89 protein-coding genes, 1 tRNA gene, 2 pseudogenes, 1 CRISPR repeat array and 1 riboswitch (2 of these 94 only partly in view) are annotated in these 115,343 nt (G+C 55.4%); of the genes and pseudogenes, 33 read left to right on the plus strand and 59 right to left on the minus strand.

Annotated elements, in window-relative coordinates; all coding sequences use genetic code 11:
- The 4 genes from CE168_RS04865 to CE168_RS04880 form a co-directional block, all read right to left on the minus strand.
- Positions 1-366, minus strand: partial view of a cell division protein SepF gene (locus CE168_RS04865; RefSeq protein WP_099571352.1) — the 5' portion only. Its footprint begins 114 nt before the window's first position; 366 of the gene's 480 nt are visible here — the first part of the coding sequence; the start codon lies at positions 364-366; its stop codon lies beyond the left edge, outside the window.
- A gap of 30 nt (positions 367-396) precedes the next feature.
- Positions 397-1,647, minus strand: coding sequence for a cell division protein FtsZ (gene ftsZ, locus CE168_RS04870; protein WP_180753397.1), 1,251 nt, complete (start codon positions 1,645-1,647; stop codon positions 397-399).
- A 174-nt stretch (positions 1,648-1,821) separates the two neighbouring features.
- The gene (gene dusB, locus CE168_RS04875; protein WP_099571353.1) at positions 1,822-3,051 is read right to left on the minus strand and encodes a tRNA dihydrouridine synthase DusB; all 1,230 of its coding nucleotides are present in this window, start codon (positions 3,049-3,051) and stop codon (positions 1,822-1,824) included.
- Positions 3,052-3,080: 29 nt separating this feature from the next.
- Positions 3,081-4,556: a glycine--tRNA ligase gene (locus CE168_RS04880; RefSeq protein ID WP_099571354.1), complete on the minus strand. Its 1,476-nt coding sequence runs from the start codon at positions 4,554-4,556 to the stop codon at positions 3,081-3,083.
- A gap of 409 nt (positions 4,557-4,965) precedes the next feature.
- A riboswitch (TPP riboswitch) is annotated at positions 4,966-5,074 on the plus strand.
- Here CE168_RS04880 and CE168_RS04885 point away from each other — a divergent pair.
- The 9 genes from CE168_RS04885 (at position 5,065) to CE168_RS04925 (ending at position 15,747) form a co-directional block, all read left to right on the plus strand.
- Positions 5,065-5,934: a hydroxyethylthiazole kinase gene (locus CE168_RS04885; protein ID WP_099571355.1), complete on the plus strand. Its 870-nt coding sequence runs from the start codon at positions 5,065-5,067 to the stop codon at positions 5,932-5,934. (Overlaps the previous riboswitch by 10 nt.)
- Before the next feature lie 115 nt (positions 5,935-6,049).
- Positions 6,050-6,892, plus strand: a complete 843-nt coding sequence (thiD, locus tag CE168_RS04890) for a bifunctional hydroxymethylpyrimidine kinase/phosphomethylpyrimidine kinase (protein ID WP_099571356.1) — start codon at positions 6,050-6,052, stop codon at positions 6,890-6,892.
- A 67-nt stretch (positions 6,893-6,959) separates the two neighbouring features.
- Positions 6,960-7,325 carry a thiamine-binding protein gene (locus tag CE168_RS04895; RefSeq protein WP_099571357.1) on the plus strand — a complete coding sequence of 122 codons (366 nt, stop codon included), beginning with the start codon at positions 6,960-6,962 and terminating at the stop codon, positions 7,323-7,325.
- A gap of 102 nt (positions 7,326-7,427) precedes the next feature.
- The gene (locus CE168_RS04900; RefSeq protein WP_099571358.1) at positions 7,428-8,471 is read left to right on the plus strand and encodes a LacI family DNA-binding transcriptional regulator; all 1,044 of its coding nucleotides are present in this window, start codon (positions 7,428-7,430) and stop codon (positions 8,469-8,471) included.
- 290 nt (positions 8,472-8,761) lie between these two features.
- The gene (locus CE168_RS04905) at positions 8,762-10,087 is read left to right on the plus strand and encodes an MFS transporter (RefSeq protein ID WP_099571359.1); all 1,326 of its coding nucleotides are present in this window, start codon (positions 8,762-8,764) and stop codon (positions 10,085-10,087) included.
- A gap of 163 nt (positions 10,088-10,250) precedes the next feature.
- Positions 10,251-11,807 (plus strand): glycoside hydrolase family 32 protein, encoded by a 1,557-nt coding sequence (locus CE168_RS04910; RefSeq protein WP_099571360.1) that lies wholly within the window; start codon positions 10,251-10,253, stop codon positions 11,805-11,807.
- A gap of 271 nt (positions 11,808-12,078) precedes the next feature.
- Complete coding sequence (locus CE168_RS04915) at positions 12,079-12,927, plus strand: ABC transporter permease (RefSeq protein ID WP_236824325.1); 849 nt, start codon at positions 12,079-12,081, stop codon at positions 12,925-12,927.
- Between the two features lie 292 nt (positions 12,928-13,219).
- Complete coding sequence (locus CE168_RS04920) at positions 13,220-14,317, plus strand: ABC transporter substrate-binding protein (RefSeq protein WP_099571361.1); 1,098 nt, start codon at positions 13,220-13,222, stop codon at positions 14,315-14,317.
- Between the two features lie 188 nt (positions 14,318-14,505).
- A complete protein-coding gene (locus tag CE168_RS04925; protein WP_099571362.1) occupies positions 14,506-15,747 on the plus strand; it encodes a nucleoside hydrolase in 1,242 nt (413 codons plus the stop codon).
- A gap of 61 nt (positions 15,748-15,808) precedes the next feature.
- Here CE168_RS04925 and CE168_RS04930 read toward each other — a convergent pair whose 3' ends face one another.
- From CE168_RS04930 to CE168_RS04955, 6 genes are all read right to left on the minus strand, one after another.
- On the minus strand, positions 15,809-16,600 hold the full coding sequence (locus tag CE168_RS04930) for an isoprenyl transferase (protein WP_099571363.1): 792 nt from the start codon (positions 16,598-16,600) through the stop codon (positions 15,809-15,811).
- A gap of 5 nt (positions 16,601-16,605) precedes the next feature.
- Entirely contained in the window at positions 16,606-17,334 is a 729-nt protein-coding gene (gene recO / locus CE168_RS04935) for a DNA repair protein RecO (RefSeq protein ID WP_099571364.1), read from the minus strand.
- An 88-nt stretch (positions 17,335-17,422) separates the two neighbouring features.
- On the minus strand, positions 17,423-19,135 hold the full coding sequence (locus CE168_RS04940; RefSeq protein ID WP_099571365.1) for an alpha/beta hydrolase family protein: 1,713 nt from the start codon (positions 19,133-19,135) through the stop codon (positions 17,423-17,425).
- A gap of 92 nt (positions 19,136-19,227) precedes the next feature.
- Positions 19,228-20,424, minus strand: a complete 1,197-nt coding sequence (gene ispG, locus CE168_RS04945; protein WP_099571366.1) for a flavodoxin-dependent (E)-4-hydroxy-3-methylbut-2-enyl-diphosphate synthase — start codon at positions 20,422-20,424, stop codon at positions 19,228-19,230.
- Between the two features lie 87 nt (positions 20,425-20,511).
- Positions 20,512-21,690, minus strand: a complete 1,179-nt coding sequence (gene dxr, locus CE168_RS04950; RefSeq protein WP_099571367.1) for a 1-deoxy-D-xylulose-5-phosphate reductoisomerase — start codon at positions 21,688-21,690, stop codon at positions 20,512-20,514.
- Between the two features lie 90 nt (positions 21,691-21,780).
- On the minus strand, positions 21,781-23,346 hold the full coding sequence (locus CE168_RS04955) for a DivIVA domain-containing protein (RefSeq protein WP_099571368.1): 1,566 nt from the start codon (positions 23,344-23,346) through the stop codon (positions 21,781-21,783).
- A 208-nt stretch (positions 23,347-23,554) separates the two neighbouring features.
- Here CE168_RS04955 and CE168_RS04960 point away from each other — a divergent pair.
- Positions 23,555-23,628, plus strand: a tRNA-Val gene (locus tag CE168_RS04960).
- Positions 23,629-24,025: 397 nt separating this feature from the next.
- Here the strand turns inward: CE168_RS04960 and CE168_RS04965 are convergent.
- Complete coding sequence (locus CE168_RS04965) at positions 24,026-24,451, minus strand: DUF3052 domain-containing protein (RefSeq protein WP_004220767.1); 426 nt, start codon at positions 24,449-24,451, stop codon at positions 24,026-24,028.
- 86 nt (positions 24,452-24,537) lie between these two features.
- Positions 24,538-25,431, minus strand: coding sequence for a YlbL family protein (locus CE168_RS04970; RefSeq protein ID WP_099571369.1), 894 nt, complete (start codon positions 25,429-25,431; stop codon positions 24,538-24,540).
- Positions 25,432-25,497: 66 nt separating this feature from the next.
- On the opposite strand from CE168_RS04970, the gene CE168_RS04975 reads away from it, so the two are divergent.
- Positions 25,498-27,075, plus strand: coding sequence for a zinc-dependent metalloprotease (locus CE168_RS04975; RefSeq protein WP_099571370.1), 1,578 nt, complete (start codon positions 25,498-25,500; stop codon positions 27,073-27,075).
- Positions 27,076-27,097: 22 nt separating this feature from the next.
- Here the strand turns inward: CE168_RS04975 and CE168_RS04980 are convergent, their stop codons facing one another.
- Entirely contained in the window at positions 27,098-28,597 is a 1,500-nt protein-coding gene (locus tag CE168_RS04980) for an ATP-dependent helicase (RefSeq protein WP_442861943.1), read from the minus strand.
- A 217-nt stretch (positions 28,598-28,814) separates the two neighbouring features.
- Between CE168_RS04980 and CE168_RS04985 the strand changes: the two genes are divergently transcribed.
- Positions 28,815-30,335 carry a phosphotransferase gene (locus tag CE168_RS04985; protein WP_099571372.1) on the plus strand — a complete coding sequence of 507 codons (1,521 nt, stop codon included), beginning with the start codon at positions 28,815-28,817 and terminating at the stop codon, positions 30,333-30,335.
- Positions 30,336-30,395: 60 nt separating this feature from the next.
- Positions 30,396-30,620, plus strand: coding sequence for a DUF3107 domain-containing protein (locus tag CE168_RS04990; RefSeq protein ID WP_099571373.1), 225 nt, complete (start codon positions 30,396-30,398; stop codon positions 30,618-30,620).
- 176 nt (positions 30,621-30,796) lie between these two features.
- Here the strand turns inward: CE168_RS04990 and CE168_RS04995 are convergent, their stop codons facing one another.
- On the minus strand, positions 30,797-31,675 hold the full coding sequence (locus CE168_RS04995; protein ID WP_099571374.1) for a PHP domain-containing protein: 879 nt from the start codon (positions 31,673-31,675) through the stop codon (positions 30,797-30,799).
- A gap of 90 nt (positions 31,676-31,765) precedes the next feature.
- Here CE168_RS04995 and CE168_RS05000 point away from each other — a divergent pair, with 90 nt between their 5' ends.
- The gene (locus tag CE168_RS05000) at positions 31,766-32,434 is read left to right on the plus strand and encodes a vitamin K epoxide reductase family protein (RefSeq protein WP_180753704.1); all 669 of its coding nucleotides are present in this window, start codon (positions 31,766-31,768) and stop codon (positions 32,432-32,434) included.
- Between the two features lie 130 nt (positions 32,435-32,564).
- Here the strand turns inward: CE168_RS05000 and dapF are convergent, their stop codons facing one another.
- Positions 32,565-33,464 (minus strand): diaminopimelate epimerase, encoded by a 900-nt coding sequence (gene dapF / locus CE168_RS05005; RefSeq protein ID WP_099571375.1) that lies wholly within the window; start codon positions 33,462-33,464, stop codon positions 32,565-32,567.
- A 66-nt stretch (positions 33,465-33,530) separates the two neighbouring features.
- On the opposite strand from dapF, the gene murI reads away from it, so the two are divergent.
- The 3 genes and pseudogenes from murI to CE168_RS05015 all read left to right on the plus strand — a co-directional run bounded on the left by murI (position 33,531) and on the right by CE168_RS05015 (position 36,363).
- Entirely contained in the window at positions 33,531-34,307 is a 777-nt protein-coding gene (gene murI / locus CE168_RS05010; RefSeq protein WP_039199036.1) for a glutamate racemase, read from the plus strand.
- Between the two features lie 12 nt (positions 34,308-34,319).
- Positions 34,320-34,544, plus strand: a pseudogene (locus CE168_RS09015) (DUF6363 domain-containing protein); the annotation flags it as partial.
- A gap of 169 nt (positions 34,545-34,713) precedes the next feature.
- The gene (locus CE168_RS05015) at positions 34,714-36,363 is read left to right on the plus strand and encodes a peptide ABC transporter substrate-binding protein (protein ID WP_442861944.1); all 1,650 of its coding nucleotides are present in this window, start codon (positions 34,714-34,716) and stop codon (positions 36,361-36,363) included.
- A 128-nt stretch (positions 36,364-36,491) separates the two neighbouring features.
- Here the strand turns inward: CE168_RS05015 and CE168_RS05020 are convergent, their stop codons facing one another.
- Positions 36,492-37,430, minus strand: a complete 939-nt coding sequence (locus CE168_RS05020; RefSeq protein ID WP_003834208.1) for an isoaspartyl peptidase/L-asparaginase family protein — start codon at positions 37,428-37,430, stop codon at positions 36,492-36,494.
- A gap of 156 nt (positions 37,431-37,586) precedes the next feature.
- On the opposite strand from CE168_RS05020, the gene CE168_RS05025 reads away from it, so the two are divergent.
- The 4 genes from CE168_RS05025 (at position 37,587) to CE168_RS05040 (ending at position 41,277) form a co-directional block, all read left to right on the plus strand.
- Complete coding sequence (locus CE168_RS05025) at positions 37,587-38,435, plus strand: patatin-like phospholipase family protein (RefSeq protein WP_099571377.1); 849 nt, start codon at positions 37,587-37,589, stop codon at positions 38,433-38,435.
- Positions 38,436-38,448: 13 nt separating this feature from the next.
- Positions 38,449-39,465 carry a LysR family transcriptional regulator gene (locus tag CE168_RS05030; RefSeq protein ID WP_099571378.1) on the plus strand — a complete coding sequence of 339 codons (1,017 nt, stop codon included), beginning with the start codon at positions 38,449-38,451 and terminating at the stop codon, positions 39,463-39,465.
- 185 nt (positions 39,466-39,650) lie between these two features.
- Positions 39,651-40,877, plus strand: a complete 1,227-nt coding sequence (locus CE168_RS05035) for a MalY/PatB family protein (RefSeq protein WP_099571379.1) — start codon at positions 39,651-39,653, stop codon at positions 40,875-40,877.
- 136 nt (positions 40,878-41,013) lie between these two features.
- On the plus strand, positions 41,014-41,277 hold the full coding sequence (locus tag CE168_RS05040; RefSeq protein WP_099571380.1) for a hypothetical protein: 264 nt from the start codon (positions 41,014-41,016) through the stop codon (positions 41,275-41,277).
- A gap of 190 nt (positions 41,278-41,467) precedes the next feature.
- Positions 41,468-42,848: direct repeats of the CRISPR family, unit length 33 nt; unit sequence ATTTCAATCCACACTCCCCTTGCGGGGAGCGAC.
- 261 nt (positions 42,849-43,109) lie between these two features.
- Here CE168_RS05040 and cas2 read toward each other — a convergent pair.
- From cas2 to CE168_RS09080, 9 genes are all read right to left on the minus strand, one after another.
- A complete protein-coding gene (gene cas2 / locus CE168_RS05045) occupies positions 43,110-43,400 on the minus strand; it encodes a CRISPR-associated endonuclease Cas2 (RefSeq protein ID WP_055063550.1) in 291 nt (96 codons plus the stop codon).
- Positions 43,401-43,434: 34 nt separating this feature from the next.
- Entirely contained in the window at positions 43,435-44,466 is a 1,032-nt protein-coding gene (gene cas1c / locus CE168_RS05050; RefSeq protein ID WP_099571381.1) for a type I-C CRISPR-associated endonuclease Cas1c, read from the minus strand.
- Entirely contained in the window at positions 44,463-45,140 is a 678-nt protein-coding gene (gene cas4 / locus CE168_RS05055) for a CRISPR-associated protein Cas4 (RefSeq protein ID WP_099571382.1), read from the minus strand. Before cas4 ends, cas1c begins: the two co-directional genes overlap by 4 nt.
- A 125-nt stretch (positions 45,141-45,265) precedes the next feature.
- Positions 45,266-46,339 (minus strand): type I CRISPR-associated protein Cas7, encoded by a 1,074-nt coding sequence (locus CE168_RS05060; protein ID WP_099571383.1) that lies wholly within the window; start codon positions 46,337-46,339, stop codon positions 45,266-45,268.
- A complete protein-coding gene (cas5c, locus tag CE168_RS05065) occupies positions 46,336-47,037 on the minus strand; it encodes a type I-C CRISPR-associated protein Cas5c (protein ID WP_201797050.1) in 702 nt (233 codons plus the stop codon). Before cas5c ends, CE168_RS05060 begins: the two co-directional genes overlap by 4 nt.
- A gap of 232 nt (positions 47,038-47,269) precedes the next feature.
- Positions 47,270-48,913, minus strand: a complete 1,644-nt coding sequence (cas3, locus tag CE168_RS05070; RefSeq protein WP_180753705.1) for a CRISPR-associated helicase Cas3' — start codon at positions 48,911-48,913, stop codon at positions 47,270-47,272.
- A gap of 95 nt (positions 48,914-49,008) precedes the next feature.
- Positions 49,009-49,662, minus strand: coding sequence for a CRISPR-associated endonuclease Cas3'' (locus CE168_RS05075; protein ID WP_180753706.1), 654 nt, complete (start codon positions 49,660-49,662; stop codon positions 49,009-49,011).
- Positions 49,663-49,841: 179 nt separating this feature from the next.
- Complete coding sequence (locus CE168_RS09075) at positions 49,842-50,597, minus strand: Fic family protein (RefSeq protein WP_201797051.1); 756 nt, start codon at positions 50,595-50,597, stop codon at positions 49,842-49,844.
- A gap of 36 nt (positions 50,598-50,633) precedes the next feature.
- Positions 50,634-51,059 carry a hypothetical protein gene (locus tag CE168_RS09080; protein WP_201797052.1) on the minus strand — a complete coding sequence of 142 codons (426 nt, stop codon included), beginning with the start codon at positions 51,057-51,059 and terminating at the stop codon, positions 50,634-50,636.
- A 165-nt stretch (positions 51,060-51,224) separates the two neighbouring features.
- Here CE168_RS09080 and CE168_RS05085 point away from each other — a divergent pair, with 165 nt between their 5' ends.
- Positions 51,225-51,905 (plus strand): alpha/beta hydrolase, encoded by a 681-nt coding sequence (locus CE168_RS05085; protein ID WP_099571386.1) that lies wholly within the window; start codon positions 51,225-51,227, stop codon positions 51,903-51,905.
- Positions 51,906-51,913: 8 nt separating this feature from the next.
- Positions 51,914-52,351 (plus strand): hypothetical protein, encoded by a 438-nt coding sequence (locus CE168_RS05090; protein WP_143433393.1) that lies wholly within the window; start codon positions 51,914-51,916, stop codon positions 52,349-52,351.
- A gap of 74 nt (positions 52,352-52,425) precedes the next feature.
- On the opposite strand, the gene ileS is transcribed toward CE168_RS05090, so the two are convergent.
- The 8 genes from ileS to CE168_RS05130 form a co-directional block, all read right to left on the minus strand.
- A complete protein-coding gene (ileS, locus tag CE168_RS05095; protein ID WP_099571388.1) occupies positions 52,426-55,737 on the minus strand; it encodes a mupirocin-resistant isoleucine--tRNA ligase in 3,312 nt (1,103 codons plus the stop codon).
- 424 nt (positions 55,738-56,161) lie between these two features.
- Entirely contained in the window at positions 56,162-57,610 is a 1,449-nt protein-coding gene (locus tag CE168_RS05100) for a glycoside-pentoside-hexuronide (GPH):cation symporter (RefSeq protein ID WP_099571389.1), read from the minus strand.
- A 318-nt stretch (positions 57,611-57,928) separates the two neighbouring features.
- Entirely contained in the window at positions 57,929-58,939 is a 1,011-nt protein-coding gene (locus tag CE168_RS05105; protein ID WP_099571390.1) for a LacI family DNA-binding transcriptional regulator, read from the minus strand.
- Positions 58,940-59,313: 374 nt separating this feature from the next.
- Positions 59,314-59,460 (minus strand): hypothetical protein, encoded by a 147-nt coding sequence (locus tag CE168_RS09020; RefSeq protein WP_180753707.1) that lies wholly within the window; start codon positions 59,458-59,460, stop codon positions 59,314-59,316.
- A 189-nt stretch (positions 59,461-59,649) separates the two neighbouring features.
- Positions 59,650-61,083: a sugar porter family MFS transporter gene (locus CE168_RS05115; RefSeq protein ID WP_099571391.1), complete on the minus strand. Its 1,434-nt coding sequence runs from the start codon at positions 61,081-61,083 to the stop codon at positions 59,650-59,652.
- 134 nt (positions 61,084-61,217) lie between these two features.
- Positions 61,218-62,309, minus strand: coding sequence for an aldose 1-epimerase family protein (locus CE168_RS05120; protein ID WP_099571392.1), 1,092 nt, complete (start codon positions 62,307-62,309; stop codon positions 61,218-61,220).
- Between the two features lie 5 nt (positions 62,310-62,314).
- On the minus strand, positions 62,315-63,232 hold the full coding sequence (locus tag CE168_RS05125; RefSeq protein ID WP_099571393.1) for a carbohydrate kinase family protein: 918 nt from the start codon (positions 63,230-63,232) through the stop codon (positions 62,315-62,317).
- Between the two features lie 139 nt (positions 63,233-63,371).
- Positions 63,372-64,061: a D-lyxose/D-mannose family sugar isomerase gene (locus CE168_RS05130; protein ID WP_099571394.1), complete on the minus strand. Its 690-nt coding sequence runs from the start codon at positions 64,059-64,061 to the stop codon at positions 63,372-63,374.
- Between the two features lie 338 nt (positions 64,062-64,399).
- Between CE168_RS05130 and CE168_RS05135 the strand changes: the two genes are divergently transcribed.
- The 3 genes from CE168_RS05135 to hxlB all read left to right on the plus strand — a co-directional run bounded on the left by CE168_RS05135 (position 64,400) and on the right by hxlB (position 66,647).
- Complete coding sequence (locus CE168_RS05135) at positions 64,400-65,152, plus strand: DeoR/GlpR family DNA-binding transcription regulator (protein WP_099571395.1); 753 nt, start codon at positions 64,400-64,402, stop codon at positions 65,150-65,152.
- A gap of 128 nt (positions 65,153-65,280) precedes the next feature.
- Entirely contained in the window at positions 65,281-65,988 is a 708-nt protein-coding gene (locus tag CE168_RS05140; RefSeq protein WP_099571396.1) for a ribulose phosphate epimerase, read from the plus strand.
- A 92-nt stretch (positions 65,989-66,080) separates the two neighbouring features.
- Positions 66,081-66,647, plus strand: a complete 567-nt coding sequence (hxlB, locus tag CE168_RS05145) for a 6-phospho-3-hexuloisomerase (protein ID WP_099571397.1) — start codon at positions 66,081-66,083, stop codon at positions 66,645-66,647.
- A 143-nt stretch (positions 66,648-66,790) separates the two neighbouring features.
- On the opposite strand, the gene CE168_RS05150 is transcribed toward hxlB, so the two are convergent.
- The 4 genes from CE168_RS05150 to CE168_RS05165 all read right to left on the minus strand — a co-directional run bounded on the left by CE168_RS05150 (position 66,791) and on the right by CE168_RS05165 (position 73,835).
- Positions 66,791-68,794: an ABC transporter ATP-binding protein gene (locus tag CE168_RS05150; protein ID WP_099571512.1), complete on the minus strand. Its 2,004-nt coding sequence runs from the start codon at positions 68,792-68,794 to the stop codon at positions 66,791-66,793.
- 67 nt (positions 68,795-68,861) lie between these two features.
- Entirely contained in the window at positions 68,862-70,673 is a 1,812-nt protein-coding gene (locus CE168_RS05155; protein WP_099571398.1) for an ABC transporter ATP-binding protein, read from the minus strand.
- A 40-nt stretch (positions 70,674-70,713) separates the two neighbouring features.
- Complete coding sequence (locus CE168_RS05160; RefSeq protein ID WP_065435233.1) at positions 70,714-71,436, minus strand: MarR family winged helix-turn-helix transcriptional regulator; 723 nt, start codon at positions 71,434-71,436, stop codon at positions 70,714-70,716.
- A 152-nt stretch (positions 71,437-71,588) separates the two neighbouring features.
- Positions 71,589-73,835: an exo-alpha-(1->6)-L-arabinopyranosidase gene (locus tag CE168_RS05165; protein ID WP_099571399.1), complete on the minus strand. Its 2,247-nt coding sequence runs from the start codon at positions 73,833-73,835 to the stop codon at positions 71,589-71,591.
- 256 nt (positions 73,836-74,091) lie between these two features.
- Here CE168_RS05165 and CE168_RS05170 point away from each other — a divergent pair, with 256 nt between their 5' ends.
- Both CE168_RS05170 and CE168_RS05175 read left to right on the plus strand, forming a co-directional pair.
- Positions 74,092-74,670, plus strand: coding sequence for a TetR/AcrR family transcriptional regulator (locus tag CE168_RS05170; RefSeq protein WP_099571400.1), 579 nt, complete (start codon positions 74,092-74,094; stop codon positions 74,668-74,670).
- A gap of 55 nt (positions 74,671-74,725) precedes the next feature.
- Positions 74,726-75,928: a glycerate kinase family protein gene (locus CE168_RS05175; RefSeq protein ID WP_099571401.1), complete on the plus strand. Its 1,203-nt coding sequence runs from the start codon at positions 74,726-74,728 to the stop codon at positions 75,926-75,928.
- Here CE168_RS05175 and CE168_RS05180 read toward each other — a convergent pair.
- From CE168_RS05180 to CE168_RS05205, 7 genes are all read right to left on the minus strand, one after another.
- Positions 75,903-76,181 carry a hypothetical protein gene (locus CE168_RS05180; protein ID WP_099571402.1) on the minus strand — a complete coding sequence of 93 codons (279 nt, stop codon included), beginning with the start codon at positions 76,179-76,181 and terminating at the stop codon, positions 75,903-75,905. The genes CE168_RS05175 and CE168_RS05180 overlap by 26 nt on opposite strands.
- A 72-nt stretch (positions 76,182-76,253) precedes the next feature.
- Complete coding sequence (locus tag CE168_RS05185) at positions 76,254-78,596, minus strand: glycoside hydrolase family 3 N-terminal domain-containing protein (RefSeq protein WP_099571403.1); 2,343 nt, start codon at positions 78,594-78,596, stop codon at positions 76,254-76,256.
- Between the two features lie 174 nt (positions 78,597-78,770).
- The gene (locus CE168_RS05190; protein ID WP_099571404.1) at positions 78,771-79,406 is read right to left on the minus strand and encodes a TetR/AcrR family transcriptional regulator; all 636 of its coding nucleotides are present in this window, start codon (positions 79,404-79,406) and stop codon (positions 78,771-78,773) included.
- Between the two features lie 47 nt (positions 79,407-79,453).
- Positions 79,454-80,653, minus strand: coding sequence for a glycoside hydrolase family 5 protein (locus CE168_RS05195; RefSeq protein WP_180753709.1), 1,200 nt, complete (start codon positions 80,651-80,653; stop codon positions 79,454-79,456).
- A gap of 222 nt (positions 80,654-80,875) precedes the next feature.
- The gene (locus CE168_RS09025) at positions 80,876-81,049 is read right to left on the minus strand and encodes a hypothetical protein (RefSeq protein WP_236824326.1); all 174 of its coding nucleotides are present in this window, start codon (positions 81,047-81,049) and stop codon (positions 80,876-80,878) included.
- A 7-nt stretch (positions 81,050-81,056) separates the two neighbouring features.
- Positions 81,057-82,610, minus strand: coding sequence for an alpha-N-arabinofuranosidase (locus tag CE168_RS05200; protein ID WP_099571405.1), 1,554 nt, complete (start codon positions 82,608-82,610; stop codon positions 81,057-81,059).
- A 156-nt stretch (positions 82,611-82,766) separates the two neighbouring features.
- Entirely contained in the window at positions 82,767-84,023 is a 1,257-nt protein-coding gene (locus CE168_RS05205; protein WP_099571406.1) for an MFS transporter, read from the minus strand.
- A gap of 227 nt (positions 84,024-84,250) precedes the next feature.
- Here CE168_RS05205 and CE168_RS05210 point away from each other — a divergent pair, with 227 nt between their 5' ends.
- Entirely contained in the window at positions 84,251-84,982 is a 732-nt protein-coding gene (locus tag CE168_RS05210) for a TetR/AcrR family transcriptional regulator (RefSeq protein WP_099571407.1), read from the plus strand.
- A gap of 216 nt (positions 84,983-85,198) precedes the next feature.
- Here the strand turns inward: CE168_RS05210 and CE168_RS05215 are convergent, their stop codons facing one another.
- Both CE168_RS05215 and CE168_RS05220 read right to left on the minus strand, forming a co-directional pair.
- Positions 85,199-86,542 (minus strand): glycoside hydrolase family 30 protein, encoded by a 1,344-nt coding sequence (locus tag CE168_RS05215; protein ID WP_099571408.1) that lies wholly within the window; start codon positions 86,540-86,542, stop codon positions 85,199-85,201.
- Between the two features lie 350 nt (positions 86,543-86,892).
- Positions 86,893-88,218, minus strand: coding sequence for an MFS transporter (locus tag CE168_RS05220; protein ID WP_099571409.1), 1,326 nt, complete (start codon positions 88,216-88,218; stop codon positions 86,893-86,895).
- A gap of 355 nt (positions 88,219-88,573) precedes the next feature.
- Between CE168_RS05220 and CE168_RS05225 the strand changes: the two genes are divergently transcribed.
- Positions 88,574-89,200: a TetR/AcrR family transcriptional regulator gene (locus CE168_RS05225; protein WP_099571410.1), complete on the plus strand. Its 627-nt coding sequence runs from the start codon at positions 88,574-88,576 to the stop codon at positions 89,198-89,200.
- 33 nt (positions 89,201-89,233) lie between these two features.
- Here the strand turns inward: CE168_RS05225 and CE168_RS05230 are convergent, their stop codons facing one another.
- From CE168_RS05230 to CE168_RS05265, 8 genes are all read right to left on the minus strand, one after another.
- A complete protein-coding gene (locus tag CE168_RS05230) occupies positions 89,234-91,360 on the minus strand; it encodes a beta-galactosidase (RefSeq protein WP_099571411.1) in 2,127 nt (708 codons plus the stop codon).
- Positions 91,361-91,504: 144 nt separating this feature from the next.
- Positions 91,505-92,134: a TetR/AcrR family transcriptional regulator gene (locus CE168_RS05235; protein ID WP_099571412.1), complete on the minus strand. Its 630-nt coding sequence runs from the start codon at positions 92,132-92,134 to the stop codon at positions 91,505-91,507.
- Positions 92,135-92,211: 77 nt separating this feature from the next.
- Positions 92,212-94,962 carry a sugar-binding protein gene (locus tag CE168_RS05240; RefSeq protein ID WP_099571413.1) on the minus strand — a complete coding sequence of 917 codons (2,751 nt, stop codon included), beginning with the start codon at positions 94,960-94,962 and terminating at the stop codon, positions 92,212-92,214.
- Between the two features lie 65 nt (positions 94,963-95,027).
- The gene (locus tag CE168_RS05245) at positions 95,028-95,828 is read right to left on the minus strand and encodes a hypothetical protein (protein WP_143433395.1); all 801 of its coding nucleotides are present in this window, start codon (positions 95,826-95,828) and stop codon (positions 95,028-95,030) included.
- A 3-nt stretch (positions 95,829-95,831) separates the two neighbouring features.
- Positions 95,832-96,719 carry a carbohydrate ABC transporter permease gene (locus CE168_RS05250; RefSeq protein WP_099571415.1) on the minus strand — a complete coding sequence of 296 codons (888 nt, stop codon included), beginning with the start codon at positions 96,717-96,719 and terminating at the stop codon, positions 95,832-95,834.
- On the minus strand, positions 96,716-97,654 hold the full coding sequence (locus CE168_RS05255; protein ID WP_099571416.1) for a carbohydrate ABC transporter permease: 939 nt from the start codon (positions 97,652-97,654) through the stop codon (positions 96,716-96,718). The genes CE168_RS05250 and CE168_RS05255 overlap by 4 nt, the downstream gene beginning before the upstream one ends.
- Positions 97,655-97,659: 5 nt before the next feature.
- Positions 97,660-98,985: an ABC transporter substrate-binding protein gene (locus CE168_RS05260; RefSeq protein WP_180753710.1), complete on the minus strand. Its 1,326-nt coding sequence runs from the start codon at positions 98,983-98,985 to the stop codon at positions 97,660-97,662.
- 122 nt (positions 98,986-99,107) lie between these two features.
- Positions 99,108-100,655 carry a glycoside hydrolase family 30 protein gene (locus CE168_RS05265; protein ID WP_099571418.1) on the minus strand — a complete coding sequence of 516 codons (1,548 nt, stop codon included), beginning with the start codon at positions 100,653-100,655 and terminating at the stop codon, positions 99,108-99,110.
- 203 nt (positions 100,656-100,858) lie between these two features.
- Here CE168_RS05265 and CE168_RS05270 point away from each other — a divergent pair, with 203 nt between their 5' ends.
- A complete protein-coding gene (locus tag CE168_RS05270) occupies positions 100,859-102,289 on the plus strand; it encodes an MFS transporter (RefSeq protein ID WP_180753711.1) in 1,431 nt (476 codons plus the stop codon).
- Between the two features lie 216 nt (positions 102,290-102,505).
- Here the strand turns inward: CE168_RS05270 and CE168_RS05275 are convergent, their stop codons facing one another.
- The gene (locus CE168_RS05275; protein WP_099571420.1) at positions 102,506-104,065 is read right to left on the minus strand and encodes a glycoside hydrolase family 30 protein; all 1,560 of its coding nucleotides are present in this window, start codon (positions 104,063-104,065) and stop codon (positions 102,506-102,508) included.
- 203 nt (positions 104,066-104,268) lie between these two features.
- Between CE168_RS05275 and CE168_RS05280 the strand changes: the two genes are divergently transcribed.
- Both CE168_RS05280 and CE168_RS05285 read left to right on the plus strand, forming a co-directional pair.
- Positions 104,269-105,441 (plus strand): substrate-binding domain-containing protein, encoded by a 1,173-nt coding sequence (locus tag CE168_RS05280; RefSeq protein ID WP_180753712.1) that lies wholly within the window; start codon positions 104,269-104,271, stop codon positions 105,439-105,441.
- 69 nt (positions 105,442-105,510) lie between these two features.
- Positions 105,511-106,407 carry an aldo/keto reductase gene (locus CE168_RS05285; RefSeq protein WP_099571422.1) on the plus strand — a complete coding sequence of 299 codons (897 nt, stop codon included), beginning with the start codon at positions 105,511-105,513 and terminating at the stop codon, positions 106,405-106,407.
- A 152-nt stretch (positions 106,408-106,559) separates the two neighbouring features.
- Here the strand turns inward: CE168_RS05285 and CE168_RS05290 are convergent, their stop codons facing one another.
- The 4 genes and pseudogenes from CE168_RS05290 to nrdD all read right to left on the minus strand — a co-directional run.
- The gene (locus CE168_RS05290; RefSeq protein WP_099571423.1) at positions 106,560-107,831 is read right to left on the minus strand and encodes a glutamate-cysteine ligase family protein; all 1,272 of its coding nucleotides are present in this window, start codon (positions 107,829-107,831) and stop codon (positions 106,560-106,562) included.
- Between the two features lie 288 nt (positions 107,832-108,119).
- Positions 108,120-112,878 (minus strand): annotated as a pseudogene (locus CE168_RS05295) (acyl-CoA dehydratase activase-related protein).
- A gap of 247 nt (positions 112,879-113,125) precedes the next feature.
- The gene (nrdG, locus tag CE168_RS05305) at positions 113,126-113,839 is read right to left on the minus strand and encodes an anaerobic ribonucleoside-triphosphate reductase activating protein (RefSeq protein ID WP_080788875.1); all 714 of its coding nucleotides are present in this window, start codon (positions 113,837-113,839) and stop codon (positions 113,126-113,128) included.
- A gap of 134 nt (positions 113,840-113,973) precedes the next feature.
- A protein-coding gene (nrdD, locus tag CE168_RS05310; RefSeq protein WP_099571425.1) for an anaerobic ribonucleoside-triphosphate reductase crosses the window boundary here: on the minus strand, positions 113,974-115,343 show its 3' portion. The gene runs 1,030 nt beyond the window's last position; only the last 1,370 of its 2,400 coding nucleotides appear in the window; its start codon lies off the right edge, out of view; its stop codon occupies positions 113,974-113,976.

Consider the following 115,343-nt stretch of genomic DNA (forward strand, 5'->3'; position numbering starts at 1 on the left):
ACGCACGCCGAAAACCACACCCGCGGAAAAGTCCACAATACGATACGCCACGGCCTCGGCAACGCCAGTTAGGTTCAGCACCACCGGAACGCCGTCGCGAATGGCACGTCCGACCAGCTGCGCATCCTCATAGGACTTCGGGTGAATCGTGGTGATACGGCTCACCCTTCCACCTTGGAACGGGTTGGCTTTGGTCTGCTCGCGCGGTGCGGACGTCGCGGCAGGCGTCGAAGCCATCGGGGTCACGGAATGATCGGAATCGAACGAGGTTTCGCCGCTCTCAGCCTCCTCGTTAAAATCCTCGTCACCCTCGGCAACGTCGGTCATGCCCAAATAGGACATCGCGCTTTTCATAAAACCTGCCATGAACGATCCTTTCGCGTCTTCGCGTTGCTTTTAGCGCAGGAAATCCGGAATATCCAAATCGCCGGCGTCGTTCGAAGACACCACTTCATGCTCGGTGGTCTGATCGAATGACGGAACGACGGGTTCCGGAGTGGACGGAACATAAGTGGACAGCGGCTGCACCTTCGGGGCTTCCGGAGTCTGAATGAGCTGAGGCTGCTGCGGAGCCGCCGCCCTCGGAGCAGCAGCTCTCGGAGCCGCGGACAGCGCCGACAGCGGAATCGTATCTTCCGCAGGCTCGGCCTGCTTCTGGGCCTCGGCCTGAGGGGCCTTCTTGGAGTTGGCATCGAAGCCTGCGGCGATGACAGTGACACGCACTTCGTCGCCATAGGCGTCGTCGAGGGAAAGACCCCAAATGATCTGCGCTTCCGGATGGATGGCCTTGCCCACCAGCTGAGTGGCGGCAGCCGCTTCCTGCAGCTTCAGGTCGGACGGACCCGCGATGTTGATCAAAGCGCCATGAGCACCCTCGATGCTTTCTTCCAGCAGCGGAGAGCTGATGGCGATTTCGGCGGCCTGGGTGGCGCGATCCTCGCCCCGGGCGGAACCGATGCCGAACAGTGCGGTGCCTGCGCCACGCAGAATGGCGTTGACGTCGTTGAAGTCGACGTGAATGTAAGAATTGGAGGAAATCAGGTCCGTGATGCCCTGCACACCTGCCAGCAATGCAGTGTCGGCGGTCTTGAACGCGTCGACGATACCAATGGTGCGATCGGAAAGCTCAAGCAGTCGATCGTTCGGAATCACAATCAGTGCATCGACTTCCTTGCGCAGATTCTCAATGCCAAGTGCTGCGGAAGCCGCACGCTGGGGACCTTCAAAGCCGAACGGACGGGTAACCACCGCAATGGTCAACGCACCCTGCTGGTGTGCGGCACGAGCTACGATCGGGCTTGCGCCGGTACCGGTGCCACCACCCTCACCGCAGGTCACGAACACCATATCGGCGCCCTTGAGCGATTCCTCGATATCAGACTGATGATCCTGAGCGGCTTTAGCGCCCTTCTCCGGGTCGGCACCGGCGCCAAGACCACGGCTGGTGGCATCGTTCAAGGAGATCTTGACATCAGCGTCGGAACGCATCAGATCCTTCGCGTCGGTATTGATCGCAATAAATTCAACACTTTGAAGACCCTCGGCAATCATGCGATTGACGGCATTACCGCCAGCTCCACCAACACCGACAACCTTGATATTCGTCTTGTCGTTGAAATTGTCAGTCTGGGCAATCTCGCTCACCATAGTCTCCTGTCACTCGCGTTTACGCACAACTTTATCGCAGACACGCCGTAATACGCGCGCTTTTCGCCGTGTGTAACGACGTTTTTTCACTTTTTATTGCTAACGTGTTCATTTCGCCTCAGATGTACCCTCTTTCGGCGCCCCACACGATTTAACCACATCAGCATGTCATGTTCAATAACTGGCATCCATAGGATCATCGCCGAACAGCGCCTGACGTTCATCATGCGTCGTTTCCCGTGATTCCAACCATCCGTAGGGCAAATGCACTTTCTTTGCGAAGCGCACGCGCCCCCTTGGCTTGTCGACCACTCGTTCGGGGAAACGGGTGTCGGGATCCAGCTTGCCTATTTCGGTTCTGACATCCTCAAGATTTTCACATTCCATGAAAGCGCGACGGGTGGAGCCTCCAACGGGGAATCCCTTGAGATACCACGCGATATGCTTACGCAGATCATGCACGGCCATCTGCTCGTCGCCATCATAAAATTCGGTCAACAGTTCCGCATGGCGTTCAACCACACGGCACACGTCTCCCAATGTAGGGTCGACACGCTTGTCGCAGCCGGCGAACGCGTTCTTGATATCGGCAAACAGCCACGGCCTGCCTTGACAGCCACGGCCGATCGCAACACCAGCGCAACCGGTTTCGGCAACCATGGCAAGCGCATCGTTCGCACCCCAAATGTCACCGTTGCCGAACACTGGAATATCTAGCGCTTCGACCAGTTCACCGATTCTGCTCCAGTCGGAATGCCCACCGTAATATTCGGCGGTGGTACGCGCATGCAGGGTAACGGCCCTGCAACCTTCCTCCTGCGCGATATGCCCGGCTTCAAGGAACGTCTCATGCTCGTGGTCGATGCCGACACGAATCTTCGCCGTAACAGGCACATTGGCCGCATCACAGACCTTGACCACGCGTTGGATAATCTCACGGAACAGATCCGTCTTCCATGGCAACGCCGAACCGCCGCCACGCCTGGTCACTTTGGGTACGGGGCATCCGAAATTCAGATCGACGTGGTCGGCCATGTTTTCGTCGATGACGATTTTCGCAGCCTGTTCCACGATTGCTGGATTCACGCCATACAGTTGCAGCGAGCGAATCTTCTCGCTTGGAGCGAAATGACACAACCGCAATGCTTTGGGATTGCGGGCAACCAACGCGCGCGCGGTGATCATTTCAGCTACGTACAGACCGTCAGGACCGTAGCTTTCGCAAATCACGCGGAACGGCCAGTTGGTCACTCCCGCCATAGGCGAAAGCACCACCGGCGTCTCAACATGCACCGACCCTAAATCAACAGGCTTAATAACCGGAGGAACCGACGGCCTCACCGCGTCGGTACGCGGGTCGAGCACGTCGGATTCCTCGTAAGCAGTCACAATGCTATCTGGCATAAGAACGCTATGGTAACCAGTAACCAGTTTTAGTACAAGCCACCGGCTTCGGCGATCTTGACGGACTCAGGCCAAGCCTCGCCGCCCATCTCGACCGGTACCTGCGGGTAGCGCACATGCTTCTCGCCAATGCGTGCAGACACGTAATCGGCCACCTTGTCGAGTGCGACGCGCTCCTGCTGCATGGTGTCACGTTCACGAATGGTGACGGCCTGATCGTCGAGCGTATCGAAGTCGACGGTGATGCACAGCGGGGTGCCGATTTCGTCTTCGCGACGGTAGCGACGACCGATCGCACCGGCCTCGTCGTAGTCGATCATCCAATCGTGCTGACGCAGGTCGGCTGCCAGATCATGTGCCACGGTCTGCAGTTCCGGCTTCTTGCTCAACGGCAGCACTGCGGCCTTGACCGGAGCCAGGCGCGGATCAAGACGAAGCACGGTACGCTTGTCGACGCCGCCCTTGGTGTTCGGCGCCTCGTCAACGTCGTAGGCATCAACAAGGAAGGCCATGAGAGAGCGGGTCAGGCCTGCGGCCGGCTCGATGACGTACGGCACGTACTTTTCGCCGGTGGCCTGGTTGAAGTAGCTCAGGTCCTCGCCGGAATGCTTGGCATGTGCAGAAAGGTCGAAGTCAGTACGGTTGGCCACACCTTCGAGTTCACCCCAATCGGATCCTTGGAAGCCGAACTTGTATTCAATGTCGACGGTACGCTTCGAATAGTGGGCCAGCTTCTCCTTCGGATGCTCATAGTGGCGCAGGTTCTCCGGTTTCACGCCAAGATCGATGTACCACTGGGTGCGTGCGTCGATCCAGTACTGGTGCCATTCCTCATCGGTACCCGGAGCCACGAAGAATTCCATTTCCATCTGTTCGAACTCGCGGGTACGGAAGATGAAGTTGCCCGGGGTGATTTCATTACGGAAGGACTTGCCCATGTTGGCGATGCCGAACGGCGGCTTGGAACGAGAAGAGGTCATCACGTTCTTGAAGTCCACGAAAATGCCCTGCGCGGTTTCCGGACGCAGGTAGTGCAGCGAATTCTCGTCTTCGACCGGTCCGAGGTGGGTGCGCAGCATCATGTTGAAGTCGCGCGGTTCAGTCCAGTTGCCACGGGTGCCGCAATCCGGGCACACAATATCCTTGAGACCGTTTTCCGGCAGCTTGTCGCCATGCTTTTCGGCATAGGATTCCTCAAGCTTATCCGCACGGTGGCGCTTGTGGCAGTTGAGGCATTCGATCAGCGGATCGTTGAACACGGACACGTGGCCGGAAGCCACCCACACAGCCGGCGGAAGAATAATGGACGTGTCAACGCCCACCACGTCGCCACGGGTGACGACCATGGAACGCCACCATTCGCGCTTGATATTGTCTTTCAGCGCAACGCCGAGCGGACCGTAATCCCACGCGGAACGGGTTCCACCGTAGATTTCACCGGCGGGGAAAACAAAGCCACGACGCTTGGCGAGGGATACGACTTCATCGAGTTTGGATACAGCCACAATGCACCTTCTGGTTTGAACGGTTTGGGGTCTTTACAAGCGCAAAGCCTACCTTCACGCGGTGACAGAACGCCACCCAATTGGGTCGTATCTCGCCTGCGTATGGCAGATTCCACATCTCGACATGAGGCTTCTCGCTTATATATGGTAGGTCAAATAGTCAAACCGGCCATTTTCACACCCCCGATATGGCCTTTCTTCGGAGAGGACTGCCATATATAAGCGAGAAGCCTCCGTACAAACCCCATACACATATTTACATATCCATGGTTTAGCAGAATCTAAACAACAATAACTATGTAATTATCTGCTGTTTAAGCTGGATCATAACCACAGATGTGAATCACCTCGAGCAAGGCATCCACGTCAGTAGTACAGTGTCAGGGCCTTTGTATAGGTTGGATACGTTATGTACATGCAGGGGGGCTTCCGACGAAAGTGGGAGCTGAGATAGGCGAATGCCTGACCCTTTGAACCTGTTGGTTAGGACCAACGTAGGGAGCAGACAATGAGCGATAACTCGTTTTCGGCAACGTTGCGTGAACAGATTGCACAGGCAGTCAACAACGTACGAACGACCACGCCTTTGGCGCAGTCGTTCACCAATTTCGTCACGATGAATCTTGTGGCCAACGCGCAGCTTGCCGCCGGAGGCACTGCCGCCATGAGCTTTCTACCGGACGATGTAATCGACACCGCGGAAATCGCAGGATCGAACTACATCAATGTGGGCACGTTGCTGCCGTTCTTCAAAGATGCGCTGCCGGAAATCGCCTACAAACTACACAAGAACGGCAAGACGTGGGTGCTTGACCCGGTCGCCGCGGGCATCGGAAAAACCCGTACCGCCATTCTCGAATCGTTCCGCACCTATCCGCCGACCATCGTGCGCGGCAATGCGAGCGAGATCATCGCACTCGATGCGATGTGGGGTCTTGCACAAAACGATTCCACCGTTCCCGGCACGCGTCCGGCAGGCGTGGAGGCTGTGGACGAGGTCGATGCAGCTGTTGACGCAGCCAAACGAGTGGCTCGTCATCTTGCCAAACACTCCCCCACCGGTGCTGGTGCGGTGGCCGTTTCCGGAGCGGTCGATCTGGTGACCAACGGCGAGCATGTGTTCCGTCTGCCAGGCGGCAGCGCGATGATGACGAAGATCATCGGCGCCGGCTGCTCACTTGGCGGCGTTACCGCAACATACTTGGCCGTAGCGGAACCGTTGGTAGCTGCGATTTCCGCTTCACTGCTGTACAACAGGGCTTCCGAAATCGCCGAAGCGAAATCTTCAGGCCCGGGGTCCTTCCAAGTAGCGCTGCTTGACGCGCTTTGGAACGTCACAGCCGAGGAAGTCGCCGCCTCCGAAATCATCGTCGACTAGACTTTGCCGAACCCTGCACACTATGCGGCATGTTATGCAGGGTTCGGCAATTGCGTATGCGGAGTATTTCAAAACTTCAGATCACAAGTAAGCAAGAGCAAGTAAGGAGTCATTCATGACCAGCACATTGCCACCGGTATTGAGCATCGCGGGATCGGATTCCTCCGGTGGTGCCGGCATTCAGGCGGATTTGAAAACCATGATCGCCAATGGCGTGTTCGGCATGACCGCCATCGCTGCACTGACCGCGCAGAACACCACAGGCGTGACTATGGTCACGAACACTCCTCCGGAAATGCTCGCCGCGCAAATCGACGCAGTATTTGAAGATATTCCGCCGGTCGCCGTGAAGATTGGCATGGTGTCGAGCGTGGAGCTCATCAACGTGATCGCCGACCGTCTGATTGCGCATGGTGCCACGAATATTGTGCTTGATCCGGTAATGGTGGCAACGTCCGGCGCGAAGCTTATCGAAGATGACGCGATTGCGGCACTGACTTCCAAGCTGTTCCCGCTGGCCACCGTCATCACGCCGAATATGCCGGAAACCCAGGCGCTGTGCGAGCTGGCCGTCGAACAGGGTGCCGACGCGATCGACTACGAGAATGGCGAGAGCATCTCCAGCGAGAACGACATGGTGACTGCAGGCCATATGCTCGCCGGCCATTTCGGCTGCGCGGTGCTCGTCAAGGGCGGTCATGGTACGCAGGATGCCAGTGATGTGCTCGTTGAGCCGAACGGTAAAGTCACTTGGTTCCGCGCGCGTCGTATCAACAATCCGAACACGCATGGCACCGGATGCACGCTGTCTTCGGCGATCGCGTCGCATCTGGCGCTTGGCGAAACATTGCCGGAAGCCGTCGACAGGGCAAAACTGTATCTGACGGGAGCCCTGGAGGCACAGCTTGACCTCGGTCACGGATCCGGACCGATGGATCACGCTTGGAAATGGCGCTGACAGCCAAATTCGCACCATCCAATCCAAGCCATATCAAGTCGATAGGAACGCAACGAAAGGAACGAACATGACCCTTGATCGCAATGCGGAAAAGCAGGAAGTGCCGATCAATCCGGAAACAGGCAAGCCGTATATCAACACGCTTGCCGCAGTCGCCATTTCCCCCGCTGGAGCAAGCCCTGAAAAGTCCACGTACGTGGCGCAGGCGGTCGACGTGATCCGCCAATCCGGATTGCCGAGCGAAACCAACGCCATGTTCACCAACATCGAAGGCGATATCGACGACGTGCTCAAGGTGATTCGTGACGCCACCCTGAAGCTGGCTGGCCAAGGCTATCGCACCGACGTGGTGATCCGTCTCGATATTCGTCCGGGTTTCGAAGGTCAGATTCACGCCAAGCAGGCGCTTGTGGATGAAATCCTGTCGGAATAAATCCGGCAATAGACTGTTATATCGTCGTAAAAAAATCGAAAAGCGCGTCATCTATAAGAAATGGCGCGCTTTTCTTATTGATTCAGGTATAGTGTAGCGATCATGACTACGATGAAGGAAATTGCCGAAGCGGCAGGGGTGTCCATTTCCACCGTTTCCTTGGTACTTAACGGCAGAGATGAGGGACGTGTGAAAGCCCCGTTGGCCGCACTCATACGTGAGAAGGCTGACGAACTCGGCTACACGGTCAATCCTCTGGCGCGCAGCCTACGCACTTGCCGCACACGAATTCTCGGCTTCATCAGCGAGGAAGTCGCCACCACCCCGTATGCAGGCGGCATCATTCTGGGTGCGCAGGATGCGGCAAGCACCTACGGGTATATGATCATCACGGTCAGCACCGATGGCAAGGCAAGCGAAGAGAATGAAATCGCCACATTGAAACGGTATGGCGTGGATGGTTTCTTCTATTCGAAGATGTCGAACCGCATTGCAACCGTGCCCGCATCCCTCGACGATTATCCGGTGGTGATGGTGGATGCCACCGATGCCGACAACCAGATCCCCAGCATCGAGCCAGACGAATTCCAAATCGCTTACGATGCCACAAAACGGCTGATTCAAGCCGATTGCGAGAGGATCGCCTATATCGGATGTTCCGAAAACATGATTGCGCAGGATGGTCGTTTTGCCGGATATCAGGCAGCGTTGCAGGATTCCGGTTTTACCTACGATCCTTCGTTGGTATGCAATGTACTCCATAATGGCCCGGCGTTGCGCGCCGTCGACAAGCTGTTCGACGAACGCAATCCCGACGGTTTCTTCTGCTTCAACGATGCGCGCGCGTGGTATGTGTACGAATGCGCGGCACGCCGTGGACTGACTGTCGGCAAGGATATTTCCATCGTCGGCGTCGACAACCACCGCGTGTTTGCCGAAACGCTGGAACCGCAGTTGACCACAGTGGAGCTGCCCCACTATGAGATGGGTTATTGGGCCGCTTGCAAGCTGATTTCACTGATCGAACGCAAGCCCGTCGACTGCTCATTCTGGCCGAGCACCACCGCTACCCTACCACCGTTGGATTCGCCGATCCCCGCGAAAATTCATTGCGCGCTGATAGAAAAGGAGTCAGTCCGAAGCTGATTTCCTTGATTTGAGATCATGCAAGAAGGTCTTTCGACATGTCTGTTACGACACGCCGAAAGGCCTTCTTTTTTACACCCAGTTTCGACTTAATTTCAAGGCTTCTGAAAAACGTTGGAATTATTGACGTCAATCGATTGACGTCAATCGTTTGATGTATTATTATTTAACCATGTTCATCCACTTGGCATGGCAGCCGGGCGGATGACGGCACAACACAGTATCGGCACACAACCGAGATGCTGCACGGCAGCGGCATAAACAAAGAGAAATAGAGAAACAACAACAACATGGCAAACAACACTCGATCTGCTTGGAAGAATCCTTCCTACCTGCAGAGCTCCTTCGGTATCTTCATGTTCTTCTGCTCGTGGGGCATCTGGTGGTCCTTCTTCTCCCGCTGGCTCACCGACCCGACCCACGGCCTGGGCATGACCTCCGCAGAGCAGGGCCAGATCTACTCCATCAACTCCTTGGCAACCCTGGTCATCATGTTCGCCTACGGCGCCATCCAAGATCAGCTGGGCATCAAACGTAAGCTCGTGATCTTCGTCTCCGCCATCGCAGCGCTCGTCGGCCCGTTCGTACAGTTCGTGTACGCCCCGATGCTGACCGCCGGCGGCACCACCCGTTTCATCGGCGTGCTCATCGGCTCCATCGTGCTCTCCGCAGGCTTCATGGCCGGCTGCTCCCTATTCGAAGCGCTCACCGAACGCTACTCCCGTAAGTTCGGCTTCGAATACGGCCAGTCCCGCGCTTGGGGCTCCTTCGGTTACGCCATCGTGGCACTATGCGCAGGCTTCCTGTTCAACATCAACCCACTGCTGAACTTCTGGGTCGGCTCTATCTGCGGCCTTGGCATGCTGTGCATCTACGCTTTCTGGGTTCCGGCCGAGCAGAAGAAAGAGCTCAGGAAGGAAGCCGATCCGAACGCGGCCCCAACCAATCCATCCTTCAAAGAGATGATCTCCGTTCTGAAGATGCCGACCCTGTGGGTGCTCATCGTCTTCATGCTGTTCACCAACACCTTCTACACCGTATTCGACCAGCAGATGTTCCCGAACTACTACGCTTCCCTCTTCTCTTCCACTGAAGTCGGCAACGCCACCTACGGCACCCTGAACTCCTTCCAGGTGTTCCTCGAGTCCGCCATGATGGGTGTCGTCCCGATCATCATGAAGAAGATCGGCGTGCGTAACTCCCTGCTGCTTGGTGCAACCGTGATGTTCCTGCGTATCGGCCTGTGCGGCGTGTTCCACGATCCGGTCAGTGTCTCCATCGTCAAGCTGTTCCACTCCATCGAGGTTCCGCTGTTCTGCCTGCCGGCATTCCGCTACTTCACCCTGCACTTCGACACCAAGCTGTCGGCAACTCTGTACATGGTGGGCTTCCAGATCGCCTCCCAGATCGGCCAGGTAATCTTCTCCACTCCGATGGGCGCCCTGCATGACGCCATGGGCGACCGTCCGACCTTCTTCACCATCTCCGGCATCGTGCTGGCCGCCCTGATCTACGGCTTCTTCGTGATCAAGAAGGACGACCAGGAAGTCGGCGGTGATCCGTTCTACACCGACAAGCAGCTCAAAGCCCAAGCCGCAGCTGAATCAAACGCCTGAGCGTAACCGCCAAAATCGGCAAAATCACAACTAAATCGTGCTGCTCGAAGCGTTTCCCCTTTTTCCGCTTCGGGCAGCATTCTTAAAACTTTTACTTAAAACTCAATAAGCAACAATTCAACAATCGCAAGATTAAACAATCATCAAGAAAGGCTATTCAACGATGACTGGCTTCACTCCGGACACACCCGTTCTCCACGAAATCAAGAACCACAGCGAAGCCCTGGCACAGGCGGAAGCAGGCGTTGCAGCCATGGCCGCCGAACGCAACAACCGCTGGTACCCGAAGTTCCACATCGCATCCAACGGCGGTTGGATCAACGATCCGAACGGCCTGTGCTTCTATAAGGGACGCTGGCACGTGTTCTACCAGCTGCACCCGTACGGCACCCAGTGGGGTCCGATGCACTGGGGCCACGTCTCATCCACCGACATGCTCAACTGGAAGCGTGAGCCGATCATGTTCGCCCCGACCCTCGAAGAGGAGAAGGACGGCGTATTCTCCGGTTCTGCAGTGATCGGGGACGACGGCGAACTCAAGTTCTACTACACCGGCCACCGTTGGGCCAACGGCGTCGACAACACTGGTGGCGACTGGCAGGTGCAGATGATCGCCGAGCCGGATAACGACGAGCTGACCAGCGCCACCAAACGGGGCATGATCATTGACTGCCCGCTCGACAAGGTCGATCACCACTATCGTGATCCGAAGGTGTGGAAGACCGGCGACAAGTGGTACATGACCTTCGGTGTTTCCTCCGCTGAAAAGCGCGGCCAGATGTGGCTGTTCTCCTCCGATGACATGGTTCGTTGGACCTACGAACGCGTACTGTTCGAACACCCGGATCCGAACGTCTTCATGCTTGAATGCCCGGACTTCTTCCCGATCAAGGACGCCGAAGGCAACGAGAAGTGGGTTATCGGCTTCTCCGCCATGGGCACCAAGGCTTCCGGCTTCATGAACCGCAACGTTTCCAATGCCGGCTACATGATCGGCACATGGACTCCGGGTGAGGCGTTCCAGCCGGAAACCGAGTTCCGCTTGTGGGATTGCGGCCACAACTATTACGCTCCACAGTCGTTCAACGACGGCGAACGCCAAATCGTATACGGCTGGATGAGCCCGTTCGTTGAGCCGATTCCGATGCAGGATGACGGCTGGTGCGGCAACATGACCCTTCCACGTGAGATCACGCTGGGTGCCGACGGCGACCTGCACACTGCTCCAGTTGCCGAAATGAAGGGCTTGCGTGAAAACACCACCGATTTCGGCGCAATCTCACTGGGTGTCAATGGCGAGCAGACCATTGCTGATGATGCTGAAGCCGTGGAAATCGAAATGACCATCGATCTCAACGCCTCCACTGCGGAACGTGCTGGTCTGAAGATTCACGCGACTGAAGATGGCGCTTACACGTACGTTGCGTTCGACGATCAGATCGGTCGTATGGTAATCGACCGTCAGGCCGCAGCCCAGGGTGATCGCGGCTACCGTACCGCCCCGCTTTCCGCCGAGGAACTGGCTTCCGGCGAACTCAAGCTGCGCGTGTTTGTGGATCGCGGCTGCGTGGAAGTGTATGTGAACGACGGCCGACAGGCAATGAGCTCCTTCAGCTACGCTTCCGAAGGCCCGCGCGCCATCAAGCTTGTTGCCGAATCCGGCACGCTTGAGGTCAAGTCCTTAAAGCTCCACACCATGAAGTCCATCGGACTGGAGTGAAGCTGATCCAGGGCAGTAGCAAGGGGTAAATAGTAAGGTGGGTTCCGTGTCGGGCAAGATGCGGAACCCACCTTGCGTTATGCCGCAAGTTGTGACTTACGTTTTGGTTTGAAAAACGATTTTCGTTTCAGAACGTGGTTTAGGGAGTGCTTTATACTAACACCCCGGTAATGAACTTTTCTGACCGGAACGCGGGCAGGCTCCTCACCTTACTGATTTCTCGCCACCGGTCACGTGCGCGCCCACTATGGCGCAGAAAGCAAGGTGAACGATGGCGGTTTCGCACGTTCAACGCACACACTCTGAGCATGCTCAGTCAGCGGCCTCACGATCTTTCTCCACTGTTTTGAGTATCTGCAAGCGCCGCATTCCCACAGTCATCGCAGTAGTGTTGCTGTTAGTGATTTGGGAGGCGTGGGTTCGTATCGGCAATGTGCCCAGCATTATGATCGCCGCGCCAAGCGAAATCGCGCAGGCCACCGTCGAAACCTGGTCGACATTATGGCCCGCCACCCAAGTTACCCTGATTGAAGGCAGCATCGGTTTTCTGTTCGCCGTACTGTTCGGCATTCTTATCGGCATATTGTTGTACTGCTCGCGCATTGCGAACGCAGCATTGTTCCCGTTGCTTTCGGCCGCGCAGACCATGCCGTTGATTTCCATCGCTCCTCTGTTTTTGATTTGGTTCGGTTTTGAAATTTCCGGAAAAATCGTGATCGTAACAGTATTCGGCTTATTCCCGATTGCAGTGCAGACGATTCGCGGTCTTGAAGCAGTCCCCCAGTTTTATTCGGATGTTGCGCTGACTTGTGGTGCCACGAAAGCGTGGACACTGTGGCATGTGAAGTTGCGTGTTGCCGCTCGTCAGATTTATGGCGGCATCCGCGTTTCCGCCGCATACATTTTCGCCACTGCCGCCACCGCAGAATATTTGGGTGCACGCAAGGGTCTTGGCATTTGGCTGCAGGCCGCCTACAACTCGTTCCGCACGCCGCTGATCTTTGCGGCAACGCTTGTCATCATCGCCATCACTGGCATATTGATGATTGTGGTGAACCTGAGCGAACGCATATTGCTTGGCCCTGCCGACGCTGACGCCGATCCCGACGCGGACCAGTAAATCGCGCGCGTACCTCATTACGGCAATCACCCGCCTTTCCAAAAGCACGCGGCAATCCGCCACTCCGCATCATGCAGACGGTCACACTGACTGCATATAATAAAATCCGCTGTTAAGCCAATGTGTGGCAAACCGGCAATGTTCCACAGCCTTTCAACAGGCACCATAAGGAACGTCGGGGGCATTGGACGAGCGGGGGCCTTAGGCCCTTCGTATCGTTTTCTGCCCGAACTCCGCTCGCAGCACATCCCTAGAAAACGGTAGAGAAGATAGATTCAAGGGAAATCGCTTTATGAGCATCTTCAGCAGGCATGACGCCACCGCACATACTCACATCGCAGGTAAAATCATCGCACTCTTCAGCGCAATCGCCATGCTGTTCAGCGTCACCGCATGCGGGCAAAGCAACGATTCCGCAACAAGCGCAACAGACGGCAGCGGTCTGACCAAAGTGACCTTCATGCTGTCTTGGGCGCCCGACACCAATCATATCGGCGTGTACGTAGCCAAAAACAAGGGCTATTTCAAAAAGGCAGGTCTTGACGTCAATATCGTGGCCGTGGCACAGGCCGGTGCCGAACAAGCTGTGAACAACGGCGTGGCCGACTTCGCATTGTCGAATCTCACCAACGTAGGCACGTATGCCATCAAGGGCGCAACCATCAAGCAGGTGCTGCAGGTGCAGCAGAAGCCAAGCGCCATCTGGTGTTCGCTCGCTTCCAACACTGAAATCAAATCTCCAAAGGATTTCGACGGCAAAACCTTCGCCACCTTCGGCTCCAACGAATCCGATGCGGTGATCCGCCGCATGATCCAGTTTGACGGCGGCAAGGGCGAATTCGACAAGGTGACCGTCGGCACATCCACGTTCCAAGCGCTTTCCAGCAAAAAGGCCGATTTCGGCGGCTTCTACGCCACTTGGGAGGGTGTGCAGGCTGACATGTACGGCCCGAAGCTCAACTGCTTTGCCGAACCGGATTACGGCGTTCCCGGCAATGCCGACACTATTGGCGTGATCACCAACGACAAGACGATTTCCAAGAATCCTGAGCTGGTGAAGAAGTTCGTGCAGGCCACCAAGAAGGGCTACGAGTACGCATATTCGAATCCTGACGATGCGGCGAAGATTCTTGTGGACGAGGCTCCCGATGCGAATCTTAAGCTCGATTTCGTCAAGAACAGCATGAAAACCATTGTGGATGGCCAGTATTGGGGCGATCCTGCCAAGATCAAGGACGGTTCGTTCACGTTCGGCACGAACGATGTTGAAGGCGCACAGCAGTATTTCGACTTCCTCGCGCAGGAAAACGCCTACACCGATTCGCATGACAAGGTGATTCATGACGCTCCGCAGGCCAAGGATCTCGCCACCGACGAGTTCCTGAAATAATCGGGTTTGAACGAATAGGTTTGTAACCCGTTTATGTGCGAATAATCGAAATATTGGAATACGGCATCCTGCATTTTTATTTCATGCCCAGCACTGCTTGCTCAGTACGGGTTGAACATGGTTTGTAGGATGCCGCACCTTTATGCGTTGCGCTTGGCTTCATTGCACGAGTTTGATTAAATAAAAATATGACACGGCTGATTCTTGATGTGGACACCGGTATCGACGATGCGCTGGCGTTGGCGTATCTTGCGACGTTCGATACGGTTGACGTGCTTGGCGTGATCGGCACGTACGGCAACGTTTCTGTCGACACTGCGGTTCGCAATACTTCGTATGTGCTGGAACGGTTGGGGTTTCGGCACATACCGGTGATGCGCGGATCGTCGCATCCTTCGTGGGCTCGGTGTTTCATTCCGGATGCAGGTTGTGCGCAATTCCATGGCACGGACGGATTGGGAGGATTCGGCCCGGCTTGCGATAGTTCGTCTTCAGATAATGCTTTTTCAGATAATTTTGTGGGTAATTCCGGTTCTGATACTGTTTTTTCTCGTGATTATCGCAGTCTGATTTCCGTTGGCGGATATGCGTTGGATGATATTCATGCGAATCCTGCGGTTGATTCGTTTGAATTGTCGCTTACTACGGATTCGGCTTCTTCTATTCATGCTGATGATTCTTCCGCCGACTCGGTTTCCGAGGGCGTACAGTTCATTATTGATCAGGTTCGTGCTTATGGTTTCGACGTCACTGTGGTTGCGACTGGTCCGTTGACCGATATTGATGCTGCGATTGCGGCCGCTCCGGATATTGCGGGCAAACTCAAACTGGTGATGATGGGCGGCACGTTGACGCAGGAAGGCAACTGTTGGGATCTGACTGCGGAAACGAATATCATTCAGGATCCGGAAGCCGCGGATCGTGTGTTCCATTCCGGTGCAGACATCACTATGGTCGGTCTGGACGTGACACATCAATGTCTGATGGGTTCTGATACAACCCGTGCTTGGCGTGAAGCAGCAAATGCCGACACACTTGGTGATCCAGCCGGTAATTCGAATGCAGCTTCAGCTCGAACCTCAAGTTCGGACTCAGGCCCATCTGCTTCCGATGTGCGCGTATTCCTCGCTGGCATGGCTGATTTTTCCATTGCCGCGAATTACAAAGCCGATGCACGCCTGTTTTCTCAAGGCATGCCTTTGCATGATCCACTGGCCGCAGCTGTCGCCGTAGATCCGTCACTGGTGAACTGCATTGATCTGCCAATGAAAGTTGAACTCGAAACCGGCGATTTCCATGGCACGCGCGGCCGAACCATCGGAGACCCCGCCGGCCTGATCGACTCCAACGCCCCTCGTATCCACGTGGCCCTTCAAGTCGATTCCCATCGTTTCGTCTCTGACTTCACCACCCGCATAAAGTCTCTGTAGCAATACAAAACGGGGAGAGCCTTATGCTCTCCCCGCAGTGAACGCGATCAATTAGGCAACACTACTTTTTGACGCCACCGAAACGACGGTCGCGGTGAATGTAGTGATCGATCGAACGCCATAGCACGTCTCGACCGCAATCAGGGAACAGTTCCGGCACGAAATCGAGTTCGGCATACGCCGCTTCCCACGGCAGGAAGTTCGACGTGCGCTGTTCGCCGGAAGTACGAATCACCAAATCGCAATCAGGAATATCAGGATTGTACAGGTGTTCGGCAATCATTTTTTCCGTTACGCGATCGCCGGAGATCTTGCCGTCACGCACTTCCTTTGCGATTGCCGCGCAAGCATCCGCGATTTCGGCACGTCCGCCGTAATTCAGGCAGAACACCACGTCGATGGTCGTGTTGTTTTTGGTACGTTCCTGTGCTTTTTCCAATTCGTCGATAACGGATTTCCATAGTTTCGGACGGCGACCGGCCCAGCGCACGCGCACGCCCCACTCGTTCATCTGTTCCACACGACGATGGATGATGTCACGCGAGAAGCCCATCAGGAAGCGCACTTCCTGCGGAGAACGCTTCCAGTTCTCCGTGGAGAACGTATATAGCGACAGGTAACGCACACCAGCTTCGATGGCACCTGCGATGGTGTCGAACACCACCGGTTCGGCAGCCTGATGTCCGTCAGTGCGAATCAGCCCACGCTGCTGCGCCCAACGACCATTGCCGTCCATAATCACGCCGATATGGCGCGGAACCTTGTTCTTCGGAAAATCGGGAATAATCGACGGGTCCGAAAATGGTGCCGCCGGAATGTCAAGGGACTTGTAATCCACGTTCTCAAAAGCCATACCCGCTAATCTAGCAAGCACATGGAACGAATCGGACGTTCCAAATAGTATTCACCCCATTTTTCCACCATTTGGCGGGTTTTCGGAAGCAATACCGTACCGTCCAGCTCTCCCCAATCGCCGTCGACAAGCGCCTGCAACTGGCAGATCGCATTCCACGAAACGTCAAACGATTCACGAATATGATCGGTCGAACACATCAGACCACCCGCGGAAATCGAGAAGAACCATGGACGATCAGTAGAAATCGGATCTCTGCACACCACGCAGGCACGCAAACGTGGCGTCCAACCAGCAATTGCAAGAGCACGCATCACGTAGGAATCACCAATCGCAGCAGGCTCATGTGCATGCTTGGAAAGGGCATTCAATGCTCCCAACACCAGCCGATACTGCGCCACGGAACGCTCATGCTCCGTCACCACAAGCTTGTCAGCCGTTTCGCAAATCACATTCGCCGCGGTATACGCCTTGAAATCGGTGCAGATGCCTCTCGCATACGCCGACACCGACTCGGCTTGGGAAATCACATCAAGCGAACGTCCTTCCGCAATAAGCAACGAGACGCGCATGAAAGGCTCCAAACGACCTCCGAAACGCGATTTGGTTCGGCGCACGCCTTTGGCGACGGCACGGATTTTGCCGTGGTCGCGTGTCAGCAAAGTGACGATACGATCAGCTTCGCCAAGTTTGACGGTGCGTAAGACCACGCCCTCGTCCTGATACAATGGCATTCACCCGCCTCCTTTGCCTCGCCTCGTTTTCCCAACTGAACTATATATTTTCCGCACATTCTCGCGCCAGCCGCACTTTCCCGCGATATCAGTAAATAAACAATCCCCAGAACGCGAATACCAACAGCATATACAGCATGGTGACCGCCGTGATCCAAAACATCACACGTCCGAATCGCGTCGACGCGAGCACCGGCTGGCGGCCACTCACAATCGCACCTATAGCCCCCTTACGCGGTGGCCATTGTGCAAGACCACGATTCGTCGCCTCCTCGATAAGACGCATGAATACGCGGGACCACGCCCACACCACGGCAACGCAAACCATTTGAATAACCGGCCAACTCCAATACATCATGCCCGGATTCTCGGCGGGAGCGCCACCCCACGCTAGCTTGACCACGCCCATAACCACTTCGCCCAATCCTGCACCAAACAGCACAAAAGTGGCCATGGTGGTCACGGCAAGCGTAATCAACGCGTTTTTGAACACAGGACTCAGCCCCAACACATATCGGCGTCGATGCGCACGCGCCCAAATTTTACGTACAAGCACAATCAACCACAGCACGCCGATCACCAGCAGCAAAAGCACCATGCTGACATGCAACACCACCAGATAGATGGTCAGCCCACTATTCGATCGCAATTCCAACGGAACCGCGATCGACTGGTACAGGTTGGTGCCGGCCACACGTTCGCTGGTCTGCTCCAGTCCTTGCGTGGTACCGACGGCCCAACTGATCACATCATCCACGTAGGCGTCAGCGAATGGAGTACCGCTGTTGGCTTCGTCGCCGAGTCGGAGCACATGGTTGGCGATCGGATATGTGCGCACGGTCACGTCCCAATTGCCCGACTTATGCGCCATGTCGATGATTTCCTCCGTGCCTTCCACCTGCGCGGTCATCACGTCTTTGGTGCCGTACGCCACAAGCGTGGGAATGGAATAGGCTTGGGGATTCAACGTGTCGAGGTCGAGATTAGTCAGGCCGAACAATTTCGCATCGATGTTGAATGCGCGGCGCACGATGGACTGGTATCCATCATGCGCTCCGACCAGCGCGAAATCCTGCGCCGCAAGGAATCCCAACGAATATCGTGGCGAATACACCATTGGGCTCAACAGCACTTGGAACGCCACGTTAGGGTCTTGCCCAAGCAGATATGAGGAAATCCATGTGCTTTCGGAAGTCGCGTAAATGCCAACATTCGAAGCGTCAACGTTGTCGAGATCACGCAACATGTTGATGACCTGATCGTAGATGGCTGCGGATCCTGGATAGTCACGGGTCGCATCGTTGGTGGACCACACCGGCTTGTCAAGCACAGCCGTCACGAAACCCGCGGATGAGAGCGCAAATGCCATGTCTCCGAAAGAGCTGTCGCATGTGCCATAACCTGCTCCATGCATGAACACCACGCCAGGCCGATTATTCCCTGCACCTTTCGGCTCACGGATCAGCACTTTGATACGTTGGATCTCACCGGTTGACGGTTGCTTGGCGTCGATGGTGGCATAGCGTTGCGTCACTTCGTAATCGCCTTGTTTGGCAAGGGTTTTGCCCGAAGGATTGTCGAAGGTCACGGACGTGTCGGACGTCAACGTTTCGATGGTTTGCCCGGTCGGCTCGTAATTCCATGATGATGCCGTCAGATTGGAGACCGATACCAAAATGCCCAACAATATGATGAAAATGGGCAGACTGACCATCAGTCGTTTGCTCCTCGTCCACTGACTGGATTGGATTTCCCCGTTGGACATGACTGACTGACGTTCCTGATCTGACACGCCGTTCATTGTACCGACCCCAGCTGAAATGACAATCAACAGCCAGCGAAATCAGCAGGAGGTCGATCACAATCTGTGATCGACCTCCTGTAATCAATGAATCAGCAATTACCCTGTGTCACCGGTACCACTACAGGGCCGGTGGCATTGACTGGCATCTGTCCGTCCGCTTCCATCTGTGCGGCAATTTCCTGCGCTTTGGCCAGCAACGTTTCCACAATCTGATCTTCGGGAACGGTCTGAATAACCTTGCCCTTGATGAAAATCTGCCCCTTGCCGTTGCCGGATGCCACGCCCAGATCGGCTTCGCGTGCCTCACCCGGACCGTTCACGATACAACCCATCACGGCCACACGAATCGGCGCGGTCACGTCCTTCAATCCTTCGGTCACGGCATTGGCCAGCTGAATCACGTCAACCTGGGAACGGCCACAGCTCGGGCAGGAGATAATATCAAACTTACGCGGGCGCAATCCCATGTATTCCAACAGTTTGCAGCCGACTTTCACTTCTTCGACGGGCGGTGCGGACAGTGAAACACGAATCGTATCTCCAATACCTTCAGCCAGCAGCGCACCGAATGCAAGACAGCTTTTGATCGTACCCTGCCATGCGGGACCCGCCTCGGTAACGCCGAGATGCAGCGGCCAATCGCCTTTGGACGCGAGCAGACGGTACGTCTCCACCATGGTGATCACATCATGATGTTTGACGGAAATCTTGAAATCATGGAAGCCGACGTCTTCAAACATGCGCGCTTCCTTCATGGCGGATGCAACCAACGCTTCCGGCGTCGGACCGCCATATTTTGCATACAGTTCCTTATCGAGCGAGCCCGCGTTCACGCCGATGCGCAACGAGATGCCCGCATCGGTGGCGGCCTTGCAGATGGAGGGACCAACCTCATCGAATTTACGAATGTTGCCTGGATTCACGCGTACCGCGGCACAGCCCGCATCGATAGCCTGAAACACGTATTTGCTTTGAAAATGAATATCGGCGATTACCGGGATCGGCGATTTCTTCACGATTTCCGGCAGCGCGTTGGCATCATCCTGGTTTGGCACGGCCACGCGCACGATGTCGCATCCGGCTGCGGTCAGTTGGGCAATCTGCTGCAATGTTGCGGGCACATTAGCGGTCAGCGTGTTGGTCATGGATTGCACCGAAATTGGCGCTCCCCCACCTACCGGCACCGATCCGACCATGATTCGGCGGGACTTGCGGCGCGGATGCAATGGGCTTTCGCTAATGGCTGCCTCACCGGTTTTACGGAACGGCTTTTCGATTTCTGGCATACGTCAAATCCTTGCAATAACAAGGCTCCCAACACGGGGAGCCTTGCGTCACTCACGTTTCGTTTGTTTGTCTTGTTTCGTTTTCCGTTACTTGTTTATCAGGTTGTCGGCACGATGGCGGGCTTCAAGCTCGAGTTGGCTCATTTCCTCCACGGAAGCGAACAACGGATTGCCACGCAGCTCCGCGTCCATTTCGTCCAACACTTCCCTGACGGTATCGACAATGCCGAGATACGGCAGACGATGTTCAAGGAAAGCATGGACGGCCTGTTCGTTGGCAGCGTTCAACACGGCCGTATGCTTTTCGGAAGCTTCCAGGCAGTGTCGAGCCAAGCTCACCGCGGGGAAAGCCTCATCGTCGAGCGGTTCGAACGTCCAGGTCGCGGCTTTTGTCCAATCGCATGCCGCCGCAATATTGCCAAGTCGTTCCGGAGCGGACAGTCCAAGCGCGATCGGCAGGCGCATGTCAGGCGGCGAAGCCTGCGCAATGGTGGCACCATCGCGGAATTCCACCATGGAGTGCACGATAGATTGCGGATGCACGGTCACGTCAATGCGGCTCGGAGGCATGTCGAACAGACGACTCGCCTCAATGACTTCAAGTCCCTTGTTCATCAGTGTGGACGAGTTGATGGTCACCACCGGACCCATATTCCAAGTGGGGTGGTTCAACGCCTGTTCCGGTGTGATATCGGTCATCTGTTCGCGTTTCCAACCACGGAACGGCCCGCCCGAAGCGGTGACGACCAGTTTCGACACTTCACCATGTGTGCCTGAACGCAACGATTGCCAGATGGCGGAATGTTCGGAATCGACCGGATTGATCTGCTGGGCGCGCACTTGCGCGTCGAACAGCAAATGCCCGCCTGCCACTACGGATTCCTTGTTGGCGAGTGCCAGCTGCGATCCTGCCTGCAGTGCCGCGATGGAAGGCTCAAGTCCGATGGATCCGGTGATGCCGTTCAATACCACGTCGGCTCCGGATCCGGCCATGGCGACCACGGCCTCCGGTCCGGCTGTGATTCTCACATTGCCTGCACCGGCTTGCTCTAATGCCTCACGTAGTGCTTTTGCCGCGCTTTCTTTGAAAACAGCGACTTCTGAGACATGGAATTGTGCCGCCTGTTGGGCCAGAAGTTTCACGTGGGAGCCGCCTGCGGCAAGTCCGACCACGTTGAAGCGGTCGAGATGTCGGGAGATGACGTCAAGACCTTGGGTACCGATGGATCCGGTGGATCCGAGAATGACTACGGTTGAGGTTTGCATGGGTTATGCGTGTGCTCCGTATTGTTTTTGTTTGCTCGTGTGAACGTGAAAACAGGCTGACGGTCACGCCAGCCTGTTCAATGCGATTGCTTATTCAAAAGAGGGGAATGACAGGTCGGGAATGTCGACATCCAGATTGCTGTTGGTCGCTCCGAACATCGGATTGGTTGCCGGCTGAATTTCGTTCTTCTTCTCTTCCACTGTCGGCTTCGCCGGTTCAACGGGAGTTGCCGTTGTCGAGTGATCTGCAGAGGTTGCCGGTTCCGGCGTGAAGGAAGGTGGAACGGTCGGCAAGGTTCCGAGATCGATCGAGTCGGTGTTGATCTGCGGAAGGTTCGGCGTCGATAGGCTTGGCACGCGCGGGGTGAACGTGTCTTCAACCGGATCGGGAGCGTCGATGTTCTGGGCCATCTGCGCCAAGGCAGCCAACGAAGAATCGGGAGCGATATTGATGCCGTGAGACTCTTCCGGCTGATGCGCGACCGGAGTGTCTGGAATCACAGGAGCCGAAGGCTCGGACGGAGCATCATAGCTCGGCGCGTCATCATCGGAAAGCGGATTGAATGCTTCGGTTTCCGTTCCTGCGGAAGATGGCTCATCGGCAACCGCATTGGACGCTTGGAACAGGTGTGCCAACGACTGTTCCGGAGCCGCTGGAGCAATCGGAGCAGCCTGAGGTTCCGACGTTGCAGAAGCTGCCGGAGTTACCGGAGCCGGCGGAGTGCTGACGGTCGGCTGGAACACAGGCGGAACCACGGGAGCATACGTCGGCGCAGCGGTTTGAGCGGCCGGAATGCTCACCGGGGACGCTGCAGACGTGGTGAAAATCTCACGTTCCGCCTTATTCAAAGCATCGAAGGAGTCGGCGCCGTTTTGAACCTGAGCGGACTGCGCAGTAGGTTCTGCGGAAACGGCTGGAACGGTGAATAGCGGCGAAACCACCTGCGTCTCTTGAGATTCCAGACTTGTTGAGGACGGATTGACTGCGGCTATCGCGCTTGCGGAGGGCTCGCCCACGAAGTCGGCCACACGCGCATAGGATTCGAGTCTGGTCAGCAGCTGCACGCATTCGTTCAGGTAATAATCCACCTGACGCTCGTCATAGCCACGCTTGCCCTTGCGCTGGGTGAAGATCACATTCGCCACGGTCTGGGAGTTCAGATCGACGAGTTTCTTGGCATCGTCTTCCGATACTTCCTCAACGCCGAGCTCGCCAGCGGCCTTCGTCAGGCACTGATCGACGATGCGATCCACTTGCTTGCGGTCATAGCTCGGGTCCTTGCCTTCTCCTGGCTTGAAACGTTCGCCGTGCTCACGTTTGGAGTGGGTGTCAAGCTGACTGAACAGGGTTTCGGTCTGTGCCTTCCACGCCACGCGGCCATGCTGCGAGATCTCCCATGTGGTCTGCTTGTCTACCACGGCACGCTCCAGCCGGGCAAGGGCCGCGTCCACCTGAGCGATCATATAGCCGCCCTTGACCAAATCGAAAGAAACATTTTGAATATCATGCTGGGTGAGTTGCGCTCCCTCACCTTCGTATAGCATGTGCGCACGCTCAAGAAAAGCGTCCACCTGTTCGGAATCGTACCCCCACTTGCGCTTCGAAGTACGAGCGATCCCCGATGCGTTCCTCTCGGATTCAGGTTCCTGCGCCATTGGCTATCGACCTCCTACTGCACTACTCAACGCAACTACTCTACGTGATTGATTCGACGCGTGCCGCTTTCATGTGGAAAATTCAGCGAATTGACACTCAAAATCGCACCGTTTTTCACGCATTTGCCGTGAGAGGAACCCCTTATCTGGCAACGCGACACACGTTGAAGCTGTCGCCGGCAACGAATACTGTACAGTAGAGCTTTGCGGGCGATTAGCTCAGTTGGTTAGAGCGCCACCTTTACACGGTGGATGTCGGGGGTTCGAGTCCCTCATCGCCCACCTTTCGTTTCCGCGGAAAATAAGCCATTCCGACTCTTCTGATATTCCCAACTATCTCGCGTGCATGTCAGCCTCGCGTACACGTTCGAGAAGTCATGGCTTCCGTCAATGCTTTGTCAAAACCTCTGTCAACGCTACCGATTCATTCTTCGATGATGTTGCCTTCGGCGTCGATGCGAGGCGCGGTAACCGCAGCATAACCAAAAAGCAGCAATATGGATCGGCAGAATCCAACGCGATATACACGGTTATTACATTCGCTCAAATATGGAATTTCATGGAAACATCTTCTTCGACCGTTTCCACAAGCAAAAAGGCTTGGAATGGTGTGATTCCAAGCCTTTATATGAGCGTCCGACCTTGGCCAAGCGTGCCGAGGCGGGCAAAACGAATACGATCAGCGGCCTTTACCGAATGCACGCAGACGGATGCCGTTCCAGTCGCCGCTGACGGTCAGTGGCGTGGCTGCATTCATGCCGGCGGTCTTCGCGGCGGACTGCACGGTGCTTGAACTTGCCGCGCCCGGACGTCCCGGCTTCGGGGTGAGCACCCACAATGGACCGTCGTCTCCAAGGACCGCATACGCATCGACGATGGTGTCAGACAGTTCGTCTTCGTCATCGCCGTCGCGCCACCAGATAATCACGCCATCAACGGCGGAATCATAGTCCTCGTCGACCAGCTCCTCACCGGTCAGCTCCTCGATCTTGGCACGGATCGAGTCGTCCACATCATCGTCCCACAGCCATTCCTGTACCAGGTCGCCGGCGTGGAAACCGAATTCTTCAGCGTTATCAGATGCCGTTTGATTCACGTTCGTCAATATACCAACACTGCTCGAACATATACGTTACAAACCGTGAAATTGCTCACTTTGCGAGATTGTTTTTTCTTATATTTTGGAATGCGTCACTCTTCCGCAGAGCATTGCGGCAGTGATGCACCCTTGCCGTCTCGGATGGCGATCAGCGCATCGTATGCCTCCTGCAAAGTGGACGCTTTCACCACGTTCAAGCCTTCCGGAATATGGCCTACAACGCTGGAACAATTGGATTCCGGGGCGAGAAACCAGGTTGCGCCGTCGCGTTTCGCTCCGAGCATCTTCAAACGGATGCCTCCGATTTCGCCGACTTCACCTTTGTCGTTCATCGTGCCCGTTCCCGCGATGATCTTACCCCCGGAAAGTTTTTCACCGGTTACCTTGTCGATCAGACCAAGCGTGTACATCATGCCCGCCGAGGGCCCTCCGATGTCGTCCACATGCATGGACACCTTCATGCCGGACACGTCATAGCCATGCTCTTTCAGAAACTTTTTCGCCGCCGCGGTGGCGGAATCCTGCGATGACGCCATCTCCTTGTCGCTGGACTGCTTGTATTCCTCTACGGTTTGTCCAACAGGAACCACCGCCTCCTGAGGCATCACCGTGGATTTCGAATCGGCCCACGCCACCAATGCCTGAGCGTTCGACACCGGGTACCCTGGTACACCTGAAGCATTGACCGTGACTAACAGCAGTTGGCCCGAATCCTTATACGTTTTCACACCGGAAACGGCGATGACCTGCTTGCCGGAAACCTCCCCGAGCACATTCTGCGTCGGACCGGGCATCTGCACCACATACGCGCTGGGCATAATCAACACCAATACGCACAGTACCGCCACCAACGGTCCTGCAAGATAACGCCATGAACGCGCGGACAGCCAACCTTCCGCGCCTATCAGCCATCGTTTGACACGTCCCGGAGCACCGTTACGTGTGTCTTTGCCGTGAATTCGTCGTGTTTCCTTCATCTTGGGCATACCTCCCATAGCATAGTATGGAACCAACCAAACTTGAACAAACGCTTAGGAAAAGGCAGGGCCGGCATGGACGAGAACGCGATCCGCCAATGGTTTATCGATTGTTTCGGACCAATTCAAGGCGAGATGGCATGGAACCAGTTTTCCAACATGCCGGAGGAGTTGCGCGACCAGCTGATGAGTCAGGATGTAAGCAAGCTTCCCAAACCGGCTGAAGTCAGGTCTATGATGCAGGCGTTCACCGCGGGCGGGCTCAACACTTTCGGAGACATCCAGCACATCACCGAAGAAGGTCCTATCAACGTCAAATTGGCAAAATCATTGGCACTGCAGCAGGCCAATGGCGAGGGATCTGAAACCAGCGTGAGCGCGGAATACGGAGAGATGGCCCGCCGCGCCATCAGCGAGGCGAATCTGTGGCTCGATACCGCCTGCGAGTTCAATCCAGCACAGGGCGAGACGCAGGTGCTCACCCGCGCTGGATGGGTGGAAGGCTGCATTGATTCCTGGGCACAGTTCGCGTCTCCCATAGCCGAGTCGATGAGCGACGCGCTGGCTTCGATTTTGTCTCAGCGCTTTGGAGATTCGGAGTTTCATACGGAAGTTTCCGGCATTTTCGCCGGTCCGGTACAGATTCCGATTCCTGATGATATGAAGGATCCGGCAAAGTTGATGCGTTTCGTCGGCAATACGTCGTTCGCCATGCAGCTGGGACGCGCCGCCGGCGATCTGTCACATGAGGTGCGCGGCAGTTTCGACCAGGGCATTTCGCTGCTGAAGAATCCGGCTGGAGGCCTGATTGTACAGAACGTCGTTGAATACGCCAAATCCTTGGAAATCGATGTGACCGAGGTGATGGGCTATCTTGCGTTGCAGGAGCTCGCCCATTCACGCCTGTATGCTTCCGTGCCGTGGCTGATGCCACGCTTCGAGGCGCTGTTGGGCAAATATGCCCGTGGCACCAGCATCGATTTGGACGCCATGGAGGAGCAGATCCGCGATGCGCAGTCCGTCGACCCGGATTCCATGGCCGACGCGGTGAACATCACCAAGGTGGCGTTCCCCGACACGCCTGAACAACAGCAGGCCATGAAATCGCTGGAGAATCTGCTCGCCTTGGTCGAGGGCTGGGTAGACACCGTAGTGTGGCGCGCCGGCATGGCCCATATTCCGCATATCGAACAGCTTCGTGAGATGCTCCGCCGCGAGCGCGCCATCGGAGGTCCTGCGGAACGAACCTTCGAAAGCCTGATCGGCTTGCAATTGCGTCCGAAGCGCATGCGTGAAGCGGCCGCATTGTGGGATAACATCTGCGCCACGGAAGGCGCGCAGGCACGAGACGCGAAATGGTCGCATCCCGATCTGCTGCCGCAACTGCCGAATGATGACGATGGCAACGCCTCGCAATCGCAAAACAACGGATCGTCGGAAAGCACGGAAAATACGACGTTCGCCGCTTCCAATGCAACCGGCACGGCACCACAGCCCCTTGGCGACGCCGATGGCATGACCATCGATTGGGATGCCGAACTCAGCAAGCTGCTTGACGAGGAAGAGCACAAGGGCGGCGAATCCGATACCAATGGCGACGGCTCTGACGATTCCGCAGAATCCGGCAGCAACAACGAAACCGACGCCGAGTAATCGCGCTATTCCGTTAGCAGTATCAGCGGAAGAAGCGTGACACCCGTCGTGCCCTTTCGCCCTCATTGCCTTCACGGGTGCGCGCATATGAAACGTCAAGCGTGTCCTCGGCGCGCGTCACGGCCACATACATGAGTCTGCGCTCCTCTTCAAGCACTTCGCCCTCCTGCGGGGCTCCATACGGTATGAGCCCTTCCGAGCAGCCGATGAGGAATACGTGTTTGAATTCCAAGCCCTTGGACGCGTGGATGGTGGAAATGGTCACGCCGCTCAAATCCTCGCCGACGCCCAATGCCTCCAACATGGCCAATCTGGTTTGTGCATCGTCGGAAAGCGCGGAATTCTGCCATCCGCTATCCCTGCGCACGCGGTATCTCAGATGCTGTTCGCCCAATGCCTTGCACAGGATTTTCTGCTGTGCGTTGACTCTGGTGAGGATCGCGCAATCGGCCGTCGACTCCCCCGCATCCACCAGTTTGCGAATACGTGCCGCTACACCTTGCGCTTCTTCCCAATCATTGCCGTATATGGTTTCCGCAACCCTCCGCCCTTTGCTCCTTTCAGAGCTAAGCTTCAGATAATCGACCCGTTGCGGCGATGCGGCAAGTATACGATTGGCATAGTTGACGATCTGCGGCGTGGAACGGTAGTCATTGTTGAGGTTGATATCTGCGGTGAGCGGACCGAATTCCGAAGCGAAATTGAGCAGACTGTAACTGCTTGCGCCCGCGAACGAGTAAATGGTCTGCGCGGGATCTCCTACCACGCAGATGTTGCGGTTTGAGCCAAGCCATCGGGTGAGCAAGCGGTGTTGCAATGGCGAAACGTCCTGATATTCGTCGACGGTGAGCCATGCGATATTGGAACGGATGGCCGAGGCCACGTCATCATCGCTTTCCATCAAATGGCATACGATCAGCAGAATATCGTCGAAATCGATTTCGTTGCGATTTGTTTTTTCCGCTTCATACGCTTTGTATACATCTACGAATTGGCTTGGTTCAAGACCTGAAGGCGGCTGACGATGCGTTGCCGCGCAAACGCGCACGTAATCTTCCGGCGCGATTAGTGAGATTTTGCACCAGTTGATTTCCGTCTGCAAGTTGCGTATGGTGTCGTCATCCACCTGGAAGGTGGTGACGCGGCGTAGCGAACGCTCCACCAGTTCCCGTGGATTTCGACAGATGAATGGCATCGGCCCTTCGCACACGTCCGGCCAAACCTGACGAAGCTGGTGGAGGGCCGCGGAGTGGAAGGTCACGGCTTTGACGTCGGCTGCGACATCAAGCTTCGACAGTCGGCTACGCATTTCCGCCGCTGCTTTGACGGAGAACGTGACCGCCATCGTGCTTCGCGGATTCCATACTTTGGTGGCGCACGCATAGGCGATTCTACGGGTTACGGTTCGCGTTTTGCCAGCGCCAGCGCCAGCGATAATGCGCACCGGACCGTCCACTGCCGTGGCGGCAGCCCGTTGCGCGTCATCTAATCCGTCGAGAATCTCTTCCACTGTTGCACTCATGCGTTCCATTGTGGCAGATTGCCGTCATCGGCGCATGCGTTTTCACGAGATGTCATTGCATGTCTTGCCTGACTGCACCCAATATGCCCGTCATGACTGCGCAATATGATGCAACGTCGATTTACGGGCGGTTTGCCGGCAGTTTTACGGGCAAGTCGGCGCATCTTCGCCCCTACTGTGTATTAAGGTTGGAATTGTGACCGAACGAAGCAAATTTATGATGGCTGCCCTGACCAGCGCGACAATGCCCAATGCCGCCATTGCCGGCACGCGAGCCAGCGAACAGACCAACTCGACCGACAAGGGGTATGGCGTCGACCACGCCGTGGTTCAGGATACGACAGGCAAACTGTATGACGTGTTCGCATCCAATACGCCTGAAGGCCGCAAGCGTCTTGCCGGCCGTGTGCGTGCGGCTCAAACGTTGGCGCAAGCCCGCGAATTGGGTGGATTGGGGTTTGCTATCGATCACGTAGTGGCTTTTTCCAACGGAGATTTAAAGCATTCCGCCACTGGAGACACGTCCGTGCTCGTGTCCACCCACCATGTGGGCCAGGCACGACCGCTGGAACTGCTGACGTTGGATGATTGTTCCAGTGTGGGCACCGCTCTGGGCGCGATCCATCGACTTCGTCCTGATTTTCTTCAGGAAGCGGGTTATCCGGTGTTTGTCACTGACCAGATTCGCGCTCAGCTGACCGCTTGGATCAAACGGTTGCGCCAGGCCGGGCATGTTCCGCAGGAGATCACCACTAGCTGGGCGAATATTCTTGAGACCGACGGGCTATGGTCGTTCTCCACTTGCCCGGTGCATGGCGGGTTGCGCGACGGCGATCTGCTGTTTTCCGGTTCGTCCATCACCGCGGTCACGAATTGGCAGGACATGCAGGTAAACGATCCTGCTCGCGATTTGTCTTGGATTTTCGCCAAACTTGATGAGAATCACCGTAACGCCCTGCTTTCCGCATATGGTCGCATGTTGGGTAACCGTTTGGATGATCTGATTATGCTGCGCGCGAATCTGTGGCTGCAGATGGAACAGGTCGGCGATTTCATTTCCGCTTTGAACAAGGCGGACAACGCCAAGATCATGCAATTCAAGGCACAGGTGGAACGTTTGGCGCACCAGTTGGGTGTTGTCACGGCAAAGAATCGCGCACAAACCGAACCGAGGCAGGAATCCAAGGATCATCCCCAGCGCCCGCCGAGCACGATCACCGTAGGCACGTTACTGAACGAATCGGAGCGTCGCCGTAACGCGGCCGCACAGCAGAATAATTCCGACACGACCGGCGAACGTCACATCGACGCCGTAGACATGGATGATTCCACTGGAGATTTCGACGTGACCGGCTCCCAGCCGGTCCGCAAGACGAAGGAAATCGTCAACGACGCGACGGAAGCGTTCGCACCGGCCGGAACCCAGCAATCACAAGCACCGTCCGACAATACGAATGAGCGTGAGGCGACCCCGGTCAGTACCTTCATTCCGGAACGTTCCGCAAAAGAACGGCACGAATCCATGCCGTCAAGTTCCACCATGGTAATCAGCAGGCTGGGAACGGCCGACGACAACGACGATACGAACGAAGAATCGATTCCCGCATCGCATAGCGAGGCCGCAACAGTACTCATTCCACTGTTGGAACGAGATGAGGCGACCATGCAGAAAGCGCAGGCGCAGATCAATCAGTGGGAGGCGGAAGACGCCACCGATGAGAAGCCACGCGTAGAATAGGCACACATAACCCGTACATACATGTGCGCATGCATTGCGCATTATCACGAAGGAGCATCCATGGATATTGAACTCGGCATTCAGAATGTGGCCCGCACCGTCACCTTCAGCACCGAACAGAGCGCCGATGAGGTCAACACGGCCATCGCCGACGCCGTGGAGAACGGCAAGACCATCAATCTGACGGACGCCAAGGGCCGTCGCATTGTGGTGCCGGCAGGCTCGCTCGGCTACGCCATCATCGGTTCCGAAACCAAGCACGCCGTCGGTTTCGGCAACCTCTGATCCGTTCGCATCACCAGATTTCAGCTTCGAGCTGAAACACACGTTTTCGACGTAACAAGAAAAGCCAGACGCTCACGTCTGGCTTTTCCATTTTGGGCGATCAACTCGTTCCTGGTTTCATATCGCGATTACGCATCGATGATTGCGTTTCGGTCTTTTATTTTCGCCTTCGACGATTATTTGCTCAAGTGAACGCCTCGATTGATGATTTCCTGAACCGTTTCATCATCGGTGAGGTTCTCCCCCAGCACGTTCGGCTTGCCTTTGCCGTGCCAGTCGGATCCACCGGTTACCAGCAGATCATGCTTGCCGGCAATGGCAAGCAGCCGCTCACGCTGCTCGGGTGGATTGCCGCGATGCCACACTTCCAAACCGTCCAACCCTTCGGTGATGAGAGATTCGATTTGCCGGTCAGTCAGCAGGGTCCGGTTACGCCGGGGGTCTCCGGCGTGGGCGATAACCGTCACCCCGCCCGCACCCTTGACCGCGGCCACCACGTCATGTGTGGTCGGCGATGGCGTGGGAATGTAATATTTCGACGTTGCGCTCACCGCGTCGGCGAACGCGTCGGATCGCGTTTCATACACGCCGGCAGCCACCAATGCGTCGGCGATATGCGGCCGACCGATCGTGGTGCGTTTGCCTTCACGCACCTGCGCGAGCACATCATCCCACGTAATCGGAAAATCCTGCGCTATCAGTTCGACCATGCGCTTGGTTCTACGCAGTCGCGCCTCGCGGGTGGACGCGAACATCTCGCTGATATTGGCGTTCAACGGATCATATTGGAACGCAAGCATATGCACGGACACATTGCCGTCGACGGCGGTGATTTCCGTGCCGCGCAACAACGGCAATCCAATCTCCTGCGAAGCGGCCAACGCATCCTGCCAACCGGAGGTCGTGTCATGATCGGCAATCGCAACACCATGCAATCGCAATGATCGTGCCTCTTTCAGCAACACACGCGGCGTTTCCGTACCGTCGGAAAAAACGGTATGACAGTGAATGTCCCAACCTTCAGCGGGCGGTGCCGCAGTGCCTACGCGAATCATGTATCCATCGTAAGCTGTTTTTCGTCGCAACGCGGCACAATACCGCGTAAACTAGGCGATGACAACGTTTGTATTTTGATTCAAGGATGCATGATGAGCGATTTCCCCGGCGGACTGGTTGCCGAAGCCACTCTCGACGATGATTATACGAAACCGCGCGGCTGGCGTCACGGCGCCACTTGGACGTATCTGATTATGCTGGTCGCTTCGGCAGTCGCGCTGGTCGTATCGTTCGTGCTTTCCGCTGAGACACTGAAATTGGCTCGCAATCCCGGTCAAAAGCTCAGCTGTGACGTGAATGCCGTGATGTCGTGTTCCACGGTTGCGGAATCGTGGCAGGCTGAGATTGTGAAGTTCGCCGGTTTGAGTTTCCCGAATGCGTTCTTCGGTATCGCCGCGGAATCAGTGTTTGTAACGATTGCGGTGATTGGATTGATGAAGGTTGCCGTGCCTCGCTGGTTTGCGTTGTGCACATGGCTGGGCGGACTGGCCGCGCTGGCTTATTCGTATTGGCTGACCTCGCAGTCGTTGTTTGTGATCAACGCGCTATGTCCGTGGTGTCTGTGCCTGATGTTCTCCACCACCGTACAGTTCATGGCGTTGTCTCATGCCACGGCGGTGGTTCAGGAGATTCCGGCCAAAGGCGAGGGCGTGCGCACCTACTACCGTCTTAATTACGATCTGATGGTCGATGCCTTATGGATTGTGGCATTGATTGTGATCATTCTCGTCAAGGATGGTCCGATGCTGTTCAGCTGACGTCAGCCAACAATCTATGCAATATCAAATATTTGCCTGAATACAAGAGAAGCCGACTGGAAACAGCCGGCTTCTCTTGTATTTATTTGCGGATTTCGGTTTCTCATATGAGATTCGCGCGAAAACCGTCTTACAGCAGTTCGATTTTGCCGACGATGGTGGCCGATCCGGTGAGTTTCACATCATCGTCGGTCACGTCGACGCGCAAGGTGCCGCCACGTACGGTGATCGTCCAATGGTCGATACCTGTTTTGGTGCACAGGGTGATGGCGGTGGCGCACAGGCCCGTACCGCACGACAGCGTTTCGCCGCAGCCGCGCTCGTTGACGCGCATGGTGGCGCTGCCCTCGTTGTCGCCTTCGCTTTGTTCGTCGATACGCACGAATTCAACGTTCTGGTCGCTTTCGATCTGGGGCGAAACGACCGGCTTGGTCACCAGATCAAGCTGTTCCACGGTCGGCAGGCTGGAGAACGCGTCTTCGATGACGGCGACCACATGCGGATTGCCCATGTCCACGAACGTGCCTCGCGCGGAACCCTTGGTTCCCGGAATCGTTACCTCGTAGAAGTCGAGGTCACCACGCTTCCACGCGCCCATTTCCACCTGGAACACGTCGTTGCCGAGGCCGGGCACATTGCCGAGCGACGTCAGCACTTTCACGCCGGCGCGCGTGCCAAGGCGGAATGGTTTGCCACCCGGCTGGTCGGCGATACCCTGGCGTTGCGCGAACAGGGTGATGGCTCGTGTGCCGTTGCCGCACATTTCGGCCAATGATCCGTCGGCGTTACGGTAGTCCATGAACCATTGCGCGTCCCCGGCAGCGCATTCGTCCACTTGGGCATCATTCAGGTCGGAAACGTCTTTCGGGTGGGCGAGACGAATCAGTCCGTCACCGCCAATGCCGAAATGACGCTCGCACAGCATTCGCACTTCGTCGGCGGTCGGCTCATACGCTCCTTCGGGGTCAACATACACCACGAAATCGTTGCCTGTGGCGTGCGCTTTGTAAACAATGTTCGGAATGCTCATACCAATTCACTCTACACGCGGTAGGCTATTGGAGGCAGGCTAAGTCTGGCAATCGCAGGAGGAATCATGACTTCAACGGCACCAATCGGCGTATTCGACTCCGGTTTGGGAGGTATTTCCGTGGTCCGTGAGATCCGCCATAACATGCCGAATGAGCGTGTGCTCTATTTCGGCGACTCCGCAAACGCCCCATATGGCACGAAATCTCCGGAACAGGTGCGCGACCTGTCGAACACCATCGTGGAACGTTTCGTGAAACAAGGTGTGAAAGCGGTGGTGATCGCCTGCAATACCGCAACTTCCGCAGCAGCCAACGAACTGCGCGACCGCTACGACATTCCGATCATCGGCATGGAACCGGCATTGAAAGTGGCATGCGACCGTGGTGAGGGCCATCGTCAGCGCGTGATCGTGGCCGCCACTCCCCTTACGTTGCGCGAGAAGAAATTCGCCGTGTTGATGGACCGGTTCAAAGCCGATCATACGATTTTTCCGGAACCATGCCCCGGTTTGGTGGAGATCGTCGAACATGGCCTGCTTGACGATCATGACACGGTGATGCGCACGTTGCATGAGTATTTCGACCAGTATGATTTGTCGACGATTGATTCGGTAGTGCTTGGCTGCACGCATTTCGTGTTCTATCGTGACTATTTCCGCGAATTGCTGCCGAGTTCAGCTGCGATCATCGACGGTAACGCCGGTACCGTGCGCCATCTTGGCGTGGTGCTCGAATCGTTGGGCAAACTTGCGCCGGACCATGCCGACGGCGGTATTGAACTTGCGAATTCAGACACTTGCGAACGAATTGCACGGTTAGCGCAGTCGCTGCTCGATCGCTGATCGGCGAATGAGCGCAAATGTCCTCAATACGCGCGTAGAGTCAAGAAGACAGCAGCTTCAGAGAACGATGAAGTGGTGTTGGCCAAGGAATACGAGAAAGACGGCCGCGTGCTTATTCTCGCACCGGAAAGCCTGTATGGTTTAAGCACGTTGAGCAAGTCGTTCGAAGGTTTGGAACGCATGTACCGCGCGGGCTATGCGGCGGCCGAGGCCATTCCCTCATTCCTGGAAAGCTGAGGATGGCGTCCGCACACGCATTGGATGCGGACACGCCGTATCCATCGCCTGCGAGCGGTTCATGTCCAAATTGAGACATAACGCGAAAATTTTATAAAACTCCTATATTGTTTCCTATTGTTTTTCGTCGACATAATCGACAGAAATGTTGACATTAAAGGAGAATGAAATGAAGAACAACGCGTTCCGTCGCCTGCTGGCCATGGCCGCGGCGGGTGCCATGCTGACGTCGATCGCCGCATGCGGCTCGTCGTCCAGCGATGACACAGCCTCCAACGGTTCCGATAGCACCTCACTGATTTCAGTGAACAACAGCGAACCGCAGAACGGTCTAATTCCAAGCGACACCAATGAAATGGGCGGCGGCAAAGTTATTCGATACCTGTTCGAAGGTCTGGTGAGCTTCGATGCAAAAGGCAAGCAACATCTCGAAGTCGCCGAGAGTATCACCCCGAACGAGGATGCCACCAAGTACACGATCAAGTTGAAGGAAGGCTGGAAGTTCACCAACGGCGAGGCAGTAACCGCCCATTCCTTCGCCGACACCTGGAGTTTCGCCGCCAATGTGAAGAACGCGCAGAAGACCGCAAGCCGATTCTCCACCATCAAGGGCTATGACGAGCTGCAGGATCCGAACGTCGATCCGAAGGCCACACTTTCCGGTCTTTCCACCCCGGACGACTACACGCTGGTCGTCGAGCTGAACAAGCCTGATTCCGTATTCCCGACCAAGCTCGCGCACCAATCCATGTTCCCGCTGCCAAGCGTGGCATTTAAGGACATCAAGAAGTTCGGTCAGGCTCCGATTGGCAATGGTCCGTACAAGTTCAAGTCCTGGTCCCATGACAAGAACATCATCATCGTACCAAACAAGGATTATAAGGGCAGCCGCAAAGTATCCAACAAAGGCATCGAATACCGCGTCTATACGAATGAGGATTCCGCTTACTCCGACGTGCTGTCCGGCAACCTCGACGTGATGGATCAGATTCCACAGTCCGCGGTGAAGACCTTCCGTCAGGATTCCGGCGTGATCGCCTACAGCCAGGCAGGATCCTCATTCCAGTCCTTCGTCATTCCGGAACGTCTTGAGCATTTCGGCAACGACGAAGAAGGCCAATTGCGTCGTCAGGCCATTTCCATGGCCATCAACCGCGACCAGGTCGTCAAGAAGGTTTACAACAACACGAAGACCCCGGCCACCGATTTCACTTCACCGCTCGTCCCCGAATATGTGAAGGAACTGGGGCAGAACGGCGGCAACCTGAAATACAACGCTTCCAAGGCCAAGGAACTCTGGAAGAAAGCCAATGCCATCAAGCCATGGTCCGGCAACTTCCGAATCGCCTATAATGCCGATGGCGGCCATAAGGAATGGGTCGATGCCGTGTGCAATCAGATCAAGAACACGCTCGACATCGACGCCGCTGGCGAGCCGTACGCCACGTTCAGCGACGTGCGTAACCAGGTGACCAACCGCACCATCAAAACCGCGTTCCGTGCTGGCTGGATGCTGGATTACCCGTCCGCTGAAGATTATCTCAATCCGCTATATGCCTCCAGCTCCGCTGACGGTCATGGTTCGAACGATGGTGATTACAAGAGCGCGGAATTCGACGAGCTCCTGAACGCTGCACTTGCCCAGACCGACGTAAAGAAGCGAACCGAGGACTTCACTAAGGCGCAGGAAGTGCTGGCCAAGGATCTTCCGGTGATTCCGCTGTGGAACGACAACGTCGCCGCCGCGTCCGCGACGAACGTGAAGAACGTATCGTTCGATTACACCAATCTGCCTACCTACAACACCATCACTAAGTGATGTTTCCGGCCGGTGGACGAACGATTCGCCGGCCATATAGGGAGCTAAAGTAAGTGGGGTTCGAATCCTTCATGGATTCGAACCCCACTTACTTTTGTGGCTTGTTTTGCCGGTTTGCCACTACAGCATCAACTCTGCACGTAGCTGCCCTTCGGAGACTTCCAACCGCAGTTCATCATCTCGCTATTGAACACCATTGCGCCTTCACCATGAGCCGGAACGACGATCATACCGCCATCGCCATGATGACGGGCGACACCATCCAGCGCCGCCTTCGCGGCCTCGATTGGCTCCTCCTTGGCGTACAGAACACGATCGGAAACCTGATGCGCAGCGACTTCCTTGACGAACGCCTCACCGATGCCGGTGCAGGAGATCGCGACGGAATCGTTGTTGGCATAGGTACCACAGCCCGGCAGAGGCGAATCGCCGACACGTCCCGGCATCTGGTTGGTGATGCCACCGGTGGAGGTGCCGGCAGCGATGTTGCCGGACGAGTCACGGGCGACAGCGCCGATGGTGCCATGCTTCTCCCATTCATCGCCGTTGGATTGCGCCTCGCGCAAGGATTCCTGACGTGCCGGAGTGATGAAATAATCACTGTCGCACAGTTCGATTCCCCACTCCTTAAGCAAATCATTACCAGGCTTGGCAAACATGACATGCTTAGTCTTTTCCTTGATGGCACGCGCTACGTTGATCGGATTCTTAGACGTGGTCAGACCACATGCGGAACCAACCTCGCCATCGATACCAGTCATCAGGCAGGAATCCATGGATACGATGCCTTCGCTTGTCAGCGCAGCACCACGACCAGCGTTGAACTCCGGAGCATCCTCCATGACACGGATAGCCGCGCACACGGCATCCTCTGCCGGAGCCCCCTGCTCCAGCAACGCATAGCCAGCTTCAAGAGCCCTGTTCAAATCCTGCTCCACCTGGGCACGACGTTCTGGCGTATCCTTTTTGCCACGATTGCCGGCACCCGCGTGAATCACCAGCAGAATCCCGTCCGGATCAGCTTGGGCGATATGGACCGTCGACTGAGGCAGTGCAGCTTCGTTCATTGATATCTTCTCCAATCCATTTTTATTGATTATTCGCAGATATCTTACGTCGTCCTTCGCTAAGAAATGACCGAATACGCAGAAATACGTCAATTAGACCGCGTAAAGTCAATTGAAACCCGCAAAGGGGACGGACGGCGAAAGGACGGGGCGCATATGGCTCACAGGACGGCAATGATCGACGTCGGCGGCGGTTTCCGCGCGATCTACGGTGCGGGCGTGATGGACCGCATGCTTGAGAACGACATCAGCGTCGACCACTGCTACGGCGTTTCCGCCGGCAGCGCCAACATGGTCTCGTTCATCGCGAAGCAGCACGGGCGCAACCACACGTTCTACACGCAGTACGCGTTCCGCAAGGAGTACGCGAGCTTCGACAGCTACGTCAAGAACCATAATTTCGCCAACCTCGACTACGTGTATAGCACGCTCAGCAATCATGATGGTGAAAATCCGGTTGACTACGCTGCTTTCGAAGCCAACCCGACCGATTTCACCGTGGTTGCGTGCAACGCCGAAGACGGCTCCACGAAGTATTTCAGCAAGTCCGACGTGGGCTACGACAATTTCGACATCCTGAAGGCGTCATCAGCGGTGCCGGTAGCTTGCGAACCGTATGCGATCGATGGCGTCCCCTATTACGACGGCGGCATCGCCGATCCGATTCCGGTGCAAAAGGCCATCGATGACGGCTACGACCGTATCGTGGTGATACTCACCCGCCCGAAAGACACCGTACGCGAACAGAAGAGGGACATCGGCCCGGCCAGGATTTTGAAGCGCAGCCACCCCGAAGCCGCGGAAAAACTGCTCAACCGTTATCAGACGTACAACGACGAAGTGGCGCTGGCCAAGGAATACGAGCAGGACGGCCGCGTGCTCATCCTCGCGCCGGAAAGCCTGTACGGCCTGAACACGTTGAGCAAGTCGTTCGAAGGTTTGGAACGCATGTACCGCGCAGGCTATGCGGCAGCCGAGGCCATTCCCGCATTCCTAAAAAGTTGAGCACTACCCTCATATGAACACTCCAGCCGATAGCAACACGCGCGAAAACGCCAACACGAACACCGACATCAGCATCACCGCGAATGCCACGGGATTCAGCGCGAAAACACTGAACCCGCAGATTCTCGTGACCTTGTGGAATGTGGAACGTTTGGGTTCGTTCTCCGCGGTCGCGCGCGAAACCGGCTGGTCGCAACCGGCCATCAGCCAACAGATCCGCAAGGTCGAACGCGAACTTGATGCAAAACTCGTGCAGCGCACGTCGCATGGGGTGGAATTAACGCCGATCGGCCGTATTCTGGCACGCCACGGGCAGCTCATCGACAATCGTGTTACGCAGGCCGTCAAAGATGTGGAGGAATACCAGCGCAACGGATCGACGCATATTCGCCTAGTCGCTCCCCCATCGGTATGCTCGTCGTTCGTGGCGCGCGTACTCGTGCATATCAGCAAAACGTCCGACATTCGCGTGAGCCTCATGCAGATGGAGCCGCCTGAGGCCATGGACGCGTTGGAACAGGGGCTTGCCGATTGCGCGATCATTTTCCAATACAATTCACTGCCTGCCTTAGTTGGTCCGGACGATTTGGAAGTCTCCCCCTTCGGCATCGATCCGCTGATGCTGCTGATCAGCGCAAACAACACGATCGCACGCCAGTATGAAAACTCGCTTCTGCCGGTCCAGCTGGTTTCGGCACGCGACGAACAGTGGATCGCCGGCTGCGAGACCTGTCGGGCGAATCTGGTGTCGTTGGCACGTGCCGCCGGTTTCATGCCGGAGATCACGCATTCGACCGACGATTATTGGGCCACGCAGAATCTCGTGGAAGTCGGCATGGGCGTCTCGATCGTGTCCCGTTTGGCCACAACCGCCGGAACGCAGCCTGACTTGGCCGCGCTTCCGATTGCCGACAACAACGCTTTCCGCACAGTCTGTTTCGTCACGAGAAAGGCGGATGATCGCCCAGCGGTCACCCGCGTCAAGGACGAAATCGAAAAAGCGTCGCACCAGTATTTGGAAAGCATCTGATTCACTGATTCCCCGATAGCAGGATGCTGACGCAAGCGAATATTTCTTATTTTTTCAGCATCGACATAATCAGATTAATAATTGAATAGCAAAAGCGTCTGATATAAGAAAACTTCATAACCATCTCTGCTTTCAGCACAAGAACACACTGTTCTTTCACCCAACGCGTACGTCATGCTGGAATCATGGAAGAAATCATGGATATCAAGCATCGTACCGATTCCGGCTTTAACGCCGACGCCATCGACCACACCACCGCAGCCGACCTTGCCGAAGTTGGCTCCGACAAGTGGACACGCTACCCCGGCTGCATCGGCGCGTTCATCGCCGAAATGGACTACGGCCTAGCACCCTGCATCCAGGAAGCCATCGACAACGCTTGTGACCATTGCAAACTTGGCTACATTCCCGAACCTTGGAAGCAGCGCGTGGCAGAGGCATGCGCAGGCTGGCAGCGCACACATTACGGCTGGAATGTGGATCCCAGTATCATTCGCGTGGTTCCCGACGTGCTTGAGGCATACGAGGTCTTCCTGCGCGAACTGGTTGGCGCAGGCAACAGCGTGATCGTGCCGACACCTGCCTACATGCCGTTCCTAAGCGTGCCGAAACTCTATGACGTCAATGTGATCGAAATCGAAATGCTGCAAAGCGGCGACACTGAAACCGGTGAGGCGCAGTGGCTGTTCGATTTCGACGCCATTGAACGCGCGTTTGCGGCCGGATGCCATGCGTTCGTGCTTTGCAATCCTCATAATCCGATCGGCAAAGTGCTTACTCTGGAGGAAGAGCTGCGCCTAAGCGATTTGGCAGCGCAGTACGATGTGCGCATTTTCAATGATGAGATCCATGCTCCGTTTGTATTCGAAGGCAAGCATATTCCATTCCCCACCATCAGCGAACAGGCAGCATTGCAGTCGATGACCGCCACCAGCGCGTCGAAGTCGTTCAATATTCCAGGCACGAAGTGTGCGCAGGTGCTGCTCACCAATCCTAAGGATCGTGACATGTGGGCAGTCAAGGCGGAGTGGAGCGAGCATCAGACCGCCACCATCGGCGCGATTGCCACCACCGCCGCATACAACGAGGGTGACCCGTGGTTCCAAGACGCGCTCGCCTACGTGCGCAGGAATCTTGACCTGTTCGACGAACAAATGCGTGAACGGTTCGCTGGCGTCGGCTACATCAAGCCGCAGGGCACCTATATTACATGGCTTGATTTCGGTCCGCTCGGCATCGACGATCCAGCCACATACTTCCTTGAGAAAGCGCAAGTGGCGTTGACCGACGGGCGTTTATGCGGCGAGGCCGGCGCCGGCTGCGTGCGCGTGAATGTGGCGATGCCTTATCCGCTGCTTGTGGATTGCTTGGACCGCATGTATGGGGCGTTGCATGCGGATGGATTGCTGTAAGCTTCGCCACATATTCAGTGTTTCCTTCAACCAACGGCAGCATGACGGTGAGTATCGCACCCTTGTCCAATTCGCTATCCACCGTTATGGTGCCGTTGGAAATCCGCATACTATCGACATGCGATGGAAGGTTGATATGCGTTTGAACGTGAGTACCAACATTGATGTGACAGCCTGCGAAACGGACGGCGATAATCTGCTGTTCTTGGGATTTCATGGATTCAGCAACGATGAAAATGAGATGATCCGCATCATTGATGCGATTTATGATGTTCCGAAGCGAGCCGTATCTTCAACGGACAACTCCATTGCTTCTGCCCAGCATCCGAAATATCCAGGAATGGCTCACGGCATCTGCAATCAGGAAATTCATGACCTACGTGCCTGGTTAGGATTGTGATATGCGCTGCGTGAGGAGTCCTGCGCATCTGAGACCCCGCATGCGTGCCCATAAACTCGCTTTCACTCCTCAGATTGTCATTGATACTAACAGTCCCGCACATGCGGAATCATCCCCGCATGTGCGGAGAACACTGGACATAAACAGGGAGAGCGACATCCACGCAGTGGCCGGAACGCTGCAGACACCGATTTCAATCCACGCTCTCCGTAAGGAGAGCGACCCGGGCACGCTTCGCTTGACCAAACGGTCCAAAAATTTCAATCCACACTCCCCTTGCGGGGAGTGACGCCGAGGTTCGTGATGGTCCTTCTGAGCCATCCATTTCAATCCACACTCCCCTTGCGGGGAGTGACCTGCTAGGCGCTCACGTCGATCGTATCGTACAGCCAATTTCAATCCACACTCCCCTTGCGGGGAGCGACTCCTTCACCCCGCTTTCTTTGGAGAAAGAAGAAATTTCAATCCACACTCCCCTTGCGGGGAGCGACACGTGTACGCCTTTGTCCCTGAAGGTCGTATCGATATTTCAATCCACACTCCCCTTGCGGGGAGCGACATACATGTCGGCCGTCCGGGCTGAATTTGACGCTATTTCAATCCACACTCCCCTTGCGGGGAGCGACACGGGACGACGTTGCAGTCGCATCGGCCGTTGTGATTTCAATCCACACTCCCCTTGCGGGGAGCGACCTGCGGTTGGCCGGATCGTTCCTGAGGTTCGAGCAATTTCAATCCACACTCCCCTTGCGGGGAGCGACGTCATCGACAAGGCAAACGCCATACTGAAAGGAATTTCAATCCACACTCCCCTTGCGGGGAGCGACCCGGCTCCATTGTCGTGGTCTCGGCTGAATCCGTATTTCAATCCACACTCCCCTTGCGGGGAGCGACCCAAGGCCGTCGAGAACGCAGTCAAGGCCAAGCTTATTTCAATCCACACTCCCCTTGCGGGGAGCGACAATCTACCTCGGCGTCAGCCTCAGCTGCATCCAGATTTCAATCCACACTCCCCTTGCGGGGAGCGACTCGATGGCTTGGACATGGGCGACCTTCAGGCGATATTTCAATCCACACTCCCCTTGCGGGGAGCGACTCCGACCGTCTGCCGCTTTTATGCAGCCATCGGAAATTTCAATCCACACTCCCCTTGCGGGGAGCGACCTGGGTGATTTCCTGTCCGACTGACAGTCCGATAACTATTTCAATCCACACTCCCCTTGCGGGGAGCGACTGGATGGCTTCGGAGTTGGCCTGCACCTTGGCCTTATTTCAATCCACACTCCCCTTGCGGGGAGCGACGTCTGCTTCCACTCGCTGGTGGTGTCCTGGTTGTTATTTCAATCCACACTCCCCTTGCGGGGAGCGACGCCCATGCCCCAGTTGAGCATGCAGTATTCGATATTTCAATCCACACTCCCCTTGCGGGGAGCGACTGTCAACCCGCTGTTAAGCCTCTTCGACGACCTAATTTCAATCCACACTCCCCTTGCGGGGAGCGACGTCCAGAATCCAGATCGGTACTGCCGGGGAGACGCATTTCAATCCACACTCCCCTTGCGGGGAGCGACCGCAGAAATGAGACATTTTTGACCAAATAATGATTCAAGCAAAACCTCATCTCGGCTGATACACATATTACATCAGTTCCCCACCGCCCCAAATACGTCCAAATGCAAAGATCAAACTCTATCTGACTACACTTTTCGATTATCAAACAACAATCCGAAATTACATCAGGGTTCCAGTTTTAATTTCCTCCGCACAAAAAAGGTGCGAACCTACCTGTAACTCATGACTGCTTCAGGGTCGCACTGCATGTCGTTTGGAAGTCATACCATCATGACTCCATCAACGGGAACATGACGTTGAACGCCTAAGTGTTCAATGCGCCGTGAATAGTTCGTTCCCAAATTGTAATATCTCAAACTATCCGTTTTGACATCGATGATGCTCAACAGATCATGCTTAAGCGTGAGATACTCCGCAGAAGTAACGCTACATTCGAAAACGCTATTTTGCACGCGTTGCCCATATTTCATGCAGCTTTTTGCCACTAAACGTAGACGCCTTTTACCAGCGGATGTTTCAGTATTCACATCATATGTCACCACAACAAGCATCAGTCATCTCCTTCATCAGCGGCTTCACGGCCTATCACTTCCACATGAATGGCGGGTAAGCGTCTATATCCCCACGAATAGCTCTTGCCAGCAACAAAGCTTGAACATATGGAATCAAGCCCCACGGCATCTTTTCTCCCAAGAACGGATGAGTAATCACCTCTTGTTTGCGCTTCTGCCAAGCAGCCAATACGGTTTTCCGCCCAGCGTCATTAAGGAATACGCCACCATTCTCTCGCTGCTCAAAATCACCAGCTGAAATACTCCCAAGATTGACCAGAGTTAGCGCAAATCGATCAGCAAGAGCAGGACGAAACTCCTCCATGAGGTCTAAGGCTAAGGACGGTCGACCAGGTCGATCTACATGCAAGAAACCTACATATGGATCAAGCCCCACCCCTTGCAGTGCAGCAAGGCAATCCCCTGTAAGCAAGGAGTAGGAAAACGACAACAGTGCATTCATACGATCAAGTGGCGGTCTGCGACTGCGCTGTTCAAAGAAGAAATCATCTTTTGAGCGGAGAATCAAATCGTCGAATGCATAGAAATAATCCTTGGCAGCTAAACCTTCCAGACCTCGGATGGCATCAACATCGTTGCAACCAGACACCTGCTTTAGATATCCAGACAGAGCCTGGCTTTGACCGCTAAGCCTTTCAACATTGACGCGTAAATTATGGTCACGTTTGGTACGTTCCAGCACCCAACGACTGTTGAAAATCTTTCCAATGACAAAAGAACGAGCGAATCTAGCTGAGGAATCTGTATCATCGGCAAAACGGTACTGAGAACGCCGCAGCAACACATTACGATTATTCTCACCGAGAATCGAACAAAGGTATCTGCCTCTCGGAGTATAAAAAGACAATCCCGTGCCGGTCTGCGCACATTGGCCCATTAGCGCAGGAGATGCACCTTTGTAGGAGAAACTCAAAATCTGTTCCAATGAACGCAGTGGAATCTTGGCCAATGCCGTTTTATCACGTTGCACGACAACATTGTCGTTCTCCAATGAGAGATAAGCGTCTTCACTGGTAACAAATAAGGTGTTCAACAATTGCTTCATGACGTTTCCTCATTCACGTAAGCATGTATGTATTGCTCGGCCGATTTTGCTTTTAACAGCTCCGGCAGGCAAATGTCTTTCAACGAACATGCGCTGCATGCCTTCCGCGGCTTTACGCGAGGAGTATGTCCTCTCGAAAACAACTGGTGCATTTCTTGAACCATGGCTACCACTGTGCCACGAAGTTCCTCTGTTAACTCCACTCGTTCACGTCGCCGTGTCCGCTGATAGAACAAGGCTCCTTCAACAATCTCGCATGAAAGCATTTCCTCCAGGCACATGGCTTCAGCGCACAGTTGCAGACGGTCAGCATCCACAGTTTTAGATTGCCCATGCTTGTATTCGATAGGATATGCGCTCCATAGCCCATTCCTGCCCCGTAGAGGAACACCATCATCGGACTGATGGAACTCCACGACATCGCAAGCGCCTGTAATACCAAGATGACGCGAGAACACACGCAGATCTCGCATAATGAGGGTATCTCCACGAGATTCAGACTGCTCGTAATCATGCGCACGCTCATGCTCAAGATGACCGGCAGTGGTGAGATAGTTCTCCTGCCACTGCTGCTCAATATGAATCAACGCCCACTGCCGGCGACAGAATGCAAAGTGCTGGAGGCCAGACAGGGCCAGCCAGTCATCCTCCGGATATTCTGATTGTGTATGCATACAATGCCTCTCTCTTCAACAATTCACGCAATGGGATCACCGGCATATGCGATTCGAAAGCTGGAGATCGTCAAAAACAACGACATGATGCCATTGCGATGACGATCTCCGATTTGCATGGGGAATCACAATGCGTGGTCGACCATTTCGGTCAGGCTGACGGATTCCGGAATGGCTTCACGATTCACTCGAACCTCATAATCAGCAAAATCGCGGGGCGCATCCACTTCTGCACGCTTATGGACGTTGATGCTGTCGAACAGCTTCCACGAGGGGGCATCGCCAAGCGCGCTGCTGTGCTTGAATACGTACAACTTGCGAACCGCCATGTTGCCACGCGCCGCAGAGCGATCGAACTCGAACATATTCAGAATCGCTTGCCACAGTACATCGAGGTCTTCATCGCAGAAACCGGTGACGTTCTGAGCGAGCTTGGCGGAGATGTAGCCGTTCATACGGTAGAGGCCATAGGGGATGATGAATTTGTTGCCCATGGTGTTGTTTTTCTCGGCGGCATCCGCTTCCGTAGTAACCGCAATTATCAATGCCGAACCGGCTGGGTGAGCCCCTGCAACATTCTTAATCCTAGGATGAGTTTTTTCCGGGACAACCAGTTTCCCAGAAACTAAACTGGAAACTAATGACGATTTATCATCATTCCCTTTTTGGTCATAATAAGTATTCCATGCTTTTTGTATACCAGGAAAATCTCCAACAAATATTGTTTGTGCTCCATCAACATGTTGCAGAGCAAAATTCATCTTCAGAGACGATTCCCAGCAATCTCCCATCAACCGTTTAGCAATTTCCCATTGGGGACCTTGCAAAAAGAATGCACGTACAGCAGAAGCAACCGGATCGTCAATTCCCTCTAATATTTGCATGTGTAATTGAGCGCACGCTTGGAATGCCTTCACTGCATGCTCAGGTTTCTCGGTATTATAACCGAGCATATATTCGGCATTACCGCAAAGAAAATCTGGCACAATACCTGACGTTTTAACAAAACGAGCCGGTACTGAAATCTTGTTAATTGGTTTCTTCCCACTGAAGTCCCCAAGTAGCCGGACCTCAACTAAAATGCCATCATCATTGATGACCAATCCATATGGAACATTAATATTGTCATAACCATAAACTGGAGCTTTATTTTGAGACACCAAAACTGCATACTCGTCACAGAGATCGCTGATAATCATGATTTGACCTCCACTGATTCGACATCCATCACGCCATCATTTAGTTCAGCACGGAAAAATAACGGAACAGGATGAGCCGGATTACGGTAGTCGAAATCGTAAAGCATGTAACCCAAATCTCTGTGCCCCTGTTCGAATCCGACGGGATCGCTATCATCTTCCCATAACTGGAACTCGGCAGGAAATTCTCGAGCACCAAAGTATGGGTGGTGGAAACACTGCCCTTTGGATGCACGACGTATGAAAATGTTCTGGAACTTCTCTGCCGAATCTGTTGGTGTCATTTTCGACCTTTTAAGCTCAAAATGAGCATCTATTACATATCGAACATCACGCAAAATAGTGGATGCACGTTGTTGGATGGACTCAGCAGCATAGATGGTACCGCCATCCCCACGGCCTTCCGCCATTGCTCGTATTTTGCTTTTGTCGATGACACTATCAACCTCATTGCGCCGAATGCTGTCGAACCGAATAGGATTGAGTACATGAATCCTGTCGATCCGCCAGCACATACCTGGATGCCAGAAAATAGCTTCCAAGATTCCACGCGCCGCAGACGGCGTCATGACATCATAAGTGACACGTTCTGTTTTAAATTCACCTCTCGTGAAAAGCGCATTGTCTCCCCATACTTCCAAACGTATTGACATTGCTCCTCCCCTCATTGGAATAATAAGCTGTTCAGGAACATCCATGTTGCCTTCATTTGCCAATGTACATCAGGTTCAGAATGTTTACAAAACAAATAACAAGAAGTTAATATCTGCTATTGTAGTCAAAGGTGTTTAACCGCCGAAGAACAGGTACCGCATATTCATCATATGCAATCGATGCCCCCTGAGAGAGCGTGGATTGAAATTTGTTTTTTGTCTTGCGGTGAAAACGCCCGTGTGCCTAATCGCATGCGCGACTAGGCACACGGATTATTCACACAAAAATGCCGTCAGCAGTCGCATCGTCTAATCTCAACCCCAAAAGCGATGAATACAAGCTCATGTCTTGAAGAATGAAGCAGCTCTCTTCATTCTTCCCTCCTCGGCCAACTGCCAGTACAGCTCCTGCTGATTGCAACTTTTCAAGATGACGAGGCCACACATTAACTGCATATTTACCGAGTTTTCGAAACAGAGTACGATCTATATCGCCGTGCTCCAGTTGTTCACACAAACGAGAGCCTTCATCGAATAGCGGAATGTACACCGGCACAGTTGGCGTATCTATAAGCTTGAACCGTTCAGCAATGGTAGCAAAAGGCATACGCTCCTCAAACGAGTGCAGTGACAAAATACATTGCCTGTCAAGCGCATCATTGCTAGAAGTACCACCATCTCTTAGATACAGCACCTCCTTGAAATATGCACGAATCGCCTCATCCGTATTCAAATCAACTTGGCTATTTGCCGTCTCACGGAATGCCGCAATGTTCTGTCGAAGAAACGGAGCACAACCACCTTCCGTAGAGAATATGTAGACCATACTTTCTGATGCAGAATGACGGCCTTCACGATTGCAACGTCCAGCCGTCTGAATGATGGAGTCCAATCCAGCTTCTTCTCGATATGCTACAGGAAAATCAATGTCTACACCGGCTTCGATCAACGAAGTGGATACCACACGACATATTTTTCCTGCACCAAGACGATTGCGAATTCCGCTAAGCAATTGTTGACGATCAGCCGCACATTGCAATGTGGTCAGGCAAAAACTGCCTTCACCGTCATTTTCCGTAAGACGTTCATAGAGGTATTGAGCCTTTTTACGCGTGTTTACTACACATAGAACCTGATTATGATCGTTCAAACGTTCTGCAAGTACATCTAGAGCAATATCACCAATACGTTCAATAGTTACACGACGGAAGGAATTACGGTCATCTTTTGTGAATGGCGATATCTCCCGAGCTTGGGCATGCTCACTATTAAAAGACTCATTGAGCAACGGCTGCAGTTCTGGTTGCGTGGCGGTGCACAATACTGCCGTAGAACCATATTGTTTCACAAGTTCAGCAATTGCCCGTATACATGGCCGCAGATAAGGTACTGGCAATGTTTGAGCCTCATCAAAAATGATGACAGAATTAGCTATATTGTGCAGCTTACGACATCTCGATGTTTTGTTCGAGTACAGACTTTCGAAGAATTGCACCGCAGTAGTGACCACTATTGGCGCATTCCAGTTTTCCGCGGCAAGCGCACGCTTGAGATCCATCTCATCCATGTCGGACTCATCTTTGAGCTGATACGGAGCTTCAGAGTAATGAGGCAATACTGCATCTGTCCCGAAGATTGCCTCAAACTGATTGACGGTTTGATCAATAATTGACGTGTAAGGAATCACGTAGATGACACGATGCAAGTTATTTGTATGCGCATGTTCGAGAGCAAAAGCAATCGAAGAGATGGTCTTACCGCTACCAGTAGGAGCAGTAAGCGTGTAAAGACCAGTACCATATGATGCGTCTTGCCCACAGGCAAGACACTGCGCAAGCAATTCGCACCGTTTAATATCGAGCGGTTTTTTATTAGGCTTACCTAAAAACTGATTCGCCTTGTTCTCGATGATATCGGTCAACTGTTTAATTCGAGCCCGATCCTCGGTATCACACTCTGAAACTACCATCAACGATGCTTTACGTAACTTGTCCCACTTAAGCACTTGCTCACTTGCTAACGAGTCTGCCCAAGATATTCTTTCAGAGATTCAAGTAAAGGATGTTCCGTACGACTTTCACGATTTGAAGTAAAGAACTCTGCATCAAGCCGGTCTCCATCTACCAAGGTGGAAAACAACATGCGAGTCAACATCATGTCAGAATAAAATGACTGCTCTCCAGACTTTCCATTCATTGCTATAGAGTTCGATGGTTTCGTTCCTTTCTCGAACGCTGACTGTGGAATATTCAGCTGTTGTTCCCATGCCTTGGATAAAGCAAGCGGACCACAACTACCTGCCGAAAAAGCCCTGTTCATGCGCGCGCTATATGTTGGCCCCTCCAGCTCGCCCCGACTACCGAAATCAGGCAATCCCGCATGATGTCCGGCTACCGCCATTGAAGCTAAAGGACATCCATGCTGTACTAGCAACATCGCGCCAGCTGTTGAATGATCCACGAGTCCGGAATGATCGGGGTCTTGGATTCTTCGTTGAAAAGCATCCGAGTATTTGCCTAAATCATGGACCAAACCAGCAAGTAGCCCATCGTCAAGATGACCGAAGACTTGTGCAAAGCCACCAGCTAGACAACCAGCCATGGATAGGTGCTCTACACAAGTCTCATATCCATGATCGCTAGTTCTTGCATAGAATGTCATGCTCGTCATTGCCCCTTCGCCAATTAGAGTCATTGTTGCAATCAAGCATACTGCATAATCCGAGATGAGTGACGTCGAACAGCAAGATCCTCCAAACAGCAGGGCAATCAGATTGTCAATACACGAGTAAAGACATGCTACATTTCACAGCTGTTCGCAGGATATGCCAAGACCAACTAACCGTCCACTCATCCTCTCCCTAACCCAGCCGCGTATTCGTCAAGCACATCGAGAATGCCACGATGCTCATATGCAACGCTGCGTTGCCTTCCCGTGCGCTCCATCACAACACCGCGTTCGCTCAAGGTCTTGATCGCACGCTCCGCTTGCGGTTTCGACAATCCCACTGCTTTCTGCAGGTATCTCGTGTTGATGATCGGCTGCGCGATCAGATTCGGCAACATTCGCCACACGGCGGCATCAGAACGTACACCTTGCAAAAGTGAACGACCTTCGTCCAACTGTTCGCACAAATCGTCGATAAGCTTCCTGCCACTTATCACGGCGAATCGGCATGCCTGCGCGAATTGTCTGGCAATCGGCGCGGCATCACCTTCCCGGAAGAGAGTCAACGCCTCGAAATAGCTCTCCGTATCATGCAACAAACCAGCGGAAACAGGAGGCGTGGTATCGCAGGACAACCTTTTATTACGAAGAATCACATGCACCAACGCACGCCCGCAACGCCCATTGCCATCCGCAAACGGATGAATGGTCTCGAATTGCGCATGCGCAATCGCACATTGCGCCACCACCGGCAGATCGTCATGATTGATGAATTCAAGCAGATCCGTCTTCGCATCGGCAATCAGCTCGGGCTGCGGACCGACATGTGCCGCCCCGCGCGGTGAATAGCTGTCGGTTCCGACCCACACCAGGTTCGTGCGATAGGCACCCGCATATTCCTCCCAGCCACGCTGCGAGGAAAGCAGAGCTTCATGCATGGCGAGGATGTTTTTCCGTCATGCCATTACCAAGCTTCAGCGCAGCCTCCTGGCGCGCACATTGCCGACTACAACCGCGGCATTGTCGCCTGTTCCCTCGTCAATCGTTTCCAGAGCAAGGTTCTTCGCTCCGACCGTTAGATTCTCTATCTGCGAGGACGACGATGCTTCAGTACGCAGCAACACTGCACTCATCGGGCCAAGCACGTGATTGTCCTCGCCAAGTTTCGCAACAGCATAGGAGTCAAAGGAAGCCAATGCACACGATGCCTCTTCACAGTCTGCAAGCAGATTGGAGGGGAAAACGTAATTCAGACCCGCAAGTTTGATGGGCACGGTCGACTCATATTCGCCATTGCCACGCGAACGGCGCGGCCGCGAAACGGGAGCATCTTCCGGAATATGCCAGATATGTCGCTCTTTTCCAAACGAGGGGATGGCAAGCGCCTCGTTGGTATCCATGGTTCCCGTTCCTAGTTAGCTACATTTATCTGTTTAAGTGTAGCTAAATGACGATGTCGGTCACGGATAAGGTTCAATAAGTCCGGAAGCCTCACTTGCTTTTATGGCGTTGCCGAATCCCAGCCACAAGCGATAATGACATATACAGGAACAAAGGAGCACACCATGCATCTGGGCATCACAGGAAATATCGATTTCGAAGAGGGCGTTTCCTCACCCAGTGATCTGCTGTTCCTTGGATTCCATGGCTATGGCAACGACGAATCCGAGATGGTTCGCATCATCAATGCGATTTGCGGCGACAGCAATGCCGACAACACCACCGGAAGCACCGTTGCCACTTTCACCCACTACCCCACCACCCACCACCCCAGCTATCTCTCGTTCCGCGCGCCACATGCACGCCCGTACATCGGTGGTCACTACTGGTATCCGGACGGCTGCTCGGTCAACGAGCGCCGCCGCGCGTGCACCGAGATCGGCGATAGCGTTGTACAGCTGTTGGACGCTCCGGCGTTCGGGCAGTTTCGTAAGGTGCTGATTGGGTTTTCGCAGGGTGGTTATCTGTCGTATCGCATGGTTGCGGAGCATCCTGATGTGTTCGATGCCGCGATTTTGCTCAGTCCGTCGTTTAAGGGCGAGGCTGCCAGCGAGCCGGTTGCTGGCCATACTCGTTTCGCATTGTGCTATGGCACTGCTGATCGTACGATTCCCGCCGCCAATCAGCAGTGTGCGCGGGCGAAGCTTACGGCGACGGGTAACTGCACGGTTTTCGAATATCCTGGCATGGCGCATGCCGTATGCGATCAGGAAATCATCGATTTGCGGAATTGGCTTAAATACTAGGTTTTGGCGTGCCTATTTGGCATTTCTCACCAATCCTATTTGACACTTTCTACCGTTTCTACTTTACATTTTCTACCTTGATGGCCGATGGAATCCAAGCAATGATTCGTGGCGCGCACGGCCAGGCGGAAGTATGTGCGACCGCGTATAGCCCGCGACGGCAGCTCGCCGACAAAAAGAAAAAGCCGGACGGTGGATTTTCGACAGCCCACCCGCATGGGGGCGCGCCCGTCAAATCCAGCCGTCCGGCAACGCGACTGCTTCTCAAGAATGTGTGCTTGACTCACATGGATGGTACTGAAAACCATTCGCTTAACGATCTGCTTCCGCACGCTTCGGCCGCATTGAACAATGCGGTCACGCACGCGGACACAAATCAAGTCTTGCGCGGTTCGAGCCGCGGTGGACAATACCACGGCGGCTCGAAAGCCAAAGGATTACTCTAGCCGCAGCTTGGAATAATCGCAAGCTGATTAGATTTCGCGGAATTCGCGAAATCCACGAAATCCTTGGAACCAGATCAGGCCTTGGCAACCTCAACGTTCAGCTCATCGCCGGCAGTCACTTCGAAGGAGGTGGCGAGCGTCTCGGAGGCGATGAGATCCTTGAACTGTTCGACCTTGGCCACGTCTTCGGCGGGCACAACGAGCACCAGTGCGATACGGTCGGAGATCTGCAGATCGGCGGCCTTGCGGGCGTCCTGCACGGCGCGGATCACGTCGCGGGCGTAGCCTTCGGCGATCAGATCGTCGTTCAGCTCGGTGTCGAGGATTACGAAGCCACCGGTCGGCAGTGCAGCACTTACAGAGTTGGCGGCCTCTTCGGCGTTCTTCTCCTCCACGCTGTTGATCAGCTCATATTCGCCTTCCTCAAGCACGATCTCACCGTTCGGCGTCTCGCACACCGGAGCGCCTTCGGCATTCACATGCCATGCACCCGACTTGGAAGCCTTGATGGCGAACTGTACGTCCTTGCGAAGACGCTTGCCTGCCACGCGAGCGTTCACGCGCAGCTCGTTGATGATCTTCAAGCCTTGGGTTTCGGCATCTTCAAGCGTGCACAGTTCAACATTCTTCACGTTCAGTTCGGACTTCAGGATCTCGTCGTATGCGGCCACGGCAGCAGTGTTCTCCACCACCACGGTCAGCTTGGACAGCGGCTGGCGCACACGGATCTGCTTTGTCTTACGCATAGACAGGGTGCCGGACACGACCTCGCGCACCTTCTCCATCGCGTCGACCAGAGCCGGATCGTCAACAAGCACGCGGCCCAGTTCGCTCGCTTCGCCAGTCTGCTCGTCGGCAAGGAACGGCCAGTCGGCCAAGTGCACGGATTCGCCACCGGTCAGACCACGCCACACGGCTTCCGCTTCCATCGGAGCGAGCGGTGCGATCACGCGCATGAATGCTTCAAGCACGGTGTACAGCGTGTTGAACGCGTTCGCATCCTCGTTCCAGAAGCGATCACGATTGTTGCGAATATACCAGTTGGTGAGCATGTCGATGAAGTCGGACACGGCTTCGCATGCGTCAGAAATCAGGAAGTCATCCAGCGAATGCTGCGTCTTTTCAATCAGTCGGCGGGTACGCGCCAGCAGATAACGATCCATTTCCGGCAGTGCGGCAACCTCATCGGCACGCAGCGCACGAGCATCGAAACCAGCACCATTATTAGCAGCGTTCGCATACAGGGTGAAGAAGTAGTACGAGCTCCACACCGGCAGCATGACCTGGCGAACGGTGTCGCGAATGCCATCGGCAGTCACAATCAGGTTGCCGCCGCGCAGAATCGGCGAGCTCATGAGGAACCAACGCATGGCGTCGGAACCGAAATCGTTGAACACTCCGTTCACATCCGGGTAGTTGCGCAGATGCTTCGACATCTTCTGGCCGTCGGAGCCAAGCACGATGCCGTGGCAGATCACGTTCTTGAACGCCGGCTTGTCGAACAGGGCGGTCGCCATGATGTGCTGCACGTAGAACCAGCCACGGGTCTGGCCGATGTATTCCACGATGTAATCGCACGGGAAGTGCTGTTCGAACGTTTCCTTATTCTCGAACGGATAATGGTACTGGGCGAAGCTCATGGAACCGGATTCGAACCAGCAGTCCATCACGTCGCTGATGCGGTGCATGTGGCTCTTGCCGGTCGGATCGTCCGGGTTGACGCGAGTCAGCTCATCAATGTACGGGCGGTGCATGTTGACATTGCCCTCATGGTCGCGCGGATAGTCACCGAAGTCGGCCTTCAGCTCCTCCAACGAACCGTACACGTCCACGCGCGGATACTTAGGATCATCGGACACCCACACCGGAATCGGGGAGCCCCAGAAACGGTTGCGGGAGATCGACCAGTCGCGGGCGTTGGCAAGCCACTTGCCGAACTGGCCATCCTTCACATTGCCCGGAATCCAGTTGATCTGCTGGTTCAGTTCGAGCAGACGGTCCTTGATCTTGGTGACAGACACGAACCAGGAGCTCACCGGCTTGTAGATCAGCGGAGTGGCGCAACGCCAGCAGTGCGGGTAGGAGTGCACGTAGCTCTTCTCCTGGAAAAGGATCGCGCGCTGATCTTCCGGAATGCGTTCCAGCGGGCCGTCGCCGGCACGCAGGTTGCGCAGGATCGGCTTGTTCGCATCGAACACATACATGCCCTCGTAATCCGGGCACAGCGAAGTGAACTTGCAGCCTGCGTCGAGCACGTCCACGCTCTTGATGCCCTTGGCGTTGAGCGTGTTCATATCGTCTTCGCCGTACGGAGCCTGATGCACAAGGCCGGTACCTTCGACGGTATCGACATAATCGGCGGTGAAGATCTGGTAGCCTTCCGGACCCGGCACCTTGCCTTCGGCTGCGTTCTCGTCGCCAGCGAAGTACGGGAACACCGGGTAGTAGCGCCAGCCTTCCATCTCAGCACCCTTGAGTTCGCGCACGATCTCATAGTTTTCGCCGAGTTCCTTAGCATAAGAGCCGAGCAGTGGCTTGCCCAGGTAGAACTTCTTGCCAGCGAACTTGCCTTCGGTCGGGCGTACTTCCACATAGTCGATGTCGGCGCCGACCACGATGGCGAAGTTGGTGGGAACGGTCCACGGGGTGGTGGTCCAGAACACCGCGTAGGCGTCTTCCTCATCGCGCAGCTTCACGGCCACGGACACGGTGGTGTCCTGACGGTCCTGATACACGTCGGCATCCATGCGCAGCTCATGCGCGGAAAGCGGCGTCTGATCCTTCGGACAGTACGGCAGCACGCGGTAGCCCTGATATGCGAGGCCCTTGTCGTACAGCTGCTTGAACGCCCACATCACGGATTCCATGTATGGAATGTTCAGCGTCTTGTAGCCATGCTCGAAATCGACCCAACGTGCCTGACGGTGCACGTAGTCCTTCCACTCGTTGGTGTACTTGAGCACGGAGGCGCGGCAGGCATCGTTGAACTTGTCGATGCCCATTTCCTTGACCTGATCGACCGAATCGATGCCCAGTTCCTTCTGGGCTTCAAGCTCGGCCGGAAGACCGTGCGTGTCCCAACCGAACACACGGTTGACCTTGTGGCCCTTCATGGTCTGGTAGCGCGGAATCACATCCTTGGCGTAGCCGGTCAACAGGTGGCCGTAATGCGGCAGACCGTTGGCGAACGGCGGTCCGTCGAAGAAGACGAATTCGTTCTGGCTGTGATCGCCGGAAGGACGGCGTTCAATGGACTTCTGGAAAGTATCGTCCTTCTCCCAATAATCAAGGACGGATTCTTCCAGCTTCGGAAAACTGGGGTTAGGTGCCACATTAGCGCTCTGCTCACCCGCAGCTGCCTTCGGATACACGTTGTGTTCGCTCACCGTATCTCCTCGTAGGTTCTTACTACTTGTCTCCTACGAGGACGATGACTATAGCGCCTGCTGGACGCCGCCACCGCGGTACCACCTCGTTTGCCATGCTTTTGTTACGCGCACGACCGCTCGTATGTTCGGCTGTTCGGGCCTTCCCGCCGGGTCTAATAAGTCGCTGACACGACCGTTCTTCCGGAAGCTCCCCGCTGATAACGGATCACCGCTCGCATTTCGGTTGCCACTATAGCATGCAGCGCGAACTATTTTCGCCTGTTTTGCATGATTATGGACGATTCACAATGGGCTTCATAGACGATTCACGATAGGTCTTATACAGGATTACCTACAACAGAAATGCCGATACTGACAGCCCATCAGTATCGGCATTGCAAACGTATTTTCAATATGTATTTTTAGAAAATACTATGTTCGATCATTCGGAGATTTCACCAGCGGCAAGCTTGGCTTCGAGCTCCTCGACGATCTCGTCGTGCATCTTCTCGGTGATCTTCACCTTGAAGAGGAACACGAGCAGGCTCAGCACGATGATGCCCAGCGGCACGTAGAACGCGCAGACCTTGAACATGCCGATGTTCGCGGCGGTCATATCCGCGGCGGTTGCGTCACCGATCATGCCTGCGGCTACAGCGATGAAGCCGACGATACCGTTGGAGCATGCGCCTGCGATCTTGTCGAGCATCGGGCGGACGGACAGGGTGACGGCCTCGTTACGCTTGCCGTTCTTGAGCTGGCCGTATTCGATGGAGTCGGTCAGCGACAGGATGGCGGTCATCTGAATGAAAGTCTGCGGCAGGTAGAAGAAGACCAGACCGACGATGACCATTGCCAGATTGCTGGAGCCGACGGCGAACAGCAGGTAGCCGACGATCATGAGCACCATGCCACCCAAGTACAGGTAGCGGCGCGGAATGCGCTTGTTCAGGATCGGGTACAGCGGAGCCATAACCAAGCCGGTGATGACCGGGATGACGCCCACGATGGAGTATGCGGCGGTGTTGTCGAGGATGTACTTGAACAGATACATGAGCACGCCGGTGGTGGCCACGTTGGCGATGGCGTACAGCAGGTAGCTCAGGGCAACCCACAGCAGCTGATCGTTCTGGGCCAGAGCCTTGAAGGCCTGCAGCGGGCCGCCGTTGTCTTCGGCCTTGGCACGCAGCGTGGTGGTGCTTTCCTTGGTGCCAAACGCCACGGAGCACACGGTGAGGATGCCGAGGATGGCCACGATGATGGCGAAGCAGGTCCAGCCGGACTGGCTTTCGACGTACTTGCCGGTGAACACCCAGCTGAAGTAGGTGACGATCGGGATGACCACGATGGTCAGACCGTTGTAGCCGATGGAGCCGCCGAAGGAGCCGAGTGCGGTGTAGGTGGAGCGCTCGTGGGAGTCGGAGCTCAATGCAGGGATCATACCCCAGTAGGAGATGTCACGCAGCGAGTAGAACACGTCGAGCACAATGAAGGTGATGACGAACAGCACGATGAACAGGGTAGTATTCACGTTCACCAGACCGAACAGACCAGTGTAGACGAGCACCAGCAGGATGGCGGAAACGGTACCACCGATGAGCTGCCACGGCTTGAAGCGACCCCACTTGGTGTTGGTGTTGTCGATGATGTTGCCCAGCAGCGGGTCGATGAAGATTTCTGCGATACGAATCACCACGACCAGGCCGGTGATGATGCCAATCAGCTTGGTGGCGACGCTCTTATCGACGCCAGAGAACAGCGAGCTCGTCACGTAGACGATGAAATAGGTGCTCAATGCGTTGTAGAACGCGGACTGGCCGACGTTACCGAACGAGTACGCCACGCGAGACAAGAGGTTCCCGCCTTTGGAACCGTTGTTGCCATTTCCCATCTTTGCTTCTCCTTAGAAGTCAGATACAGGTCCTTCTTTGACCTAACTATCGGTATATCCCCTTATCTGAAGTTAGTAAAATTTATCACTGAACATATCGCCTATCGGCGTGTCATATTTTGTGAGCTTCTGTTCGAAAGATAGCCAAAAACGTTATTTTTCCGCCATTTACACAACAAAATAGGCAAACTGTCGCATTATCTTGTGGCAGCTTTTACCAAAATCGATATTTACGATATGCAAAAGCTTCCACGTCGAAACGAAACCAAGCCAATCTGGAAATAGCCCGATTACTATACAGAAGTAAAGAAATAACCGCTATTTTGCCGGCACAAAACTATCGCGCACCACCAGCGACGTCGACAGGTACGCATGCTGACGAATCGTGCGTTTGCTGGAAATGGCATCACCCAACATCAGCGTCGCCACGCGCGCAAGCTCGTTCTGATCGATGGAGAATGTGCTCAACGGCGGCGAGGTCAACTGCGAAATCGTTTGATTGTTAATGCTGATCACGCTGATATCGCGCGGCACCAGCACGCCAACCGCATTGAACGCCTGCAGCACGCCAACCGCAATCACATCGGCAGCTACGATCACGGCATCAGGCAGCACGCCATTATGATCGCGCACGAATTGCTCCCCCAACGCACGGCCGTTGCTCACGGTGAACAAGCCGTCGGAATACACCAATCCGTCGGATTGAATACCGAAACGCCTTGCCTCACGACGGAAATATGTGGCGCGATTCTCCTCATCGACCTCATAAAAGTTCATCAGGCAGCCCTCGCCTCCGATGAATCCAACGCGCTTCATGCCCTTGGCAGCACAGGCCGCGACCGCATCATGCATGGTCTGCTGCAAATCAGGCTGCACGGAATCGAACAGATTCGGCGCCGGATTCACGTCAATGAACACGCCATACGGCATGGCCCTATGCAGCCGCTCCAAGCCTTCCTCGCTGATCTGGTCGGCACCGATCGCCATGAACCCGTCGAATTTGGAACTGCGAGCGATCATATCGTCGAGATTGTGGAACACCGTCATTTCCATGCGTTGCTGTTCCGCATTGCGTTCGAGCGCTGAACGCAAATCGGTGAAATAGGAGTCCCGCAACGCCTCGTCGGACTTTTCATTGTCAAGCAATGCAACCTCATGAGGGATGACGATGCGCTTGGTCTGCACGCTATAGCCGAGGTCCTCGCTCGCCTGAATGATCTTGCGACGAGTCTCTTCACGCACCGATAGGGTGGGATCCCCGTTCAGAAGTCGAGACACCGTAGCCTGAGAAAACCCGGTACGTTGCGCAATCTCTTTAATCGTCGCCATGTCTCTCTCCAATTTAGTAAATCGTTTACCCATGAAAGGATAACCTATTATTGACATAACGACAAACCAAGCGAGATTTATGCAACGATTACGCAAGCCAATTATAATCGCTGCTCATGCAGCAGTCTCATGAACGTATGACGGAACCGCCTTCACGGAAGGCGGGCTGGCCGCAGCCGAATACCATGCATGGCAAAGACAATAAGAAATCCCTTGCTTCAAAATCGCAATTTCAAAGCAAGGGATTTTCCAGAGGATCCGTGCCGTTCAAAGCCACCGGCCATAAGGGCGGTATCAGCCGACAGGGATCGAAGCGCGGCTAGTGTAGAACGCTAGCGCGTGCTCGCATCGCTCCAATTCAGGAGACTATTAGATTATTCGAGTTCTACGGCACCTGTGTAGAGCTGGTAGTACTCGCCCTTCTGCGCGATGAGCTCGTCATGCGAGCCGCGTTCGATGATACGGCCATGGTCGAGCACCATGATCACGTCGGAATTGCGCACGGTGGACAGGCGGTACACCTGCTACAGACACCGCGTCAACCGCGAGCGAAGCGGCCTGCGCCCGTGGTTTTTACGTCGGCAAGCCATTTCATCTGAGTGTTCCGCAAGCGCACGGAATCCACACTGCAGCAGTGGCACAAACTGCAGGACGGTGAGGAGCACATCTGAACAAACGAAACCCGGGCGGCGTGTAGCGTGAGACTTCGATCAGCCTTCCATATCCTCCAAAGCGACGCCCTTCGTTTCCTTGACGAACTTGAGCACGAAGAAGAAGGAAACCAGTGCGAAGAAGGCGAACAGGCCATACACCAAGCCAACGTTGATGCCAAGCAGAACCGGGAAGCTGACGGTAACGATGAAGTTGGAAGTGTATTGCACTGCAGTACCCACCGACATGCCGGCGGAACGCATGGAGTTCGGGAACATTTCGGCAAGCATGCCCCAAGAAACCGTGCCCCAAGTCAGGCCGAACGCCACCACAAACGCGTTGGCGAACACAAGGGCGAGAGGGCCGGTGACCGCGCCGAGCGAAGGAGCGCCGTTCCCCATCGGAGCGGTACCGAACAGCACCGCCAAACCACCTTGGGCCACGACCATGCCGATGGATCCGGCGAGCAACATTGGGCGGCGGCCAACGCGATCAACCAGGAAGGTGCCGCCGATGGTGGCTGCGATGTTGATCAGCGATGTGATGGCGGTGATGGTGAAGGAGTCTTTTTCAGTGAAGCCGACCGCACCCCACAGCGTGTTCGAATAGTAGAAGATGACGTTGATGCCGGTGAACTGGTTGAGAATCATGAATCCGATGGCAACCCACACGACTGGCTTCAAACGGCCAAGCGGGGTGACCAGGTCACGGAACGACGGCTTGTGGTCGATGCCGATGGAGTAGCGGATGCGGCCAATCTGATCGGAAATCGGAGTTGGGTCAACGCTGATGCGTTCCAAAATGGCTGCGGCCTGCTCGTCTCGATGTTGGGCAACCAAGTAGCGTGGAGATTCAGGGATGGTCATGGCCAGCAGGAAGTAAACGATCGATGGGATGCCCATGCACAGGAACATCCACTGCCACGTTTCGAGCGGACCCATGAATACGCTGGCGCCACCGGAAATATGCACCAGAAGCGCGTTGACCAGCAGTGAGATGAAAATACCCACGACGATGCCGAGCTGCTGGAATGCTCCAAGCACGCCTCGCTCGTCGGTCGGCGCGATTTCAGCGATATACACCGGCGCGACCATGGCCGCGACACCTGCCGCGAAACCACCGATAATACGGAATGCGACCAGCACCACAATATTGGGAACAATGGCACAACCGATGCTGCAAATCAGAAACAGCACCGCCGCGATCTTCATCATCGGCACACGACCGATTTTGTCGGAAATACGCCCCGCAAGCAGAGCGCCGATGCCGCCGGAAATCAACGCCGACCCCACAGCCAAACCAAGCAGTGCGTCACCCGTGGCGAATTCGGTTTTGATGGCGTTGGTCGCTCCGTTGATCACCGCCGAATCGTAGCCGTAGAGCAGACCACCAAGAGCTGCGATCAAAGCAAGCTTACGGCACAGGTTCTTACGGGTCTTGATGGTACGCTCGTCAAGAGGCGTACCGGCTGCGCTTGAAATTGCAGAAGACATGATTATCCCTTCTTCCTTGAAGTTGGAGTTTGTAATGCAGATAAAAAGCCGATTCGGAAAATCCGAAGTTCAGGTTGGAGAAAAACATGAACGAAGAGAGATTCGAAAAACTTCCGAACCGGCAAATTCGTGACTTACCTCAGCAGGGTTTCCCTGCGGGCAATGAGTGCGTCAATGGCCTCCACGCCATCGAGCACGGTGAACGTAACGGTTTTACGTTCCGCAGACTGCGAGGCAAGCATGTGCAGATTGCCGCGTTCCTCATGCCAGCCTCGACCGTACACCTTGGAATTGGAGGGTTCGAGCCCGACCACGTAGTCGCCCGATCCCATGGATTTCCATTCCATGAAATGCGGGAAATCAGCCACATTGAAGTCGATGACCACACCCAAGCCAAGTTCGCGGTTGATCACGGCGGCAAAACTGTTGCCCTGCTCGTCGGCGGCCAAATCGTGAATGTACACGCTTTCCGGCTTGTTATCTTCCGGAGCGCCAATCTCGTTCCACGCGGTGGTGTCGGCAGCGGTGGTATCGTCACGCGGCGTAACGTTCCTGCTGGGAATCACCACTTCGGCGCCTTCGGCCAGCAAGGGCCAGCCGAAATTGCAGTGGTACATCCACATCAGCGGCTCCTCGCGGAAGGATTCGTTGGTGACTTCATCCTCCACCGTGATGGACGGCGTGCCATAGACGGAACGGATGCGGCGGCGCAACACCATGTTCTCGCCGAACAGTTCCGCCTCGCGCATTTCGCCATGCACTTCGAGAATGTAGTCATCGCCGTCCCAATAGGCATCGGAGCCGACATGCTCGGCCGGCGTGGTGCGGATCCTGCCGTGCATCGGATAGCTGCCAGCCGGATATTGCGAATCTTCCGGAGTCTCGTACGGTCCGCAGATGTTTTCGAATCCGCATGTGAAGAACAGGCCTCCCATAATGGAACGCAACGCTTCCTGTCCATTGGTATCGAACTGGTTACGGCCGTTGAGCCCCGGCTTGGAGAGGAACGTGAGATTTTCGCCTTTGTATTCGAACAGTGCCACGTCGAGCGCTTTGTCGGCCATGGATACGAAGCGCAGCAGCCCGTTTTTGACCTCCACGGCCTTCAGACCGTGGGTGCGGCCCTCCTGATATTCGATCGGGCGAACATAGGCGGCTTGCTGCATACTGCCTACATGGGCGAGCACGTTGCTGCGTTCGGCTGCAACCTTGCGTTGATCGGACATGATGCCTACTCCTCCTTCAGCTCGTCCGGGTACTGCGGCCATGCGCCCTCCTGGGTGCATACAAACGCGGAAACCTTCACCGCACGCTCATGGGCGGCACGCAGACTATATCCGCGCAGCAGGTATGCCAAGAACGCTCCGGAGAACGAATCGCCTGCGCCAACGGTGTCGGCGATGTCCACTTTCGGCGTGGGGAGAATCGACGTGGTATCGTCACCCATAACCGCGCTATAAGCGTCACCAGCGGTAAGAATCACCACATCCAGATTGAATCGTTCCTTGACCGCTTTCATGCTTTCGACTTGCGTCGGCATGGTGAAATCAGGTTCGGGAAGGCCGAAGAGTTTCGCGACAATCGGCAGTTCCTCATCGTTGATTTTGAGGATCGTGGCACCGTCGAGCAAACGTTCGAGCACGTCACGATCGGTGAATCCGCTGCGGATGTTGATGTCGAAGAAACGTACGGTATCGCTACCGGCTGCGTCGATCATCGCATATATGGCGTCTCGGGTGCCGTGAGGTTCGCGGGCCGCGATACTTCCGTAGCAAATGGCGTCAGACTGCTCGACCAGCCCTTTCACCTCGTCGGTGAAAGCGATATGATCCCACGCACGGTCACGCACCACATCATAGGAAGGAATGCCGTTGCCATCAAGGGTGACCGCGGTGACTCCGGTTTCATAATCGTTGACTTGAGCTGCGACGTTCACACCGCGATCGGCGAGCAGCTGCACGAGTTCATGGCCGAGCTCGTCATCCCCAACGGCGGTGATCGCCGTTGCTTTCACACCGTTTTGCGCGGCATGATAGACGAAGTTGGCCGGCGCCCCGCCAGGCTTCTTGCCCGTGGGGAGCATGTCCCACAGCAGCTCGCCCATAGTGAGCACGGATTTGGAATCCCCGTTGGAGATTTTCGCATTCATGGTTGTTCCTTGTACGAAAAAGTGTTTTAGGGTATAGGAGACCAAGGGTGCGGCGGAGAGAAGCCGCACCCCGGCAAGTTGTGATGATGATTGTTGAGAAACGTTTTGTTTTGCGTTTTATCGTTACGCTTAGATGCGCTCAGTCTTCTTTGGCTGCCGGATATTCGTTGCACAGCAGACGGTAGGCCGGCTCGTCTTCCTCGATCTTCGGGAAACGTCCAAGCGGAGCATAAAAGCGATTGTCGGTGTTGTCGTCGTTGCACATGGAGACTTCGCCGACCAAAGTCGGAACGGAATCTTCCTTGATGTAATACTCGTGGTAGGTGTACGGGTAGAACGTCAGCGATTCGCCTTCGTTAAGCTCGATCGGCTCTCCTGCAGGCACATAATAACGACGGCCGTCACGGCACACGAGCACCGGGGTGTCGAGCTTCTCCTCGGTTTCCGGATCGGCGTTGTACAGGTGGAATACCGCGGTGCCACCGCCGCGCACGATGATGTCCTCCATCTTGTTCCAGTGGAAGTGCATCGGGGAAACCTGGCCGGGCATGCTCATCATGATCTTCTCGGCATACACCTTAGTATATTTCGGATCCTTCACATTGCCGTTGCGCAGAGTGATCAGCGCCAGACCCTTGTGTTCGAAGTCGTCCTCGCCGTAATCGGTGATGTCCCAACCCAAAGCGTTGTCGCGAACCTCATCCCATTCGTGGCCCTTCTCGGCCCATTCTTCCGGAGTGAAGCTCAGGTACGGCGGAATACGGAACTTGTACTGGTCAAGCAAAGCTTCGAACTGCTTGATGACTGCATTGACTTCAGAACGCTTCATGGCGAAAACTCCTTTGTCATAAACTACGACGTTTACGCGTCTGTATTGCTATTTGCTATTTTCCGTTGGTTCTGTTCGGTTGATGACCAACATGCTTTCGGCGTGTCGACCTTCAATCTCAAGCATTTCGATTAATTTCGTTTTACTTGCGATTTCTTTCGTTTTGCTTGTTGACAACAACATAACACAAGGTTACGATAGTTGTCAACACAAAACGAAAGGATTCGCAAATGAAATTTCCTCCATAACGAAAAGAAACGAAAAAGCGATTGCTATGATGAAAACAGATACCGCAATCACGCGCGGCAACCAGCGCACCGTCATAAGGAGAACCGAAGATGATGAAGGCCGAACGCCAGGAACAGATCCTGAAAAAGATCGAAGCCAACGGTCGTGTCGTCGTCACCGACTACGCCAAAGAACTCGGTGTAACCGAAGCGACTTTACGCAAGGATCTTCAGGAACTCGATGACCGAGGCTTGGTACAACGCGTGCACGGAGGTGCCATGAAGCCCGATACCGAGCTCAGCCGATTCGAAAATCGCGTCGACCTCGGCAAAGACGTCAAAATGAGATTGGCAGCGGCCGCAATGGATGAAATCACCGAAAACCGTGTGATCTTCATCGACGGAGGTTCCACCAATTATCTGACGGCGCAGGCCTTTCCTCGTGACTACACCGGTACGATCATCACCAACAGTCCGGCCGTGGCATTATGGATGTCCGACTATGACGGCGTCGAAGTGAACATGCTCACCGGAGTGATTCACCACAAGTCGAAGGAAACCGTCGGATCCGCCGCGCTGGCCATGCTGCAGGGACTCCACTGCGATCTGGTGCTGCTTGGCGTATCGTCCATCGATCCGGAATATGGCATCACCACACCATATCTGGAATCCGCCGAAACCAAGCGGGCCCTCATCAAAGCCGGCACCAAAGTGATGAGCCTGATCACACCGGAGAAATTCGGCCATGTTTCCACATACAAAATCGCTGACTGCAACGCGCTGGACGTCATCGTGACGGAAGGCACACCCGAGTGCGCCGACGCACTCGTCGCAGCGGGAATCGCACTGCATAGCATCAACTGATTTCCGCAACCCGAATACAACACCCCCCTCAAGATGCGTGCAACCACCGCACCTTAGGCAAACACACCCAAAAACAGGCTTTCGTCAACGCTTGACGAGTCGCCCTCCCACAACCAAGGAGCATTCCCATGACCGCGCCATTTAGCGATCCGCATTTCGCTATTTCGCTGTACTGCAGCGACTTCCGCAATCCAGCCACACAGGTCGAAGTACTCAACAACCTCGCCGATTCCTACCACATCGACATCATGGACGGCCACTTCTCCCCCAGCATGGGCCTATGCACCACCTGGATCGAACAAATGATGCCGATCTGCGCACTACGCAAGGAAGTGCACATGATGGTCACCGACATCGACCATTGGATCGACCAGTTGGTAGCTGCGGGCGCTACCATGCTGACCCCACACGTCGAATCGTTGGGAGCACACGCCTTCCGAACCCTGCGCATCATTCGCGAAAACGGCTGTGGAGCCGGCATTGCGGTCAATCCGCTCACCTCATTCTCCGAAATGGAGAATCTGCTGGAACGCATCGACCTCGTGACCGTCATGACCGTGGAAATCGGCTATTCCGGAGAACCGCTGATCCCCGAAACCCTGAAGAAAATCGAACGACTTGCGCAATTCCGAGACGCGCACGGACTCAACTACGAAATCCAAATCGACGGATCCTGCAACGAAAAGAACTTCAAACGCATGCGCGAAGTCGGCGCAGACACGTTCGTGCTTGGCAATACCGGTATTTTCAAGCGCTCCCCCAATATCGAGGAGGCGTGGCACATGACCATGCAGGCGTACGAGGAATCCACCGGCGAGCGCGTTCGTGTGCGCTGAAGCGTACGCGCAATACCCCATACAACAGCAGCTTCTCTATCAACCATCAATCGCCATCGAATCGAATACATATCAAACATAGGAATACTGACATGACTACCGCAACTTCATTCCGTGAATGCGAACAGATCATCATCAACGAGCTCTCCGACGTGCTCAGCAATGTCGATGAAAATCAGATCGACGAATTGGTTGACCTGATCACCGGCGCACGTAAGGTCTTTTTCGTGGGCGTCGGGCGCGTGGAGCTCGCGCTGGAGGCGATTGCCAAGCGTTTGGCACACCTGAGCATCGACACCGTGATGGTGGGGCAGATTACCGAGCCGGCCATCTGCGACAAGGATCTGCTAATCGTTGGCTCCGGTTCCGGCAAAACCGGTTTTCCGCTGTTCATTGCTGGCAAGGCGAAGTCGTTCGGCGCGAAAGTGGCACGAATCGGCATTGTTGAGGACTGCCCTATGAAGCAGTACACCGACCTGTTCGTGCATGTACCGGCGGCCGGCAAGCCTGGCAGCGGCACCAAGCCGAGCGAACAGCCGATGACCAGCCTGTTCGAACAGTCGCTGCTGCTGGTCGGCGACGCAATCGCCATGAGCTTGGTGCGCAAGCAGGACATCGACCTTGATTCCCTATGGGAGTTCCACGCGAATCTCGAGTAGTTTCGCTCTCCCAAAAATATCGCGAATCTACTGAAAAAATAAGATAAAGAAAGCCTGTAATCCCGGGGAGATTCATTTCATGGGATTACAGGCTTTTCTTATGTTGATATGCGCTTTACGCTATTCGCACTATCGCTTTTTCGCTATTCGAGTTCTACGGCACCTGTGTAGAGCTGGTAGTATTCGCCCTTTTGCGCGATGAGCTCGTCATGCGAGCCGCGTTCGATGATGCGGCCATGGTCGAGCACCATGATCACGTCGGAATTGCGCACGGTGGACAGGCGGTGTGCGATCACGAACACGGTGCGACCCTTCATGAGGTTGTCCATACCGGCCTGCACCACTTCCTCGGTACGGGTGTCGATGGACGAAGTTGCCTCATCGAGGATCATGGCCGGAGGATCGGCTACGGCGGCGCGTGCGATGGAGATCAGCTGACGCTGGCCTTGCGACAGACCGGAACCATCGCCTTCAAGCACGGTCTGGTAGCCGTTGGGCAGCATACGGATGAAGCCGTCAGCGTTCGTAAGCTTCGCGGCAGCAATGCACTCCTCGTCGGTGGCGTCGAGGCGACCGTAGCGGATGTTGTCCATCACCGTGCCGGTGAACAGGTTCACGTCCTGCAGCACCACGCCCAGAGAACGGCGCAAATCCGGCTTGCGAATGCCTTTGACGGAAATGCCGTCGTACAGGATCATGCCGTCCTGAATGTCGTAGAAACGGTTGATCAGATTGGTGACGGTGGTTTTGCCAGCACCGGTTGCGCCCACCAATGCGATCTTCTGTCCGGGCTTGGCGAACCAGGTGATGTCGTGCAACACCGGCTTGTCGGGGTTATAGCCGAAGTTCACGTCGGTGAAGCGCACATCGCCCTGCAGGAGGGTGAGGCGACCGTCCGGCGAAGTGATGGCGGTTTCACGGGCCTTCATGGCCACTTCGGCGGCACGCGGGCTCAAGGATTGCGCGGCCTTGAGCGAACGGGTACCATCATCGCCCTCCTCGCGCTTCCACGCCCAGTGACCGGTTTCATGGTCAACTTCGGTCATGGTGCGACCGTCTTCGCCGAGTTCCACATTCACCAAGGTCACGGAACCGCCGTCGTCCTCCGGCTGCTCGTCCATAAGCGCGAAAATGCGGGAAGCACCGGCGAGCGCCATCATCACCATGTTGAACTGCATGGACACCTGGCCAAGCGGGTTCACAAAGGAACGAGACAACGTCAACAGCGAGATCAGCGTACCCAAGGTGAGCGGGCCAGCACCGGACAATCCGAAGTTGCCCAGTCCAGAAATCGCTGCAAATCCGCCGAAAATAGCCAGCAGAATGTACAGCAGGTAGCCCATGTTGCCTACGATCGGCATGGTCACATTGCCCCACGTGTTCGCTTCGGCGGAAGCTTCGAAAAGTTCTTCGTTCTTCTTGTCGAAAGTGGTTTGGGTGGCGTCTTCGTGGTTGAAGACCTTGATGACCTTCTGGCCGTTGACAGCTTCTTCCACGAATGCGTTCACATCGCCGATGGCGATCTGCTGCTTGACGAAGTAACGTCCGGAGCGGGAAACAACCTTGCGTACCACCACAAACAGGATCACGGTGAATGCGAGCACGAAAATGGTGACAGGCACCGACAGCCACAGCATCGACACGAGCGCGGCGAGCGCAGACACCGCAGACGAGAACATTTGCGGGAACGATTGGCTGATGGCCTGACGCAACGTGTCGGTGTCGTTGGTGTAACGGCTCATAATGTCGCCGTGTTCGTTGGTGTCGAAGTAGCGGATCGGCAGGGTCTGCTGATGGGCGAACATGTCGTCGCGAATCTTCTTCAACGTGCCCTGCTCCACAGTGACGATAACCCACTGCCACAGCCAGCTGCAGAAAATACCAGCCACATACAGGCATGCCATAAGCGTCAACGCGCGCAGCAACGGCATCCAATCAGGATTGGTGGCACCAACCATCGGCAGAATGTACGTATCGACCAGCGACTGTAGGAACAGCGACGATCCGGCCTGGGCCGCGGCACCGACGAGAATGCACACCACCACAAGTGCCACACGCCACTTGTATTGGAAAATGTAACCGAAGATACGCTTGGTGGTGCCAGGCGCGGCTTTCTGCATCGGCGGCTTGCCGTGCGATTGCTGCATGCCGGCCGCGTTGTTGTTGTCTTTGGATTCCAATGCGGAAGTTTGTTCAGTCATTTTTGCCCTCCTCTCACTGCAGCTCCTCAGGCTGAGCCTGATTCTTGGTTTGCGATTCGTAAATGGAGCGATATTCGTCGCAGGTTTCCAGCAGTTCGTCATGCGTGCCGGCCGCCATGATGCGGCCATGATCCATGACGAGAATCATGTCGGATTCCTGCACGGAGGCCACACGCTGGGCGATGATGATCTTCGTGGTGTCGGGAATCTCATGATGGAATGCGGCGCGAATCAGCTGATCGGTTTTGGTGTCGACCGCGGACGTGGAATCGTCGAGAATAAGGATCTTCGGCTTTTTCAGCAACGCACGCGCAATGCACAAACGCTGGCGTTGACCACCGGAAACGTTGGTACCGCCCTGTTCGATGTACGTATCGTACTTGTCGGGGAATTCCTGAATGAAGCCATCGGCCTGCGCAAGCTGGCATGCGTGACGAATCTCTTCATCAGTGGCGTTCGGATTGCCCCAACGCAGGTTTTCGACGATAGTTCCGGAGAACAGCACGTTCTTCTGCAACACCATGGCAACCTGATCACGCAATACTTCCAAATCGTAATCGCGCACATCCACGCCGCCGACCTTCAGCGAGCCTTCGGTCACGTCATACAAACGTGGCACAAGCTGCACCAAACTGGACTTTGCGGAACCGGTGCCGCCGACGATGCCGACGGTCATACCGGAACGAATCTTCAAGTCAATATCGTCAAGCACCGGCTTTTCGGAAGTGGCGGAATAACGGAAGGTGACATGGTCGAAATCAATCTCACCATTCTTCACTTCCATAACCGGATTTTCCGGATTCGTAACCGTGCTTTCCTCGTTCAGCACCTGGCAGATGCGTTCGGCGGAGGCCTGCGAAATAATGCACATCACGAAAATCATGGACAGCATCATCATGGCCATGAGAATCTGCATGGCGTAAGTGACCAGTGCGGTCAGATCGCCGGCGGTCAATCCAAGGGCCGCATTGTTGCCGGACGCCACGATCTGCTGGGCGCCCATCCATGCGATAAGCAGCATGGACACGTACACGCACAGCATCATGAGCGGATTGTTGAAGCTCATAATGCGTTCGGCTTTTGTAAAGTCCTTGAAAATGCGCTGCGAAATGCGGTTGAACTTTTCGGTTTCGTGTTGTTCGCGATTGTAGGACTTGACCACGCGGATGCCCTGCAGGTTCTCGTCGACCACGTTGTTGAGCTTGTCGTACGTGTGGAACACACGCTCGAACACCGGATGCACCAGCACCGCCAAGCCGCACAAGCCGATGGCAAGCACCGGAATGCAGGCGAGAAACACCAAAGAGATGGATGGGCTGATGCGGAAGGAGAAGATCCACGCCACAATCACCATGATCGGAGCGCGCACACCCATGCGGATGATCATTGAATATGCGTTCTGCAGGTTGGTCACATCAGTGGTCAGTCGCGTGATGATCGAACCGGTGGAGAAACGGTCGATATTGGTGAAGCTGTAGCCCTGCACCTTCTCAAACTGGTCGTGACGCAGGTTTTTGGCGAATCCTGCGCCCGCAATGGCCGAGAACTTTCCGGCCAAAAAGCCGGATGTCAGCGAAACCGCCGAACAAATCAGCAGAATCAAGCCGAATTTCAAAATCGCCGGCATGCTGCCACCGCTGATGCCCTCATCAATCAGCGATGCCATGACGGTCGGAATAAGGATTTCCAGCACGCTTTCCACGGCTACGAATACCGGGGAGAGCAGGCTGGCTTTTTTGTATTCGCGCAGGGATTTGCCCAGTGTGCGAATGACGTGTTGCTTTGGTTTTGACGTTGTGGACGTCGTTGCGTTTGCCGCTGTCACTCCTTGTCCTTTCTTTTTCGTACTTACTTGCTTGCGTGTGTTACCTGAGGTTGTTTGCGATCGCCATTTCCTGCGACATTCGCAGTATGCGCGAAACGTATTCATCATGAGAATCGCGATTATGCGGATTCCGCCCATCGCATGATTCTTGCGATTCTTGCGAAACCTGCGGCTTTTGCGAAACCTGCGATTCGCCAAAATCCTGTTCCTGTATTTCCAAGCTTGAATATCGGCTTTCGTCTCCGATCAAACCTGTTTTCACCAGATTCGTCTGCATGACGTCAAGCATGTGCATGAATTGGCGGATCTGGTCGTCATCAAGACCTTCCAACAGGATTCGTTCCATGTTTTTCGCATTGTCGTGCAGCACTTCGGCAATATGCCTCGATTTGTCCGTCAATACGATCTTTTTCAGACGTGCGTCACGCTTCACCGACTCGCGGGCGATCAGCCCCTTCTGCTCCATCAGTCCCAACACTCGGCATGATGTGGATCGGGTCACGCCGAAACGTTGCTCGATGTCTTGAGGGAAGATCTCCTCGTTATCATGTCTTGCCAAGTACACGATGATGTCAACGTTGCCGTTGCTGACGTCTTCCGCCTCTTCGGGACGGGTGACGCGCAAATACCGGTTGACCACGTTGTGCAGCGAGCGAATGGCCACGCTGGGAGGCTTGGTCAGGCCACTTTCCCAGACTTCGGCAAGTCGTGAACCTGACGGTTCCTTGTATTGTTCATTCGTCACTTCTGTCACACCACACATGCTAAACCGTTGCATATACAACTGTTGTACATGCAACGATCAGCGTGTCGCGCATCTCATCGTCCGCGACAAAAAGGCCGAGGAATCAGATCCGCACCGGTTCAGCGTTAACGGATCGAATCCCTCGGCCTTAAGCCTTGAATCCTACGAAACTACTTGGTGAGTTCAGCGTACTTCTCAAGCATGTATTCGAAGATCTGCTTGCCATCGGCGCCCATCAGCACCGACATGCTGTTGATCGGCATGGAATCGAGGAACAGGCGGGTCATGTCGTTGTCGGGCACCACCGGCATGCGGCCGGCTTCGCCCTCGGCACGCAGGATTTCAAGCACCTTGGAACCGAGCGGATCCTTACGCCATTCCATGAAGTTGGACCATTCGGTGAGCGGCTGGGCCTTGCCGTCGCCGTCGAGCTCCACCACCGCGGAACCGGCGATGTCACGGCTGGACGTGCCGACCTCGATGGTGTATTCGCCGCTCTCCACGTGCCAGTCATTGAACCTCTCAGACCAGTAGGCAAAGGCGCGATCGTCGAGCTCGAAGGAGACTTCTGCGGATTCGCCAGCCTTGAGGAATACCTTCTTGAAGCCCTTAAGCTCGTGTTTCGGACGAACTACGTCGGCCTTGCCAGGAGCCACGTACACCTGCACGGTTTCGGCGGCGTCAACGTTCGAGGTGTTCTTGACCACTGCGCTGACGGATGCGGTACAGGCACCGGTCTTGACAGCCTTCACGTCGCTCACTTCGAACGTGGCGTAGCTCAGGCCGAATCCGAACGGGTAGTCGACGGCCTTGTTGTAGGTGTCGTAATAGCGGTAGCCCACGAACACGCCTTCGCCGTAGTCGACATGCCCCTCTTCGCCCGGCCAGTTGATGGTGCTCGGATCGTCGTTGATGTCGAACGGAATGGTCTGCGCGAGCTTGCCGGACGGGCTCACCTTGCCGAACAGCACGTCAGCGAGCGCCGGACCGCCGGACTGGCCGAGCAGCCAGGATTCGAGGATGCCCTTGGCGTTCTTGGCCCACGGTGCCACGGTGACGACGGAGCCGTTGGAGAGTACGACCACAACGTTCTTGTTTTCGGCTGCGACGGCTTCGAGCAGTGCGATCTGCTTGGCCGGCATGTCGAGGGTCTCACGGTCGAAGCCTTCGGATTCGGCTGCTTCGGGGAGCCCCAGGAACATGAGCACCACGTCGGCGCCCTTGGCAGCGTCGACGGCTTCGGCTTCGAGTGCCGGATCGGCCGGTTCGAGGTCGAGGGTGAAGCCTGGGGCGAACTTGGCGTCCACGCCGCGTTCGGTGAGGGTGTCGAGGAAGCTGGTCATCTTGGTTGGGGTGATGTGCGAGGAGCCGCCGCCCTGGTAGCGCGGAGTGCGTGCGAATTCGCCGATGACCGTGACCTTGGCATCGCCGGCGATCGGAAGGATGGCATCATCGTTCTTGAGCAGCACCATGGATTCGATGGCGGCCCGGTGGGCGACTTCGTCGTGAGCTTCGATGTCGAAACGATAGTTTTCGATGCTCATGGCTGCGCGCGTCTTGTTGACCAGGTCGATCATGCCTTGTGCCATGCGGTCGAGCTGTGCCGGCTGGATGCGACCGTCGCGTGCCGCATACACGATTTGGTCGTCGGTGTAGCTTGGCGGCATTTCGAGGTTGAGGCCCGCGTTGAGGGATGCGACGCGGTCGTGGTCGGCGCCCCAGTCGCTCATGACGATGCCTTGGAAACCCCATTCGTCGCGCAGCACGTCGGTGAGCAGCCAGTGGTCCTGGGCGGCATGCACGCCGTTGATGCAGTTGTATGCGCACATGATGGTCCACGGCTGGGCTTCCTTGACGATGTGCTCGAACGCCGGGAAGTAGATTTCGCGCAGCGCACGCTGGGAGATGTTGGCGCTGATGCGCAGACGATCGGTTTCCTGATTGTTGGCGGCGAAATGCTTGAGCGAAGTGCCCACGCCCTTGGATTGCACGCCGGCGACGATGCCGATGGCTTCATGACCCGCCAGGTACGGGTCTTCGGACCAGTATTCGAAGCAACGGCCGCCAAGCGGGTTGCGCTTGATGTTCACGCCCGGGCCGAGGATTACGGCGACCTTCTCCTGAATGCACTCTTCGGCCATGGCTTCGCCAACCTGGTGGATGAGTTCCGGATTCCAGGAGCTGGACAGACCAGCCGCCGGCGGAAAGCAGGTGGCAGGCACGCAGTTGTTCAGGTCGACTTCGCCGGTGGTGGCCGAATTGGACTTGCGCAGGCCGTGGGGGCCGTCGGTGATCATGTAGCCGGGAATGCCCTTGGCTTCAACGCCCTGCAGATGCCAGGCGTCGCCGCCGGAAGTCAGGGATGCCTTCTCTTCAAGCGTCAGATCATTGATGGAAGGATAGGTTTTTTCGCTCATACGTTCCTCTTTCGCATCGTTTTCTTGAGTTCGTATCGGTTAACCGATCTGCATGAGACCTCAACCCCGAAATCTCTACTAACCGGTTGGTAGGTACTTTATCAAAACCAACACCGCAACACGCCAATCTTCTTTGAAAAATCAATTAACCGACCGTAAAGTAACTGCAGTATTTACAACTTGAGAGAAATGACGATTCATAAGCATTGCAGCGCACATGAATCGCCATCAATGAAGGGCAAGAGAGGGAATCATCATGGCCAACGAAGAAGTCGACCGAAGGGCGGAGATTCTCAATGCGGCCGTCGAACTGTTTGGAACGCTCGGCTATTACGGCACTTCCCTGCAGAAAATCGCCGATCGCGTAGGACTCACCAAGGCTGGCGTACTGCATTATGTCGGCAGTAAGGAAGGACTGCTCACAGCCGCGCTGGACGAAGTCTACGATTCCGAAACGGAAGACATTCTTACCGACATGGTACGTGAGCCACGACCGTTGATCGCCGACATGTGGCGCAGAATCGTGGCGGTGAACGCACGCAGACCGCTTCAGGTGCACATGTTTTCCACGTTGAGCGCCGAAGCGATCGACCCGAACCACCCTGCACACGAGTACTTCGCCAACCACGAACTGCATAATGCCGACACCGCACTCAACATCCGTTGGCAAGTGCCCGAAGGTGTTGATACGCGTCGGCTGCTTAATGCGGGATTCGCCATGATGGACGGCGTGCAGCTGCGTTGGCTGCGCACGCCCGGCCAGGATCTGAACTCCATGTGGGCGGAATGCGAAGACGCCCTGTTCCCCCTGCCCATGTGGGAGGGTTACCGCTAAGCCTCTGCCCCGGCACTGCATTAATGTATAGATGCAGACGTAAAAGGAGGCATGTATGCGGATTCTGCTGGCACCGGACTCGTTCAAGGAAGCCGCTTCGGCTGAAGCAATCGCACAGGCGATGGCTCGCGGCATTAAGCGTGGCAATCCGCAGGCGGAATGCCGGCTCATGCCTCTTTCCGATGGCGGCGAAGGATTAACGCAAGCCTTGGTTCATGCCACCACCGGCACGTTGCACAATGTTGAGACAGTTGATGCGATCGGCCGCCCGATTACCGCTCAGTTTGGCTTTCTTGGCAATAATCATGCTTCTTGTATTCTCCGCACCGCCGTAGTCGAGTTGGCTTCGGCAAGCGGACTTGAACGGGTCTCCCCCGCCGACCGCAATGCGTTGTCTGCTTCCACGTTCGGCACCGGCTTGCTGATTCGTGCTGCGATTGACGCTGGCGCGAATCGTATTGTGCTTGGTTTGGGTGGCAGTGCCACTACGGATGGTGGCACGGGATTGGCTCGCGCGCTTGGATTTCGTTTTCTTGATACGGCAGGTCATGATATTCCGCTTGGTGGCGGTTCTCTTGTTGATTTGGAGAGGATTGACGATTCGGAAGTTCCCGATTTTGTAAAAAATGTTCCGATTGTTCTCGCCTGCGATGTCACCAATCCTTTGACCGGACCGGAAGGTGCTGCGCATGTGTTCGCTCCGCAAAAAGGCGCGAACACAGCACAGGTCGAACTCCTCGATCAGGGACTTGCGAATCTCGCACACGCGATCATGCAATACAATGGCCGCGATATTGAGCGCATTCCCGGTACAGGCGCCGCAGGCGGTACCGGCGGCGGGATGCTCGGCCTGTTCAATACAACAGTACGGCCGGGAATCGAACTTGTGCTCGATCTTGCGCATGGTCGAGAAGCATGTGCATGGGCCGACGTCATCATCACCGGCGAAGGTTCCATCGACAGTCAAACACCGTACGGCAAAGTGCCGAGTGGCATTGCGAAACTGGCGCAATCGCAAGGAAAACCAACTATTGCCATTGGCGGAACGGTAACCCGCGATCCACACATCATCGAAGCGTTGAGCGAGACCGGCATCGTCGCAACGTTCGGCATTGCGCCCGGGCCGGCGGATCTTGCGACGCTGATCGCCAACACGGAACGCAATGTCGAGATTACGTGTGCCGCAATCGCCGGCACACTGCGCGTTACTTCGGCTACTGCAGTACCTGCAGCTACTTCACCTTGCGAATCAGCATGATGAACACCGTGCCCAGTAGCACCGCAACCACAGCGATCGGGAACAAAGCCGTATAACCGCCAGTGGCAAGCACAATCGCGCCGGCAAGCTGCTGTATGGCGTTCATCACCGCGGAACAGTCGGCGTTCATCGACGATGGCAACTGGTTCAACGCATGCGTCTGATCAGACACCAGTACGAATCCGGAAGCGGCCATAAACAACGCGTATGCCACGGCAATGGTCCATTCATGTGAGCCGCCCACGATCGGCATTTCGTAGGCGGCTCACATCAGACTAGCGTGTCGATTATTAGGTTCTGCGACACGGCTTATTTCGTTTCGCTTTTACGCGACGGTGAAGGTGGTGCGCTTCAAGTGTTCGCGACGGCTGGAATGGCCGATAAGCACTTCGAATTCGCCCGGTTCGACGATTCGGTTAGCTTCCGAATCGACGATGGTGCAATCGGAAACCGGAATGTCGAAGGCAACGGTCTTACTTTTGCCTGGTTCGAGTTCCACGCGCTGGAATGCTTTGAGTTCACGATCAGTCCAGCTGTAGGAGGTCACGATGTCGCCGATGTAGAGCTGCACTACTTCCGTGCCCTTGCGATCGCCAGTATTGGTGAGGGTGATTTCGGCATGCACGGTGTCGGTTTCGGCGAATATGCCGGATTCCGGAACGTTGGTGATGGTCGGATCTCCGTATTCGAACGTGGTGTAGCTCAGACCCTCGCCGAATGCGAATGCCGGATTCTGCGTGAGGTCGGCGTAACGGTTGCCGTGCTGGCCTCGAATCTGGTTGTAGTAGACCGGCAGCTGTCCTGCGTGACGCGGGAAGGTGATCGGCAGGCGTCCGCTCGGTTCGGTTTCGCCGAGAATGATTTCGGCGATGGCCTGGCCGCCCTTCATGCCCGGGCTTGGAGCCCACAGCAGAGCCGAAGTACCTTCGGCTGGAGTTTCGTCAACAATCACGCCGTTGGTGCCGATCACGGATGCCGGCAGCACTTGCGGCTTGGAGCTGACGAGCACCACCACGAACGGCTTGCCGGTTTCGCGAGCCACGTTCGACAGTGCATCGATCAGTGCATTCTGTCCGCCGAGCAGTTCAAGCGTGGCGGTGGAGCAGCCTTCGCCAATGGCCTGGATCACATCGCCCACCACGGCCACGATCAGGTCGCTTTTGCGTGCGTTTTCCACGGCTTCGTCAAGCAGTGCGCGATCAATCTTGGCGGAAACACCGATCTTCGGGCGAGGCTGTCCATCCGGATAGAACTCGCCTTCCGGATCGGGCACCAAATCCACGATGTTGGCACCGCGAGAGTACACGACCTCGCAACCTTCCGGAGCGAGCTGCTTGAAACCATCAAGCACGGTGGTGATCATTTCACGCGGGTGGCCGTCAGGCATCCAGTTGATCTGGCCGGAGCTGCCTGCCCAGTCGCCCAGCTGGGTCTGGGCGTCATCGGCGAGCGGACCAACGACCGCGATACGCTTCGCACCGGCCACGTTGAACGGCAGTGAACCGTCGTTCTTCAGCAATGCCACGGCTTCGCGAGCCACTTCAAGGTTGAGCTGCTGATGCTCTTCGGAACCGATCACTGCATCGATACGCTTCTGGTCGGGCAAGCGTGGATCTTCGAACAGTCCAAGACGGAACTTCAGTGCGAGAATACGAGCCACGGCGGCATCGATCAACGATTCGTCAAGCAGACCGGTCTTCACTGCTTCGATCGCACCCTCGTAGAACTTTGGCGTGGTCATCACCAAGTCGTTGCCGGACTTGACCGCATCGGCAGCAGCCTGCACATAGTCAGGCTTGACCTTCTGCTCCCACACGGAACGGCCGACGTTGTCCCAGTCGGTGATGAGCGTGCCCTGATAGTTCCAAGCGCCACGCAGTTTGTCGGAAAGCAGCCACTTGTTGAAGGTGACCGGCACACCTTCGATGGATTCGTAGCCGAGCATGAAGGTGCCACAGCCTTCCTTGGCTACGCGTTCGAATGGCGGCAGGAACCAGGATTCCAGCTTGCGGTGGCTCAGGTCGGCTTCGGAAGCGTCACGCCCTCCCTGTGTTTCGGAATAGCCTGCGAAATGCTTGGCGCATGCGAGGATCGCGTCTTTGGCGAGCGGCTCGCCCGCCTTGGATCCACCTTGATAGCCCTTGACAATGGACGATGCCATTTCGCCAATCAGGTACGGATCTTCGCCAAAGGTTTCGCCCACGCGGCCCCAACGGGTGTCTCGCGCGATGCACAGCACCGGGGAGAACGTCCAATGCACGCCGGTGGCTGACACTTCCTCGGCGGTGGCACGGCCCGCGGCCTGTACCTTTTCGGAATCCCACGTGGTTGCCATGCCTAGCTGTTCCGGGAAAATGGTGGCTCCCGGCCAGAAGGAATAGCCGTGGATGCAGTCGTCGCCGATCACCAGCGGAATGCCGAGACGGGTTTTGGCGTTCACCGTTTCCACGGCTTTCGGCAGATCGGACGGCGAGGTGTGCAGAATGGAACCAACATGCTTGTTGACGATCAGATCGTCCAAATCGCCGCTTCGCGCGTCAAGCTGCATCATCTGTCCGACTTTTTCCTCAAGGGTCATTCGACCAAGCAGATCGGCGATGCGTTCCTCAGTAGGAAGTTCCGGATTCCTATAGGGCAGATTTACAGTATTTTCAGTGGTTTCGGTCATGGATTGCTCACTTTCCTCATTGAAGCGATTTTCTTTAATTACCAATTGGTAGTTTAGTATATCATATGCACATCCGCAACTCGACATAACCCTGTCAACGCAAAAGGCGATAGACCATCAGACCCTCGCCTTTTCGCACGCGCATGCAATGCTAATCTCAACAAGTATTCAAAATCAACGATATGCATCCCACAACGGGGATGGAAACAGCATGTTTTCCATCTGAGCCCACTCTTTGCATAAATCAACTTCAGGCTCGCGCAACCACCATAATTGCACACCATCCATGATTTCCATGGCCTTACGCACCACCGGTCGCATGCTCGACTTCCATGAACCCAATTGCGGAGGAATCAGCCAAGGATATTGCGAATAGTTCTCCCAAATATCGTCCATACGAGCAGTGAATTCATCATGCAACGGATGTTCAGGATTCAACGATTCCGCAGAAAGCACGGTAAACAACTGCGCCATCATGCGGCGGCGTGAGTTGTGTTTCACCAGGTAGCGCAGATACGCGGGAAAATGCGGCGCAGACGGGTCGCTGCCCGGCATGCCCGAAGAGAAGAAGTCCTCCGGCGTGCCGGTCTGCCCGTAATATTCGTCATATACCAGCGCCAGCATTTTGTCTTTGTTGTCGACGTATCGCAGCACGCCTTGTTTGGAAATGCCGACCCTGTCGGCCACGTCCTGGATGGAAATGCCATTGAACCCACGCTCACTGATCAGCTGAACCGCAGCATCCAGCACTTCCTCACGCCGCTCCTGCGGTGATTTTCGGATACGTTTCGAAGTCTCTTCCTCTGCCATGATTCCGAGTCTAATGCACCTTGCGTCGATTGCCGTTGATTGACTGCCTATGGCACGTCATCGTGAGAGGTATCTGCCAGAATCCATCCATGACGCCATACGCGAGTCAGATCCCACGCCTCAAGATTGCCGCCGTTGCGAGGATCCCGCGGTGGTTTCCCTTCGCCACTGCCCGGTTTCGCGGAGCGCGCAAGCTGGTAGCTCCAATAGATCTGCCCCGCCGACATGTCCCATGCCGCGCGTTGCAATCGTGACACTTGGCGGTATGCAGCCGATCGGTTTTGGCTGTGTAGGGCCCACTGATTCTCCACGCACCACTCGCCCACCAGCACGGGAATACGACGGGCCGCCGAACGGATGGCGATGCTACTCGCGCCCACCAGCATCCGGTACAGCCATGGCAGTCGTCGCGATCGCAGGTACAGCCGGCGTGCCGGTCCCGAAAACAGCGGATCCTCCATCGCGATGAGATACTGATGGGTGTCGAGCATGACGTTGTGCATGCCAGCACGACGAAACCAACCGCCCCAGCGGAGTAGTCGGAAACCGTCATGGAATACGATCACGGTTTCCGGACGTAGCACGGCGCGCAACCGGGCGTAAGCGTCGCGGTAGAAGCGCTTCAGAAACCGCAGTGAGACATGCGTGCTACCGGAAGCCTCATGAGAGTCTTTCGCCGTGTTCGACGTGCTATGGAACACTGACCAGCTCACTGGTTCGTTGAGTACTTCGATGCTGTGCAGGGCCGGTTCGTCGCGGTATCGGCGAGCCAATCGCTCCAGCACGTTCAGCGTGTACTCCACCAAGTCCGTATTCTGCGCCCATTTGCACACACCCGTCAGACCACCGTTGTCGAAACCGTTCTGCGATTCGGGAACGGTATGCAGGTCAATCATAATCTTCAATCCCGTCTCCCGCGCCCAACGGAACGCGCGGTCGAGGTACGTAATGCAGCCCGGATGCCCGGGCCAGTCGCCGAAGATGAAATACGGTATGGGAATGCGTACGAGGTTGATTCCGTGACCGACGATAATACGGAAATCCTCCAGGGTGATGTAGGTTTCACGGTGCCGGCGCAGTTCCTCGGCTAGATTCCGTTCGGACCAGAGGGATACGTGCGTGCGGTGCATCCAGATTTCATCGTCTTCGGCGCTGCGGGTAAACGGTTCCGGATCCATCCATTTCTCTAGCACCAGCCAGTTGCCGAGGTTCACGCCGTCGATTCGCTCGTCGATGCCTAGCACCATGCGTCTCACCGCCCTTACGTTCGGGGGTTGCCCGACTTTTCGTTTCCGCCCATCACAACCCATGGCAAAACCCATTCGGCCCAATGGGCCAAGGAACCGCGCGTCATTCGCAACGTTCCTTGGTTCATTGTATGCGCCCCGCGAGCGGCCACGCGGCCGCTCGGAATCGGATCACGGCCGGATCAGGGTCGTTGAATGATCGTGGTGGCCGACCGGGCGGGATCAGTCGACGGGCTTCGTCTCGTCCGCCTCGTAGTCGAAGAAGTCGAAGTCGGCAGTCTTCTCGTGCAGAGCGGCGTCGGTGACGGCGATGCCGACCATGGTGCCGGTGAATTCGCCAAGAAAAAAGCCTCTTTCTTGCGGGAAGAAAGAGGCAACCTGCAGCCGGAGAGACAATTACTGCTTATCGCTGAATCGTTACGTGCAAGGCACTCACCGAGGCAGCGGGCAACGTTACCGTCAGCTCGGCGCCGCCGGCGGATTCGTGCACGCTCACGGCACTATCCACATCCACGGCATGAGTGCGCACCAGATCCGAATGTTCCACCGTGTTGCAATCATGCGGATCTTCGGAAGCAAGCGTTTCCATCGAATCAACCTGAGCGCCGCACGGCAAATGCAGCCGCACTTCGGCACCATCGTTCATATGCGCATTGGTGAGATTAATCAGCAGCTGCGTGCCATCCTCATTACGTGACGCAAACGTATACACGGCAGAATCCTCGGAATCGTTACGCGCCACATCAAGTGCGGTCATGCCACGATGCGCCTTATACATCATGAACACATCGTAGTTAGGCGTAAGGATGGTCCGATCGCCTTCAGTCAAGATCAGTGAGTTAAGCACATTGATGGTCTGCGCGTTACACGCCATGGTCACCTTGTCGCAATTACGCTGCAGCAGATCCAACGTAAGCGCGGTGGTGATGGCGTCACGCATGGTCACCTGCTGCTTGAGCGCAGGGCGTGCGAAGAATGCGGTCTTGTGCCAATTGCCCCATTCTCCGATGATTAGATCGACATGCGCGAGCTTGGAATCCATAGCCACCTCCGGCTCATGAATAAGCGCCAGGCCGTCATTCATCAAACGCCACTGATCACGCAGAATATCTTCAAGTTCGAGGCATCCCTCAATCACCGCATTCCAGCCGTCTTCATCGAACCGGGTGGGAGTGTCGGCATCGTTGTCCACATTCCAATTGTAGAAGTGCAGATCATAGCCGTCGATATTCGGCTGACGATATTCGGCAAGACCACGGAAGAAATCCTGGGTCCACTGCACGCGTTCGCGCGGCTTGTTGCCGTCGGGACCACTCGCAATAGCATACATTGGGGTCGGCGCGAACACATCGGTGGTGAAGCTCGGCATGGCGGATGCGAACCTGCGGTATTCATTGAGGTAGGTCCGCGGAGTCATGGTACCGCCGCCAGCCCACACTTCGTTGCCGATCCCCCAATATTTCACCCCGTAAGGTGCCTTATGGCCGTTAGCCTCACGTTCCTTGGCAAGATCAGTAGGCTGCACACGATTGCAGTACTCCATCCAATCCTTCATTTCGGCGACCGTGCCGGAAAGCATGTTGATATTGATCCACGGTTCAGCGCCGAGCATTTCACACAAACGCAGGAATTCGTCGGTGCCGAAGCTGTGATCGTCCAGCTCATAGGTGGCGAAATTCTCATTGAAAGTGGTTTTACGTTCGCTTTGCGGGCCCACACCGTCACGCCAATGGTAGGTATCCGCATAGCATCCGCCCGGCCAGCGAATAACCGGCGGCTGCAATGCACGCAAAGCATCCAATGTGGCCTTGCGGTAGCCACGCTCGTTTTCGATCGGGGAATCCTCTCCCACCCATAGACCTTCATCAATGCATTCGCCAAGGAATTCAATGAATTGGCCATGCAGTTTCGGATCGATACGACCAATCGTACTGTTCGGGTCAATGCAGACAACCATGGTTTGCTCCTTTTGCCGTAGTGCTCACATCTGCAACGTTCGTAATTCGTATGGTTCTTGTAGTTATTGTGCCGCACAATATATGCGAAATGGCCGAAGATTCCAGGAGAGATAATGAAAGAATCTCCGGCCAAGTTATTTCGAAAAGCGCCGATGCTACTTCACCTTTTTAATCATCAGAATGAAGATACAGGCGAACGCCACCATAACGATTGCCGCCGGGAACACCAGTCCGTACGAACCGGTAGCCACCACAATGGCGGAGGTGACAATCGGGCCGACCATCTGACCGAGAGTAGTGGCAATGTTCAAAATGCCCAGATCTTTCCCGGCCTCTTCTTCATTCGGCAGAACGTCAACATTGAGCGCCTGATCGACGGAACCGTACATGCCGTAGCCGAAGCCACCGATGGCGGAGAAGAGAATCATGCCCAACGCGTTGTGCATGAGCCATGGCAGAGCATAACCGATGGCGAGCAGCACGCTTGCGGCCACAACCGGAATCTTACGGCGACCGATTTTGTCGGAAATCGGACCTGCGGAAAGCGCGGAAATCAGGGAGACAACCATCAGCACCAAGCTCATGGTGGAAATAGTGGCCGCGGAATCTTCAACACTTTGACCAATGTAGTCCTGCAGAATATACAGCTGGTAGTTGAGAATCATGTAGTAGCTGAACAGCAGCAGGGAACGGCCGATAAATGCCAGCCAGAAGTCGCGAGCGCCTTTGGTCGGCGGACGGAAGCTCATGATAATACCCTTGAAATCAACCTTTTCCTTAGGCATATCCTTGCTGGACTTTTCCTTCGGCCAGAAGACCACGGCAAGCACACCGGAAAGACCCATAGCCACACCGGACACGATGAAGCCCGGGAGCTGCAGGGTGATGAACTGCGCACCAACAATCTGACCAAGAGCAGAACCGAACAACGTACCTGCAGAGATAAATGCGGACATGGTGCCGCGCATATCTTCAGGAATACGGTCAGACAGAGATGCGATGACCGGTGCGATCATCATGTTCAGACCGACCATGGAAATGCAGTAGCTGATGCCAATGCTCACACCGTCCGGCAGAATGCCGATGAGGAACAGCGAAATGCCCGCAACAATGCCGCCCGATGCGATCCATGGCGTACGACGTCCGAAGATCGAGCGCGTACGGTCAGACATGTTGCCAACCACGAGGTTGGAAATCAGCGAGGCCAATGCCGTGGCCGAATTCAGCACGCCGAAAATGGCGTCTTTGCTGTCGGGCGCGATATCAGCCAAACGCTGCGGCAGCAGCACTGCAGCAACGATCTGCAACGCCAGCATCCATGCGAATGAGAACACGAAGAACGCTACGCAGAAACGCGTTTTGTTGATTTTGGAAAGCTCGTTGGCATGTTCCGCAGGCCGTGCGTCAGTCATGCTTGTCTCCTTATCTTTCTTTTTCAAAGTCAGCCCTCTACGTTTTTTGCTGAATCTTCAATGATCATGCAAACAACAGGCAAGAGAGGCGTTGTGCTGAAGTCAACTCTCATCGGCTTCGTCAGTTATCTTATATCTTAAAGATATAAGATAACAAATCGGCGTGTCGAACAACGACCTACTTTCAAGCACAGCAATCAACCGCATAACTGCAAGATCGAAACCACATGAAAACGCATGTGGACAGCGGCAATAGTATTCTTCAAATCAGTATGGAATCACAGGAAAACACATCAGCAAACAGCATCAAGAGCCGTCCAATCAACCAAAGAAAACGACTCTCCCCAGCGCAGCGACGCAAACAAATCACACAAGAAGCGGTAACCCTAATCACACAATACGGGTCATACGGCTTCCCCATGCAAGCATTAGCCGATGCAGTTGGCATGACCCTGCCCGGACTCAACCATTACGTCAAAAACCGAGAAGAATTACTCTCATTGGTCATCGAAACGTTCTACGACTCCGAAGAAGGCAATGCCCACACGACATTGGGCGCAGCCATCAGCCACTGCGACCAAACAGATTCAGCAACCAAAGAACGCCGACATCTGCCCGGCGCATTGCACGAAACCGTGAGCTTCAACGCCAAACGTCCCGAACTTGTCGCACTGTTCATGCGCCTCGCCATCGAAGCGTCCGATCCAAAACACCCAGCCCACGAGTTCTACCAGAACAGACACAATTCGATTTTGACCGACATGACCAGCGTGGACTGGGAACTACCGGAAGAATACCGCGATCCAGAACGCCTGCATGACCTCATCGTCACCGCGTTCTTTGCCATGGACGGCGTGCAAATCCAGTCGTTAACCAATCCCAACGAATCCATGATGCAACTATGGGAACGCGCAGAACACATCCTATTCCCCTCCCCCACATGGGACGGCTACCGCTGAACAGAGCGCAAACAAGCAAAGACACCGCAAAAGCAAAAAGGCGTTTGCCTGCGGCGACCGGTAACCGATCACCATAGGCAAACGCCCCGCAACACAACACCGGCTTGCGAAGATGGCATGAAGAGAAGGGAAACCTGCCATCCGGCATTCAACAAACCGTTGTCACAACCAAGCCGACGCGTTACGCACACATTCGCATCAGCCAGGCAGCTCCCGTCAGTCCAGCACAAACGTGTTGAACGAACGCGGAGCAAGCGTCACCTTGATACCGCGATCGGCATTGCAAGGATCGGCAAATTCAAACGGACGCTCCTCTTCGAGAGCGTTCTGGGCCACCACCACAATGGTGCCATCCGGATTACGGAACGCAATAGCCATCGAATTGAAATGACCCGTAGTGCCAAGCACATGCGCACCCGGCTTGACGAAATGCGAGAAATGACGCATCACATAATATTCCGGATTACGGCGAACCTCATGCGTATCCGCAGTAATGGTGAACAGTGAATTCTGCCACCACCCCCACGTAGAATCCTGATCGTCAAGAATCATATTCCAATAAGTGTAAGCAGTCGCACCATTACGCAAATAATGGTTGATCAAGTGGAAAATATACTCCGCATATTCCCACGTATTATCGCCCATACCGCATTCGGATTCAGACTGAATCAACTCGATTTCAGGCCAGGATTCATGCGTACGCGCAATACAGTTCTGGCCGGCCCACTGGTAAGCGATGCCCTTGATGTACTTGCGAGCGCCATCATCGAACAGAATATTGTCGACAAAACGGTTGTAATTATTCAGCTTCATGCCGTAGCCGCCGGTCCACGCCATATCTTCCGGACCATTCAGCGTACCCAGCCAAATATCGGTGTCAAGACCAGCTTCGTCAAAAGCAGGTCCAAGATAATCGCGGATGAACACCTTGAGCGCTTCAGCATCCCACAATGCACTCGGGAACTTCTGATCGGCAAACACCTCATTCTGCACATGCAGCTGATTCACGGTAATGCCATGCTCGGTATAAGCTTGAATGTACTTGACGAAATACTTCGCATATGCCTTAAGATTCTCAGGAGTCTGCACCAAACGACCATAGTTATAAGCCTTCGGACGCTTCATCCATGTCGGCGGGCTCCACGGGCTGGAGAACAGTTGCATGTTCGGCTGCCATTCCTGCGCGCGATGAATATACGGAATCAGCGTCCGCTCATCATGCTCGACGGAGAAATGCTCCATCTCATAATCGCCGTCGGTCTCGTTATAGCTATACCAATGATCGGCGAAATCATTGGCACCGACCGGCGCACGATTGAAGGTGAAGTTCATCTCATCCGGGCTGAACAGTTCCTTGATGATCTGATCACGTTCCTCTTCAGTAACCGTCTGCAGAGGAAGCCAGCCAAGCTCGTTGAAGCAGCCGCCGAAGCCACGCAATGCCTGATATTCATTGCCATCAAGCTGCAGATCGGAAGCGGAAGCGGCATGCGTGGATTCAATTTCGGATGATTTGTCGGCAAGCTTGTTGTCTTGCGTTGTCGCGATCCAAGTAGTCATGGAAAGTCCTTAGTATTGTCGTTGATTCTTTGGATTTATATTTATTCGTTTTTTGAGTTGTTTTTATTTGATTATTGGGATTTAGTTATTGAGATTGAATTATCGGCAACGCAATTTCATTTCAGTAAGTGCAAAAACCGCAGGATGCCGCGATAATCTATTCACGACACGCTCCAGGCCGCTCTAGCCAAGTCTTTACGGTCTTAAACAGATTATCGCGGCATCCTGCTCGTAACGTTATGACGTTACGTTTGCACTGTTATTTAGTTTTGCATTGTTGTTCAGTTTTGGAAAAACTCCCTATTACCTCTCTCCCTCTCCTCTCTCGAAATTGAGGGGAGGGGGTGGGGTTACTTGACCTTCTTGATGGCCATGATGAAGAAGCAGCCGATGATAGCCAAGGCGATGGCGGCCGGGAAGGCGAAGTTGTATCCGAGGCCCACCACGATAGTGGACATGATGACCGGGCCGCACATCTGACCAAGGGTGGTGCCCATGTTCAGAATGCCCAAATCCTTGCCAGCCTCTTCCTTGTTTGGCAGCACATCAACGAGCAGAGCCTGATCGACTGCGGAGTAGACGGCGTAGCCGAGGCCAGCGATGCCTGCGAACAGGTACATGCCCAGAGTGGACGGGATCAGCCACGGCATGGCGATACCGATAGCGAAGAGCACGGAAGCTACGACAACCGGGACCTTACGGCGGCCGATGAGATCAGAAACCGGGCCGGAGATGAAGGAGCCGACCAGAGACATGACCATCATGATCATGGAGACGACGGACACGGTGATAGCGGATTCCTTGACGGACTGACCAATGTAGTTCTGGATGATGTAGAGCTGGTAGACGTTGATCATCTGGTAGCTCATGATCATGCAGAAACGGCCGGCGAAAGCCTTGTAGAAGTCGTGGGCGCCAGCGAACTTCGGCGGACGGAAGGATACGAGGACATCCTTGAAAGAGCCCTCTTCCTTCGGTAGGAAGTCAGCGGACTGTTCCTTCGGCAAAATGATCACGGCGACGATACCGCCGAGGAACATGAGCACGCCTGCAACAGCGAAGCCGACAGTCAGATTCTCGATGAAGAATGCACCAATCATGGTACCGATCGGAGCACCGATGGTGGAGCCTGCACCATAGAAGGCGGACATGGTGCCACGAATGCCAGACGGCACACGGTCAGACAGCACGGCGACCAGCGGGGCGATCATGCAGTTGAGGCCGAACATGCAGGCGCAGTAGAAGATGGTGAGCAGCACCGCGTTGTGCGTGGTGCCGGTCAGGAACAGTGTGACGCCACCAAGCACCGCACCGAAAACGATCCACGGAGTACGACGACCGAACCTGGAGCGGGAACGATCGGAGAAGTTGCCGAACATCAGGTTGGCAACTAGGGATGCCACTGCGGTGAACGCATTGACGATGCCAACGAGAGCATCCGGATCGGCGCCTTCGATGGTCTTGTAGTGCATCGGCAGAAGCACGGCGGAGACGATGCCGAGACCCGACATCCACAACACGCCGAACAGCAGGAAGCCTGCGCCGAAACGGATGGTGTTGGCCCTGCTCAGTGGCTTGCCGGTTTCAGGAGACAGCTGCGGATCCTTGTCTGCAGCTGCGATGTTGGCGTTATACCGCACCAAACGCTCCTCTTTGCTTGCGATTGCTTCACTCATGAAACTCTCTCCTTCGATTCATGTTTCAGTAGTGTTTTCTGTGATATTCCTGTTTTCCGATAGGGCCTCTCTGCCCAGTCAACTAACTACCACTTGGTAACTAGCTGGTTTTCATCGTAGATGCCTTTTCAAAAGAACGCAAGTCAGACGCGAATTTTTCCGACGGCAGCGTTTTTCAAATAGCAATCCACAACGATTCGCCCCATACAGCAACTTCAGTTTTTATTACTTAGTAACTGCTTAGTTAAAGCATATTACAATCTCTTGTATCTGTCATTTTCCGGCGTGTCCCAACGTTTTCAACACACTTCTTCTCCCCTTCTTGTAACTTAGTAAGCACAAGAAAGGAGAACGCATGCGCCGCCGCACCGAAAGCAAACCCAAGAAACGAATGAGCGCAGAAGACCGTAAGAAAGCGATTCTCGAAACCACGGTCTCCTTCATCTCACAATTCGGATTCTGGGGATTTACCATTCGCGATGTGGCACAAGCTCAGAACATAACCGAAGCAGGCCTCCTTTACTACTTCAAATCCAAAGAACAACTCCTTGAAGCAACACTCAAATACGCCGATCGCACTAACCAAATCGCTATTGCAGAGCATCTTGGCGTCGAAGGCGTGACCGGCGAAGTCTTGCAAGACGGTATCGCATACCATTGCGATCTCGGACTCAAGGCCATCTCCACGGGAACCGTGGAAACCAACGCAGGCCGACCCGAAATGGTTCGCCTCTACACCCTGCTCGAAAGCGAGGCCCTAAGCAAAGACCATCCGGTGCACGAGTATTTCAAACAGCGCGAAATCAATCTGCTGAAGGAATACACGTTCGCAGCCAAACGAGATGGCGTCGCCGATCCGGAACGCACCGCGCTGCAGGTGCTATCCGCCATGGAAGGCTTGCAATTGCGGTGGCTCAACGGATCTCACGATATCGATTTCGTTGGAGAATGGAAGGCCCTGATCGGCCTTCTCATTCCCTAAACGTTCTCTTCTCGAGTTCTCTTATCGCAGATTTCAGCCGGCGATCACCGCAACATTCCAGCGGCCGATCGTCAACGGATCACCCTGCTTGACAGCTGCACCTTCCTTCAGCACGACTTCAGCATTTGCAACCTCATCAATGCTGCCGTCGGTGGCGATGACGACCGGAGCGACCACTACTTCACCCGCAATCGGGCTTGCAACAGTAACTTCGTCGGCGGAATAGTTGAGCAGATACGTCACGTTCTCGCCGCGGGCATTCACACCCTGGCGAACCGCGACCTGTCCCGCGAGCGCGGTTCCAGCGCCCTCGACGCCGGCATGCTCCACGGCCTCTCGCATAACCGCACGAATGGAATCGGCGTCAAGCAGTGTGGCGACCCACTCGGCATCGCCCTTGCCGAATGCGTGACGGGTGACTGCGGCGTAATCCTTCCAAGCGTAGTGTCCATAGGATGCGAGCACCTCAGTATCGGCGTCGGCGTTCAACAGTTCGATCAGCGACTGAGCATCGGTGGACGCGGTTTCGGCGAGCACACCTGCGAATTCCACGGAAACGTGGCCGTTCGGGCGGGTGAACTGGTTGTATGTCATGCCGAACACGTCGGTGAGATTGTGCGGAGCGAGGTCGGCCCACACGGTCACTTCGTCATCGGACACGAAGGAACGCATAGTGGAAACCAGGTGGCCGCCATTTTCAACGAACGCACGCAGGCGATCCGTAGTTTCCTGAGATGCGCAGTAGAGCGCCGGAGTCACGATCATCTCGTATTTGGCGAGACGTTCGGCCGGAGCATCGGACGGCACGAAATCGCATTCGACGTTGAGCTCGAACAGCGCGTCGTAGACATTGCGCACCACGTCGTTGTACTTGAGGGTGCCGCCGAACGGGAAGCCAGCTTCGATGAGGAACCAGTCGAGCGCGGTCAGCGACTCGTTGCTGACCATGATGGCCACCTTGTTGTGCTTCTTCAGGTGGACGAGCCGCTCCCCCACTTCCGGCTTGGCGATCTCGCGGCCGAATACGCCGGCCTCGCGGTACGTGGGGTTCGGTTCGAGGTCGTGGCTCAGCAGGCCCTTCCAGTATGTTTCAAAGGAATTGTGGATGGAGTGCCAGTGCCAGTATTCCACCATGTCGGCGCCGGAGGCGAGGTGGGAGTAGGCCTGCAGGCGCAGCTGGCCCGGGAACGGCACCCAGCCGTGCTGGCCCTGGGCCTCCGTTTCGAGCACCAGGTAGTTCCTGCCATCCTTGGTGGAGCGGGTCATGTCGCCGCCGAAGGCGATCTCCTTGCCGGTCAGGTCGTCCTCGGTCGGGTGGTAGATGTCCACGCCGGTGATGTCCACGGCGGTCGAGGCCTTGAAGTGGTCGACCGCCGGCTGCACGCCGTAGGAGTATCCGCGCCATTCGAAATCGAAGTTGTGGGTGATGAACTGGTCGTCATGCGCGTATTCGCGCACGATGTCGGCCTGCCACTGCAGGAAGGCGCGCACCTGATCGCGGCGGAACTTGTCGAATTCGCCGCCCAGGGATTCGTTGATGGCGGCGGTCACGTCCGGGAAGTCCTCCCAGGAGTCGATGCGGTTGGACCAGTAGTCGAGGCCGAAGTGGTGGTTGAGCTCGTTCAGATCGCCGTGGAACTTCTCGCGCAGATACTTGACAAACAGGCGCTGCATGTCCTCGGAGACGGAATCGTAGTATTTCGTCTCGTTGTCCACCTGGTAACCGATGACGGCCGGATGGTCGGCGACGTGGGAGATGAGCTTGCGAATCACGCGTTCGCCGTAGAAGCGGTAGGTGGCGTTGACGATGTCCATGATCTGGCGCGCGCCATACTTGCCCTGTCCGTTCGGCGTGACCGCGAGCACGCTCGGGTCGAGTTTGACGAGCCAGCTGGGCACCGCGTAGGTCGGCGTGCCGACGATGACGTCGATGCCGGCGCGATGAGCGGCGTCGAGCGCGCGGTCCACGTAGGTGAAGTCGAACACGCCCGGCTGCGGTTCGCAGGTGCTCCATGTGGATTCGGCGATGCGGATGACGTTCAGTCCCGCGTCCTTCATCATCCTCATGTCTTCATCGACACGGTCGATGCCTTTCATCATGAGGTATTCGTCGTAATATGCGGCACCGAAAAGAATGTGGTCTGTCTCGTAACGACCCATGGATCCTCCATCGTCCTCGTTGACTTTTATATCTAACAGTTATTAGATATAAGAACTATATATCTTCCGGAACAAATCGTCAACTGTCGCAGATTTTCAGGCGTTTCTTAACTAACAATCATTAGATATATGTCTTCGGAAGGCTTACCGGTATCCATCCCACACCGGCGAAGGGAAAATCATCCGTTCGAAGATGAGCCACTCGTCATACAGGTCGATCGGCGGCTTGCGTGTCCACCGCAACTGGATGCCATCCATCGCCTCGATGCATTGCCGTACAATCGGCCGCATATTGTCCCATCCCCCGATCTGCGGCGGCAACTTCCATGCGAACTGCGAATAATGCTCCCATGTCAGATCCGGTCGGTTCTCGAAATACTCGTGCAGCGGATGGTCGGCGCTGAACGATTCGGTCTCCAGCACCATGTACAGCTGCAGCAGGCTGCGGCGTTGCGCGTTGTACCGGACCAAGAAGCGCAGATAGGCGGGGAACAACATGCCGTCCGGATCACTGCCGGGCAATCCGGATTTGGCGAAGTCGGCGGGCGTGCCCTGCTGGTCGTAGTTATCGGTGACCAGCAGCGACAGCAGCCGCTCCTTGTTGCCGATGTAGTGCAGCAGTCCAGGCTGGCTCATGCCGATGGCGTCGGCGATGTCCTTGAGCGACGTGCCGTAGTACCCCTTCTCACCAATCAGTCTGCCCGCCGCCGCGATAATTTCGGCTTTGCGCTCCTGCGGCGATTTGCGGATGCGCTTCTTCCCCTTATCTGTCATGATTCCCAGTCTACCGAATGGACATTCGGTAAGGATGTCGCATGTTGTCCGATTCACGGCCGACATGCGACACGGACCTATGCGAGTACGCCAATCGCGTCGACGTTCCACTCCCGCGCGTTCGCCAGTTTCACAGTCACCTCGTGGCGGCCGTCTTCCAGACCATCCACTCGCAACTGCGTGCGCAAGGACCCTTCGTTGGCCATCAGCGCCGCGTTCCCTCGTATCAACGATCCATCCACATACACGTCAACGCGCACGCCGCCGTCAGACGGGCCGAACACATCCACGCCCGTCCCTTCGAACGCGCAGGTCAGCGACGCACCGATCTGACTGGTCTGAGAAATCGAGCGCATATAGGTGAACATGCCTTGCCCGTTGAGATGCTGCCATGCTCCCGAATACCGCAGAATGCGGGTTTTCTCATCATCCCAACTCAATATGTGCATGTCATCGATCAACTCCGAGTAATACGGGCTAAATCCGGGAATGCGCTCCACCTTCAGGTTCGAGAATCGCACATGGTCGAAGCTGCTTCCCAAATCAACGCGTCCCGCAGTCTGTGGACAATCATCCATCCAACTAGTAAGTTTGTGACCATTAATCCAAACCGTAATCTCCGGACCTGCAACAGCCAAGGACAGTGTGAACCAAGTACCGGGTTGCATAGGAAAGACATGCTCGCCCAACACATTGTTCAAATCGGCGTAATGGCCACGCTTCTTCTCATCGCCATAGCGTCTGAGCAGCCAAACGCCGTCCGCGCGAAGCTTGAAATCGTATGCGCAGATGTCGGTGGTGAACTTGTTGCCGCCCATGTCACGGGCACCAACCAGCACGTACGGGGCGCGGCCGGGATATTCTTCAAAACATACGTCCACTGATACCTTGTAATTAGTCCAGCGCATATCGCCGATTGTGGTGCGCGGGTCTCCTTCAATCCAGGCATTACCCGCATGTATCGCATCGATCTGTTGACGCAAAGCATGGCCGTGTTGCGTATCGGGAACGATTTCGAACGCGCCATTCGAATCGTTCGTATAGCGTGCGGTCGCTCCATGGTTTCCACCACGGGATACAAGATAGTCACGTTCGGACAATGCTCCCTGTATGTATTCGGTGACGTTCCGCGGCACGCCGGTTCCGTCGAACGCATCGGCGTACAGCACGCCGTGTTCCGGATCGGCATCGAGCACTTTCCTGGCCTTTTCGGGAACCGTCGGGATCTTGCACGGCTCGACATCGTTCAATGTGGTGACGGTGACGATAGACCATGGCTCGACATGAATCTCATACGCGCCGTTTCGCATATCGGCATCGCCGACCTTGCGACGCCACTGGGCGCCGTATCCTTCCCCGGCCCGCTGTGCCTTCGTCCGCCATATGCCCAACGGCTTGCCGGCCGCTTCAAGACGCGCGTCCGCTATAATGCGGTAGGTTTTGGAGAACGCGGAGTCATTGACGATGACTGTGCTGAAGTCCTTGCCGTCCGGAGAGGCGAGCGTCATGTAGCTTGGCTCTCCATGCCTCGCGCCGCTGACGGGATTGTTGCCGCCGACCTCGCATCGGGAAGCGGATGGAATCGCGCGCCAAATCGTCGGCTCCGCGTCGGCTCCGGCGTGGCGTCCGGCGCATGGCTCCCATCCGAGGTTCGCGAATTTTGCGAAATGCTCCAACACCGCGCATCCGGCATCGTAATATATCCAGCCGCTCCATGGGTCGCGCATGGAAAGCAGTTCCTTCGACGCGTATTCCATGTGCTCATAGCATGCGCCGATCGCCGGCTGGTAGATGGCGTGCGTCCTCCGGGAATCCACGAATCCCTTGATCAAGGTGTTCGCCATTTCCAGCGGGCCGCCCGGGCCGCCGATGCCGGTGCTGGCATGGGCACCGAATGCGCCTGCGTCGAGCACTTCCTTCGGCAGCGATGCGCGCTCTTCGTCCGTCAGTCCGTCGCCGTTGGTGTTGTTGGGGCGATCGGCGGAATTGGAGAATGTGGCTTGTGCTTCGGAGTTCCATACTTCTTTGTCATATTCGTCAGCGAGCCTCTTGAAGTTATCTTCGGGATCATCTTCGACGGAGTAATGATAGCTGGCGATATCCATCGCCTGCAGATACTTAGGATCGGCAATCACATCGCCTGCGAATGTGCCGGTCACTTCCTCATCCGAAGTGATGATTTTGATGCGATGAAACAGTTCGCGTTCCTTGTCGGAATGCCAGCCGGCATTCGGATCGTCTATGCCATCGCCTTCGAAGCCGGTCTCATCGGTATGCACGCGATGTGCGAATTCGGCCACCCAATCCAGATCGGCGGTGCGTTCGTTGACGTCAGGGTTGACTGAATCCGCCATGATGCCGTATTCGCGGTATGCGGCCAGAATCGTGTTCTTGTACCAGCGGTACACATCGTCGTTGGAATGCACCCAGGTCGGCGCCATCCAACGCAGGAGGCTCACTTTGACATCCGGATTGTAGCGGCGCGCGTCGGAGGCGAGTTGGAAGCCGGGTTCGCTCGCAACCGCCGGATAGTCGTCGCGGTCACGCATGGACGCGATATTTGGTCCGGTCGAATTGTTGCGGTCATTGCCCATTTCGATTTTGACGGTGTTCATCAGCGGCTGTTCGCCGCCGAAGAGCGTCTCCACCATCCGCCAATATGCCACAGGCTGTTCCGCTTTGTAATCAAGGAGCAGGCTGGATGTGGCATTGCCCGAGAGCACGCCGAAACCCTTATAGGTCAAACCGTTACGGTTTCGCGCAGCGGTTTCCACCGCCGCACGCTCCAATCGCACTTCCACTACCGTGGGCCACATCGTCGCAGTCATCAACAATCTCCTTCAATCGTTTATTTCGTGTTGTCGTATGCAAAATTCAGCCGACCGCATGCAAATCAGATCGCGCAGGCTTTGCGCAATTCCTTTGATTGCGATCTTGCCCCCACCCATATCAGGTATCCCACCAGTCCAGTCATCAACATCAATACCGGCAACGGATAATGCGCCACCCCCCACACGTATATTCCCACGACCACGGCGAGACCCAATGTGATGGGCAGCTTGAATACCGCCAACAGCAGGCCGTTGCGCAAGAGCGCCGAAAACTTCGCCTTCGGAAATTCCACTGCCAATTCCAGCGACGTCATCAACGCCATCAACGCGATTACACCGATCGCGCATGCCAGAGCCATCGCATATACCCCCCAGCTGACCTGTGCCAGCAAGCGTGCATCATATGACAGCACGAACAGCAGCATCCCGGACGCGGCGCTCAACGCCAACGAACGTTTCCACAGTTTCGCATAGGCGGCGAAGAAAGGGCGGAACACCGCCACTCCAGCGTCCGCTTCGACATATGGGGCCGCAACCCACTCAGGAACACCTTCTCCGGATGAGGAAGACGACTTCCCCACGCCAGATTCCACCCCGGCAAAGTGTGACGGACGCAGAACGGGGTGGTCGCGATATATCGCGAACGCGGCGGCGATACCGGGAGCGGACAACGCAAGCGCGACGCACAGCCATGGATATGTTTCCGCCACGGGAAACGGCAGAAAACAGACCACCAGCAGAGGAGCGCATCCCGTCAGCACGCAGACCGACAACGCAAGCATCACATACACCGCATCCACAATGGGGAAAAACGCCTTCCACCGTGGCGAAGAGGTAGAGTCGTGTGAAGTGCGAGCGCTCATGCCCTACCCTTTCATTCCGGAGGTGGCGATGCCTTCGATGAACTGATTCTGCCCCAGCAGGAATACGATGAGGATCGGCAGCACGGACAGCACCGAACCAGTCATGATCATCGCGTAATCGGCATCATATTGGCTAATGAACGTTTTCAGACCGAGCTGGATGGTGTATAGATCCGGCGAACGCAGATACAGTAGCGGACCCATGTAATCATTCCACGTGTTGGTGAACGTGATGATGGACAGAGCCGCGATCGACGGTCCGGACAGCGGCAGCATGATACGTAGATAGATACCGAATTCGCTCATGCCGTCAAGTCTGGCCGCCTCCGACAGCTCGTTCGGAATGGTGTCGTAGAACTGCTTCATCATGAACACCCCGAATGCGCCGAATGCCTGCAGCAGGATGATCGACCAACGGGTGTCGTTGAGTCCAGCCAGCGACAGCATTTTGAATTGCGGGATCATATAAGCCTGCCATGGTACCGCCATGGTGGCCACATAGATCAGGAACAGCGTGTTTCTGCCGGGAAAATCGATTTTAGAGAATCCATATGCCGCGAATGATCCTGTGAACACCTGGAGGAACGTCACCACCACCGCGAAGAACAGGGTGTTGAGCAACCAGCGCCACATGTCGGCCTTGGCCCATATCTGCAGATAATGCTCCCAATGCCATGTCTTCGGAAACCATTGCACGGGAACCATGAATATCTCATTGTTGTCTTTGACCGAGCTGAGGAACATCCATACGAAAGGCAGCACGATGAAGGCGCTGATCAGCAGCATCAATGCGTATCCGGAGAATCTGGCGATCACGCTCATCACCGATACGGGCCGATGGTTGAACCCCTCGGCATCGACACGCGCGCCTTTCGTTTTCTGCGGCATCATGCGCGCTCCTTACGATTGTTGTACCAGAATTGCAGCAAGGTCACGGCCAGGCAGATGAAGAACAGCATCAGCGAGACCGTCGAGGCGTAGCCGAAATCCGCGCGCTCGAACGCGATGCGATATATGTATTGGGCCAATACCAGTGTGGAGATTCCCGGACCGCCATTGGTCATGACCAATGTCAGATCGAGCACTTTCAAGCTGGTGATGGTCAGCGTCACCGTCACGAAGAACAGCGTGGGACGCATGCATGGTACCGTGATCTTCCAGAACTGCTGCCACGCGTTGGCCCCATCCACCTCGGCGGCCTCATACAGTTCAGAAGGAATGGTTTGCAAGCCGGCCAGCAGAAGAATCATGAAATAACCCACCTCGCGCCAGGTACCGACGATGATGACCGCCACCATGGCCCAATGCGTGTCCGACAGCCATCCGGGAGGATTGTTCGTGAATAGTCCCAGAAATTGATTGATGATGCCCGACTTAGCGTCGAACATCATGCTCCACACCTGAGCCACTGCCACAATCGCCGTGATATAAGGGAAGAATGCGACGGTCCGGAAAAATGCCCGGCCCTTGATCTTCGAATTCAGCAATACCGCCAAAGCGAATGCAAATGCCAATGTCAGAGGGATATGCACGGCGGCATATAACAGTGTGTTGCCGGTGGCGGTGAGGAAGCTCTCATCGGTAAACATGCGACGCCAGTTCTTCAACCCGTTGAATTCCGGGTCGCCGAGCGCGCTCCACTTGGTGAATGATGTGTAGAACAGCGTGAGCACCGGTATCAACACAAGGATGGAAAAACCAATGAAATTAGGAGCGATGAAAATAAGACCGTTCCTGATATTACGGTTGCGCTGCACTTTGCTGTACTCGGAACGACTGTCGTTCACATTGTGACGCATATCAGCCGACTTCGATTCGGGATCCATTCCTCTCACGCACCTTCCTTGTACCGTTCGTCAAGCAGACCGGAGTTGATGATCGCCTTGCTGGCGGATGACAACGCATCATCCATGTTTTTCGTTTCCGAGAGTATGGATGTATGGGCAATATTCAATTCATCCTGGATGGTCTGGGTGGCCTCGCCCACCGGATTCTCGGGGATGGTCATCGAATCGGTGATGGCGCGGCGGCTTTCCTCATCCTTGGGCATTCCTTTCCGGGCCAAGAACCGATCGACGACATCATCGGACAGATATGCGGGCAGCGTGCCCGTATCTGCAAGCACCTTCGCACCCTCTTCCCCGCATGCCCATCGCACGAAATCCTTTGCCGCCTTCAATTTGGCGCCGCCAATCGCTCCGGAGACCGCGAATCCCGTTGGATCGCCGAAGCTCTTGGGGTGACTCGCATCGTCATGCGTACGCTGCGGGAGAACGGTGACGCCCCATTCGAATCGTTGCGCATCGCCACTGGACTGCTGATCCGTAAGCGGACCCATATACCAAGTGGCCATGGGAAGCAATGCAGCCTTCTGCATGCCGAACTGCGATTGATACGTTGTCTTTGAAGAAGAGACGGTATTATACGAGAGTGTCAATCCCTCATCTTGCATACGCAACATCATTGCGTAAACGGATTTGAGGTATTCGTAGTCACCACCGAAGAACACCTGATTCGCTTCGCCTTGATTCTGCTGGGCAAGCGCGAACCCCTGCGGGACCGATTGCCATGTGGTGTGATGGTACGTCGGGTAGGCGTCCTTATACCCGGCTTTGGGCAATGCGCTCTTCAGCCGCTTCGCAGCCGATTCGTAATCCTTCCATGTCCAGCTGCCATCCGGAACATCGATTCCAGCCTTATTCAGCATCGCCTTGTTATAGAACAGCAGCCACACATCCTGGCGGTACGGCAACGCATACACCGAGCCCCCCACCCGATAGCCGGAGATGCCGCGCATGTCTTTCGACTTAGCGAGACCAGCCGCAATATCATCCAACTTCGCAAGCTTCCCCGAATCCGCGTATGTGTAATACATACGCAGATTCTTTATCGGAAAGACGTCAGGCGATTTGGATGCGGACAAATCTGCGATGAGCTGCTTGTCGTAGTCGTCGGCGGAATATTCTTTCAGCTCGATATGCACCGACGGATGGGCTTTCTCATACGCTTTCGCAAGCACTTTGAATTCCGGTCTTGTCGCGAAAGTCCAGCCTGCCAATGAAATGGTCACGCCACCGGTTTCGCCCTGTTCAGAAGTATCCGGTACCGCGCCGCATGCGGCAAGGCCGGCAACCAGCACAATTGCCACCAGTGCCATAGCTCGCGCTTTCAGCGTTTTTCCCATCCTGCGCCTCTTCAGTCCATCCACGGATCCAATACCACCAGCATCATGTTTTGGCGACTCGCTCCTGAACAAGCCGCCAAAACAAATTCTATTCGTCAGAACAAGGTCTCATCGTGATCGTCCGCAGGATGCGGGGTGTAGGTGATCTCAAAATCATCATCTGCCGGAACCTCGGACTTATTGATCGCGCGATCCGACTTATGCACGGTGACGGTGCCATATGCCGGGACCTCGACCCGCTGCCACCGTGAGCCCTCACCGTTCACCGTCACAGCAGCCAGAATCGGCTTGTCCGTCGGGTTGTAGAGGATCGCGGACAAATCGCCCCGCTTGGTCACGAACGCAACGGAACCAAGCCCGCCTTTCCGTCCGTCCGGCGTGTAATTAGTCGAACCGATGCGACGGGATCCGACCGGAACATCCTGCCCATAATTACGCAGCATGAAGTATTCAAGGTTGCGCTTGACCTTGCCAGTCTTCGAATCAATCGTGATGACGCCACGACGTCCGGAAGTCCCCGCGTAGCTCGGGAAGCCCTGTTCGTCAAGCGCCATATTCCACAGGTTGATGAGCCCCACGCCGTTGCGGACCAGCCAGTTACCGATTTCCCCGAACATCACATGGCTCGCCTCGTCCACGGACTCGTCCAGCATGCACCGGCGCTCGGTCATCGCGGCCTTCCAACCAGGGAACTGGCGTGTGCCATTGTGTACCCATACCGGCAGACCGGAGTAGGTGTGGAAGGCCGCGCCCGCGAAGCAGGCCGCTTGCGCCGGAGTCATGTACTCCGAGGCCGGGCGCTGCCAGAACCGCAACGAATCATCGCCGAAGTAGATCTCCACGTCGGGGAAGCTCCGGTCGAGAGCCGGACGCAGATATTCCGCTCCCCATTTGGTGAGCTCTTCCGGAGTCCATACGGTGATCGGCCACGGGCAACCGTTGGATGGCTCGTTCTGCATGGTCACCGACGAGATGCGGATGCCGAGCTTTGCGTACGCTGCAATGAATTTCACGAAATACTGCGCATATACGTAATCGACGGTGTCTTGGTAGCGATATCCATTGCCGACATATTCACCGAGGCGCAGCCTTCCTGCTCCTGAAATACGATTCGACGTCTTCATCCAGGCGGGAGCGCTCCACGGCGAAGCCATAATCTTCACTGCCGGATTGATCGATATGATCTCCTGCAGCACCGGAACCACGTTCTTCATGTCTTTGGTGGCATCGGGAGCCCCCGGCTCGCCTTCACCGATCGAGAAATACTCCAGACCGGCGTCCGCGGCAACGCCTTCCGGCAAATCATCATAGGTGTAATACTTCTGGCTGGAGAAATCACACGCGCCAATCGAGATGCGGACCGAGGAGAAACCACCCTGCCGCGGATCGAACATCTCCTCAAGAATCGCATGCCTCTGCTCCGCCGTCATGGCATTCATGAACAGGGATGCGGACGAATCGGTGATAGCCGCGCCCGCCCCCTCCCACAGCTGGTATTCTTCGGTGGGATCGATGACCACCTCGGTTGCACCGGCAGCGGAATCAACCACCTGCGGCGTGTTGATGCGCTCTCTTCGCTGAGTCAGATCACCGGACGTAGCGGTCCAGCACTCATCACCATATTCAAATGCTGCGTTGGTCATATCTCTCCTTTGATGTTGGCGGTCACGCCATATAACAATGTCAAAAATAGCATAATTCCCAATTTTGCGCAATTTTAATCATTTTTGATCTATGAGTGATTATTTGTGATATATTGTTTCCGTCGGAATCATTGATCACTGAAGCTCAATTCAGCACATACTGGATTCCGACCAACAAGATGAAGAATACAGAAAGGGTGCTCATGACAGCAGCAACTGCGGCGGCACCTTCCACATCGGTCGTGGAAGATCCGCCATTCAAGAAAACCGAACCTATGGCATATGCCATAGGAGACATCGGCAACGGATTCTATTTCCAGCTCGTCACCAATTACGCGCTGATCTACATGACCGATGCGCTTGGCATCAACCCCGTCATCGCGGGCATGATCATTTTTGTAGGAAAATTGATTTCGGCGTTCACCGATTTCGGCACCGGAGTATGGGCCGACAACGCGCCGCTGCGCAAGGATGGCCGCTACCACTGGTTCGTCCGCACACTGCGCTATCCGCTGATGGCGGTCATCATCCTCACCTTCCTGCCGTTCGTCTCCAGCTGGCCGATGACGCTGCGCATCGTATACATCACCGTGATCTACATCCTCGGCGTCGCCTGCTACTCCTCGACATCCGCCCCGTACGGATCGTTCGCCTCGGTGTCGACGCCTGACGTCAAGCATCGTGACGAGATGGCCGCCGGACGTGGCTTCGGCTCGACCGCAGGCGGCATCATCGTGACCTTCATCCTTCCGCTGGTCATGTATACGACCGTCAACGGCAAGAAGGTCCTCAATGGACCTGCCCTCATCTGGGTGGCCATCGTCTTCGCGATCCTACTGTGGATCTGCTATGAGATTACCCTGCGCGGAACCGTCGAGCGCATCCGCGTGGAGAAGAGCGACAACGAGCACGTCCCGCTGCTCAAGTCCGTGAAGTACATGCTGTCCAATCGCGCCATGATCGCTCTGATGGCGGCCGCCCTGCTGCTGATTTTCGCGCAGATGTTCGCAGGCGCGGTGAACGCGTACCTCTACAAGGACTACTTCAACAACACCACCGCCCTGTCCATCCTCGCCTTCCAGAACGTGCCCGTGCTCATCGCCGCGCCGTTCATACCGTCGATCTGCGACAAGTTCGGCAAGAAGAAGGTCTGCGGCTCGCTGCTTGTGGTGACCACGGTCGTTTATGTGATCATGTTCCTGATGCACATCACCAATCCGTATGTCTTCGTCGCCATGTCCGTTCTGGCCATGTTCGGCAACGGCGTGTTCGGCCTTATGGTCTGGAGCTTCATCACCGACATCATCGATGACATCCAGGTCAAGACCCACACCCGCGAGGATGGCACCGTCTACACCGGCTATATGTTCGCGCGCAAGATCGGCCAGGCGCTGTCCGGTCTTCTACCGGCAGTCGTGCTGGCAGCCACCGGCTATGTGACCGCCACTTCGGGACAAGTCATCACGCAAAGCGCCGAGACGCTGAACAACATCTACGGCGTTGCCACGCTCGCACCGGCAATCGGCAATGGTCTCATCGCCGTCATCCTGCTGTTCTTCTATCCTCTGTCCGGTAAGGTTTCCAAGCAGAACGCCAAGATCCTCGAAGAGCGTCGACTCAAGGGCGAAATGTAAGAAGACAACCGATAACAAAAAAATGGAGGGCTGCCGCCCTCCATTTTTTGTTTGTCCACCTGTTATTTACCTATGCCTTCGCACATAGGCGATGACGAGATCGCCGACCGCCAATGCGGCGACAACCAAAACAATCGTCAAGAGATGCATCCGTCTTTCCTTTCATGAACAATGAAAAAATGGGGACCGCCCGCAAGCGGCCCCCAGTAGGTTCAATCACTCATCAGAACCCCACACCCTGACCTTGCCGGGAGCAACATCTCCCAGCAGATGGGTCGGAGCGGGATTCAGCTCGAATTCGTCATCATCGGGAACCAAGGACGTATTGATATCGCCATATCCCTTGTGGACCGTGACCGTGCCCCAAGCCGGCACCGTGACCTTCTGCCAGGAGCCGCCCTCGCCGTTAATGGTCACGGCCGCCTCGATGGACTCGCCAGTCGGATTGTAGATATGCGCCGCGACGTCCCCATTAGGCGCCAGGAACGCCACCGAACCCAAGCCGCCGGACCAGCCGTCAGGCGTGTAGTTGGAGGAACGCACCACGACGGAACCGGGTTCCACATCCTGTCCGAACGCCCTGAGCATGAAGTACTCGAGGTTGCGAATCACCTCACCGGTCTCATGCTGGATAGTCACCACGCCACGGCGTCCGGTGGCACCGACCTGATTGGGCAAGCCACGCTCATCAAGGGCAAGGTTCCACAATGCGATGAAGCTCTCGCCGTTGCGGACCAGCCAGTTGCCGATGATGCCGGACATGATGTGAGCGGCATCCTCAGGAGTTTCCTCAATCATGCAACGGCGCTCGGTCATGCCGAACATCCAATGGGAATACGAGCGGGATGCATTGAAGAAATTGGAATACGGCCCCTCGTAGGTATGCACGGTAAGTCCATCCACCGCAGCGGCCTGCTCAGGAGTGACCAAATCGCGGACCGGCCATCTCAGATTGTGGGTGGAATCATCATTGATGAAAATCCTCATCTCCGGGAACTTTTCGTTGAACGCCGGACGCAGGAAGTCGGCGGCGAACGAAGCCTGCTCCTCGAGAGTCCACATCATCGCAGGCCACTTCGGAGCGTTGGATGGTTCGTTCTGCACCGTCACGCCCCAGATCGGAATGCCGATCTTGCCCATTTCCTCGACATATTTGACGAAATAACGAGCGTAGCATCCTTCGAAGGAGTCATGCATCGGATCGAACCCATTGCCCGTCCACTCGCCGAAGCGCAACCGGCCGCCTTGGCACAGATGTCCGGTGTTCTTCATCCATGCGGGAGCGCTCCATGGACTCGCGATGATCTTAACTGCGGGGTTGATCTTCAGAATCTCCAGGACAACGGGAATGATGTGCTTGAAATCCTTGGTAGCGTCAGGGGCACCCGGCTCACCTTCTCCAAGGGAGAACTTGGTCAGCAGATTGTCATGCTCTCCAAAGGGAACATCATCATATGTGTAATAGGGTTGCGCGGCGGGCTCGCAGGATCCCAGAGGAATACGAATCACCGAGAAGCCGCCCTTGGCGGGGTTGAAGCAGTCATCGAGGAATGCATGTCGTTGATCCGCATCCATCGAATTCCAAATCAACGATGCCGCAGCATCTGTGATCGCCGCTCCCGCGCCGATCCATGGCTGCTTGCGGTCAGCCGTATCGATAACGATCTTGGTGGCATCGCCCGGATCATCCGTAAATGCCGGAGTATCCACGACATCACGACGTTGAGATAAGTCCCCCGACGTCGATGTCCAGAATTCTTTAGTGAAAGAGACCATCTATCACCACTTCCTTTGCAATTCATTCGGTATTCGCTTCGTTGCGAACGAAGCTCAAATCGACATATCCATAATATCATATTTAATCAGTTTCAATCATGTTTGCTCACTGTTATTGCGCGCGGAATATGGAATATGTCTCTGATATGCGGATTTTTAGTCAACATCACACATTTTTGTACTATGCTCAGAATTGGTCAGACATGAAAAAATCATTATCAGATGAAAGACGAGCAGATATGGCAAAGAATGAGCACCAACGTTCCGCGCACCGGAACCTTCTTCCGGCTGAGAGGCAGAATGAGATACTCAATCTGCTCACCAATCACAATGTCGTGACCATTCCGGAACTCGCTCAAAAACTCGACACCTCGGATATCACCATACGCAGGGATCTGACCTCGCTATCCAAAGCGGGACTGCTGAAGCGAGTGCGGGGCGGAGCGATGTCGGTAAGCTCGACGACCGAGTCGAATGACCAACAATCCCTCCCTGCGGAAAGCGATTCCATTTCATCCCCGATTAGCTTGCCGGCCGACCAGCCCGCCATCGGAGTCATGCTTCCGGAACCAAGTTTTTTCTGGCCCAACGTCATCAACCATATGTATGAAGCCGCGGCACGCTATGGCATGCGACTCATAGTGAAGGAATCGGCATATGAAGAGGATGTCCACGAGGCGGATATCCTGCAAGGCTTCGCCGATGAACCGACGGTATGCGGAATCATCGCCGCGCCCAACGCGCATCCTGAAATCGGGAAACAAACCTGGGATTGGATAGAGCGATCATCCATTCCCGTAGTCGTAGTGGAACGAGACCAGCCGATTCTGGACACTTGCTATACCGATTCGGTCCGAACCAATCATCGTTACGGCGTGCGCAAAGCCGCAGTGCATTTTCTGCAGCACGGCCATTCGCGAATCGGCGCCGCCTTCAGCGAGACCCCCACTTCCCACACCATTCGCGACGGGTGGCAGGAGATCGTGGACGCCACCGACAAGATAGACTGCCCATTCGTCCTGACCGGTATGATGCCCTACGACATGCACGGCGTCAAAGAGATAGCCGATACTATCGTTTCCTCCGAAGTGACCGCGGTCCTCGTGCACTCCGACTACCTGGCCATCGCCATTTCACAGGCGCTCGAGCAACGCGGGAAACACGTGCCGGAGGACATTTCGATCATCTCCATTGACGGCTTCGCCACACCAAGCTCACGTCCTCTTACCGTATTACGCTCTTCTGCCGAGGATCTTGCCGAGGTATGCATCCGGACTTTGGTCAATCGTATTCAAAATCCAGACCAGCCTACGCAGCATGTCTTCGTCGATCCCATATTGGTGGATCGCGGTTCAGTGGTCGATTGCCGGGACTGACCGACATCCAACGTCATTACGAACCATTACTTTTGCCATTTAAGGTACGTTCCAAGCAAAGGAGTGATTATGGAACATACTGGAACCACTGCAATCCCTGATATCCCGAGCATTCCGCTCACCGATTCCGTTTCGATTCCGCAGGTCGGATTCGGAGTCTTCCAAATCTCCGCCTCGACCACGCAGCAGGCCGTTGAACAGGCGTTGGAGATCGGCTACCGTCATATTGACACAGCCGCCGCCTATTACAACGAACGCGGAGTCGGTGACGCGCTCAAGGCCACCGGCATGGCAGGCAAGGTGTTCGTCACGTCCAAGCTGCGCAACTGCGATCAAGGCTATGATGCGGCGCGCGTTGCCCTTGACACGACGCTGAATAATCTCGGGCTCGACCATCTCGACCTGTATCTCATTCACTGGCCGTTCCCCGCGGTCGACCAATACGTCGAAACCTGGAAGGCGCTGTTGGAGATCCAACAGGAAGGAACGATCCGGGCCGCCGGCGTTTCGAATTTCCTTCCCGAGCATCTGCAGCGGCTCGTCGACGAAACCGGCAAGACACCGGCCATCAACCAGCTGGAGGTACATCCGAGCTTCTCCCAGCCGGAAACGCTGAGGTTCTGCAAGGAACACGGCATCGTCGTAGAAGCCTATTCACCGCTCGGGCACGGTTCCGATATGAAGGCCGAACCGATTCAGCAGGCCGCCGAAGCGCATCACGTAGCTCCCGCGCAAGTCGTGTTGCGTTGGCACGTGCAATCCGGACGCGTTGTCATTCCAAAGTCCACGCACGCGGAGCGCATGCGGCAGAACCTGGATGTATTCGGTTTCGCACTCACCGACGAGGAGATGCAGTCCATCAGCGCACTGCACGATCCGGCGAATCGCGTGGGTGCCGATCCTGCCACATTCGTGCAGTCCCAGTCTTGGGCCAATCAGAAGTCACGCGGTAATATTCCCGACTGATCGGTCATCCATTGTGCGGATCGTATGACCGATTCGCGGTTCAAGATACCGTATATGCGAAGTGGTCGGCACCATTCCATATGGCGTCGACCACTTCGCATATATGGTGAACTTTCTTTCCGCAGCCCTACCGCGCTACCTGCAATCGGCGCTCATGCCTGGAACACGTCAGGGTGTTTCGGATCGCCAGGTTCGTCGGCAAGCACACCTTCGAGCCCTAAGAATTCCTGCCAGAATTCCAGCGAATTGCCGTACGGAGCTGCCTGATGGCCGCGCGCCTGCAGGTTCGCCTTCGCCTCGAACACATCCTCCTCGCGGATGCCATCGAAATACGATTCGAGACGCTCACGGTTCGTCGGATCATAGAACAGCGATCCGATGATTTCCGTCAGTCGTTCCGCACGCGCTACCGGCAGCGAATCCCAGTGACGGAATTCAATGAAGTTCTTCAGACGGACATCGTTGAAATGCGTGGAAATCACATGATTGATTTCGTATGCGTTGAGTTCTCGATCAGGATACACGTCGTTCGCGTTCTCATAGAATGCAGGATGATGCAGATCAGTTCCGGGAGTTTCCAACGCTTCCGGAGTGTGCGTCAGATCAGCGAACATCATCGGCGTACTCAACACATCGACCGCATAATCTTCCCAACCGAAGCGAGGATCAAACAATCCCGGAATAACGTTCGTGCGCTGCAAATCCAAATAATCCCACATGCGTTGGCGCAGCAGCGGATACGGATTCTCCTGCCCCTCGAAATACGGGGTGTTACGGAAGAACCATGCAAGAATCGGGCCGACCACCGTGCCCAAACGGAGTTTGGAAATCGCATCCCGTTCGGAAACATAGTCGATGCTGACCTGCGTCGAAGCGGAGCAACGCATCATGCACGGACCGAACTGGCCAACGCGCCCCAAATACGCGGTCATCGCCTTGTAACGGTCCTTCGGATTGACGGGAATGTCGGCATAGCCGGACTTCGGCTGATACCCGTAATTGACCAAGCGGAAGCCGAGATCGTCAAGCACAGGATCGACTTCGCGGCGGAACGCACCGTAAATCGTGCACAGATCTTCCGGCTTGTGCAGAATGCCCAGCGAGCATTCCAGCTGACCGCCCGGCTCAAGCGACACGGAAATACCTTCGCGGCCAATACCAACAAGCCTGCCGTTCTCCCAGTATTCCTTGCTTTCGTCGTAATACGGGCGAATGCGGTTCAGCAACGCCTCGATACCGTTCTCCTCGTAATAGTTCACGGCGGTATCATCGCTGTTATGCACCGGCAGATGCTCGATTTCCACACCGAAACCACCGGTTCCACGCTCTTGGCAGCCTGATTCGAAGAATTTGACCAGACTTTCCACATGCTTAGGATTCGGCTCGGTAAGCAGGTGCGCATAAGAAATTCGTGGCGTTGTCATGTTGGCAATCCTATCGAAACTCGTTGATGAGCACGGCGCGATTGCTATACGAAAAACTGATAGCCAACTCTTGCGTATATCGAATCGAGTACACATTTTCGGTTAAAACAGACATGCTCTGCAAAGTCGACCAATAATAATTAACAGCTATTAATAAGGTCAGAAGCAATTACCGTTATTTGAAGAATTGTTTGTATAAATCAAATAAAAATACCGACGCTGAAGATGTTGTCAACGTCGGTATTTTAGTCAATTCCAGTCAGTGCTTATTGATTTATCTGCCTATGATTAGGCGGCTTTTTCGCTTTGCGCCGTCTCACTCTGCTGCGCAGCCTTGTGGGCCTTCTTGGCGGCTGCGATCATCAGTTTGATGCGGTTGAGCTGGTTCGCTTCGGATGCGCCCGGATCGTAGTCGATGGACACGATGTTGGATTCCGGATGCAGGCGGCGAATCTTGCCGAACATGCCTCGGCCGGTCACGTGGTTCGGCAGGCAGGCGAACGGCTGCGCACAAATCACGTTCGGGCAGCCGGATTCGATGAGCTCAAGGATTTCCGCAGTTAGCAGCCAGCCTTCACCAGCCTGCACACCCACGGAAGTGACCTCGTCGGCCTTCTTCACGAGTTCCGGCATCGGCAGGTCCTGGGAGAACTTGCCGTGTGCCAAATCGATCGCCTTGCGTACAGGAGCGTTGTACAAGTCAAGCGCCTTGCGCATCAGCGCGTAGCCAAGCTTGTTGCCGCCCATGCCGAGGTAATGCTCGTTCCAGTCGGAAATATACGGGCGGGTGGTCATGAATTCCATGATGCCCGGCACCACAGCCTCGCAATTCTGCGATTCGATCACGTCGACCACATGGTTGTTGGCGTCCGGCTGGTACTTGACGAGAATCTCGCCCACCACGCCGACGCGCACCTTGCGCGGTTCGTCCTTCAACGGCAGTGAGTCGAACGATTTGACGATTTCTTTGACGAGCGTCGAATATGGCAGGTATCCCTTGCCAATGAACTTACTTGCCGTCTTCGAGCGACCGTGGTTCTCGAGCGTTTCACGCACGATGGTGTTCCATGTCTTATACAGCTGATTCGCACTGCCCGGCGTCACCTCGTACGGGCGCACGCGGTACAGGCATTTCATCAGCAGGTCGCCGATGATGAGCGCCTTGATGACGCGATGAAGCAATGCCGGCGTCGCTTTGAAGCCCGGATTGTCTTCAATGCCCTGCGTGGAAATGGCGATCACTGGAATTTGCGGATATCCGGCATCGATCAGCGCCTTGCGAATCAGACCGAAATAGTTTGTGGCTCGGCACATGCCGCCGGTCTGCGTGATGGCGAGCGCGGTGTGCTCCGGATCGTATTTGCCGTCCAAAATCGCGTCCACGAGCTGGCCGATAACCATGATGGCCGGGTAGCAGGCGTCGTTGTTGACGTATTTGAGGCCGGTTTCCACGTTTTCGCGGCTGGCGTGTTCGAGAATGTCGAACTTGTAGCCGCCGGAGCGGATCACGGATTCCACTAGGGAGAAGTGAATCGGGCTCATCTGCGGAGCCACGATGGTGTAGTCCTTCATGTCTTTGCCGAATGGCACGCGGTTGGCGTATTTCGACATGGTGGCGGAATTGTGTGCGGACTTCTTCGCTTCGCCGACGCCGTTTTCCGCGGCACGCTTGGATGCGGCTTTAACGGCTTCGGTGAGCTTCGGATTGGCTTTCATCACGGTGTCAAGCATGACTTGACGGCCCGGAGTCGGCGCTTCGGTTCCGGTTTTGCGGAATTCGCCCTGCTTGTTGGACACGCTGTCTTGCTTGTCGGGCATGGCTGTGCCAATTTCACGCTGTTTGTTGCGTTCACGCTCTTCGACGGCTGCCTTGAGTGAACGAAGGCGGATTTTCGCCGCGCCTAGGTTGGAGACTTCGTCGATTTTCAGCATGGTGTACACGTCGGCCTTGTCGGCGAGGATTTCGCCTACCTGGTCGGTGGTGATGGCGTCAAGACCGCAGCCGAAGGAGTTGAGTTGTACGAGTTCAAGCCCTGGGTAGGAGGCCACGAAGTTGGCTGCCGAGTATAGGCGTGCATGGTAGGCCCACTGGTTGGTGACGCGCAATGGCATTTTGGTGACCTTGCGGTCTTCCACATGGCGGAAGCCGTCTGCGTTCTTCTTACGTGGATCGTCTTCATCGGCGGCGAGGAATTCGCTCAGGTTGAGCTTCTCCCCCGGCTGCAGTTCGCAGATCGAATCTTCAGACAATACCACCATACCGAGCGAGCATATGGTTTCCGGAATGCCATGGTTTACTTCCGGATCGATATGGTACGGGCGGCCTGCGAGCACGATGCCTCGGCAGTCGTGTTCCTTCATGTAGGCGAGTGCCTTGAGGCCTTCCATTTGCACGTCGTGTTTGAAGACCTCGTTTTCGGCATATGCCGCTTTGACTGCGGTTTCGGCTTCTTCACGGGTCACGTTGGCCCAAGCGAATTCTTCGACGATACGGTCGACCATGAGTTCATGGTTGGCCATGTTGAAGTATGGGCGCATGTAGCGGATGCCTTCTGCGCGCAGTTCGGGCATGTTCGCGCCGATGACCACGGGATAGTTGGCCACCACCGGGCAGTTGTAGTGGTTGTCGGTGTTGGGTACCAGGTTCTCTTCGTAGCTGACGCACGGGTAGAAGATGTTTTTCACACCCTTGTTCAGCAGCCATTTGATGTGTCCGTGCACGAGTTTGGCCGGATAGCAAATGTTTTCGGATGCGATGGATTCAATGCCCGTTTCGAACAGTTCGTGCGAGCTTCGTCCGGAAATCATCACTTTGAAGCCGAGCGAGGTGAGCAGTGTGAACCAGAACGGATAGTTCTCGTACATGTTGAGTACGCGCGGAATGCCGATTTCACCGCGGGTTGCGTTTTTGTCGGTGAGTCTGCGGTAGGCGAAGCAACGCTTGTACTTGTAATCGTAGAGGTTCGGGCGATCGGAACGCTTCTTTTTCGCGTCTCCGCCTCGTTCGCAGCGGTTGCCGGTCACGTAACGGGATCCGTCTTGGAAGGTGGTGATGGTGAGCTTGCAGTGGTTTTGGCACAGCTTGCACACGTCTCGTTCGGAGGTCATCGACAGGTTGTCGAGTTCTTCGCCGCTCAAAATGTTCGATGCAGTATGACGTACGTCTGCGACCACCGCTTCTTTGGTGTCGGTGGTATCGACGTCTTCATCTTCCGCTTCGTCGGCATAGTGCATGCGTGCGGTCAGTGCGGCACCGTATGCGCCCATGAGTCCTGCGATGTTCGGTCGGGTCACTTCACGTTCTGTGAGCAGTTCGAATGCGCGAAGCACAGCGTCGTTGAGGAACGTGCCACCCTGCACTACCACGGTGTCGCCAAGTTCGCCGGAATCACGCAGTTTGATCACCTTGTAGAGGGCATTGCGCACCACGGAATAGCACAGGCCTGCGGCGATATCTTCGATGGAAGCGCCTTCCTTTTGCGCCTGCTTCACGGACGAGTTCATGAACACGGTGCACCGGGAGCCCAAATCGACCGGATGGGTGGAGTTAAGCGCCGCTTGGGTGAATTCCTGAATGGTCAGGCCCATGGAAATGGCGAACGTTTGCAGGAACGAACCGCAGCCGGACGAGCATGCTTCGTTCACTGCGATGGAGTCGATCACACCATCGTTGATGGCGAGATATTTCATGTCTTGGCCGCCGATATCGATGACGGCGGTGACTCCCGGGCTTACCATTTCGGCACCGCGATAGTGAGCCATGGTTTCCACTACACCTTCGTCAAGGTGCAGGCCGGTGGTGATGAGGCCTTCGCCGTAGCCGGTCGCACAGGATCGTGCGATCCATGCGCCTTCGGGTAGTTCGGCTTGGATTTTTTTAACGATCTGCACGGCTGCCGTCAACGGACTGCCTTCGTTGGTCGCATAAGAGGACCATACGATTTCTCGATCGTCGTTCACCAATGTCGCTTTGATGGTGGTGGAACCGGCGTCGATGCCCAGGAAGTGCGGTCCTTGGGCTCCTTCGAGCGTGCCTTGATGGATATGCTCGCGATGATGTCGTTCGTTGAATGCGGTGCGATCCGCTTCGGTAGCGAACAGCGGAGGCATGGTCGGAGTGTTGGACGGCAGATTTTCCAGTTCGTCCAGTCGCGCCAGCAGGTCGGCGCAGGTTCGTGCTTCGTAATGCTTAGTCAAGGTCGTCACCATCCTGATCGGCCTGCAATGCGGCACCGTATGCCACATACAGGTGAGCATCGGTCGGAACAATGAATTCGTCCACTTTGCCGTCGAGCGCCCGCTTGAACGCGGCTCGCAGCTCGGACATGAAGAACAACGGACCCCCCAAGAAGATCACGGTTCCATGAATCGGGCGTCCGGAGGCAAGGCCTGCAATGGTTTGCGTGGCCACTGCGGTGAAGATCGATGCGGCCAGATCCGGTTTGGCCGCGCCATCGTTGATAAGCGGCTGCAAATCGGTTTTGGCGAACACGCCGCAACGTGATGCGATCGGATACAGGGTTTCGTATTGCGCGGCCATTTCGTTCAGACCAGCGGCGTCGGTGTCGAGCAGTGTTGCCATCTGGTCGATGAATGCGCCGGTACCGCCTGCGCAGGAACCGTTCATGCGCTGTTCCGGAGTCGGCTTGAGATAGGTGATTTTTGCGTCTTCACCACCAAGCTCGATGATCACATCAGCCTGCGGATATTCCTTGTCAATGGCTTCGGTTTCGGCGATGACCTCCTGAACGAAGGGCACGTCGAGGCTGTCTGCAAGAGCAAGACCGCCTGAACCGGTAATGGCCAGACGAATCGGCTCGTCGCCTCGGCCAAGCTTTTCCAATTCTTTGTGGATGTCGGCCAGTAGTCCGGCCACGGTGGCGCGCACATTCGCGTGGTGACGCCGATAATCGGAGAACAGCGCGTCCGCGAGCGCGTCGGACTGATCGAGCACCACCGCCTTCACAGTAGTGGAACCGATATCAAGACCTACACGCAACGGCTTTGTGCCGTGCGTTTCGGTCACGGCTTCTGCTGCTTCAACCATGTATCAACCTCTATCGTTCTATCCGCCGGGCTGCATTCCATGGCAGGCATGGAAGCCCCTACCCCGGTTATCCAATCATGTAATCGTAGTCTGTGCCCACGCCTAAGCGCTTCGTGAGTGCTCGCAATCAGCATAAAAGGCACGAAACAGCGCATAAACTAGACAACCAATCCAGTAAATGTACCTAATTATGCATCCGGACACTCAACGAACGTCGAAATCGCAAAACCACCCAAACATTTCCATGTCAGGATGCGCCGCCTTCCCCAGCAGAACGGTCTTTGCCATATATTTCGGGAATGAATCGTGTTTGATCATGTAATTTCGGCCAAATCACCACTCGCCCGTTTTCCAGTGATTTCGGCACGTCGATGATGCGTTGGTTGCTGCTTCCGCGGAATTGCAGCAGGGAATCATGTAATTCTTTGATATAACGGCCGTCCACTAGAATGTCGATCAGTTCGAGCAACTCGCGCTTGTCGGGGCTTTCGCCTTCGCGCATGAGCTCTTCCCACGTGTAGCCGGTCCAGCACCAAATATCTTTGGTATTACCGAACCGTTCGCGGATTTTTCGCGCGAGAGGCAACAGCACACCCGTGTTGAGCAATGGTTCGCCTCCGAGGAAGGTGATGCCTTGCACATACGATTGGCTTAAGTCATCCATGATTTGCGCTTCGAGCTTGTCGTTGTATTCGTGGCCGGCTTGGAAATCCCAGATTGATGTGTTGTAGCATTCCTCGCAATGGAACGGGCAGCCCGACACGTACAGCGAGCATCGGATGCCTTCTCCGTCGGTCATGAGGAACCGTTTGTAGTCGGCAATCATATTGCGGCTCATGCGATTGGTCCATTGCCCTGCTTTGGGATTGTTGGAACGAGTTGTGGGGATGAAAGGCCCGCGATTGGTTTCGTCCGCCGCAAAGTCACGACGTTGAATTGCTGGATTCGCGCTGCTAATCATACGTTGTCCCTTCACGTTTTGCCGTTGCGTCGCGTTTTTGCGATTGCTGCTTGCCTCATGATTGTCACAGAATGAAAGAGGGTGGAAATCCACCCTCTTTCATATTTCGTTTATGTTTGCTGTTGATGCGGCCCTTACTTGGCTTCCTCGAACCATTCACGTTCGGAACCATCGCTCAAGGTGACATGACCGGTTTCGCCGCTCATATGCTTGACGCGGTGCGCGATCTCCTCGTGACGTCCGTGCACCATCGGGCGCTGCACCGGATTACCCAAGTAGCCGCAGGTGCGCTTGGTCACGTTGCAGTGGTCCGGATCGGAGTTGCCGCACTCCGGGCACTTGAAACCTTCCTCAGTAGGCTCGAAGTCGCCTTGGAACCCGCAATCGTAGCAGCGGTCGATCGGCGTGTTCGTGCCCAAGTAGCCGATGCCGATGTTGTAGGCGTAATCCCACACCGCTTCAAGTGCCTTGGGGTTGGACTGCAGGCACGGGAACTCGCAGTAGTTGATGAAGCCGCCGGACGCGTAGTACGGGAAGTCCTTCTCGTAGTTGAGCTTTTCCATTGGGGTTGGCTGCAGCCAGACCGGATAGTGGAAGGAGTTGGTATAGAAGTCGTGGTCGGTCACGCCTTCCACTTCGCCGAACTTCTCATGGTCCATACGGTTGAAGCGGTCGGTGAGGGATTCGGCCGGCGTGGAGTACACGGAATAGTGGTAGCCTTCCGCGTCGCTCCATTCCTTGCACAGCTCGTTCATGCGCTTGACGATGGACAGCGCGAATTCCTTGCCCTGCGGATCCCAGCCGTGATCACGCATCCAGTTCTTGCCGTAGAACACACTGGTCGCCTCATACAGGCCAATGTAGCCCAAGGAAACGGTGGCACGTTCGTTGCGGAACAGTTGGTCGACGCTGTCGTTGGCGCCGAGGCGACCGAAGGCTCCGAAACGGAACAGGGTCGGCGCATTGACCGGCGCGGCCTGCTTACAACGCATGATACGGAATTGCAATGCCTGATGAGCCACGGCCATACGCTCGTCGAAGATCTTCCAGAAGCGATCCTTGTCGCCGTGGGATTCCAGTGCGATACGCGGAACGTTTACGGTGACGACGCCAAGGTTCATGCGTCCGTCTTCCACGTCCTTGCCGGTCGCCGGATCAATCCAACCCTGCAAGAAGGAACGGCATCCCATCGGGGCTTTGAAGGAGCCGGTGATCTTCACGATGTTCTCGTAGAAGATCACGTCCGGATACATGCGCTTGGTGGCGCATTCGAGGGCGAGCTGCTTCAGATCGTAGTTCGGATCGCCCGGATCGGCGTTCACACCATGCTTGATGGTGAACACGAGCTTCGGGAAAATGGCGGTGTGGTGTTCGGAACCGAGGCCGCGGATACGGTTCAGGAAGATGGCACGCTGAATCTCGCGGGCGAACCAGTCGGTGCCCAAACCGAAGCCAACGGTCACGAACGGGGTCTGGCCGTTCGACACACGATTGGAGTTGATCT

Source organism: Bifidobacterium sp. N5G01 (assembly GCF_002742425.1).
Classification (GTDB): domain Bacteria; phylum Actinomycetota; class Actinomycetes; order Actinomycetales; family Bifidobacteriaceae; genus Bifidobacterium; species Bifidobacterium hominis.

What these genes read in the sequence shown, in the direction of transcription:
- dusB (WP_099571353.1), bottom strand. Translation starts at nt 3,051, where the DNA reads ATGCCAGATAGCATTGTGACTGCTTACGAGGAATCCGACGTGCTCGAC.
- CE168_RS04990 (WP_099571373.1), top strand. Translation starts at nt 30,396, where the DNA reads ATGGATATTGAACTCGGCATTCAGAATGTGGCCCGCACCGTCACCTTC.
- CE168_RS05250 (WP_099571415.1), bottom strand. Translation starts at nt 96,719, where the DNA reads ATGATGCCGCAGAAAACGAAAGGCGCGCGTGTCGATGCCGAGGGGTTC.
- CE168_RS04970 (WP_099571369.1), bottom strand. Translation starts at nt 25,431, where the DNA reads ATGCCCAAGATGAAGGAAACACGACGAATTCACGGCAAAGACACACGT.
- CE168_RS05275 (WP_099571420.1), bottom strand. Translation starts at nt 104,065, where the DNA reads ATGGTCTCTTTCACTAAAGAATTCTGGACATCGACGTCGGGGGACTTA.
- CE168_RS05200 (WP_099571405.1), bottom strand. Translation starts at nt 82,610, where the DNA reads ATGGTTGTCTGCATTGACCCGAACAGTACGATTGGTCGTATCGATCCG.
- CE168_RS04955 (WP_099571368.1), bottom strand. Translation starts at nt 23,346, where the DNA reads ATGGCGCAGGAACCTGAATCCGAGAGGAACGCATCGGGGATCGCTCGT.
- CE168_RS04915 (WP_236824325.1), top strand. Translation starts at nt 12,079, where the DNA reads ATGGCGGTTTCGCACGTTCAACGCACACACTCTGAGCATGCTCAGTCA.
- CE168_RS04930 (WP_099571363.1), bottom strand. Translation starts at nt 16,600, where the DNA reads ATGGCTTTTGAGAACGTGGATTACAAGTCCCTTGACATTCCGGCGGCA.
- CE168_RS05125 (WP_099571393.1), bottom strand. Translation starts at nt 63,232, where the DNA reads ATGAATGCGAAAATCTCCAACGGGGATTCCAAATCCGTGCTCACTATG.
- CE168_RS05035 (WP_099571379.1), top strand. Translation starts at nt 39,651, where the DNA reads ATGGAAGAAATCATGGATATCAAGCATCGTACCGATTCCGGCTTTAAC.
- CE168_RS05020 (WP_003834208.1), bottom strand. Translation starts at nt 37,430, where the DNA reads ATGAACGAAGCTGCACTGCCTCAGTCGACGGTCCATATCGCCCAAGCT.
- hxlB (WP_099571397.1), top strand. Translation starts at nt 66,081, where the DNA reads ATGACTACCGCAACTTCATTCCGTGAATGCGAACAGATCATCATCAAC.
- CE168_RS05285 (WP_099571422.1), top strand. Translation starts at nt 105,511, where the DNA reads ATGGAACATACTGGAACCACTGCAATCCCTGATATCCCGAGCATTCCG.
- cas4 (WP_099571382.1), bottom strand. Translation starts at nt 45,140, where the DNA reads ATGCATACACAATCAGAATATCCGGAGGATGACTGGCTGGCCCTGTCT.
- CE168_RS04995 (WP_099571374.1), bottom strand. Translation starts at nt 31,675, where the DNA reads ATGATTCGCGTAGGCACTGCGGCACCGCCCGCTGAAGGTTGGGACATT.
- CE168_RS05235 (WP_099571412.1), bottom strand. Translation starts at nt 92,134, where the DNA reads ATGACAGATAAGGGGAAGAAGCGCATCCGCAAATCGCCGCAGGAGCGC.
- CE168_RS05170 (WP_099571400.1), top strand. Translation starts at nt 74,092, where the DNA reads ATGGCCAACGAAGAAGTCGACCGAAGGGCGGAGATTCTCAATGCGGCC.
- CE168_RS05120 (WP_099571392.1), bottom strand. Translation starts at nt 62,309, where the DNA reads ATGTCCGATCAACGCAAGGTTGCAGCCGAACGCAGCAACGTGCTCGCC.
- CE168_RS04980 (WP_442861943.1), bottom strand. Translation starts at nt 28,597, where the DNA reads ATGAGTGCAACAGTGGAAGAGATTCTCGACGGATTAGATGACGCGCAA.
- CE168_RS05015 (WP_442861944.1), top strand. Translation starts at nt 34,714, where the DNA reads ATGAAGAACAACGCGTTCCGTCGCCTGCTGGCCATGGCCGCGGCGGGT.
- CE168_RS05270 (WP_180753711.1), top strand. Translation starts at nt 100,859, where the DNA reads ATGACAGCAGCAACTGCGGCGGCACCTTCCACATCGGTCGTGGAAGAT.
- nrdG (WP_080788875.1), bottom strand. Translation starts at nt 113,839, where the DNA reads ATGATTAGCAGCGCGAATCCAGCAATTCAACGTCGTGACTTTGCGGCG.
- ftsZ (WP_180753397.1), bottom strand. Translation starts at nt 1,647, where the DNA reads ATGGTGAGCGAGATTGCCCAGACTGACAATTTCAACGACAAGACGAAT.
- CE168_RS04975 (WP_099571370.1), top strand. Translation starts at nt 25,498, where the DNA reads ATGGACGAGAACGCGATCCGCCAATGGTTTATCGATTGTTTCGGACCA.
- CE168_RS05150 (WP_099571512.1), bottom strand. Translation starts at nt 68,794, where the DNA reads ATGCAGCAATCGCACGGCAAGCCGCCGATGCAGAAAGCCGCGCCTGGC.
- CE168_RS05165 (WP_099571399.1), bottom strand. Translation starts at nt 73,835, where the DNA reads ATGAGCGAAAAAACCTATCCTTCCATCAATGATCTGACGCTTGAAGAG.
- CE168_RS05245 (WP_143433395.1), bottom strand. Translation starts at nt 95,828, where the DNA reads ATGAGCGCTCGCACTTCACACGACTCTACCTCTTCGCCACGGTGGAAG.
- CE168_RS05030 (WP_099571378.1), top strand. Translation starts at nt 38,449, where the DNA reads ATGAACACTCCAGCCGATAGCAACACGCGCGAAAACGCCAACACGAAC.
- CE168_RS05210 (WP_099571407.1), top strand. Translation starts at nt 84,251, where the DNA reads ATGAAAACGCATGTGGACAGCGGCAATAGTATTCTTCAAATCAGTATG.
- CE168_RS05075 (WP_180753706.1), bottom strand. Translation starts at nt 49,662, where the DNA reads ATGACGAGCATGACATTCTATGCAAGAACTAGCGATCATGGATATGAG.
- CE168_RS05205 (WP_099571406.1), bottom strand. Translation starts at nt 84,023, where the DNA reads ATGACTGACGCACGGCCTGCGGAACATGCCAACGAGCTTTCCAAAATC.
- thiD (WP_099571356.1), top strand. Translation starts at nt 6,050, where the DNA reads ATGACCAGCACATTGCCACCGGTATTGAGCATCGCGGGATCGGATTCC.
- CE168_RS04940 (WP_099571365.1), bottom strand. Translation starts at nt 19,135, where the DNA reads ATGAACGGCGTGTCAGATCAGGAACGTCAGTCAGTCATGTCCAACGGG.
- CE168_RS05230 (WP_099571411.1), bottom strand. Translation starts at nt 91,360, where the DNA reads ATGGGTCGTTACGAGACAGACCACATTCTTTTCGGTGCCGCATATTAC.
- CE168_RS05160 (WP_065435233.1), bottom strand. Translation starts at nt 71,436, where the DNA reads ATGTGTGGTGTGACAGAAGTGACGAATGAACAATACAAGGAACCGTCA.
- CE168_RS05140 (WP_099571396.1), top strand. Translation starts at nt 65,281, where the DNA reads ATGACCGCGCCATTTAGCGATCCGCATTTCGCTATTTCGCTGTACTGC.
- CE168_RS05085 (WP_099571386.1), top strand. Translation starts at nt 51,225, where the DNA reads ATGCATCTGGGCATCACAGGAAATATCGATTTCGAAGAGGGCGTTTCC.
- CE168_RS05175 (WP_099571401.1), top strand. Translation starts at nt 74,726, where the DNA reads ATGCGGATTCTGCTGGCACCGGACTCGTTCAAGGAAGCCGCTTCGGCT.
- cas2 (WP_055063550.1), bottom strand. Translation starts at nt 43,400, where the DNA reads ATGCTTGTTGTGGTGACATATGATGTGAATACTGAAACATCCGCTGGT.
- CE168_RS05195 (WP_180753709.1), bottom strand. Translation starts at nt 80,653, where the DNA reads ATGGTGCTAGGCATCGACGAGCGAATCGACGGCGTGAACCTCGGCAAC.
- CE168_RS05240 (WP_099571413.1), bottom strand. Translation starts at nt 94,962, where the DNA reads ATGACTGCGACGATGTGGCCCACGGTAGTGGAAGTGCGATTGGAGCGT.
- CE168_RS05060 (WP_099571383.1), bottom strand. Translation starts at nt 46,339, where the DNA reads ATGATTATCAGCGATCTCTGTGACGAGTATGCAGTTTTGGTGTCTCAA.
- CE168_RS05260 (WP_180753710.1), bottom strand. Translation starts at nt 98,985, where the DNA reads ATGGCACTGGTGGCAATTGTGCTGGTTGCCGGCCTTGCCGCATGCGGC.
- CE168_RS09080 (WP_201797052.1), bottom strand. Translation starts at nt 51,059, where the DNA reads ATGGATACCAACGAGGCGCTTGCCATCCCCTCGTTTGGAAAAGAGCGA.
- CE168_RS05265 (WP_099571418.1), bottom strand. Translation starts at nt 100,655, where the DNA reads ATGACCAACGCAGCATTTGAATATGGTGATGAGTGCTGGACCGCTACG.
- CE168_RS04885 (WP_099571355.1), top strand. Translation starts at nt 5,065, where the DNA reads ATGAGCGATAACTCGTTTTCGGCAACGTTGCGTGAACAGATTGCACAG.
- CE168_RS05255 (WP_099571416.1), bottom strand. Translation starts at nt 97,654, where the DNA reads ATGGATCCCGAATCGAAGTCGGCTGATATGCGTCACAATGTGAACGAC.
- CE168_RS04900 (WP_099571358.1), top strand. Translation starts at nt 7,428, where the DNA reads ATGACTACGATGAAGGAAATTGCCGAAGCGGCAGGGGTGTCCATTTCC.
- CE168_RS05190 (WP_099571404.1), bottom strand. Translation starts at nt 79,406, where the DNA reads ATGGCAGAGGAAGAGACTTCGAAACGTATCCGAAAATCACCGCAGGAG.
- CE168_RS05225 (WP_099571410.1), top strand. Translation starts at nt 88,574, where the DNA reads ATGCGCCGCCGCACCGAAAGCAAACCCAAGAAACGAATGAGCGCAGAA.
- CE168_RS05025 (WP_099571377.1), top strand. Translation starts at nt 37,587, where the DNA reads ATGGCTCACAGGACGGCAATGATCGACGTCGGCGGCGGTTTCCGCGCG.
- CE168_RS05220 (WP_099571409.1), bottom strand. Translation starts at nt 88,218, where the DNA reads ATGAGTGAAGCAATCGCAAGCAAAGAGGAGCGTTTGGTGCGGTATAAC.
- CE168_RS04925 (WP_099571362.1), top strand. Translation starts at nt 14,506, where the DNA reads ATGACACGGCTGATTCTTGATGTGGACACCGGTATCGACGATGCGCTG.
- CE168_RS05105 (WP_099571390.1), bottom strand. Translation starts at nt 58,939, where the DNA reads ATGGCGACGATTAAAGAGATTGCGCAACGTACCGGGTTTTCTCAGGCT.
- CE168_RS05280 (WP_180753712.1), top strand. Translation starts at nt 104,269, where the DNA reads ATGAAAAAATCATTATCAGATGAAAGACGAGCAGATATGGCAAAGAAT.
- CE168_RS05130 (WP_099571394.1), bottom strand. Translation starts at nt 64,061, where the DNA reads ATGAAGCGTTCTGAAGTCAATGCAGTCATCAAGCAGTTCGAAGCTTTG.
- recO (WP_099571364.1), bottom strand. Translation starts at nt 17,334, where the DNA reads ATGCCATTGTATCAGGACGAGGGCGTGGTCTTACGCACCGTCAAACTT.
- CE168_RS05215 (WP_099571408.1), bottom strand. Translation starts at nt 86,542, where the DNA reads ATGACTACTTGGATCGCGACAACGCAAGACAACAAGCTTGCCGACAAA.
- ispG (WP_099571366.1), bottom strand. Translation starts at nt 20,424, where the DNA reads ATGCCAGAAATCGAAAAGCCGTTCCGTAAAACCGGTGAGGCAGCCATT.
- CE168_RS09075 (WP_201797051.1), bottom strand. Translation starts at nt 50,597, where the DNA reads ATGCATGAAGCTCTGCTTTCCTCGCAGCGTGGCTGGGAGGAATATGCG.
- CE168_RS05000 (WP_180753704.1), top strand. Translation starts at nt 31,766, where the DNA reads ATGATGAGCGATTTCCCCGGCGGACTGGTTGCCGAAGCCACTCTCGAC.
- murI (WP_039199036.1), top strand. Translation starts at nt 33,531, where the DNA reads ATGACTTCAACGGCACCAATCGGCGTATTCGACTCCGGTTTGGGAGGT.
- CE168_RS05185 (WP_099571403.1), bottom strand. Translation starts at nt 78,596, where the DNA reads ATGACCGAAACCACTGAAAATACTGTAAATCTGCCCTATAGGAATCCG.
- CE168_RS04895 (WP_099571357.1), top strand. Translation starts at nt 6,960, where the DNA reads ATGACCCTTGATCGCAATGCGGAAAAGCAGGAAGTGCCGATCAATCCG.
- CE168_RS04910 (WP_099571360.1), top strand. Translation starts at nt 10,251, where the DNA reads ATGACTGGCTTCACTCCGGACACACCCGTTCTCCACGAAATCAAGAAC.
- dxr (WP_099571367.1), bottom strand. Translation starts at nt 21,690, where the DNA reads ATGCAAACCTCAACCGTAGTCATTCTCGGATCCACCGGATCCATCGGT.
- dapF (WP_099571375.1), bottom strand. Translation starts at nt 33,464, where the DNA reads ATGAGCATTCCGAACATTGTTTACAAAGCGCACGCCACAGGCAACGAT.
- CE168_RS04920 (WP_099571361.1), top strand. Translation starts at nt 13,220, where the DNA reads ATGAGCATCTTCAGCAGGCATGACGCCACCGCACATACTCACATCGCA.
- CE168_RS04985 (WP_099571372.1), top strand. Translation starts at nt 28,815, where the DNA reads ATGATGGCTGCCCTGACCAGCGCGACAATGCCCAATGCCGCCATTGCC.
- CE168_RS05100 (WP_099571389.1), bottom strand. Translation starts at nt 57,610, where the DNA reads ATGGGAAATGGCAACAACGGTTCCAAAGGCGGGAACCTCTTGTCTCGC.
- CE168_RS05040 (WP_099571380.1), top strand. Translation starts at nt 41,014, where the DNA reads ATGCGTTTGAACGTGAGTACCAACATTGATGTGACAGCCTGCGAAACG.
- CE168_RS05180 (WP_099571402.1), bottom strand. Translation starts at nt 76,181, where the DNA reads ATGCCGATCGTGGGCGGCTCACATGAATGGACCATTGCCGTGGCATAC.
- CE168_RS05290 (WP_099571423.1), bottom strand. Translation starts at nt 107,831, where the DNA reads ATGACAACGCCACGAATTTCTTATGCGCACCTGCTTACCGAGCCGAAT.
- CE168_RS05135 (WP_099571395.1), top strand. Translation starts at nt 64,400, where the DNA reads ATGATGAAGGCCGAACGCCAGGAACAGATCCTGAAAAAGATCGAAGCC.
- CE168_RS04905 (WP_099571359.1), top strand. Translation starts at nt 8,762, where the DNA reads ATGGCAAACAACACTCGATCTGCTTGGAAGAATCCTTCCTACCTGCAG.
- cas1c (WP_099571381.1), bottom strand. Translation starts at nt 44,466, where the DNA reads ATGAAGCAATTGTTGAACACCTTATTTGTTACCAGTGAAGACGCTTAT.
- cas5c (WP_201797050.1), bottom strand. Translation starts at nt 47,037, where the DNA reads ATGGATGTTCCTGAACAGCTTATTATTCCAATGAGGGGAGGAGCAATG.
- CE168_RS05115 (WP_099571391.1), bottom strand. Translation starts at nt 61,083, where the DNA reads ATGTCTTCTGCAATTTCAAGCGCAGCCGGTACGCCTCTTGACGAGCGT.